The sequence below is a fragment of the Niastella vici genome, assembly GCF_002077945.1.
Classification (GTDB): Bacteria; Bacteroidota; Bacteroidia; order Chitinophagales; family Chitinophagaceae; genus Niastella; species Niastella vici.
In genome coordinates this window covers 57,672-173,014 of sequence record NZ_LVYD01000054.1, presented here as the reverse complement: position 1 = coordinate 173,014, position 115,343 = coordinate 57,672, and the positions used below count along the sequence as shown (strand labels likewise).

The 115,343-nt window shown below is 45.5% G+C and carries 87 protein-coding genes and 6 tRNA genes (2 of these 93 cut by a window edge); 54 read left to right on the top strand and 39 right to left on the bottom strand.

Translation table 11 applies throughout. From position 1 onward, the window contains the following. The 7 genes from A3860_RS22535 to A3860_RS22505 all read right to left on the bottom strand — a co-directional run. Window positions 1-130, bottom strand: the 5' portion of a protein-coding gene (locus A3860_RS22535; RefSeq protein ID WP_081150194.1) for a hypothetical protein. Its footprint begins 1,400 nt before the window's first position; only the first 130 of its 1,530 coding nucleotides appear in the window; the start codon lies at window positions 128-130; its stop codon lies off the left edge, out of view. Window positions 131-238: 108 nt separating this feature from the next. Next, window positions 239-1,366 (bottom strand): acyltransferase family protein, encoded by a 1,128-nt coding sequence (locus tag A3860_RS22530; RefSeq protein WP_081150192.1) that lies wholly within the window; start codon window positions 1,364-1,366, stop codon window positions 239-241. A gap of 216 nt (window positions 1,367-1,582) precedes the next feature. After that, complete coding sequence (locus tag A3860_RS22525) at window positions 1,583-2,044, bottom strand: MauE/DoxX family redox-associated membrane protein (protein WP_081150190.1); 462 nt, start codon at window positions 2,042-2,044, stop codon at window positions 1,583-1,585. A gap of 58 nt (window positions 2,045-2,102) precedes the next feature. Continuing rightward, the gene (locus tag A3860_RS22520) at window positions 2,103-2,996 is read right to left on the bottom strand and encodes a glycosyltransferase family 2 protein (protein WP_081150216.1); all 894 of its coding nucleotides are present in this window, start codon (window positions 2,994-2,996) and stop codon (window positions 2,103-2,105) included. 470 nt (window positions 2,997-3,466) lie between these two features. Further along, on the bottom strand, window positions 3,467-3,820 hold the full coding sequence (locus A3860_RS22515) for a helix-turn-helix domain-containing protein (protein WP_081150188.1): 354 nt from the start codon (window positions 3,818-3,820) through the stop codon (window positions 3,467-3,469). A 341-nt stretch (window positions 3,821-4,161) separates the two neighbouring features. Next, window positions 4,162-4,581, bottom strand: coding sequence for a helix-turn-helix domain-containing protein (locus A3860_RS22510; RefSeq protein WP_081150186.1), 420 nt, complete (start codon window positions 4,579-4,581; stop codon window positions 4,162-4,164). A 411-nt stretch (window positions 4,582-4,992) separates the two neighbouring features. After that, the gene (locus A3860_RS22505; RefSeq protein WP_081150184.1) at window positions 4,993-5,916 is read right to left on the bottom strand and encodes an extracellular catalytic domain type 1 short-chain-length polyhydroxyalkanoate depolymerase; all 924 of its coding nucleotides are present in this window, start codon (window positions 5,914-5,916) and stop codon (window positions 4,993-4,995) included. Between the two features lie 205 nt (window positions 5,917-6,121). Here A3860_RS22505 and A3860_RS22500 point away from each other — a divergent pair, with 205 nt between their 5' ends. Beyond that, window positions 6,122-8,389, top strand: a complete 2,268-nt coding sequence (locus tag A3860_RS22500; protein ID WP_081150182.1) for a PA14 domain-containing protein — start codon at window positions 6,122-6,124, stop codon at window positions 8,387-8,389. A gap of 200 nt (window positions 8,390-8,589) precedes the next feature. Further along, on the top strand, window positions 8,590-9,576 hold the full coding sequence (locus tag A3860_RS22495) for an alpha/beta hydrolase (protein WP_081150180.1): 987 nt from the start codon (window positions 8,590-8,592) through the stop codon (window positions 9,574-9,576). A gap of 66 nt (window positions 9,577-9,642) precedes the next feature. Here A3860_RS22495 and A3860_RS22490 read toward each other — a convergent pair whose 3' ends face one another. Further along, window positions 9,643-10,593, bottom strand: coding sequence for an alpha/beta hydrolase (locus A3860_RS22490; RefSeq protein ID WP_143774220.1), 951 nt, complete (start codon window positions 10,591-10,593; stop codon window positions 9,643-9,645). A gap of 126 nt (window positions 10,594-10,719) precedes the next feature. Here A3860_RS22490 and A3860_RS22485 point away from each other — a divergent pair, with 126 nt between their 5' ends. Further along, window positions 10,720-11,487, top strand: a complete 768-nt coding sequence (locus tag A3860_RS22485) for a hypothetical protein (RefSeq protein ID WP_081150176.1) — start codon at window positions 10,720-10,722, stop codon at window positions 11,485-11,487. Between the two features lie 34 nt (window positions 11,488-11,521). Here A3860_RS22485 and A3860_RS22480 read toward each other — a convergent pair whose 3' ends face one another. After that, the gene (locus tag A3860_RS22480; RefSeq protein ID WP_081150174.1) at window positions 11,522-12,448 is read right to left on the bottom strand and encodes a VOC family protein; all 927 of its coding nucleotides are present in this window, start codon (window positions 12,446-12,448) and stop codon (window positions 11,522-11,524) included. A 183-nt stretch (window positions 12,449-12,631) separates the two neighbouring features. Between A3860_RS22480 and A3860_RS22475 the strand changes: the two genes are divergently transcribed. Then, window positions 12,632-13,180: a signal peptidase II gene (locus tag A3860_RS22475; RefSeq protein WP_081150172.1), complete on the top strand. Its 549-nt coding sequence runs from the start codon at window positions 12,632-12,634 to the stop codon at window positions 13,178-13,180. A gap of 144 nt (window positions 13,181-13,324) precedes the next feature. Here the strand turns inward: A3860_RS22475 and A3860_RS22470 are convergent, their stop codons facing one another. The 4 genes from A3860_RS22470 to A3860_RS22455 form a co-directional block, all read right to left on the bottom strand. After that, window positions 13,325-14,287, bottom strand: coding sequence for a hypothetical protein (locus tag A3860_RS22470; protein WP_081150170.1), 963 nt, complete (start codon window positions 14,285-14,287; stop codon window positions 13,325-13,327). A 322-nt stretch (window positions 14,288-14,609) separates the two neighbouring features. Continuing rightward, entirely contained in the window at window positions 14,610-17,828 is a 3,219-nt protein-coding gene (locus A3860_RS22465; protein ID WP_081150168.1) for an error-prone DNA polymerase, read from the bottom strand. An 11-nt stretch (window positions 17,829-17,839) separates the two neighbouring features. Next, the gene (locus A3860_RS22460) at window positions 17,840-19,339 is read right to left on the bottom strand and encodes a Y-family DNA polymerase (protein WP_081150166.1); all 1,500 of its coding nucleotides are present in this window, start codon (window positions 19,337-19,339) and stop codon (window positions 17,840-17,842) included. A gap of 1 nt (window position 19,340) precedes the next feature. Next, window positions 19,341-20,063, bottom strand: coding sequence for an ImuA family protein (locus A3860_RS22455; RefSeq protein WP_081150164.1), 723 nt, complete (start codon window positions 20,061-20,063; stop codon window positions 19,341-19,343). A gap of 184 nt (window positions 20,064-20,247) precedes the next feature. On the opposite strand from A3860_RS22455, the gene A3860_RS22450 reads away from it, so the two are divergent. Both A3860_RS22450 and A3860_RS22445 read left to right on the top strand, forming a co-directional pair. Further along, complete coding sequence (locus tag A3860_RS22450; protein WP_081150162.1) at window positions 20,248-20,436, top strand: DUF3606 domain-containing protein; 189 nt, start codon at window positions 20,248-20,250, stop codon at window positions 20,434-20,436. A gap of 85 nt (window positions 20,437-20,521) precedes the next feature. Then, complete coding sequence (locus A3860_RS22445; protein WP_081150160.1) at window positions 20,522-20,947, top strand: hypothetical protein; 426 nt, start codon at window positions 20,522-20,524, stop codon at window positions 20,945-20,947. A 323-nt stretch (window positions 20,948-21,270) separates the two neighbouring features. On the opposite strand, the gene A3860_RS22440 is transcribed toward A3860_RS22445, so the two are convergent. After that, window positions 21,271-21,341 (bottom strand) — tRNA-Gln (locus A3860_RS22440). A 132-nt stretch (window positions 21,342-21,473) separates the two neighbouring features. On the opposite strand from A3860_RS22440, the gene A3860_RS22435 reads away from it, so the two are divergent. Further along, window positions 21,474-22,778 (top strand): aminotransferase class V-fold PLP-dependent enzyme, encoded by a 1,305-nt coding sequence (locus tag A3860_RS22435; protein ID WP_081150158.1) that lies wholly within the window; start codon window positions 21,474-21,476, stop codon window positions 22,776-22,778. A gap of 62 nt (window positions 22,779-22,840) precedes the next feature. Here the strand turns inward: A3860_RS22435 and tyrS are convergent, their stop codons facing one another. Next, window positions 22,841-24,118 carry a tyrosine--tRNA ligase gene (gene tyrS, locus A3860_RS22430; protein ID WP_081150156.1) on the bottom strand — a complete coding sequence of 426 codons (1,278 nt, stop codon included), beginning with the start codon at window positions 24,116-24,118 and terminating at the stop codon, window positions 22,841-22,843. 324 nt (window positions 24,119-24,442) lie between these two features. Between tyrS and A3860_RS22425 the strand changes: the two genes are divergently transcribed. Beyond that, window positions 24,443-25,552: a putative type IX sorting system protein PorV2 gene (locus A3860_RS22425; protein WP_081150154.1), complete on the top strand. Its 1,110-nt coding sequence runs from the start codon at window positions 24,443-24,445 to the stop codon at window positions 25,550-25,552. A 34-nt stretch (window positions 25,553-25,586) separates the two neighbouring features. Beyond that, window positions 25,587-30,692 carry a putative type IX secretion system sortase PorU2 gene (porU2, locus tag A3860_RS22420; protein WP_158085324.1) on the top strand — a complete coding sequence of 1,702 codons (5,106 nt, stop codon included), beginning with the start codon at window positions 25,587-25,589 and terminating at the stop codon, window positions 30,690-30,692. A 19-nt stretch (window positions 30,693-30,711) separates the two neighbouring features. Here porU2 and A3860_RS22415 read toward each other — a convergent pair whose 3' ends face one another. Genes A3860_RS22415 through A3860_RS22400 form a run of 4 tightly spaced genes read right to left on the bottom strand, consistent with a single transcriptional unit; the run spans window position 30,712 to window position 35,037 of the window. Further along, complete coding sequence (locus tag A3860_RS22415) at window positions 30,712-32,946, bottom strand: YfhO family protein (protein ID WP_081150150.1); 2,235 nt, start codon at window positions 32,944-32,946, stop codon at window positions 30,712-30,714. Next, the gene (locus A3860_RS22410; protein ID WP_081150148.1) at window positions 32,943-33,671 is read right to left on the bottom strand and encodes a glycosyltransferase; all 729 of its coding nucleotides are present in this window, start codon (window positions 33,669-33,671) and stop codon (window positions 32,943-32,945) included. Before A3860_RS22410 ends, A3860_RS22415 begins: the two co-directional genes overlap by 4 nt. Continuing rightward, window positions 33,650-34,426, bottom strand: coding sequence for a class I SAM-dependent methyltransferase (locus A3860_RS22405; RefSeq protein WP_081150146.1), 777 nt, complete (start codon window positions 34,424-34,426; stop codon window positions 33,650-33,652). The genes A3860_RS22410 and A3860_RS22405 overlap by 22 nt, the downstream gene beginning before the upstream one ends. Window positions 34,427-34,434: 8 nt before the next feature. After that, complete coding sequence (locus A3860_RS22400) at window positions 34,435-35,037, bottom strand: riboflavin synthase (protein ID WP_081150144.1); 603 nt, start codon at window positions 35,035-35,037, stop codon at window positions 34,435-34,437. Between the two features lie 98 nt (window positions 35,038-35,135). Between A3860_RS22400 and rpsU the strand changes: the two genes are divergently transcribed. The 11 genes from rpsU to nusG all read left to right on the top strand — a co-directional run bounded on the left by rpsU (window position 35,136) and on the right by nusG (window position 40,992). Then, the gene (rpsU, locus tag A3860_RS22395) at window positions 35,136-35,333 is read left to right on the top strand and encodes a 30S ribosomal protein S21 (protein ID WP_081150142.1); all 198 of its coding nucleotides are present in this window, start codon (window positions 35,136-35,138) and stop codon (window positions 35,331-35,333) included. Window positions 35,334-35,436: 103 nt separating this feature from the next. Then, on the top strand, window positions 35,437-36,345 hold the full coding sequence (gene xerA, locus A3860_RS22390; RefSeq protein ID WP_081150140.1) for a site-specific tyrosine recombinase/integron integrase: 909 nt from the start codon (window positions 35,437-35,439) through the stop codon (window positions 36,343-36,345). A 460-nt stretch (window positions 36,346-36,805) separates the two neighbouring features. Then, window positions 36,806-37,105, top strand: a complete 300-nt coding sequence (locus A3860_RS22385; protein WP_081150138.1) for an HPF/RaiA family ribosome-associated protein — start codon at window positions 36,806-36,808, stop codon at window positions 37,103-37,105. Between the two features lie 784 nt (window positions 37,106-37,889). Next, a tRNA-Thr gene (locus A3860_RS22380) sits at window positions 37,890-37,962 on the top strand. 46 nt (window positions 37,963-38,008) lie between these two features. Then, window positions 38,009-38,091: transfer RNA gene (locus A3860_RS22375), tRNA-Tyr, on the top strand. Window positions 38,092-38,192: 101 nt separating this feature from the next. Beyond that, a tRNA-Gly gene (locus A3860_RS22370) sits at window positions 38,193-38,265 on the top strand. A 36-nt stretch (window positions 38,266-38,301) separates the two neighbouring features. Continuing rightward, a tRNA-Thr gene (locus A3860_RS22365) sits at window positions 38,302-38,373 on the top strand. Window positions 38,374-38,778: 405 nt separating this feature from the next. Continuing rightward, the gene (gene tuf, locus A3860_RS22360; protein ID WP_081150135.1) at window positions 38,779-39,966 is read left to right on the top strand and encodes an elongation factor Tu; all 1,188 of its coding nucleotides are present in this window, start codon (window positions 38,779-38,781) and stop codon (window positions 39,964-39,966) included. Window positions 39,967-40,109: 143 nt separating this feature from the next. Next, window positions 40,110-40,180: transfer RNA gene (locus A3860_RS22355), tRNA-Trp, on the top strand. Between the two features lie 51 nt (window positions 40,181-40,231). Further along, complete coding sequence (secE, locus tag A3860_RS22350; RefSeq protein WP_081150133.1) at window positions 40,232-40,423, top strand: preprotein translocase subunit SecE; 192 nt, start codon at window positions 40,232-40,234, stop codon at window positions 40,421-40,423. Beyond that, window positions 40,423-40,992, top strand: coding sequence for a transcription termination/antitermination protein NusG (gene nusG / locus A3860_RS22345; RefSeq protein ID WP_245843591.1), 570 nt, complete (start codon window positions 40,423-40,425; stop codon window positions 40,990-40,992). The genes secE and nusG overlap by 1 nt, the downstream gene beginning before the upstream one ends. Before the next feature lie 203 nt (window positions 40,993-41,195). On the opposite strand, the gene A3860_RS41680 is transcribed toward nusG, so the two are convergent. Continuing rightward, window positions 41,196-41,741, bottom strand: coding sequence for a hypothetical protein (locus tag A3860_RS41680; RefSeq protein WP_158085323.1), 546 nt, complete (start codon window positions 41,739-41,741; stop codon window positions 41,196-41,198). Window positions 41,742-42,930: 1,189 nt separating this feature from the next. On the opposite strand from A3860_RS41680, the gene rplK reads away from it, so the two are divergent. From rplK to A3860_RS22260, 14 genes are all read left to right on the top strand, one after another. Next, on the top strand, window positions 42,931-43,374 hold the full coding sequence (rplK, locus tag A3860_RS22325) for a 50S ribosomal protein L11 (protein ID WP_081150125.1): 444 nt from the start codon (window positions 42,931-42,933) through the stop codon (window positions 43,372-43,374). 43 nt (window positions 43,375-43,417) lie between these two features. Beyond that, on the top strand, window positions 43,418-44,113 hold the full coding sequence (rplA, locus tag A3860_RS22320) for a 50S ribosomal protein L1 (protein ID WP_081150123.1): 696 nt from the start codon (window positions 43,418-43,420) through the stop codon (window positions 44,111-44,113). 71 nt (window positions 44,114-44,184) lie between these two features. Further along, complete coding sequence (gene rplJ / locus A3860_RS22315) at window positions 44,185-44,727, top strand: 50S ribosomal protein L10 (RefSeq protein WP_081150121.1); 543 nt, start codon at window positions 44,185-44,187, stop codon at window positions 44,725-44,727. Window positions 44,728-44,837: 110 nt separating this feature from the next. Next, window positions 44,838-45,212 (top strand): 50S ribosomal protein L7/L12, encoded by a 375-nt coding sequence (gene rplL / locus A3860_RS22310; RefSeq protein ID WP_081150118.1) that lies wholly within the window; start codon window positions 44,838-44,840, stop codon window positions 45,210-45,212. Window positions 45,213-45,343: 131 nt separating this feature from the next. Next, the gene (locus A3860_RS22305) at window positions 45,344-46,390 is read left to right on the top strand and encodes a LacI family DNA-binding transcriptional regulator (RefSeq protein WP_081150116.1); all 1,047 of its coding nucleotides are present in this window, start codon (window positions 45,344-45,346) and stop codon (window positions 46,388-46,390) included. A 690-nt stretch (window positions 46,391-47,080) separates the two neighbouring features. Further along, window positions 47,081-50,230 (top strand): SusC/RagA family TonB-linked outer membrane protein, encoded by a 3,150-nt coding sequence (locus A3860_RS22300; protein WP_245843590.1) that lies wholly within the window; start codon window positions 47,081-47,083, stop codon window positions 50,228-50,230. A gap of 24 nt (window positions 50,231-50,254) precedes the next feature. Further along, window positions 50,255-51,811 (top strand): RagB/SusD family nutrient uptake outer membrane protein, encoded by a 1,557-nt coding sequence (locus tag A3860_RS22295; protein WP_081150110.1) that lies wholly within the window; start codon window positions 50,255-50,257, stop codon window positions 51,809-51,811. Between the two features lie 382 nt (window positions 51,812-52,193). Continuing rightward, window positions 52,194-55,997, top strand: a complete 3,804-nt coding sequence (gene rpoB / locus A3860_RS22290; protein WP_081150108.1) for a DNA-directed RNA polymerase subunit beta — start codon at window positions 52,194-52,196, stop codon at window positions 55,995-55,997. A gap of 112 nt (window positions 55,998-56,109) precedes the next feature. After that, window positions 56,110-60,402, top strand: coding sequence for a DNA-directed RNA polymerase subunit beta' (gene rpoC / locus A3860_RS22285; protein ID WP_081150210.1), 4,293 nt, complete (start codon window positions 56,110-56,112; stop codon window positions 60,400-60,402). Window positions 60,403-60,538: 136 nt separating this feature from the next. Further along, window positions 60,539-61,132 carry an OmpH family outer membrane protein gene (locus A3860_RS22280; RefSeq protein ID WP_081150105.1) on the top strand — a complete coding sequence of 198 codons (594 nt, stop codon included), beginning with the start codon at window positions 60,539-60,541 and terminating at the stop codon, window positions 61,130-61,132. 217 nt (window positions 61,133-61,349) lie between these two features. Beyond that, window positions 61,350-62,783, top strand: a complete 1,434-nt coding sequence (locus A3860_RS22275; RefSeq protein WP_081150103.1) for an APC family permease — start codon at window positions 61,350-61,352, stop codon at window positions 62,781-62,783. A gap of 15 nt (window positions 62,784-62,798) precedes the next feature. Next, window positions 62,799-63,794, top strand: a complete 996-nt coding sequence (locus tag A3860_RS22270; protein WP_081150100.1) for a bifunctional heptose 7-phosphate kinase/heptose 1-phosphate adenyltransferase — start codon at window positions 62,799-62,801, stop codon at window positions 63,792-63,794. Window positions 63,795-63,895: 101 nt separating this feature from the next. After that, entirely contained in the window at window positions 63,896-64,753 is an 858-nt protein-coding gene (locus A3860_RS22265; RefSeq protein WP_081150095.1) for a fructosamine kinase family protein, read from the top strand. Window positions 64,754-64,942: 189 nt separating this feature from the next. Continuing rightward, on the top strand, window positions 64,943-65,857 hold the full coding sequence (locus A3860_RS22260; protein ID WP_081150092.1) for a ribonuclease Z: 915 nt from the start codon (window positions 64,943-64,945) through the stop codon (window positions 65,855-65,857). 131 nt (window positions 65,858-65,988) lie between these two features. Here A3860_RS22260 and dapA read toward each other — a convergent pair whose 3' ends face one another. Both dapA and A3860_RS22250 read right to left on the bottom strand, forming a co-directional pair. After that, entirely contained in the window at window positions 65,989-66,873 is an 885-nt protein-coding gene (dapA, locus tag A3860_RS22255; RefSeq protein WP_081150090.1) for a 4-hydroxy-tetrahydrodipicolinate synthase, read from the bottom strand. Window positions 66,874-67,105: 232 nt separating this feature from the next. Further along, on the bottom strand, window positions 67,106-68,083 hold the full coding sequence (locus tag A3860_RS22250) for an acetyl-CoA carboxylase carboxyltransferase subunit alpha (protein ID WP_081150087.1): 978 nt from the start codon (window positions 68,081-68,083) through the stop codon (window positions 67,106-67,108). A 1,390-nt stretch (window positions 68,084-69,473) separates the two neighbouring features. Here A3860_RS22250 and A3860_RS22245 point away from each other — a divergent pair. From A3860_RS22245 to A3860_RS22230, 4 genes are all read left to right on the top strand, one after another. Next, the gene (locus A3860_RS22245) at window positions 69,474-71,804 is read left to right on the top strand and encodes a T9SS type A sorting domain-containing protein (RefSeq protein WP_081150085.1); all 2,331 of its coding nucleotides are present in this window, start codon (window positions 69,474-69,476) and stop codon (window positions 71,802-71,804) included. A 254-nt stretch (window positions 71,805-72,058) separates the two neighbouring features. Next, a complete protein-coding gene (locus A3860_RS22240; RefSeq protein ID WP_081150083.1) occupies window positions 72,059-72,322 on the top strand; it encodes a hypothetical protein in 264 nt (87 codons plus the stop codon). Between the two features lie 7 nt (window positions 72,323-72,329). Beyond that, window positions 72,330-74,504: a glycogen debranching protein GlgX gene (gene glgX, locus A3860_RS22235; RefSeq protein ID WP_081150076.1), complete on the top strand. Its 2,175-nt coding sequence runs from the start codon at window positions 72,330-72,332 to the stop codon at window positions 74,502-74,504. Between the two features lie 38 nt (window positions 74,505-74,542). Further along, on the top strand, window positions 74,543-75,031 hold the full coding sequence (locus A3860_RS22230) for a CinA family protein (protein ID WP_081150074.1): 489 nt from the start codon (window positions 74,543-74,545) through the stop codon (window positions 75,029-75,031). A 53-nt stretch (window positions 75,032-75,084) separates the two neighbouring features. Here the strand turns inward: A3860_RS22230 and ligD are convergent, their stop codons facing one another. After that, entirely contained in the window at window positions 75,085-77,145 is a 2,061-nt protein-coding gene (gene ligD, locus A3860_RS22225) for a DNA ligase D (RefSeq protein ID WP_081150071.1), read from the bottom strand. Between the two features lie 58 nt (window positions 77,146-77,203). Here ligD and A3860_RS22220 point away from each other — a divergent pair, with 58 nt between their 5' ends. Beyond that, window positions 77,204-77,401 (top strand): KTSC domain-containing protein, encoded by a 198-nt coding sequence (locus A3860_RS22220; protein WP_081150068.1) that lies wholly within the window; start codon window positions 77,204-77,206, stop codon window positions 77,399-77,401. Between the two features lie 120 nt (window positions 77,402-77,521). Here the strand turns inward: A3860_RS22220 and A3860_RS22215 are convergent, their stop codons facing one another. After that, window positions 77,522-79,141, bottom strand: a complete 1,620-nt coding sequence (locus A3860_RS22215) for a Na+/H+ antiporter (protein WP_081150066.1) — start codon at window positions 79,139-79,141, stop codon at window positions 77,522-77,524. A 95-nt stretch (window positions 79,142-79,236) separates the two neighbouring features. After that, a complete protein-coding gene (locus A3860_RS22210; RefSeq protein ID WP_081150063.1) occupies window positions 79,237-79,968 on the bottom strand; it encodes a hypothetical protein in 732 nt (243 codons plus the stop codon). Window positions 79,969-80,366: 398 nt separating this feature from the next. Here A3860_RS22210 and A3860_RS22200 point away from each other — a divergent pair, with 398 nt between their 5' ends. The 4 genes from A3860_RS22200 (at window position 80,367) to A3860_RS22185 (ending at window position 83,099) form a co-directional block, all read left to right on the top strand. Continuing rightward, the gene (locus A3860_RS22200) at window positions 80,367-80,849 is read left to right on the top strand and encodes a hypothetical protein (RefSeq protein ID WP_081150058.1); all 483 of its coding nucleotides are present in this window, start codon (window positions 80,367-80,369) and stop codon (window positions 80,847-80,849) included. A 102-nt stretch (window positions 80,850-80,951) separates the two neighbouring features. Next, window positions 80,952-81,524 carry a Crp/Fnr family transcriptional regulator gene (locus A3860_RS22195; RefSeq protein WP_081150056.1) on the top strand — a complete coding sequence of 191 codons (573 nt, stop codon included), beginning with the start codon at window positions 80,952-80,954 and terminating at the stop codon, window positions 81,522-81,524. 73 nt (window positions 81,525-81,597) lie between these two features. After that, window positions 81,598-82,014, top strand: a complete 417-nt coding sequence (locus tag A3860_RS22190; RefSeq protein ID WP_081150054.1) for a nuclear transport factor 2 family protein — start codon at window positions 81,598-81,600, stop codon at window positions 82,012-82,014. A gap of 11 nt (window positions 82,015-82,025) precedes the next feature. Continuing rightward, a complete protein-coding gene (locus A3860_RS22185) occupies window positions 82,026-83,099 on the top strand; it encodes an NAD(P)H-dependent flavin oxidoreductase (protein ID WP_081150051.1) in 1,074 nt (357 codons plus the stop codon). 2 nt (window positions 83,100-83,101) lie between these two features. On the opposite strand, the gene A3860_RS22180 is transcribed toward A3860_RS22185, so the two are convergent. Beyond that, window positions 83,102-83,887, bottom strand: a complete 786-nt coding sequence (locus A3860_RS22180) for a phosphatase PAP2 family protein (RefSeq protein ID WP_081150049.1) — start codon at window positions 83,885-83,887, stop codon at window positions 83,102-83,104. Between the two features lie 192 nt (window positions 83,888-84,079). Between A3860_RS22180 and A3860_RS22175 the strand changes: the two genes are divergently transcribed. The 3 genes from A3860_RS22175 to A3860_RS22165 all read left to right on the top strand — a co-directional run bounded on the left by A3860_RS22175 (window position 84,080) and on the right by A3860_RS22165 (window position 85,978). Beyond that, window positions 84,080-84,919 carry a phosphatase PAP2 family protein gene (locus A3860_RS22175; protein WP_143774219.1) on the top strand — a complete coding sequence of 280 codons (840 nt, stop codon included), beginning with the start codon at window positions 84,080-84,082 and terminating at the stop codon, window positions 84,917-84,919. Between the two features lie 90 nt (window positions 84,920-85,009). Further along, window positions 85,010-85,423: an EamA family transporter gene (locus tag A3860_RS22170; RefSeq protein WP_081150044.1), complete on the top strand. Its 414-nt coding sequence runs from the start codon at window positions 85,010-85,012 to the stop codon at window positions 85,421-85,423. 150 nt (window positions 85,424-85,573) lie between these two features. Beyond that, the gene (locus A3860_RS22165; protein ID WP_081150041.1) at window positions 85,574-85,978 is read left to right on the top strand and encodes a hypothetical protein; all 405 of its coding nucleotides are present in this window, start codon (window positions 85,574-85,576) and stop codon (window positions 85,976-85,978) included. Here A3860_RS22165 and A3860_RS22160 read toward each other — a convergent pair. The 6 genes from A3860_RS22160 to A3860_RS22135 all read right to left on the bottom strand — a co-directional run bounded on the left by A3860_RS22160 (window position 85,975) and on the right by A3860_RS22135 (window position 93,362). Further along, window positions 85,975-88,428: an outer membrane beta-barrel family protein gene (locus A3860_RS22160; protein WP_081150039.1), complete on the bottom strand. Its 2,454-nt coding sequence runs from the start codon at window positions 88,426-88,428 to the stop codon at window positions 85,975-85,977. The genes A3860_RS22165 and A3860_RS22160 overlap by 4 nt on opposite strands. 197 nt (window positions 88,429-88,625) lie before the next feature. Then, window positions 88,626-89,366, bottom strand: a complete 741-nt coding sequence (locus A3860_RS22155) for an SDR family oxidoreductase (RefSeq protein WP_081150036.1) — start codon at window positions 89,364-89,366, stop codon at window positions 88,626-88,628. A gap of 116 nt (window positions 89,367-89,482) precedes the next feature. Next, window positions 89,483-90,403 carry a helix-turn-helix domain-containing protein gene (locus A3860_RS22150; RefSeq protein WP_081150033.1) on the bottom strand — a complete coding sequence of 307 codons (921 nt, stop codon included), beginning with the start codon at window positions 90,401-90,403 and terminating at the stop codon, window positions 89,483-89,485. A 121-nt stretch (window positions 90,404-90,524) separates the two neighbouring features. Beyond that, on the bottom strand, window positions 90,525-91,394 hold the full coding sequence (locus A3860_RS22145) for an SDR family oxidoreductase (protein WP_081150208.1): 870 nt from the start codon (window positions 91,392-91,394) through the stop codon (window positions 90,525-90,527). Window positions 91,395-91,468: 74 nt separating this feature from the next. Continuing rightward, window positions 91,469-92,284, bottom strand: coding sequence for a helix-turn-helix domain-containing protein (locus A3860_RS22140; RefSeq protein ID WP_081150031.1), 816 nt, complete (start codon window positions 92,282-92,284; stop codon window positions 91,469-91,471). A 106-nt stretch (window positions 92,285-92,390) separates the two neighbouring features. Beyond that, window positions 92,391-93,362: an APC family permease gene (locus tag A3860_RS22135; RefSeq protein WP_081150029.1), complete on the bottom strand. Its 972-nt coding sequence runs from the start codon at window positions 93,360-93,362 to the stop codon at window positions 92,391-92,393. 114 nt (window positions 93,363-93,476) lie between these two features. On the opposite strand from A3860_RS22135, the gene A3860_RS22130 reads away from it, so the two are divergent. Beyond that, complete coding sequence (locus A3860_RS22130; protein WP_081150027.1) at window positions 93,477-94,313, top strand: Rossmann-fold NAD(P)-binding domain-containing protein; 837 nt, start codon at window positions 93,477-93,479, stop codon at window positions 94,311-94,313. On the opposite strand, the gene A3860_RS22125 is transcribed toward A3860_RS22130, so the two are convergent. The 5 genes from A3860_RS22125 to A3860_RS22105 are packed head-to-tail and all read right to left on the bottom strand — an operon-like array spanning window position 94,294 to window position 104,368. Then, a complete protein-coding gene (locus A3860_RS22125) occupies window positions 94,294-96,615 on the bottom strand; it encodes a glycoside hydrolase family 95 protein (RefSeq protein WP_081150024.1) in 2,322 nt (773 codons plus the stop codon). The two genes, A3860_RS22130 and A3860_RS22125, sit on opposite strands and share 20 nt — an antisense overlap. A 12-nt stretch (window positions 96,616-96,627) precedes the next feature. Continuing rightward, on the bottom strand, window positions 96,628-97,857 hold the full coding sequence (locus A3860_RS22120) for a DUF4998 domain-containing protein (RefSeq protein WP_216823489.1): 1,230 nt from the start codon (window positions 97,855-97,857) through the stop codon (window positions 96,628-96,630). A 17-nt stretch (window positions 97,858-97,874) separates the two neighbouring features. Next, window positions 97,875-99,134, bottom strand: a complete 1,260-nt coding sequence (locus A3860_RS22115) for a DUF5000 domain-containing lipoprotein (protein ID WP_158085322.1) — start codon at window positions 99,132-99,134, stop codon at window positions 97,875-97,877. Between the two features lie 30 nt (window positions 99,135-99,164). Next, window positions 99,165-101,078 (bottom strand): RagB/SusD family nutrient uptake outer membrane protein, encoded by a 1,914-nt coding sequence (locus tag A3860_RS22110; protein WP_081150018.1) that lies wholly within the window; start codon window positions 101,076-101,078, stop codon window positions 99,165-99,167. 47 nt (window positions 101,079-101,125) lie between these two features. Next, window positions 101,126-104,368: a SusC/RagA family TonB-linked outer membrane protein gene (locus A3860_RS22105; RefSeq protein WP_081150204.1), complete on the bottom strand. Its 3,243-nt coding sequence runs from the start codon at window positions 104,366-104,368 to the stop codon at window positions 101,126-101,128. A 308-nt stretch (window positions 104,369-104,676) separates the two neighbouring features. Between A3860_RS22105 and A3860_RS22100 the strand changes: the two genes are divergently transcribed. Next, window positions 104,677-106,722, top strand: a complete 2,046-nt coding sequence (locus A3860_RS22100) for a glycosyl hydrolase family 95 catalytic domain-containing protein (RefSeq protein ID WP_081150016.1) — start codon at window positions 104,677-104,679, stop codon at window positions 106,720-106,722. Window positions 106,723-106,769: 47 nt separating this feature from the next. Here A3860_RS22100 and A3860_RS22095 read toward each other — a convergent pair whose 3' ends face one another. Both A3860_RS22095 and A3860_RS22090 read right to left on the bottom strand, forming a co-directional pair. Then, window positions 106,770-107,096, bottom strand: a complete 327-nt coding sequence (locus tag A3860_RS22095) for a hypothetical protein (RefSeq protein WP_143774218.1) — start codon at window positions 107,094-107,096, stop codon at window positions 106,770-106,772. Window positions 107,097-107,112: 16 nt separating this feature from the next. Then, on the bottom strand, window positions 107,113-107,586 hold the full coding sequence (locus tag A3860_RS22090) for a molybdopterin cofactor-binding domain-containing protein (RefSeq protein ID WP_081150010.1): 474 nt from the start codon (window positions 107,584-107,586) through the stop codon (window positions 107,113-107,115). A gap of 17 nt (window positions 107,587-107,603) precedes the next feature. On the opposite strand from A3860_RS22090, the gene A3860_RS22085 reads away from it, so the two are divergent. The 6 genes from A3860_RS22085 to A3860_RS22060 all read left to right on the top strand — a co-directional run. After that, complete coding sequence (locus A3860_RS22085; protein WP_081150008.1) at window positions 107,604-108,500, top strand: DnaJ C-terminal domain-containing protein; 897 nt, start codon at window positions 107,604-107,606, stop codon at window positions 108,498-108,500. Between the two features lie 10 nt (window positions 108,501-108,510). Then, entirely contained in the window at window positions 108,511-108,801 is a 291-nt protein-coding gene (locus A3860_RS22080) for a chaperone modulator CbpM (RefSeq protein WP_081150202.1), read from the top strand. Between the two features lie 127 nt (window positions 108,802-108,928). Beyond that, a complete protein-coding gene (locus A3860_RS22075; protein ID WP_216823488.1) occupies window positions 108,929-109,489 on the top strand; it encodes an RNA polymerase sigma factor in 561 nt (186 codons plus the stop codon). Between the two features lie 85 nt (window positions 109,490-109,574). Continuing rightward, the gene (locus A3860_RS22070) at window positions 109,575-110,789 is read left to right on the top strand and encodes a FecR family protein (protein WP_081150002.1); all 1,215 of its coding nucleotides are present in this window, start codon (window positions 109,575-109,577) and stop codon (window positions 110,787-110,789) included. A gap of 261 nt (window positions 110,790-111,050) precedes the next feature. Continuing rightward, window positions 111,051-114,395: a SusC/RagA family TonB-linked outer membrane protein gene (locus tag A3860_RS22065; protein ID WP_158085320.1), complete on the top strand. Its 3,345-nt coding sequence runs from the start codon at window positions 111,051-111,053 to the stop codon at window positions 114,393-114,395. An 11-nt stretch (window positions 114,396-114,406) separates the two neighbouring features. Further along, window positions 114,407-115,343, top strand: partial view of a RagB/SusD family nutrient uptake outer membrane protein gene (locus A3860_RS22060; protein ID WP_081149996.1) — the 5' portion only. It continues 554 nt past the right edge of the window; only the first 937 of its 1,491 coding nucleotides appear in the window; its start codon is at window positions 114,407-114,409; its stop codon lies beyond the right edge, outside the window.

The following is a 115,343-nucleotide window of genomic DNA, read 5'->3' as shown; positions in this document are numbered from 1 at the left end:
AGCTTGCATAAGGGTAGAAATATTTAAATACTGTAAACTGAAGTAAGATTGCTATCGCTGCCAGAAATAAAACGGCTTTATTAAACCTGGTATTTAAAAGAAAATATTTAAATGAGTTTTGCTTTTCCATTGAAATCGTTATTTATGAGTTGTATATACTGCACTTATTATTTTTCTAATTATTATGCAATAATATTTATAGGAAGCATAGAAATAAGCCTGCAGTTCGGATTCTTATTTAAGTAACTGAAGGAATCGTAAGGGGGGGCTGTTTTTCTATTGGTATTTTATTAATATATTGAAGTAAAGGTTTTTCAATTATTTTATAGAATCCAAGTCCCATTAAAAGTGATACTGATAATACAAGAATGATATTCATATCAGCGGGTAAGAAAGACCCATTTTTCTTGAATAATATGTTAAACAGCTCGAATACTATAAGATGGCTCAAGTAAATTGAATAAGATGCATCTCCACTTAATTGCATCCATTTATTTTTCCATATCCAATTACCTTTGCCATTTCTTTCCAAAAAAATAGATCCTGCTACTATAAGGCAACTTGGAATCCCCCAAATTAGAAATCTTTTCATGCTTAATTGTCCGCTTAAGACATTTTTATAATGATATACGTCGCCATAACCATAAAAAATTAAGTAGATGTAACATCCGAGGCCCAGCAATAAGCATGTTGCGGCTATTGGGACTGATATTGTTTTTGTATTTAGATAAATCCAGCAAATAATGATGCCTAATAAAAATTCAAGTATAATGGGATTAGTAACGAATATAAGACGAAAGTCGGATGGCTTAATTATGTAGCCCAATACTGTGAGCAATGTCATTGCTAATATTAAGAATATTACTTTATTCCTTGTATTGAAGATTACTAATGTAAAGAAGATAATATAAAAAAACCATTCAAAACATAAAGTCCAGCCAAGCAGTAACAGCGGAGAGTACACGCTCATATCACCGGAAACCGGGAATATCATTATTGTATCCGAAAGTGAATTTAGTATACTGCCTAGTGGCAAATAGAACGATTTATTTGTTGCCCAAATTTGTACTGCAAGAACGCCTAAATAAAGGAGGCTGGCAATATAATAAATGGGATTAATGCGCATGAAGCGTTTTTTCAAAAAAAGTAAACCTTGTGAGGTTCCTGTATAATTATTAGCTATTAATGTTATGATGAATCCGGATATCACAAAAAATAGATCAACTCCAATACAACCAAAATTCCTCAAATAAAAGAATGACTGTTGTGAAGAATTTGAGAAGTTTGCTTGCATACCTATAGAGTGAGTATATACAACAAGTATAGCTGCAACGGCTCGTAAAAATTGAATGGAGTGTAATTTCATTTTATATTTCAATAAAAATGTCTCTTTAAATAAGTTTCAACTCATTAAGCTGATTATATGCTCATCTTTCTAGGCAGGCTTCTGGCTTTAGTATACGTTGTTTCGTTTAGATGTAATGCCTTAAAGATTTGAACAACTTTAATTATCTGTCAATAGGTTCTTTACTCATAGATAAACAGATTGTGTTTTGTTCAATAAGTTGAATATTCTTTATCCTTAAGAAATAACATATTTAATCTCTTTATTCCATCCTTTTTGTTGTTCTTTTTTTTCCTTTTTAAGGAAAATGATGGCCCCCATATTAAGTATAATAAATGCACTGTTGAACACAATGTGTTGTTTCCACGAAAGCAATTCGATAATTCCTCCACAACTACAAGGCATTTCCGGCGCAACAATAAACATGGCAATAATATAAGCAGTGAATAGTGTCATGATTCCAAAAGAAGCATACAGCCCTTTCAATCGCCACCTAGGAATAGCAAGCATTAGTACTATGGCAAATTCTACAATGGGTAGGAATATGGCGATTGGTTTAGCGGCCCATGAAAGTATTGGCGAATCCGCCAGTTGCTCTTTAAAAACACTATAATCCATAATCTTGGCAATGCCGGTGTAGAGGAACAATATTATATTAAGTACTGTGACTATTTCGATGATAGTTGTACGCTTGATCATTGCTAATCAATTTAAATTGTGAGAATCGTAAAATGAGAACAATCATTTTTATTGAATACTATCCAACTGTTTGTGCAGGTGCTTTTATTTCTGATGGTTTGCGGAATAGCTGATTATTAAACAACCCATACTTCGCTATACAATAGATCGCCCTAAAGCCATCCTTCCATCCAATCTTCTTTCCTTCAGCAAATGTTCTTCCATAATAGCTGATCCCCACTTCATAGATCCGGATGCCAGGGATCATGGAGACTTTTTGCGTTACTTCGGGTTCGAAGCCAAAGCGTTTCTCGTGCAGATAAATGCGTTGTATAATAGCCGTACGGAATACCTTGTAACCGGTTTCCATGTCGGTCAGGTTTAAGTTGCTCATCATGTTGCTAAGAAAGGTAAGCACACGGTTGCCGATCGAATGCCAGAAGAACAGGATGCGGTGAGGATTTCCCCCCATAAATCTTGAGCCGTATACCACATCAGCCGAGGCCAATACAATTGGTTTTAAGAGTGTATTGTATTCCCCCGGGTCATATTCAAGGTCGGCATCCTGTACCAACAGGTAATCGCCGGTTGCCTGGGCTATACCTGTATGGATGGCCGCACCCTTTCCCTGGTTTACATCGTGCTTTATATATTTGAAGTAGTTAATGGTAAGGTTAGGGGTGTCACTCATATAGCGCTGTATTGCAGCTTCTGTATTATCCTTTGAACAATCGTTCACTATGATCACTTCCTTCTCTATATTCCTGATCAGCTTCACTTCATTGATACGGTCCAGTATCAATGAAATGGTCTTTTCTTCGTTATAAGCAGGAATGATAATTGACAAACGTTGAATAGATTGTCCGGTTGATCTGGTTCCTTCTTCAATATAACTACTGGTGTCGTTATTGGCTTCTGTCTGGGCGGCCTGAATCGTTATCGGCGTATTGATATTCCCTTCTGTTGTACGCATAAAAATTACGTTTGTGATCATTAAAAGATTCACATTCCTTTTTCATCACAGTATTTACCCGATTGGGTAATGGAATGCCATAGCCCAATACAATACTGTTACATGGTTTTGGTTGCAGAGGTCCGATACGTGAAATGCCGTATCAGGAAAATGGTGATCGTGCTGATTTAATGTTGTGTATTATGCCTGATATGGAGTGGCCAGGCGGTTGCTTCGGATTAATGAAGATGTTCGTAATCATAACTGGATAAAGTTTCAGGTGAACAATTTGAACCAAGGGTCTGGAGCTAGAAGCAATAGTGAAGGTTGGAGAAGTGTTCGTGATTTTTGACCAAACTATCTACAACCATTCATTCATTTTGTTTTTTCAGGATTTAATTTAGTGCTACCGTTAAATCCTCATGCAAGATACAGCCCGAAAAGAAGTGATTTGGTACAAAGAAGAAGTGATTCGGTACTTTTTTAAAATTTCAGGATATAACTGTTAGCGATACCGGATTTCTTCTCCACCGGGCAGGTGTATCCCCGGTGTATTTTTTAAACTGTATATTAAGATTACTCTTTTCGAGTCCGACCTTCGACGCAATGTTTTCAATGGTCATGTCTGATGTTTTAAGAAGATACATGGCTCGCTGTATCCTTATTTTACTAATGAAAGCATGAATATTCTCCTTGGTCACTTCCTTAAAGGCCAGTTTTAACTTTCGTTTATTGATTCCAAATTTTTGACAAAGGGAATCATAATCATAATGATCCCGGTAATTCTTTTCAAGAAAGGCTTTGATTTCTCGTGCCGTTTGCAGATCTAACTCTTTCAGTTGCATAGTGGATAAGGTTGAGCTGTGAAATAATAATACTTCCTATGCTTTTCGATATTACACGTTCGAAAATTCAAAAACTGTCTAATGACACTAGTTCAATTGATGTCATGTTGGGTGCCTTAATGATCACATGCCGGGTTGGATTCTTATAGAAGGTAATGATGCTTAATAGCGAAGGTTGATGATTAACCAAAGTCATAATTTGCCCGCTTTTATAAAAACACGAATCTTTTGCAACGCCTTTATCACGATCGGGAATTTATTTTGGCAGCTAATAAAGGTTTTTGCTAAAACGGTGTCGTATACCGCAAATAGCAATGGCGGGTAGAGCTTGTAGTGTATAACTATTGAGGGTTTACACCTTCTTCGGGGAACATGTGTTTGAAGATCCAGGGGAAAAAGCGGGGTACCGCTAAATGCCAGGCCAGCCAGTGGGAAGGGCATAGACCGGTATAATTCTTAAACATACGTGCAAAGCCCTGGTACGTGGCGTAACCCAGCTCATGGGCAGTGTCGGTGAAGGATTGTTTGTTGCGTAGCAGTATCTGGCAGGCCTCAGCGCCCTTTAATTCCATGATACTCGTCCTGATGCTCATATGATACACCTTCCGGTAATATCTGCACAGGCGGCGTGGTTCCAGACCTACCTTCCGGGCAATGTAGGTGACGGTTAAATTATTCTCTAATTCTTCACAAATAATATCGCTTGCTCTTTTTACTTTCTTCAGATCGGCGGGGGCAAGATTTATCATTCTCTTTTCCATAAATTAGGTAAAGGTTTATGAACAGATGTGGTTATAACATTCCCTTTCAACAACAGACAGGCTCACTTGCTTGTTGTTGATAGCTGGTACTACATTGTCAAAAAGTTAAGGTTGTATCATGGACCACGAAAAGACTAAATATCACCGTTAGCGTTCTTGCTGTGTTGTCTCTGGCCGTTTCTGTGAAGTAAATTTAAGTACACTCTTACATAACGATTTAATATTTATTTGAACTCTATGTACCGGGCTGTAAATTAATAATGTAATTTTTGACATTTTGCCAAAACGGCGAAATTTGGTTGTAATGGGCACCAGAAGGACACTTGCAGGTATCTTGTTTCAATAGCAAATTTATAGAACAGATACCGGTTACCAGTTACCGGTACCCGGCAACTGGTAACCGGTAACTGATCACGGCAACTCATATTTTTTGAAGAACTCCCAAATTAAATCAGTGGCGTCAAAAGCATTCGATGGCGCATCTGCTGCCGGCCTTGCGGGCAACCCGCCGGGCCAGGAATGGCCACCATCTTTGGTAAGATATAACTGTACCGTTGTGTTATTACTGCAATTAACATATTGTGTTTGCGTATACAGGGCGGTGTCAGTTACTACCTGCGGCGTGGCGGCGCAGCCATCGATGCCTGCCCATACCCGCAAGGTGGAATCAACGGGGTGGAAATAATAACCGGCCAGCCCAACCCCGCCGGCAAAGGGTACTTTGGTATCCATAGCCGAATGGATATGCAGCACCGGCATTTTTCGGGCGGGCTCACAAGGCGCCGTAGTCATCAACGTACCGCTTACTGGGGCAATCGCCGCCAGCTGGTCGCTCAACTCACAACCCAACCGGTATGCCATCATCGCGCCATTGCTCATACCCGTAACATAGATCCTTTTGCGATCGATCTTGTAGTTAGCCGTCAACTTCTGGATCAACAGCTTTATGAATTTCACATCATCAATATTGTGCTGCATCGCAAAGTCGCAACAACTGCCGGCATTCCAGGTGCGGATGCCCAACAGTCCATCACTGGGCACACCCTCGGGATACACAATAATAAAACCCGCACTGTTCGATTTGTTGGTCAGCTTGTAATCCGTCTCCATTTGTGCGGCACTGCCTGCCGTGCCATGCAACGCGATCACCAACGCGAAATGGGGATTGTCGTTATAATTGGGGGGCAGGTTTATTAAACAACTCCGCGAATAGCCATCTACGGCCAGGGTGTCGTAAAAATGAAAAACGGTAATGGGTGGAGTGTCTGTTTTGCGGCAACTGGTGGCAGGGAACGTCAAAAGCGTCAGAACCAGGTACACGATAAGTTGTTTCATGTTTTTTCCCAAAGTTGCATGGGGAACGAGTGTATATTCTGGTAAAACAGGGTGAGGCTGTATTTTTAAAGGGTGAAGTTACCGGTTACCAGGTGCCAGTTACCAGGGCCTGGAAACGGGAAACCGGCAACCAGTAACCGGTAACGGCTTTATGATTAACGAAGTCTTTTCTCATAAAAGGGTAATTTTGTACTAACAACCTCATATGCACCCCTGGCTGTTTGTAATATTCTATACTGTATGGATGGCGTTGAGCTTCAACCCGCCCCCGAAACCCGTGATTGCCTGCGGCCCAACCTCTGCATTCACCGGCTCCATCTCCAGCGTACGCAGCGGCAACTGGAGCGACCCAACTACCTGGGGTGGCCGCTTACCAGGCCCAACCGATGCACCGGTAATAGCAGCTGGTAATACCGTGATCGCCGATGTAAATACCAGTGTGGCGGGTATGCAGGTGGCCGGTGAACTCATCTTCGATCCAATGCATTCGGTTTCCATTCAATCAACAAAGAATGTGCTGGTTACGGGGCAACTGTTGATGCAATCGGCCAAACATTCCATTATACACGCGCTTCGCTTTACCGGGATCAATGAGGACAATTTTAAAGGCGGCGGTATGGACATGCTCGCCAGCGATATCGGCTTATGGGTAATGCAACGGGGCCAATTGCTGTTGACCGGTCAGCCGAAGACTGCCTGGACAAACGCCATAAGCGCCATTGCCGCCGGTTCCAACCAAATAACCGTGCACGACGCGCGCGGCTGGCAAACGGGCGATGAGCTCATTATAACGCCTACCGCTCATGAGGCCCGTAATACAGACCTGCGCACCATTACCGCCATCAGCGGCAATCTCATAACATTGAATGAAGCTACTACGGCGCATCCGCTCATCAATAACCGCTGGACCGCCGAAGTGGGCAACCTTACCCGCAACGTCCGCATCGAGGGTACAGCCGCCGGCAAATCGCACATCTTCATTCGCTCTACGGTTCCGCAAACCATTCAACAGGTAGCTTTCCGGTATTTAGGTCCGCGTAAAGACCAGGGTGGCTCCGCCGTGAAAGACCTGGTGCCCGGCCGCTATGGCCTGCATTTTCATCATTGTAACGAAGGCAGCGATGGTTCCATAGTCGACGGTTGTGTAATGCGCGATATCGACAATCATGCCTACGTACCCCATGTAAGCAACGGCATTACCATGCTGCATAACATTGCTTTTAATTGTACCGAAACCCCTTTCTGGTGGGACATGCCCGATGCCTCGCACCGCACCGTATGGGCGCATAACCTGGTGGTAGCTGCGAAATTCCTTCAGGGCGCCGTCTCGTTTGACACCAAAGGCGCGCCTACCTTCGGCACCAACGGCTTTATGCTGAGCATGGGCGACGACAACCGTTGCGACAGCAATGTGGTAGCAGGGCAGGCCGGACTGGAAACCACCAACGCCGCTTACGACTGGGAAGAAATGCCCATTGAATCGGCCTGGATCTTTAAAGGCAACCTCGCGCATAATTGCGATGGCGGCATCCGCAGCTGGCAGAACAATGGCAAGAACCACGTGCTGGAACAAACTACTATCTATAACTGCAACATAGGCGTATTTCACGGCGCCTATGCCAACAACTATACTTACAACGGCGGCACTATCTACAACAGCGTGTTTGAAGACCATGCGGCCAGTGCCGAGAACGGCGTGCGCATCGAGCACCTGACACTCGATGGGGCCAATCAGGTGCCGTATCCTTTCCGTATGGTGGAAGGCCCGGGTAAAGGCGCGCGGCCTGTTTTGCTGCGGAACTGCATCATCAAAGGCGGCGCCAAAGGGGCCGTGCTGAATGCCAGCAACAATGGCGTGAAATCGCTGGATGTAGTGCAATGCGATATTCAGGGCGCTATGATATTTTCGCCCGATGCCGGGAAGGAAGAAGTGATCCGCGTGCAACCGGTAAAAGGACCCGCCTATGAGCTCACGCACCACGGCAAAAGCAACATAACGTCTTTTGCGCCGGCAGCGTGGGGCAGCGGTGAAGGATTAACCGGCGTGTATTATAATGGGAATGCGTTTGATGATTCGGCGGAAACGCGCATCGATCCCCTCATCAGTTTTCCCGAATGGTTACTCCCCCTGCCGGGACTGGCCACTGGCGTGCATTATAAAATAAAGGACACGCGGTACAGCATCCGCTTTACCGGATCGGTTCAACCCCAGTTTACCGAGAACTATATCTTCTTCACCGAAGTAGGCGGCGGTGTTCGGTTGTGGATCAATGATAAATTGCTCATCGACCACTGGCAGGAACATTATACCACCACCTATACCGCAGACCCCATTGCCCTGGAAGCGGGAAAAAAATACCGCATAAAACTGGAATACTTCAACAACGACGACCGCTCTTCTTTATACCTCTTCTGGCAAAGCGCCTCCCTGCCAAAAGAACTGGTGCCACAAAGTCAGTTATATCCGGACTGAGATGCCTGGGATTTATGACTGGGATGTCTGGGTTTTTGGGATGTTGGGACTTTGAAATTTCTATTAGGAAATTAGGGGTTTGAATTTTGGGTTTTTTATTTTCTTACCTTGGGCAACATTTCATTTCAATCTATACCTCCTGATTGTAGCGCAGCCGGAATTCCTGAAACAATTATTGTTCACATCTAAAACATTTACTCATGCCAACTACAGCAGTAGAGGTAGCGAATTATGCTACCGACAACGCCATTGAAGTGCAGACAAAAGCCTTTTTGAAAGCATTGAACACGGGTGGTGGAAAACCCATGGAAACCATGCAACCCGCCGAGGCCCGCAAAGTGCTGGAGGGCGCCCAGTCTTCCGTGACTGTTGACCTTAGCGGCATTGACGTAAGCGAACGCACCATTACGCAGGATGGATTGTCGGTCAACATTCATGTAGTGCGGCCGGCAGGCGTAACGCGGACGCTGCCGGTATTTATGTTCTTTCATGGCGGCGGCTGGGTGCTGGGCGATTTTCCCACGCATCAACGCCTGGTGCGCGACCTGGTAATACAATCGGGCATGGCTTCCGTGTTCGTTGATTATACGCCTTCGCCCGAAGCAAAATATCCCGTGGCCATTACAGAAGCCTATGTAGCTACCAAATGGGTGGCAGAGCATGGCGAAGAAATAAATGTGGATGGACAACGGCTCGCCGTGGTGGGTAACAGCGTGGGCGGTAATATGGCGGCCGTGGTGTCGCTGATGGCAAAGGAAAAGAAGGAACCCGACATTCGCCTGCAGGTATTATTATGGCCGGTGACCGATGCGAATTTTGATACCGACTCGTACTGGAAATACGCCAACCAGCGCTTTCTCACCCGCAATATGATGTTGTGGTTCTGGGACCATTATACCATGGACCCCAACCATCGCCAGGACATTCATACATCGCCATTGCGGGCTACGGTTGATCAATTGAAAGGACTGCCGCCCGCCCTGGTGCAAACGGCAGAAAATGATGTACTACGGGATGAGGGCGAGGCTTATGCGCGAAAGATGAATGAGGCCGGTGTGCCCGTAACCCTGGTGCGCGTGCAGGGCATGATCCATGATTATGGCCTGTTGAACCCCCTGGCCAGTATACCGGCGGTACAAAGCGCCCTGCGTTTTGCTGCCAATGAGATCAGGTATGCGTTGTTGTAATTTATTTGATCAATAAAGAAAAGCCCGCTGCTTTGTTGAGGCAGCGGGCTTTTCTTTATAGCAGTTTTAATCCATTTCTACCTTATTCGTGATGGCCTCACCCTTTACCAGCTTTTTGAAGAAAGCAGCCGCACGCGGCATGGTAAAGGCCGGACCATACTCACTCGGTCCATGACCGCCGCCCACTTTCAGGTACAATTGATAGGGTTTTTTGGCGGCATACACCCGCCGGGTTAAACAGGCAGAGCCATATTCAACCCCATAGTTGGAGCAACTGTTCGCATACCCGAAATCGTACGGCACAACGCCATCATAGGTGCCATGGAAAGAGATCATGGGCCGGGCAGTGGAACCCGATACCAGGTTGGAATCGGGCAGCGCGCCCCACAAATTGGCAACGCCTTTTATGGAAAACGCATTGGTGAGATTATTGCCACTGGTGTTCAGCGGGCCCAACTGAGCGCGTTCGGCAACACACAATTGTTGCGCAACCGCATCCGGAATATAGGTAGTGGTGAGGGCCGTGCCGGAACCGGCGCTGTTGCCGCCGATAAAGATCCAGCTGGTGTCGATGGCATAACTACCGGCCTTCGATACCAGGAAACGCAAGGCTGCATTGGCATCCTGCATGGCGCGATAGACTGCCAGCCGTTTGGAAGCCGTGTCACCCGTGCATTGGCTAGGGCCGGTGCGCCAGCCGAGGCGGTAATTAATGGAAACGGCCACAAAGCCTGAGTCGGCCAATATGCTGCAATGGGTCTTTTCATCGCTTTTGTCGCCTGAAACAAAACTGCCGCCGTGTATCATTACAACCAATGGATAATGACCGGCTGTTGTGGCGCCTGTGGGAAAGTAGACATCCATCAGCAGGGGAGTGCTTACACCGCCACTATCGGGAGCTGTACCATATTGTACATCGGTAAGTGCTGTTAATGGTTGTGAACCAGTGTCATTACTTTTGGAACAAGCGCAAAGGGCCAACAGGAACAAGGCAAAGGATAACGTTTGTAAACGCATAGGGTTGGGTTTTTTAAAGTGTTCCTTATAGATTGTTAAAAAAGGGGAAGGTTTAATGTGTTTTTTGAACTGGCTGCCCAATAATATTTTTACCTATATTCGTCCTACTCTAAAGAAAGGACTAATATGAAAGTATATACCCTGCTTGCATTTGTATTACTGGCTGTAGCGGGCCATGCCCAAACCAACCTCAACAATTATAAATATGTGCTGGTGCCCGAGCGGTTCGATTGCCAGAAGGAAGACAACCAGTATGCACTGAATACGATCGCAAAAATGCTGCTTGAAGACAAGGGATTTGTGGTCCTTATGAGCAACGATCAAACCCCACCTGAAGTAGCTGCCAATAAATGCAATGCCCTGAAGGCCGAGGTAACGCAGAAAAAAGGCATCTTCGTCACCAACCTGTCGCTGGTCCTGAAAGACTGCCAGGGCAATATCGTCTTCAAAAGCAAGGAAGGTAAAAGCCGCGAAAAAGAATGGCAACCCGCCTACCAGGAAGCGCTGCGGGATGCTTTCACCTCATTGAATGCGGCAAACTACAAATACGATGGTACCGTATTTAATAATCAAACGCCGCAGGCTGCTGCCACCACCACTGGTTCGGCTGTAGCGCCGGCAACTACTCCGGCTATAGCTCCGGTGCCTGCGCAAACCCCGGCTGCACCGCCCGCCGAGATGAGCGGTATCCTGTATGCACAGCCGACGGCTAACGGTTTTCAACTGGTTGATACCTCGCCGAAAAAAGTAATGACCATCCTCAAAACCTCAGTGCCCGATTATTTTATTGCTGAAGGCGCCAATGGCCTTGTGTTCAAAAAAGACGGCGCCTGGTATTTAGAATATTATAAAGACAATAAACTGGTTTCGCAAAAGCTGGAAATTAAATTCTAGAAAGGCGGAACCGGCTGAAAAGGCGTACAAAGGATCATTTTCCTTCGTACGCCTTTTTTAATTTCGCCACATCGATCTTCTTCATTGGCATAAGTGCATCAACAACGTGACCGGTTTGTTCGGGGGTTCCTTTGCTCAACATTTCTTCCATGCTGGCTGCCGTTACCTGCCAGGATACGCCAAATTGATCTTTGCACCAACCACATTGCTCACTTTCAGGAACGGCAGATAATTTTTGCCAGTAATAGTCTATTTCTGCCTGGTCGGCACATTGTACCATGAACGAGATGGCTTCGTTGAAATCGAAATTATGTTCGCCGGCGCTATCCATGGCAGCAAGCCAGGTATTCTCCACCATAAAATCGGCAAACATAATATTGCCTTCTTTTTCCCACTCCAGTCCGGCCGGATAGCGATGTGTAGCGCCGCGTTTGGTATTCTTAAACACCGATAAATAAAAATTGATGGCTTGCTCTGCTTGTCCGGCCTTGCTTTTTACAAACATAAGTGCAGGTATAATAGGCGGCCGTTGTTCCCCTTCGGGGTTGGTAAGGATCAGTTGCCACGATAAACCGTATTTGTCCATTACCCAGCCAAACCGTTTGCTGAAAGGGTATTCGCCAAGCGGCATCAGCACGGTACCGCCATCCGCCAGCTGGTTCCAGATAGCGTCCAGTTTTTCGCGGGCCACTGCTTCGCCGCCGGGGGCCGAACCAAAGAACAGCGGATCGAAATTTACCATGAAAGAGATGGATGGATTGAATTTAAACAGCGGTCCGGCACTGATGGCCATAAATTTTTGGTTCCATAGTGTAAAGCTTACCAGGTCGCAATCGCCCGACGGGGTATTATGCAGTACGGTGGTATTCGTTATTGATGATTGCGGAAACAGGGAGGTGTAAAAGGTTGCGGCTTCAATGGCTTCAGTAGCGTACCATAAATTCGGAATGATCTTTTGCATGATATCAGTTTTTATAGATTAACCTTATTGAATGCAAAAAGGAAAGGGTACTAAAGTTACAGAACCCCGGTTACAGTTTGGTAGGGTATTTTCACATTTCATCCTTTCATTTTGTGGGTTTAGCTGAATGGGCACGCGACCGGTTGGGTGCAACAATATTTTTGCGCCATTAAAAAAAAGAAAATGAAAATCTGGTCTCTTGTAATTGCATTTGTATTCCTGTTTGCACAGGACAATTTGATGGCACAAAATGCCGATGGTTTTACCAATGTGAAAGGCGTTAATTTTTTAAATGCCGGTATCGGCCTCGGCAGTTATGGCTTGTATGGAACCGGCGGATTGCCACTCACGGCTTCTTTTGAACATGGTATTACCGAAAACATAAGCGCAGGCATAAGCCTTGGTTATGTACAACGCAAATATGTAAACGACTGGAAATATACCTATCTCATTTTCGGCGCAAGAGGTTCATACCACTTTAATGAACTCCTGAATTTGCAGGAACCTAAATTGGATGTATATGGCGGCGCCGGGCTGTTGTACCGGCACTGGAAATTCAAGTATACCCATTCTGGTGGTGATGCGGTGGATGATTATAAAAGTTCGGGCGGTTCGGTCACTGTTGATCTGCATGCCGGCGGCCGTTATCTCTTTAATGAGCACATAGGCGCTTATGCTGAAGTAGGATATGGAATTTCTCCCTTGCAGTTGGGCGTTACGTTTATATTTTAAAGCTAACCCCTGAAAGGCGGGGCTGGTTCCTTCGGGGGCCAGCCCTTATAAAAAAAACGCCCCGGTTGCGGGGCGGCTTTTAAAAAAATTGCGGGATTACTGTTTTACAAATTTTATGTAGGCCATTTCGCCGTTCTTCTGATTTTAATTTTCATCAATTTCATCAACGCCTTCTGCTTCGCCATTACCCTTTTCGAACTTATTGTAGTATATACAAAAGGCAGTCGGGCCAGGCCCCTCCCATTCAAAGTTTCGCTCGGATGCACAAAGATTTATAGTTGCAGAGTCAATTATCTGAATACCCGCCCCATATCTAAAATGTACCCCTAAAGCACCTAATGCACCGCCCTTAGTATACATATGGCGACTTTCGATATGGTCCAGGGTTAGACTAGAGAGGTCCACTTTATAAAGGTCAATATAATCCTTATTTGAACCACCAAGGTCTTCTGTCCTGAAACCGAATAGATAAACATTACCCAGGGAGTCTGACGCTAAGGCTATATTGTCTCCTCCTTTCAACCCCTTTATTGAAAGTGGCCCTGACCATTTTATATTTGGATCGTCTAATGATGGCACTGAATTTGACAAATAAACGTCAAGTTCACCACTGTCCGTAACCCCGACTATAAATGTACCATTTATATAGGTGATACCAGCAGCTCCACTACCTTTGCTTTCTCTCCTTATCTGTGTATTCAAAAGAGTCGGCTCCCTCTTATCGGTCATATTAAAAAGGCTATAAAATAATACATACCCACTATCATAACTGCTATTTTCCAATGCCACAGCAACAAAATCACCAATCACTTGCATTCCTCCGGGATGGTTATAATGTTCATAAGGAGTGTCGTGACAATTCGTAGAATCATGCCCAACATGCATTGTAATAAACTTGCCCTTCGAGTATCCTTTATTATTATGAGTTAAGATAATAAAGTCACCAAATTGATTGCTATACAAAGCCATACCCTGAACGTGAGACTGCACAGTGGTGCCAACATGGCAATATCCTTTTTGTTTATATTTCTTTCCTTTTGCTGGAATAGCGTCAAAAACAGCACGGACGTTTTCAACAATCGGATTAGAATTTTTAGGAGTACTCATACAATAAATTAATTTAATTGGGTTTATTGTTTTTTATTAAAATCAACACATAGATGATTATTAATGGGAAGATATAATGAGATGAGGTGTATGAGCTAAATAACCTCAAAACTACAGTATTGAAAATAAGTACATTTATTGATCAATGCAACACTAACGGAGTCAATCCAGCGATATATTATTTTGTAATATTTAACCGCAGCATTATGTTATTCTAATAAAAAAGAAAAATGAAATACAAGTAAGGTAAGAGGTATAGGCCGGGAAGAATGTCATAATAAGTAGGGAAAAATGTCACTATTGCACGACGATGACAAAGCGATTACCTAAAATTCCTCCCTTTCGGAAACATACTTAATTGCTCTGCTTCCTGTTTTACTATTGCGTCGTTTTTATTTGCTATTATTGAAGGATTATCGCCGGTTTTCGAATCCTTTACATTGGAAATTCCCTTTTTTGCCTCCGCAAAAAGCTTTGAAAAATTATAACAGGCTTCCACGATCACATGAATGATTTCACCTTCTCTTTGCAACTTCCCTTCCAGCATGATCAATTTGGACAAAGCAATTTCCTTACGGTATAGCCTGAATAAATTTTCAAAAATGATCGCATTTACCGTACCTGTCTCATCTTCGATAGTCATAAAGCAAACGCCTTTGGCAGTTCCCGGTCTTTGCCGCACAAGCACTAACCCTGCAACCCGCACCGGGTCACCATCTTTGCCTTGTTCTAATTCGGAGGAGGATAAGATATTAAAACGTTTCAATTTTTCCCTGACAAAACTAACCGGATGCGCTTTGATGCTAAGCGAGGTTGTATAATAATCCTGCAATACATGTTCGAACGGCGCCATTTCCGGCAACTCAATGTGCTGTTCCTGCGCATTACCCGGTTGTTCTGCATACAAACCGGTAGGCGTATCTTTATTCGACACCTCCCACAACGCCTGCCTTCTGTTTAAACCAACAGACCTGAACGCATCGGCCGCTGCGAGCTTCTCCAGTGTTGTATTGGCCATGCCAATGTTCCGCAGTTCATTGATGCCAGAAAAGGATTTTGTTCTGTGGGCTACAAGCAATTGGATCTCATTCTGCCGCAAGCCTCTGATATGCCTGAAGCCTAAACGAAGTGCATGATACTTCCCGGCTTTTGTGTCAAGTGTATTATCCCATTCGGAATAATTGATATCTACGGGCTTCACTTCAACGCCATGTTTTTGGGCATCACTCACAATTTGTGCCGGTTGGTAAAAGCCCATGGGCAAACTGTTCAGTAAGGCGCAGGCAAATACATCGGGGTAATAGCATTTGAGCCAGGAAGAAATATACACAAGATGAGCAAAACTGGCGGCATGGCTTTCGGGAAAACCATAACTGCCAAATCCTTCCAACTGTTTAAAAACACGCTCTGCATACGCTGCCGTATAACCGTTCTTCATCATGCCCCTGATCAGTTTCTCCCTGAAATGAGACACCAAACCCGGCGATTTAAAGGTGGCCATGCTTTTTCTTAATTTATCGGCTTCGGTGGGCGTAAAGCCTGCTGCCACAATCGCAATTTTCATGGCCTGTTCCTGGAACAGTGGAACGCCTAATGTTCTTTTCAGAATGTCTTCCAATTCCTTTGATGGATATTCAACCGGTTCTTCGCCATTGCGGCGCCGTAAGTAAGGATGCACCATATCTCCCTGGATAGGGCCGGGCCGCACAATGGCCACTTCAATAACCAGGTCATAAAAACAACGCGGTCTTAATCGCGGTAACATGCTTTGCTGTGCCCTCGATTCTATTTGAAATACCCCAATGGTATCGGCCTTACTGATCATGTCGTATACGGCCGCATCATCTGGTGGAATATTGGCCAATGTAAGATCAAGCTCATATTTTGATTTGGCCAGATCGTACGCTTTACGGATACAGGTAAGCATACCAAGCGCCAGTACATCCACTTTTAGCCAGCCCAGGGCATCAATATCGTCTTTATTCCATTCAATACAGGTCCGGATTTCCATGCGGGCATTTAAGATCGGTACCAGGTCAGAAAGCTTTCCCCGGGTCATAACGAAGCCGCCGGTATGCTGGCCCAGCTGCCGTGGAAAACCAATATACTGGCGCGTTAATTCCAATACTTTCTGTAAGTGTTTATCCCGTGTGTCGAACCCTTCTTCTGTAATGCGCGTAACATCCATTGGCTGTTCCGGATATTCACCGAGCGACCCCACAGAGCCGGCAAGGCGGTTGATCGCATCCATGGAGAGCCCCATTGCCTTTGCTACGTCCCTGATAGCGCCCTTTGAATGTTGTTGTGTTACGGTGGCTACTATGGCAGCACGATCGCGGCCATATTTGTTATAGATGTACTGTATTACTTCCTCCCGCCGCTCATGTTCAAAATCAACATCAATATCCGGCGGCTCATTGCGGGCTGCTGAGATGAACCGTTCAAACAACAGATCAAATTTCGTTGGGTCAACGGAAGTAATGCCCAGGCAGTAACATACCGTAGAGTTGGCTGCCGAACCTCTTCCCTGGCAAAGAATGCCTTGCTGCCGGGCAAAACGCACAATGTCATATACCGTAAGGAAATAAGAGGCATAATTCATTTCCTCAATAAAATGCAGTTCATGGTTGATATTATCAATTACCTTTTGCGGTACCAGGTCGTTATAACGTTCTTTCGCACCCTGCCAGGCTAAAAGGGTCAATTCTTCCAACGGACTGCGCCCTGCGGTTATAATTTCTTCCGGATATTCATATTTCAGTTCATCAAGCGTGAACGTACAGGCTGCTGCAATTTCCTGAGTGTATTGTATAGCGCCAGGATGTTGCCGGAACAATCTTTTCATTTCAGCGGCAGGTTTCAAAAATCTTTCTGCATTGGCATGTAAGCGGAAGCCGGCATTGTAGATGGTGCATTTTTCGCGAATACAGGTAAGAATATCCTGGAGTTGGCGTCTTGCCGGCATATGATAATGTACGTCATTAGTGGCTACCAGCGGAATGTTAAACCGGTTCGCCAGTTCAGCAAGTCGGAAAAGCTGCTTTTGATCATCGCCACCATACGGCTTTGCGGCGCCGAGGTACAGGTTTTTTCCAAAGACGTCACGATACTCTTTCAACGAATTTATATAGGAATCGTCAAAAGCAAATGCTGCATTCAAATGACCGGGTGGGATGGAAATTAATTTACATTCCTGCGCATGGCTGTACACATCTGCTTTATATAAAAAGCATTCGCCTTTTTCTGCACGCGTATTGCCAAGGGTCAGCAAATTTGTTAGCCGGGCGTACCCATTTTTATTGGTTGGGTATACTAATAAGCCGGGGCCATCCAGCAGGTCAATACGGCATCCGGGGATGATCCTCATGTCTAACTCCTTTGCGGCAGCATGGGCACGCACCAGTCCGGCCAGTGTGTTCCTGTCGGTTATACCGATCTCTTTATAACCCAATGCCGCTGCCTGCTCTACCAGTTCATGAGGGTGAGAGGCGCCGCGAAGAAATGAGAAATTCGTAGTTACCTGTAATTCTATGTATCCCATATAACAAACTTTCAGGCAAAAAAGCCATGCATGAACCAATCCGTTTTCTTTTCCTGGTCATAATGACCGGCACGAAACAGCCAATAGCGGCAACCCTGTTCGTCTTCCACCGCATAATAGTCGCGGTGTTCGCCTTCCTCTATCCACCATTCCTGTTCTATGCGTTCAGGGCCGTCGGCTTTTACGACTTTATGTAATTTGCCTTTGTACCGGAAATTCATGGGCGGATAATCGGGAATAGGCGCCGTTACTTCGATTTGTTCCGGTATTTCCAGTAATAATACGGGGCGCGGTTTATTGATTTTCCATTCTGTAATGGGTTGCTCACTGAGGGAAGCTGCTTTTTTAAAAGACCGTTCGGGCAGGTAATGCTCCATGGGCAAATAACGTTGTATAGCATCGGGATGTATTCTGCCCGATAATCGATCGATCAGTTCTGCAATAGGCGCATCATTCAGGGCCGCACTTTCTTTCCAAAACCCTTCCTGCGCCGGGGTATAATCTTCTACCTGGGTAGCTTCCAATACAAAAAGTTCAATGCCGAGGTCAGGTTCGAATGTTGACCATTTCATTTGAAACAGATGGAACAGGTGGCTGACATTACAGGAAGCGCGGCTGGTACTGATCGATATCTCTACGGTATGGCTGTCAATGCGGTACCCTCTAAAGACCGCTGTCCGCAATCCCTTACCTTCTTTTTGCATACGCCCGCATAGCTGTTCAATGAGTGTTTGCAGCGCCATTTCAATTCCTTCAATGCGGGCAACCGGCTCCAGGCACGGTAAACGCACCTGGTAGGGTTCAATGGGCGTTATGGGTTGAATAAATTCCTGTTCTTTACCCAGCAGCTGGTTCAGGCGTTGAAGAATGAGTGCACCGAAACGGCGCCGTAAGGAAGTGGAGGGTAGGGGTACCACGTCTTTGATAAGGTTCAATCCTAAATTATGTAAACGATCCACCGTACTCTGTTCCACCCGTAAAGCTTCCACAGGAAGAGAAAGCAGTGCGGTTACCTGTTTCTCCTTGTCAACCACAGGTGCTGACCCAAACCGGGCAATGGCCCAGGCGGCGCCAATTGAGGCAGCCATTGCCGCTTTTGCCTGGTAGCCGTTGGATTGTAATCGATTTATGATGTCTGAAACATAGGCATCCTCGCTGCCCCATAAATGGGAACAGCCTGTGGCGTCCAGTATGATTCCATCAGGCGTATCTATCGCAACAAATGGTGTAAAACGGATGCACCATTCGGCGATCTTATTTAGTAGTTTGTTAGTAAGGCCTGGCCTGTCATCAAAATATTGCAAGGCGGGATAGATGGCCCGGGCATCTGCCAAAACCATTCCGGTGTTAATCAATAGTTTTTGAGCGTGGAGGTTGACTGCCGTGATAACCATCCGGCCATGGGAAGGCGCTGAAAATACAAATGCACTGTTCTTTAATTCGGGCTTGCGGAGCTCGAGCCAATCCGTTGCCAAATAGGGGAACCATATTGCCACATATCTTTTTTCCATCTCATACAATTTTCCTTAATGGTTCTACTCTTATAATAGGTTCAGGAACTATCAGCAGTTTTCCGGATCTCCATTGCATTTCCCAGGAACCAGGTTTTCCGTTCCGCACCTTTAATAATTGAACAAACCAGGTGGGAAAACCAAGGCCAGGCAGGTTATCTTCAGTTTTGCCCGGTGCCGGTGTTATCTGCCACCGGGTGACGCAGGATGTAATGAGGTTTTTAGGATTGCAGCGAAGCAGAAAGCCCGTGACCTTACTTTGTTCCACCGCTAACTGGAACCTTCTGCTTTCAGTAAAGCTGATTGCATCAATATGGCCAATAACAGCCGCAATGGAATCGCATTTGAGGGCTTCTTCCATCGCAAATAATTTATCTTTTTCTCTTCTTACATTAATGAAGAGCACTTTCTCAGGGTCAATACCAAATGCTTTCAGCGATGGGGGAAAAATTATGCGGGTTGAACTTATCCAAATGGTGGCGCCCTGCAGTTTTAGTAAAGAAGATAAAAGGCAGGTGATAAATCCGGTTGAAGCAGCTATAGTTTCGGGTCCTGTGCAAAAGAATTCATGGATAGCTCCTTTGGGAAAAGTACTATTCGGAAAAGCAGATCTGATCTGTTCAAGGCCTACCCAATCCGTCACATCATTCGATGCGGGTTTAAACCCTTGCAGCAAAAGAATTTCCTTCTGCAACTGAGCAATAATATCAGCTTTTGCAGCCATGAATGGTTGGGTTGATGTTACTAAATTTCGACATAAAAATACTAAATATATTAGTAAATAATTCGAGCCTTATTAAAAGACAGGCAAAAAAAATAGGTTGCTTCTTATACAAATGTGACAATCAGCTTTTAAAGCCTTTTGATACCGGGCACAATTTTTTAAAGTATTATATAAAAGAAATTTTATGTCAGACGATAAATCAAAAATTGGCAGGCAGGATGATATCCGTGTAGATCTTAATGATCAATCGGAAGTGGAATATTTGCACAGGCAAATTCCCAATAAAACACATCAGGAAATAAAGGATGCCATTAAAAAATACGGACCGTTTCGAAAGGACATTGAAAATGCATTAAATAAGGGAAATAAATAAAAAGAACTCCGGCCATCTTGAAGAATCATGGTTTGTGCTTTGAATGAAAACTTTTATCTAAAGTTTTTAATTGAACATTTACGTTATGCAAAAAGTAGTGTTATTAACCTCGATTGGTTTGTTGTTTTTTTGTATGTCTACATTTGCGCAAAAGGTCAATACAGATTCCCTTTCCTTAGTATCTAAGATTAGCTCGGATCAATTGAAACTGGGCAAACTACAAAATCAGCTTGAACAGAAGACAAAAAACAAACAGGACGCTTCGGCGCAGGCTCAGAAATCTGCGAATGAAAATTCAGACGCAGCAGATAAATTAAGCGATAAACCTGAGAATAAGAAATTGGCGAGAAAAGCCAACACTAAAGCCGGTAATGCCAAGAGTGATTCCAGGAATGCGAGACGAGAATCGGACAGATTGGATAAATTGAATAATGACATCCAGGATCTAAAGAACAGGATTGCTGATAACCAGGCCAAATTAAATAAGTACATACAAAAACGGGAAAACTAATCGCGCAACACCCGATACGACCCGGCATTAGCGTTTCTTCGTGTTTTGTTAAGTTGCCGAGCTGGATTGGCTTCGCGATCCACACCGCTTTGCATTGCTCAACGGCCTTGCAACCGCGGATTATAAACTTTCATTACTGGATTGGCTACGCCGATAAAGTTTTGTTACTGGATTGGCTTCGCCGATCCACACCGCTTTGCATTGCTCAAGAAACCCCATCCCGCCTTCGGCGGGATGGTTTTGTTTTTGCGTCCGCTTTGCCGAGCGAGCTCGGCACGCTGCCGCAAAAACAAAACCCCGGAGCGAAGCTCCGGGGTTTCTTGTTGCCCGACCTGGATTCGAACCAAGACAAACAGAACCAAAATCTGTCGTACTACCATTATACTATCGGGCAGCCTTTAGTCCCTTTTGAAAGGGAGTGCAAAAGTAAGGGCTTCTATCCTTTTCCCCAAATGAAAATCACATTTATTCATTATTTTTCCCGTGAAAATTTTTTATAAACCAACGCCTTATCAAACCCAGTCACATGTCGCTATTTAATCGCCGGTCTTTTTTACAAACCTGTAAAGCCCTCACCGCGGGTTCTGTACTGTCGACCCTTACCCAGCCGGTATGGAGCCGTAACCTGCACCGCGCCCTGGAAACGGCTTCCAATAAAACCCCGGAACAACTGGCTTCTGATGAAGACTTTTGGTCATATATTCAACAATCTTATACTGTTTCGCCCAATATCATCAATTTAAATAATGGAGGTGTGGCGCCATCGCCCAGGACCGTGCAGGAGGCCATGAAACGCTATTTCGATTTCTCGAACGAAGCGCCCAGCCATTTTATGTGGCGCATTCTTGACCAGGGACGGGAACCCCTGCGCCGCAACCTGGCCCGCATCGCCGGCTGCCTGCCCGAAGAGCTTGCTATTCAACGCAATGCATCGGAAGCCCTGGAAACTATCATCTTCGGCCTGCCCCTCAAAGCAGGGGATGAGGTGGTGCTGGCCAAACAGGATTACCCCAATATGATGAATGCCTGGAAACAACGCGAGCTGCGCGATGGCATTAAACTGATATGGGTGAACCTGCAATTGCCCAGTGAAGACACCGATTACCTCGTAAAGAGCTACACCCAGGCCTTCACACCCAAAACCAAAGTGGTGCATTTGACCCATACCATTAACTGGAATGGTCAAATTTTACCCGTACGCAAAATTGCCGATGCCGCTCATCAAAAAGGCATTGAGGTAGTAGTGGATGGCGCTCACAGCTTTGCACATTTTGAATTTACTGTTCCCGGGCTGGGCGCCGATTATTTTGGCACCAGTTTGCATAAATGGCTCAGCGCCTGCATTGGCAGCGGTTTTCTGTATGTGAAGAAAGAAAAGATCAAAAACCTGTTCCCCTTATTTGCCGCGCCGGATGCGCATGTTGATGACATTCGCAAATTTGAGAACCTGGGTACCCGGCCTTTCTTTATTGAACAGGCCATTGGCAAAGCCATCGAGTTCTATGAAATGATCGGCGCCCGGCGTAAAGAACAACGGCTGCTGTATCTGAAAAATTACTGGATGGAAAAGGTGAAAGATATTCCCGGCATTCAGCTCGGCACTTCCATGAAACCTGGTTTTGGCTGCGGCATCGGACTGGTAAATTGTCCAAAGCCAGGAAGAAAACCGGATGACCTGGATGTGTACCTCTTTAATAATTATAAGATCCATGCTACCAATGTAGATCATGAAGGCATTCTGGGGGTGCGTTTAACCCCGAACGTTTATACCTCCATCACGCAGCTGGATACGTTAGTGGAGGCCATACACGAATATGCTAAAAAGGAATAAAGCAAAAAAAAGCCTGAAGCAAAACAAGGTTGCTTCAGGCTTTTGGTTTTAACAAAGTATGCTTACACTGCTTTAACGAGATAATAATTATTTCTTCCCTTTTGCACCAATATGTACTGGCCATGCAAAAGCAAAGTGGCGTCTACCGTTAATTGTATATTCTCTACCTTTTTGCGGTTGAGGCTTACGCCGCCGCCCTGTACCATTTTGCGGGCCTCGCCCTTGCTGGGGAATATTTTTGATTCGGCCAGAAAGGTAACGATATCAATACCTCCCTGCACTTTGGTTAGCTCATAATCGAATTTGGTTACGCCGGTCATTTTCTCCAGGTCTTCCAGGCTGAGCGATTCGGCAGATGCATTTTGCTGTTGGAACAGTTTTTCGGTAGTCTCTACTGCTTTCCTGTATTCTTCTTCCCCATGTACAAAAATGGTCACTTCCTTCGCCAGTGTTTTTTGCAACAGGCGGGCTGCCGCATCCTTGCGATGGTCCTCAATTAACTGATCAATGATTTCTTTGGGTAGGAACGTAAATATTTTGATCCAGTTCTCGGCATCTGTATCTGTTGCCTTTAGCCAGAACTGGTAAAAATTGTATGGAGTTGTTTTTTCGGCAGACAACCATACGTTGCCCTGTTCACTTTTGCCGAACTTGCCGCCATCGGCCTTGGTCAACAATGGACAGGTAAGGGCGAACGCTTCCCCGCCAGCCTTGCGGCGAATAAACTCGGTGCCCGTAGTAATGTTACCCCATTGATCGCTGCCGCCCATTTGCAACTTGCAATTCTTATGCTGGTACAGCCAGTAAAAATCATAACCCTGCATTAGCTGGTACGCGAATTCGGTATAGCTGATGCCGGAATCGCCTTCAATGCGTTTTCTTACGCTGTCCTTGGCTATCATGTAATTGACGGTGATATGCTTGCCCGCATCGCGCAGGAACTGGATGAACGAAATGTTTTTGAACCAGTCGTAGTTGTTGACCATTTCGGCGGCGTTGGGTTTCGACGCATCAAAAACAAGGAACTGTTCCAGCTGTTTTTTTATGCCATCGAGGTTCTTTTGCAGCTGTTCTTCACTTAAGAAATTCCTTTCCTCGCTTTTGCCCGAAGGGTCGCCGATCATGCCCGTGGCGCCGCCCACGAGGGCAATGGGTTTATGTCCGGCCTTTTGTAAGTGTACCAGTAACAAGATAGGTACGAGACTCCCTATATGAAGGCTATCCGAAGTTGGGTCGAACCCGATATAACCGGAAGTCATTTCTTTATTTAGCTGTTCTTCAGTACCGGGCATTATATCCTGTATCATGCCCCGCCATTTTAGTTCTGCAACCAGGTTCATATTATATTGACATTAAACGAGTAATAAATGGATTATGATTCACCGCACAAACGTATTACATTTGCTGGGCCTTACATGATTTACCTATTCTTCAATACCTATTTGTATGTAGTAAATCAATGAATTATGCAAATGTAAGGAATGCCGCAAGTTTGCCCCTAAAATGCAATATTTTAATTGTAAAAACGTTTGGAGCTGTTGGCCCCGACCTGATAAAAAAGGCTTCATTTTCAATATAAGTTAAGCTCGCTTTGCCAACGGGTGCAGCCAATATCCTAAAGAAATAGTCTAATCAACAAGTTGCTTATTTCGAAAATTGGATTCATGAAAAGGACCCGTTTTTACGTTACCCTGGTTGTGTTAATGGTACAGCAATTTTCCTATGCGCAGTTCCGTAAATATTCTAATGAATTTTTGAATATAGGGGCGGGAGCCCGCGGCCTGGCAATGGCCAGCGCCCAGGTGGCTTCTGTCAGTGATGGAACGGCCGGTTACTGGAACCCTGCGGGACTGGTAAACGTAAAGGATGCTCCCCAGCTTAATTTAATGCATGCCGAATACTTTGCAGGTATCGGTAAATACGACTATGGCAGCTTAGCCATTCCCTTAAAAGATAATAAACGGGTGTTAGGCCTGTCGTTATTACGGTTTGCCGTAGATGATATTCCCAATACGGTTTTCCTGGTAGAAGCCGACGGATCCATCAACTTCAGTAATATCAAAACCTTTTCTTCGGCCGATTATGCATTCCTGTTCTCACTGGCCCAACCCATAAAAACAACCGGTAAAAGTAAAATAAGCGCCGGGGTGAATGCCAAGATCATTCACCGCAAGGCCGGTGACATGGCCACCGCCTGGGGTTTTGGTTTTGATGCCGGTGTGCAGATCGTCAACAACAAATGGAAGATCGGCATAATGGCCCGCGATGTAACTACTACCTTCAATGCCTGGTCGTACAGTTTAAGCGAGAAAATGCGTGAAGTGTTTTACTACACCGGTAATGATATCCCCAGTAAATCAACCGAGCTTACCGCCCCCAAGCTGATAGTGGGTGGCGATTATATATTCAGGCTGAACAAGAACCTGAACCTGATGGCCGAGGCCAATCTTGACCTTACGTTCGATGGCCGCCGCAATACCGTGATCAGCTCCAGTGTGGTAAGCGTTGACCCCAAGCTGGGGCTCGAAGCTTCCTGGAAGAATGTGTTTTTTGTACGGGGCGGTATCAATAATTTTCAACGGGCCCTCGACGATAATGATATCACCAACACTAAAAAAGTGTGGATCTATCAACCAGCAGTGGGCGCGGGGTTCAGGTTATCGAATGTGCTGATCGATTATGCGTTTACTAACCTCGCCAATCAATCGAATCCGTTATATACCCATGTGTTTTCATTAAGAGTGGATCTGGTGAAAAAGGGTAATAAAAAATAAACCCCTATTGATAGGAATCTGAAACATGTTAATTATGAGGAAGATTTTTACCCTGTTGCTGCTGGTGGCAGGTTTTGCTGCTTCTGCCCAGCAATACAACAATGAGTGGATAAAGCAAGGTCAAACGTATTATAAGTTCAAGATAGCCAATAAAGACGGCGGCCTCTTCCGCATTCCCAAATCCCTGCTCGATGCCTACGGTATAGGCAATACGGCTGTTCAAAATTTTGAGCTTTGGCGTAATGGTGAGAAGGTGCCGTTCTTCCCATCGGTCTCCAGCGGGGCTTTACCAGCGAACGGATACCTGGAATTCTGGGGTGAGGCCAATGATGGCAAGCCCGATAACGCCCTGTACCGGAACCCCGCCTATCAACACACCACCAAACTCAGTTTACTGTCAGATACTGCGGTATATTTTTTAAGCGTAAATACCAACCAGGCCGGTTACCGGTATACCGATGTCTATAATAATGTAGCTGGCAATGCATTGCCGGTTGAGCCATATTTTATGCATACGGTTGGTAATTATTATGCCCAGGCAGTGCCCAACCCGGGTTTTGCCGCCTATGTAGGGCAATATGTATATTCTTCTTCTTATGATCAGGGCGAGTTTTTTGCCAGCGGTGATATATACCCTTCAAGTCCGATCACTACAACCCTGGGGAACCTTAATGTGGCGGCCAGTGGGCCCGATGGGGTACTGAAATTTGGTGCAGTAGGAAATGCCGTAAATACCCGGAATATAAGAGTAGGGGTAAATGCGGTGCAGGTGAAAGATACGGTGATGGATTATTTTAACGACCTGGTTACCACAGCACCCGTAAGCAGAAGCTCCATTAGTTCAGGTTCCGCATCGGTTCAGTTCATCAATACTTCTGCCAATTCGAACGATCGCATGGAGGTATCGTTCTTTGAGCTCAGCTATCCGCGCACATTCGATTTTAACGGAACCACGAATTTTAAATTTGTGTTACCGGCCAAAAGCGGTGGCTATTATTTAGAGATCACCAACTTTAATAATGGCAGTGCAGTTCCTGTATTGTATGATTTTGCCAACCGCGAAAGATATGCAGGTGATATTTCAACAATGGGTAAAGTAAAATTTGCGCTGCCGGGCACGGCTACCGACCGGCAACTGGTGCTGGTAAGCGAAGACGCCGGCAACATCAATACAGTAACCGCGTTAACAACCCGCACATTTACCAATTACAGGCTGGCTGCTAACCAGGGCGATTACCTGATTATCAGTAATTCTATCCTGTATACCGGTACATCCGGAAACAATCCGGTGCAGGATTACAAAAACTACCGTGCCTCAACCGCCGGTGGCAGCTTTAAGCCTATTGTTGCTGATATGGATGAGTTGGAAGACCAGTTTGCTTATGGTATAAAAAGACATCCATTGTCGATCCGCAACTTTATACGTTATGCCCGGGATAGTTTTAGCGCACCTATAAAAAATGTATTCCTGATAGGACGCGGGGTGAACTATTCGGATTATCAGCGATACGACAGGGCTGGGAATAATTTGGCCGACCGCCTGAACCTGGTGCCCACCTTTGGCTGGCCTGGCTCAGATAACCTCTTAAGTGCGAAAGACCTTACCTATCCGGTGGCTGCTACGCCCATTGGCCGTTTATCGGTTGTTGTAGGAAAGGAAGTAGAAGACTACCTAGAAAAAGTGAAAGAATATGAACTGGCGCAACAAACCGCTCCCAATACCCTGGCCGGCCGTGAATGGATGAAAAATGTGATGCACATTACGGGCACCAGCGATGCTTACCTGGGTACGGTGTTGTGTAATTACATGGAGGTGTATCAAACAATGATTGAAGATACCATGTATGGCGCCCATGTAAATGTGTTCTGTAAAACCTCCACTAACCCGGTTGAAGCGGTTTCGCCAGAGAAAGTATCGAACCTGTTTGCATCAGGGATCAGTTTCCTTACCTATTTTGGCCACTCATCAGCCACCATACTTGAGTTTAATATTGATGATCCCTATAACTATAATAACCAGGGTAAATACCCGGTTTTCTTTGTGAACGGTTGTAAGGCCGGTGATTTCTTCACTTTTTATACGCAACGTTTGCAGGTGAATGAAACCCTGTCTGAAAAGTTTACATTGGCCAAACAACACGGGGCTATTGGTTTTGTGGCCAGTACGCACTTCGGTATCGTGAACTACCTGAACCTGTATTTGACCGGGTTGTACAACCTTATGGGACATCAGGATTATAATAAATCACTGGGTGAAACTTTAAAGGACGCTTTGGCCGAAATGCAAAAGGCTACCGGTACCTACGATTATTATTCGCGTACGCATGCCGAGCAAATAACCCTGCATGGCGATCCTGCGGTGAAGTTCAATGTGCAGCCCAAGCCCGATTATGTGATAGAGGATCAAACAGTTCTAATAAACCCGCCCTTTATTTCCGTTGCTGAAACGAAATTTACGGTGAAAGTAAAAGCAGTGAACCTTGGCCGGTCGCCCAAAGATTCAATTGTGTTTGAGGTAAAACAGGTATATCCCGATAACAGCACCGCCATTCTTTACCGCCAAAAGATCCGCGGCATTCAGTACGCTGATTCTATTACGCTCGATGTTCCCATTGTTACAAGCCATGACAAGGGTTTGAATAAAATTATTGCAACAATTGATGCCGATAACGTTGTTGATGAAGTAAGCGAGTCGAATAATTCAGTGACCAAAGATTTTTATATCTATGAAAATGAGGCCCGCCCTGTATATCCATACATGTATGCAATTATCAACAATCCAACCCAAACTTTAATTGCTTCAACGGCCAATCCGTTCAGTGCGGCGCGTGACTATATTTTTGAATTGGATACCACGGGATTATTTAATTCTTCCATCAAGATCACAAAGACCATTAATGGACCGGGTGGAATATTGGAATTTAATCCGGGAATTACTTACGCCGACAGTACCGTTTATTACTGGCGCATAGCGGTAAAACCCGACGCAGGTGGTACTTACCAATGGGTTACTTCTTCTTTTATGTACATGAAAGGTACTATTGATGGCTTTGCCCAGGACCATCACTTTCAGCACCTGAACTCCACTGCAGAAAGGGTTTCGCTTGACAGTGCTTCGAGACAGTGGAAATTTGGTACGCGGTCAAGTAATATATTTATTACTACAGGTACATGGGGTAGAAGCGCTACTTATGAAAATCAGGTGGAGATAGATGTAAATGGTAATATGGTGGCGCATAATTTCTGTGCATTCTCCTCTATAGCATTCCTGGTTTTTGATCCGGTTTCCTTCAAACCATGGAAAAATAATTATGACCCTGTTACCGGGGCCGGGCAATATGGAAGCTGGAATAATTGTTCAACCGGCCGGGAATATAATTTTGAGTTCAGGTATACCGATACGGCATGGCGGGCTAAAATGAGGAATTTTATGGAAAACGTGATCCCGAACGGTTATTTTGTTGTAGCCCGCTCGGCAGCGCTCGATTCAACCCAGTTTTCGCCTGTGAGCTTCCCGCAGTCTTTTGCTGCAGACTGGCAAAGAGACACTGCGTATTATGGCACCTATAATTCAATTTATCACAGCTTCATGAAGTATGGATTTACTGCAATTGACTCATTCAACAGGTCAAGGAACTGGATCTTCATGTATAAAAAGAATGATAATATTAATTTCACGCCTATATATAAATTTACCAATGGGGTTAATGATATAACTACCATGCAGGCAAATTGTATAACCCCTGATACCATCGGTTATATTACCTCGCCGGTTTTTGGTCCGGCCCATGCATGGAAACAGGTTATCTGGAATGGAGTGTCGTTGGAAAATCCGTCACCTGATAATCCTTCAGTGGATGTGATCGGGATCTCAGGTACTAATACTGAAACCGTATTGTATACGCTCGACAGGAACACCCATAATCTTGATGTTTCCTCTGTTGATCCGGTTCAGTATCCTTATATGAAGTTGCGGATGCGGAATATAGATTCTGTTGCGCTAACGCCCTATCAGCTGAAGTCATGGCGCATTTATTATGAACCGGTGCCTGAAGGAAGCATGGCAGCCAATTTGTTCCTGACTCAAATGAAAGACACTTTTGCCATGGGCGAAACGGCCTCATTTGGCATCGCATTCAAAAATGTGAGCAAAACACCGTTCGACAGCGTTAAGGTGAAAGCTATCGTAACTGATCAGAATAATGTGGCACATACCCTGTTCGTACGTAAGCAAAAACCGCTTATTGTTGGGGATACCATTATTGTGAGGCTCGACTTTAATACGACCAGTTATGGTGGCAACAATTTGCTGTTTGTTAATGTAAATCCAGACAACGATCAGAAAGAACAGTATCTCTTTAATAATTTTATCTATAAGAACTTCTATGTGTATCCGGATAATAAAAGTCCGTTGCTGGATGTTACGTTTGACGGGGTGCACATTTTGAACAGGGATATTGTTTCGGCCAAACCACATATTGAGATCAAGTTGAAGGATGAACAGAATTACCTATTACTAAATGATACCTCACTGGCCAATGTGCAGGTGAAATATCCCGATGGTACCCTGCGCACCTATAGTTTTGATAATGATACCTTACGTTTTATCCCGGCTACCAGTGGTGCAAATAATACGGCTACCGTTGAATTTACGCCGCAATTTATGGGGCAGATCAATCCTGAAGGCGATGTGTACGAGCTGATCGTTAAAGGAAAAGATAAAAGCGGTAATAAGGCATCGGATATCGCTTACCGGATTGCTTTCACGGTAATTTCCAAACCGATGATCTCGAATGTACTGAACTATCCGAACCCCTTCAGCACATCAACTGCGTTCGTATTTACTATTACAGGTAGTGAAATGCCGCAGAATATCAGGATACAGGTGTTGACAGTAACCGGTAAAATTGTGCGCGAGATAACTATGAATGAGCTGGGACCATTACACATTGGTAGAAACATAACCGAGTTCAAGTGGGATGGAACCGATCAGTATGGCGATAAACTGGCTAATGGCGTTTACCTGTACCGGATCATTACTTCGATGAACGGTAAAACAATGGACAAGTATAAGGCCGCAAGCGATAATACAGACAAGTACTTTAATAACGGGTACGGTAAAATGTATTTGATGCGATAGGTAGTTAAAGATTATAATATTAAGCAGAAGGATGGACCTCAGGGACCATCCTTCTTTTTTTTATATATAATGTTATAAAAATTGATAAGAATAGAAGCGTAGCAAGGTTAACGATAAATGCGATGAGGATGTGCCGGGCCCTGAAGTCAACATGTAAGGTGTGTGTGCCGGCCGGAATGGTTATGCCCATAAAACTGCTGTTGGCCGTAATAATGGGTGTTTTTTTCCCGTCAATGCTGGCCTGCCACAAGGGATAACGGTTTTGGCATAAAACCAGTAATGTGCTGTCTTTTGCGGTGCAGGTAAAATGAAAAGAGTTGGGCGTGAAGGTATTTATGGAGAGTTCAACGCTGCCTGCTGCCTGGTGGTTTATTTGATTGATACTGGCAGAATCAGTGAGAAAGACCATTTTTTTTGTTGCAGGTGCAAGCATGGCTGCTTTGTCGCTCAGGTTACAGGCGGTGTCGGGTTTATACAGGAGCGGGTACTGCATAATTCTTTCACGCAAAGGGGCGTTGAACCAGAAATTATTTTGCACCAGCAGGTTCGATGGGGTAATTCTGTAATCGACCCGGCCGATCTTTTTATTATACATATTCAGGGTGCCGATCTCCTTGAAATATGTCATTCCATCCGCACTGTTTTGCTGTAGCGTTGCCGTGAGGGACGGAATGGGGTAGTCTTTTCGTGAATGGGTATCAATTATGTCCTGAACGTATTGGGCACGGTCTTTTTTTACGATCGTGAAAAAAGTAAATATGGTTGCGTGCACCATGCAGTTCAAAATTCCGGCGTACACGATTTTTTTCAGCTCAAACCGTCTGATCGCAAAACGGTAAAAATAGAACAGAAATGGTAGTTGTATCAGGATACTTATCAGCAGCAGGTTATAAAATGATAAGCTGGCTTTAAATGTTTTTAGCACACTGGCAAGGGTATCGCCATTGAACGGACCTTTTATAATTATTCGGATTGCCTGGTAAATATTTGCGTCACCCACCAACCCCAGAATGCCCAGTCCTGCGATAATAAAAATCAGCATGCGGAATACCTTGCTGTGTTTTTTTGCTGTACCTGTTTGTTGAGCCTGTTCCTGCAAATAAAAGGCCGCCAGTATTACCCCAAAAAAGGTGCTGTATAGTTTAAACATGGCCGGATGCCGGAAGGCATTCATCAATGGCAGGGTGTAGTAGGCTATCACTCTTAATACCCCTGGTTTACCCAGGCTGAAAATAAAACAGAGAATAAAGCCATATTTAAAGAAGATCGTGAATTTGTTTTTTGACCGGGTGATGAGGGCTGAAATAAAGAAAATAAAGGTGATCAGTCCAAAATAGGAGTTGCGTTCAAGGCCATCAGTTATCTCAAATCTGGATTCATCGAAAACAGCCAGCGGGGCAACATAAGCCACGGTAAGCAATGGATGCAATGGATTGCTCATGGCATCTTCAAAATTGGCCCCGGTTCCCCGTTCAGTTAGCGGCAAAAAAGTGGCAAAGGATAGAATAGCCGGCAGGGCCAGGCAAATAAAAAGTAGGATGGCAATGCCATGAAACCCGGCTGTTTTTTTGATGAACCGGATCCTGTTTTCTTTTTGCACCCTGGCGGTTTTAACCAGCAGCATGGCAATGAGCATGTACCCGGTAATGACAAATTCTGCCGGATAAGCAGTTACAAATAACAACCATAGAAATAAAGAAAACAGGCAGGCGGCATACAGGGAAGGGGACTGCAGCAGCCTGAAATAGAAAAGGAAAACAAATGGTAAAAACGCCGAGCCGCTTGTCCAGTTTAAATATTGACAGGTGTCGTTGTTGAACCCGCACAACATATAGGCAGTGGCGCATAACAGGTTCACCAGTGGATGAATGGAAAACTGCCGTAAAAGAAAGTACATGCCTACGCCACCGATAAAAATATATAAGAGCGTTTCAATTTGTAAAGTATACAGGGTGTATGGGCCAAACAGTGAAAACAGTTGCACTATGGGATTCCAGACACCGCTTTGCATATCACCATACAGCGGAGTACCCAGGTTAAAATAGGGCGACCAGAACGGGAAATAGCCATTGTAAAAGCTTTGGCTAACCTGGTACCGAACCGGAAGAAAGTAATTTAACGCATCGTTTTTGAGGCTAAAGACATGAAATGTCAGCGGCCAGTAGCTTACCAGGCAAAAAGTTAGTAAGAGCAACAATGAGAACAGGGTTGTGGAGCGCGAATAAGCAGATTGGAATGGTTTCAGTTCATTCATTTGGTTGCTTTATAATATTTTACCAGTTGTAGGTATTCGCCGAATATTTTGGGGAACGACAATAAGGAGATCTTCGAATTTCCCGGATCGGTCCATTTTTTTAATGGAATTTCCAATCCCCTTGCTGCAATATTCGCCTCGCGGATCCGGAGGAATATTTCAACATCAAACAGCCACCTGGTTTTAAACGGGGTACGGGTGATGATTTTTACTATTTCCGGCGTAAACAATTTGGCGCCGCATTGCGTATCATAGATACTGAGCTGGTAACGCAGGTCAATAACGGTGGTGAATATTCTTCCGCAAATATGCCGGATGGCCGATCTGGAAATAAAATGGTTCAGCATCTTAACCCTGGAACCGAACGCGTAATCGGCCTGCTCCTGTTCAGCCATTTCTGCCAGCTTTAAAAACTCATCGAGACTGGTAGAGAGGTCGGCATCGAGGTAGCCTATAAAGGCCGAATTGTTTTTAGTAAGTGCATGCTCCATGCCTTTCAGTACGGCATTGGCCTTGCCGCTGTTTTGGGCGTATGAAATGACCGTAACGTTTTGTGGGTAGGCCTTCCTTATTTCTTCGAGTAAAAGGTTTGTATTGTCGGTACTGCCATCGTTGATAAGAATGAAAGCAACGTTGGCACCTGTTTGCAACAATTGCAATAAGGGTTCCTTTCTTAATCGGCGCTCCTCATTAAAGCAGGGGATTATGATGCTGATCTTTGGCATAAACAGTAACAGGAAAGCCCTGGCAGTCTTATGTTTAATTTATTTAGACTAAAGCAAATTCTGAAATCGATCCACAAAATAAAAGAAATAATCTTCGAAATAAAAGGCCCGCCTTCCCAGTTGTCCACTGCCTTTTTCGGTTTGCGTAACCTGAGTTTTTCCGCAAACAATTGTAATATCCTTGCAGGCACCAGTGAAAAGAAAAAATAGCCGCTTGCAATGATCTGTAAATTGTTTTCGCGGCATAAGGACGTTAACCTTTTAATATTATACCGGCGGTAATGGAGCAGCAGTTCGTCGTGTTTTGAAAAAAGGGACTGAAAAGCAGGCACCGTGATGAGGAAACGCACCTCGTTGTTGGTTCCGCTTGCTTTTACCAGGTCTTTCATGAACGTTGAATCGTGCTGAATGTGTTCGATCACATCCATTAATAGAACACAGGTAAAGGGCGACCAGGCAAAGGCATTTTCAAGGGCATTAAAAAAATGAATGCGATCGCCGGTGGTCCCTTTCTTTAACAGCTCAATTATTTCGGGCGTATAGGCATGGTCAATGGCGGCAAACGTGCTGCCGGGATTGAGTTGTTGCAGGTATTTCAATACAAACGCATCACCGCTGCCAACATCGGCTATGGCATTACATGGGATATTATACCTCGTCAAAAGAAAATGGGCTATCCGCACTCTTGTAAGCTCCCATGGATGCCTGTTGACATTATTGGTTGACGTTAATCTTTTAAACTCGGTAATATCCATTGATTGGGCTAGTGATTTACCTGACTGTTTAAAGATAATATCCTGTTTACGTATTTGCCCATCATATCGAACTCGATATTTACACTGGAAGCCGGTTGAATGGTTTTGATATTGGTATGCTCGTATGTGTAAGGGATGATGGCTACCGAAAACTCATTTTCAGTGACATTGAAAATGGTGAGGCTGATGCCGTTAAGGCTGATAGAGCCTTTTTCGATGACCAGGGCGCCAAACTGCGGGGGAAAGCTGAACCGGAACTCCCAGCTGCCATCGAGCGCTGTTTTGCTGATGCAGGTGGCCGTGGTATCAACATGGCCCTGTACAATATGCCCGTCGAGGCGGCCATTCATAAGCATACAGCGTTCAATATTTACCAGGTCGCCGGTTTTCCAGTGGCCGATGTTGCTTTTTTGCAGGGTTTCGGCAATGGCGGTAACCCGGTAGCGGCTGCCCTTAATTTCCTCCACGGTAAGGCAAACCCCGTTGTGGGAGACGCTTTGGTCGACTTTAAATTCGGCCGACAGGGGAGAAGAGATCCAGTACGTTTTATTGGTACCTGCAATCAGCACTTCGTCTATAGTTCCTATGGTTTCGATTATTCCTGTAAACATGGGGGCAAAATTCCGGATTTTCAGCCGTATTTTGAATATTTTGGAAATTCGGACTATATTTGCAGTCCTAAAAAGCCTTAAAGGAGGTATATAATATTATGCTGATTATCGATTCAAAAGATTGCGAAAATATCGACAAGGCCCTCAAAAAATACAAAAAGAAATTTGAGAAAGCCAAGATCCTGGTGCAACTGAGAGCGCGCCAATCTTACACCAAGCCGTCGGTATCACGTCGCAACGAGGTGTTGAAAGCTGTTTACAAGCAGAAGATCGCCAGCGGTCAGATCGAAGGATAGACTTGTTTTATAAGCTATTATAAATAATTTAGATAGCTGCAGAGCTGTTTTGCTTTGTAGCTATCTTTTTATTTTATATGACGTAGCTTTGGTATAATTAATTATGCCTCAGCAACCATCGTATCCCATAATTCAGTCGTTCCTGAGCTATCTCCAGTTCGAGAAGCGGTATTCGTCCCATACCATTCTGGCGTATGAGGAAGACCTGCAGCAATTCTTTACCTTCCTGCGCGAGCAGTTCAATATGCCCGAACCGGCTCTGCCCGAAATAGCCCCTGCGTTCATCCGCAGCTGGCTGGCTTCATTAAAAGAGGCAAAGAACAGCGCCAAGACCATCAACCGCAAGATCTCTTCCCTGAAATCTTTCTTTAAATATCATATGCGCATGGGCCAGTTAGAGCAGTCGCCCATGACCACCATTGTATCGCCCAAAATACCCAAACGCCTGCCGGTGTATGTTGAGCAAAAGGATACCGATACGTTATTTAACCATGTGGAGTTCCCCGATGACTGGAGCGGTAAAACCGACCGGTTGATATTGCTGGTATTTTATAATACGGGCATGCGGTTGTCGGAGCTGGTGAACCTGAAGGAAAGCCAGGTAAATGCGGCCGCCAATAGCATAAAGGTATTGGGGAAGGGGAACAAGGAGCGGGTGATCCCGGTAAGCCCGGCTTTGATACAGGAGATTAGTAACTATATAGCATCAAAAAATACGCTCGATTCCCCCGACCGGGTGTATTTATTCATAAATGAGAAAGGCCGCAAGCTATATCCCCGGTATGTTTATCTGGCGGTTAAAAAGTATTTAAGTCTGGTTACTACCATCGATAAAAAAAGTCCGCACGTGTTGCGGCATACTTTTGCCACTCACCTGACCAATAATGGGGCCGATTTGAATGCAGTAAAGGAACTGCTGGGTCATTCGAGCCTGGCCGCCACCCAGATCTACACCCATAATACAATTGAAAAGCTGAAGGATATCTATAAAAAGGCCCATCCCAAGGCATAAAAGTACTGAATTACGAAAACGATTGCGTTGGTTTAACGTAAGCATTTCCGTTATTTACTGTTAAATGTCCGGAGCATTGTTTCTCATTGGGGCGATGTCATCTTTACACCTGATGTTCATCAGGCGGGGTTTGCTTTGAACGGGCTTATTTTGTGGTATAAATGCAGGGTTACTGAGAACGGAAAATGTTTAAGGAACAATGCTAAACAAAAGCTAATTAACCGGTAAAGGTTTTTTTGTATCCAGGACAATTCTTTTCAAAAATCGCTGCATATTTAATTTGGAAAAAACAGCTTGTTGTATTATCTTCATAGAGCTTAAATGTAGTGCTTATGTAGTAGTATAATTTCCTGCATGTTAGCCACCAATTTTCTATTCTCTCACTCATATCAGTGGTGGTCCCAAAGAAGATCTTTCATTTATTGTTTAAATATTGTTTCACTGTTAAAATGCGATTGTTATGAACGTAAACATTCAGTCTGTGCGGTTTACTGCTGATTCCAAACTCGTTGAACATGTTAATCGTAAACTTCAAAAAATTAATCAATTTCACGACCGCATTATCAAGGTTGACGTATACCTGAAGTTGGATAATGTGGTGCACACAATAAAAGACAAAATCGCAGAAATTAGAGTCCAGGTCCCACGCCACCAGTTCTTTGTAAAATCGAGTTCCAAATCATTTGAAGAGTCTTTTGACAATGCATTGGAATCGCTGGTTAATCAGGTTAAGAGAAAAAAAGAGAAACAAGCGGCCTGAGCAATAATTAGCATAGCTCCTTTTTCAAATAACATTAATTAAATCATTTGCAAAACCTCCCCCTGCGGGAGGTTTTTTTTATGTCCTGATGTGAAGGGGAGGGAGAAGAGCGTATTTTTTAAGAGAAGGCCGGTTTGCAATTTTCCAAATGACACTATGAACTCATATTAAGACCCCCTGCGGGAGATTTTTTTTATGCCCTGATGCGAAGATGGATAGGGGAGAAAAGAGTGTTTTCTAAGAGAAGGCCGGTTTCAATTTTCCAAATGACACTATGAACTCATATTAAGACCCCCTGCGGGAGGTTTTTTTTATGCCCTGATGCGAAGATGGATGGGGGAGAAAAGAGTTTGATTTTTGAGAAAAGTCAGGTTGCAATTGGGTTTGATAACGGTTGTGGGGCAGTGTGCAGAGAAAGAATCTGCAAATCATTGAAAACAAGAGAAAAAAAAACTGATCAAAATTTCAGAATTACACAAATTCATTTACCTTTGCCATCCCTCAAAAATAGCAGGGTAAGTAAATGAGGTGTAGGAAGTTCTTTACAGGCTTGAGTTTCAGTTGATTTGCCGGAAGATTTGGGTTGAAAAATGTGGATTTTTATATAACGGTAATAGCACTTAATATTGCGAAATGAATGGCCGGTAGAGATGAAGAGGAAATAAGTTAATAAGTTTTTTGATAGAATAATAAAAGGCACTTTAGCTCAGCTTGCAGATTATCCGCCGCGGCGGACGGTCGAAAGTTGAGGTGAAAGGTTTCAAAGTTTTTTGATAGCGTATTCGCCACTTTAGCTCAGCTGGTAGAGCAACTGATTTGTAATCAGTAGGTCGTTGGTTCGATTCCGACAAGTGGCTCAGCAATGTCACATTGCGTGATTTAATTTTACCTTCGTTTTTAACAGGGCAGGTTCCAGAGCGGCCAAATGGGGCGGACTGTAAATCCGCTGTCTTTCGACTTCAGAGGTTCGAATCCTCTCCTGCCCACATCGCCCGCCGATTCGCCAAACGGCGGAAAAGGCGGGCACACTTGTGTTAAGTTCTTTTATATAGTGCAGATTAGCTTCGGCTAATTGGCTTATTAAAATGCGGAAGTAGCTCAGTTGGTAGAGCGACAGCCTTCCAAGCTGTAGGTCGCGGGTTCGAACCTCGTCTTCCGCTCTTTGGGTTTAGGGTATTTGCCTCACAAACCTATCAGCCGTTGTAGCTCAGTGGTAGAGCACTTCCTTGGTAGGGAAGAGGTCGTGAGTTCGATTCTCACTAACGGCTCATAAGATTTTTGAAAAGTTGATGAAATTGTAGCTCAGTGGCAGCGCATCCGCCTCGGCGGAAGGTCGCCAGAGTTCGATTCTCACTAACGGCTCATAAGATTTTTGAAAAGTTGATGAAATTGCCGCTCAGTGGCAGCGCATCCTGACCGTGGTCGGGAAGGTTTCCAGAGTTCGATTCTCGTTAACGGCTCATAAGATTTTTGAAAAATTACTGTATCGGCTGCGGACCGGAGGTTACCGGAGAGAAGGATCAGCCTGGTATAGATCTAAAGATGAAGTGTGCGACGCAACAGAAGTTTCATAGGCTTTCTGGTGCCGGATACATAAATCCTTTTTTCCTGAAGAGGTTATAAAGGAGGCGTTTTTAATTAATTTTAAACACCACAACTAAAAACAGATAACGATGTCAAAAGAGACTTTCAAGAGGGATAAACCTCACGTTAACGTTGGTACCATCGGTCACATTGACCACGGTAAAACCACTTTAACTGCCGCCATCACCACCATTTTGGCTAAATCGGGTTTGGCGCAGGCAAAAAAATATGACGAAATCGATGCAGCTCCTGAAGAAAAAGAGCGTGGTATCACAATCAACACCGCGCACGTGGAATATCAAACTGCAAATCGTCACTACGCACACGTGGATTGCCCCGGTCACGCTGACTATGTGAAGAACATGATCACCGGTGCTGCCCAGATGGATGGTGCTATTCTGGTTGTGGCTGCTACAGATGGTCCTATGCCCCAAACAAAAGAACACATTCTGCTTGCCCGTCAGGTAGGTGTTCCCCGTATGGTGGTATTCATGAATAAAGTTGACCTGGTTGATGACCCAGAGTTACTGGAACTGGTTGAAATGGAGATCCGTGAGCTGTTAAGCTTCTATGGCTTTGATGGCGATAACACTCCTATCATCAAAGGTTCTGCTACTGGCGCATTGGCTGGTGAAGAAAAATGGGTTAAAGCTGTTGAAGAACTGATGGCTGCTGTGGATTCTTATATTCCGCTGCCTCCCCGTCCGGTTGATCAACCGTTCCTGATGTCTGTTGAAGACGTATTCTCAATCACTGGTCGTGGTACAGTTGCTACCGGTCGTATCGAAAGAGGCCGTATTAAAGTAGGTGAAGGTGTTGAGATCGTAGGTCTGGTTGAAAAACCACTGACTTCTACTGTAACTGGTGTTGAAATGTTCCGCAAATTGCTCGACGAAGGTGAAGCTGGTGACAACGCTGGTCTGCTGTTGCGCGGTATTGAAAAGAAAGATATCCGCCGCGGTATGGTAATCGTAAAACCAGGTTCTATCACTCCTCACACTGAGTTCAAAGGTGAAGTTTACGTACTGAGCAAGGAAGAAGGTGGACGTCACACTCCATTCTTCAACAAATACCGTCCTCAGTTCTACTTCCGTACAACTGACGTAACTGGTGAAGTAGAATTACCAGCTGGTACTGAGATGGTAATGCCTGGCGATAACACTAACCTGCACGTAAAACTGATCCAGCCTATCGCGATGGAAAAAGGTCTTAAATTCGCGATCCGCGAAGGTGGCCGTACAGTTGGTGCCGGACAGGTTACTGAAATCCTGAAATAAAGCACGCCGCCCCCTTCTTCGCCATTTATGGCGAATGAAAGAGTGGTTAGTGTTTAGTATATTTGCAAAGTACTTGGGCTTTTGACGTTCAAGTACTTTGTTTTCTAAGTTCTTTCCTTATTTCCTCAGGGATGTAAGGACCTACGGGCATAGTTCAATGGTAGAATAGAGGTCTCCAAAACCTTCGATCTGGGTTCGAATCCTAGTGCCCGTGCTTTATTAATGTGCTTGCCGGCCAGCTGGCTGATAGGCTAATTGATTGAACATGAATAAAATAACGACATACCTCAAGGAATCATACAGGGAGTTGGTTGAAAAGGTGACCTGGCCTACCTGGTTGCAATTACAGCAATCAACGGTGATTGTGCTGGTGGCTACCTTATTGATCACCGGGGTTGTATGGGTTATGGACCTCGCCGCCCAACAAGCCCTTAAATTTATTTATTCACTCTTTTAATGATGGAACAAGCAACTCAACAACAAGAAACAAAATGGTATGTGCTGCGGGTGGTGAGCGGCAAAGAGCGTAAGGTTAAGGAATACCTTGACAAAGAGATCTCCCGCGGTGGATGGGGTGAAGTGGTTAAGCAAGTGTTTCTGCCTGTGGAGAAAGTTTATAAAGTGCAGAATGGCAAAAAGGTAATGCGTGAAAGAAACTATTACCCAGGCTATGTAATGATTGAAGTGCTGGAAAATAAACTGTCTGACGATTTACGCGAAGCTATTAAGAATACTACCAATGTGATCCATTTTCTGGGCAAGGAAAACCCTATAGCCCTGCGGAAGGCCGAGGTTAACAAAATGCTCGGTAAAATGGATGAAATGGCTGAAACCGGCGGTGTGAGCATGAGCGAGCCATTTATCGTTGGTGAAACTATCAAGATCATCGAAGGACCGTTCAACGACTTCAACGGTATCATTGAAGAAGTGAACGATGAAAAGAAGAAATTGAAAGTAACGGTGAAGATCTTCGGCCGCTCTACGCCGGTAGAACTGAACTACATGCAGGTTGAGAAACTGAGCTAAGATCATTTCCCATAACAATACTGATAAAACATCTGCCTCGGGGCGGATGTTTTTTTTTGCCCGGGAAGGAAGGCCACGGATCAGGTTGAATTGTTGGGGGATTTAGGAGAAAAGCCACCCCCCGGAAGGGGCAGCCAATAAAAAAACCTTTCCGTGTCGGGAAAGGTTATATTTTTCGATTGTTGCCAATTGCCGGCAATTGCTTAAATGTCTTCGTCGTCCTCATCTTCATCCTCGTCTTCAACGGGTTCTTCGATGGCATCCTCATCAGAATCAGTGTCAACATCTACATCATCAATATCAACAGCTGCATCGGTATCGTCGTCAGTATCTGTATCGATATCAGTATCAACATCTGTTTCCTCCACATCTACTTCCATTACGGGCGGAACGATCATTGGTTCTTTTTCCTGAACAGGCTCTGGTTTAGCTACCGCTCTTTTCTTTTTAGGCGCTGCTTTTTTAGCGGCTTTTTTTACTGCTTTTGGGGGAGCAGCTTTCTTGGCGGCTTTTTTAGGTGCAGCCTTTTTAGCGGCCTTTTTCACAGCTTTCTTAGCCGCTTTTTTAGTGGCTTTTTTTGCTGCTTTTTTCGCTGCTTTTTTGGGGGCAGCTTTCTTGGCGGCTTTCTTAACAGCTTTTTTGGCAGCCTTTTTCACGGCTTTCTTAGCCGCTTTTTTGGCCGGTGATTTTTTCTTCGCTGCTTTTTTAGGAGCGGCTTTTTTTGCTGCTTTTTTCTTTGCTTTGGCCATAGTGTTGATGTGTTTTTTGTTGTTGGTTAATTTCTATAAGAAGAAGCGTTATTATAATTAAACGCAAAAGCTACGTATAAAAATTCAAAAAATAAAAAACTACTACCTTTTTGCTAACAGTGATCTCTCTTTCTCATTGGTGATCCTGTTATTTCATGATACTCTTCTTGCAAAATTCCGGCCATCATTTGTAGGTTTGGCTATGCTGTTTTTTATGATAGCGCTAAATTAATGCGGTTGCCGCAGGCAAACGGGCCTGGATATATTTGACCAGGCTGAAACCCTTATCTGTACTGGGTTTGCTTCAGCAGCCCTGCCAGCCGGGTGGGCGGCTGATGCGGTAAAAAACACCGGCAAATGGCTGTATAATTGAACCCTTCACTGCGTTGTCACTGGCTGGTTATTGCATGGCCGGTTGTTGTATGTAACAGCATAAAGCGTTTAACCGGCATACATCAACGGTTATCGGTAAATAAGAACAGCATATGGGTTTTATACGATCAGTTATCCATGAGTATGATGGTTTATTGATAGGGCTGTTGCCTGTTTTTATAATGCAGCTACAGGCGTATTGTTAGCAATACTTCCTTGTTTGAAAGATGGGGGCATAACTACGATCTGTTTAACGGAAATACAAACAGTGTGCGTTCGGCAGGGGTATCCGGGACCCGGGTTAGGAGGGGCGGGAAGGTCATTTTGGCAGATACCGCGGCTTCTCTCCCGGGCTTCGTAAAGCTGAACTTCCCAGTTCTCCCCAATCCTCAGAAGGCTGGTTTCTGGTACAACCAGTTTAGTTAACGGAAAGCCGGCACCCCGGCGCCCCGGCGCCTGTGCCATCGGGGAATGCCGATTGCCTTCGGTTCTATCCCAAATAACGGAAACCGCATCCGGGAACCTGCTTTTTGATAATGGGATACTGCCCCCGCTGGCCTGTTCTCCCCCTTAACCATATAACCACACCCGGGAACCCCAATGCTCCCGCTATCCCAATACCGGCGTATATTGCAGCTTTTTCTCAGGAAAATATTTAGGTGTTAGATAAAGTTGTCTATTTGATAAATTTTTCTACCTTTGCGTCCCCAAAAGAAAGTTCTTTTTAGTTCGCCCACTGGCGGAAAGAGGAATTTGGGAGATCAAGTAGTCCCGATAAAAGGGATGAACCATCGTTTGAACCAATAAATCAGTAAACATGGCAAAAGAAATTACCGGCTACGTAAAGCTTCAGGTAAAAGGCGGCCAGGCCAATCCGGCGCCTCCTGTAGGTCCTGCACTGGGTTCCAAGGGTATTAATATCATGGAATTCTGCAAACAATTCAACGCCCGCACGCAGGATAAAATGGGCAAAGTACTTCCCGTTTTAATTACCGTTTATTCAGACAAATCGTTCGAGTTTGTAATTAAAACTCCTCCTGCAGCCGTTCAGTTGCTGGAAGCAGCTAAACTCCAAAGCGGTTCTAAAGAGCCTAACCGTAATAAGGTGGGTAAAGTGAACTGGAACCAGGTTGAGGTTATTGCGAAAGATAAAATGCCCGACCTGAATTGTTTCACCCTGGAAAGTGCTATGCGTATGGTGGCTGGTACAGCCCGCAGCATGGGTCTTACCGTTGACGGCAAAGCTCCCTGGGAAAATTAATTGTTCACTCCCGGCAAGACGGGATTTTTAAAACTGAATGACAATGGGAAGAATTCCTAAAAAAAGAAAAGCAGTTGACGCTAAAGTCGATAAAAATAAACAGTATTCACTGAAAGAGGCTTCCTCTATCGTGAAAACCGTAAATACAACCAAATTCGATGCATCGGTAGATCTTCATATCAGGTTAGGTGTTGACCCCAAGAAAGCCGACCAGGCTATTCGCGGTACTGTTACCCTGCCCCATGGTACCGGTAAAACCAAAAGAGTACTGGTATTATGTACCCCCGATAAAGAAGCTGATGCAAAATCAGCCGGCGCCGATTTTGTTGGCCTCGATGAGTTTGTTCAGAAGATAGAAGCTGGCTGGGTTGATGTGGATGTAATTGTGGCCACGCCTTCTGTAATGCCTAAAATTGGTAAACTGGGTAAAATCCTGGGTCCCCGTAACCTGATGCCCAACCCCAAAACAGGTACGGTTACCAATGATGTGGCTGCAGCAGTAAACGAGGTGAAAGGTGGTAAGATCGCTTTCAAGGTTGATAAAGCTGGTATCATTCACGCTTCTATCGGCCGCGTAAGCTTCAGCCCTGAGAAAATTGCTGAGAACAGCCATTCGCTGATTGATGCGATCATCAAGGCAAAGCCGTCTTCTGCAAAAGGCACTTACCTGAAAAGCGTGTTCATGGCCAGCTCCATGAGCCCTGCTATTGCAGTTGAAACAAAATCTTTAATGAACTAAACTTTAATAACGCGACGAAGTAGTGCTGTCAAAAGCAGCATTATGAGCGAAACCAACAAAAATTTAGCGTTATGACAAAACAGGAAAAAAACGAAGTAATTGAAGTGTTGAAAGAGAAGTTCTCTCAATACAACAATTTCTATGTTACCAATACCGAATCATTAACGGTTGCACAGGTAGGTAACCTGCGCCGTGTATGTTTCAATAAGAAAGTTGAAATGAAGGTTGCCAAAAATACCCTGATCCGCAAGGCGCTGGAAGCCCTTGATGAAAAAAGGTATTCAGGCATGTTCGAATCACTGAACGGTGTTACAGCCGTAATGTTCAGTGAAAATGCAAAAGAGCCCGCATTGATCATCAGCGAATTCCGTACAGCCAATACAAAGGGTAAAAATGTTTTTGAGAAACCCGTGTTGAAAGCTGCCTTCATTGATGGCGATGTGTTCCTGGGCGACGACCAGTTGAAGACCCTGACCACGCTGAAAAGCAAAAACGACCTTATCGGCGAAATCATTGGTCTGTTGCAATCACCTGCCAAGAATGTTATCAGCGGCCTGAACGCCGGCAACAAACTGGCTGGTTTGATCAAAGCTTTAGAAGATCGCGCTCAGTAATAACTGATCACGGTCCCAAAATACTAACCCTTGCCTGAGGGTTATTTTAAACAAATTTTTTTAAACATCCGCCGGAGCACAGGCAATGAAGGCGGGAAAAATTTACAACAATGGCAGATTTAAAAGCATTCGCTGAGCAGTTAGTAAGCCTGACTGTTAAAGAAGTTAACGAGTTAGCAAAAATCCTGAAAGAAGAGTACGGCATTGAGCCTGCAGCTGCTGCTGTAGCTGTTGCTGGTCCTGCTGGTCCTGCTGCTGCTGCTGCAGAAGAAAAAACTGCGTTCGACGTTATCCTGAAAAACGGTGGCGCTAACAAACTGAACGTAGTGAAAGTGGTTAAAGAATTAACTGGTCTTGGCCTGAAAGAAGCTAAAGACTTAGTTGATGGCGCTCCCAAACCAGTAAAAGAAGGTATCAGCAAAGCTGATGCTGACGCTCTGGTTGCTAAGCTGAAAGAAGCTGGCGCTGAAGTAGAAGTAAAATAATTAGCTTCATACTAGCAATAAAAAGGTCCCGCGTTACCCGCGGGACTTTTTTTATTATATGGGGGAAATCAAGTTTGTTAAGTTTTATTTTCATAGTTTAGTAGTCTCCTTTATATAACATCTAATTTAATATGAAACGCGTCTCCCTCAAAGATATCGCTCGCATTGCCGGTGTGTCGCCCTCTACTGTATCGTTTGTTTTGAATGGCAAGGCTAAACAAATGCGTATCAGTGAAACGCTTGCCAGCAAGATCATGGAAGTAGCCAAAAAAGAGGGCTATCATCCCAACCCGGTGGCCGTAAGCCTGCGTACCGGTAAATCGCAGATCCTTGGACTGGTGGTTGAAACCATATCGGGGAACTTCTTTGCTTCCCTTTCACGCATCATAGAAGAAGAAGCCGCCCGGTTTGGCTATAAGATTGTTTATACAAGCACTGAAAATAACCGGCAGAAAGGAAAAGAGCTGATCGGTATGTTATCGCAACGGCAGGTCGACGGCTATATTATTACGCCTACACCGGGTATGGAACAGGACATTAAAGAACTGATCGCCGACAATAAGCCCGTGGTGCTGATGGATAGCTATTTCCCCGGCATCGATGTGCCGCACGTGCTGGTAAATAATTATGAAGGCGTAATGAAAGGCATGAGCCACATGATCGAAAAGGGCTACCGCCGCATTGGTTTTGTGACCGTTGACCTGAACCTGGTGCAAATGGAAGAGCGCCTGAAAGCCTACCAGGATGCCATGCAAAAAGAAGGCCTGAGCACCGATAACCTGGTGCTGACACTTAAATATGAAGAAGAAAAAGAAAAAGAGATCGGCATACAACAGGTGACCTCCTTTTTAAAGAACACCCCCGACCTGGAAGCCGTGTTCTTTGCTACCAATTACCTGGGTTTACTGGGCCTCGAAAGCATTCACCGCCTGGGCCTGAAGCTGCCCGACGACCTGGCCATGATCGTTTTTGACGACCATGACGTGTTCCGCCTGTACCCGCCGGGTATTACCTGCATTCGCCAGCCGGCCGAGGAAATTGCCAAAACTGCCCTCGAGCTGCTGATGGACCAGCTGGGCAAAGGCAACAATAATCTGGGTGGAGAAACAAAACTTGAAATATCGCCGGGATTGGTGATCAGGGGAACCACAGAGTACCTGCCGAAAGTAAATAAATAGGTTTTTTTATTGGAATGGGGCAGGCTGATATGCCTGCGAAATTTTGCGACCTTACTGATCTTATGGCTAACATAATACAATAGCCGCCTACACATTACTGCACAAAATGAGTAATATAAGCCTGTAATTGGCTTATGTGAATCCATGCATTCATTTTCCTGAATTGTACATTTTTAGAGTGTCAAAAATTAACCGGAAGATCATGTTGCTATATTTTGCAAAAACGTTTTAGAATTAGTAACTTTAATTAACTTTGCGCTGAAATCAATTTCATAAAGCGATTTTTATTCAAACTGTTTGCCATATGCGAATTGACAATTTTTATTATAGTTTCCTGAAACAGACTGCTTGTTGCCGTTTCTGTTTTATTCCCTGATAGGTTGAAATAAATTCAGTAGACAATTCTGCCCTTGTAAAACAGGTACAATGCATTCATGTACTTAAACTGATATTTAAGTTGCATGATACATTCGTATACCTGTATAATAAATCCCCTTTTGGCCCCTGGTATGATGAAACGGGAGTTCCTGTTTGGCAAGTAAAGCTCCTGTGCATATGTGAATATTTTACAATTACACTTAAAAAACCTTTTGTGATTTTTTGGTGAATAAGGTTATGTGATGCAGGGGGATACCCTTTGCTTCACTTGCACAATCGATATAGTATTAATTATTAAACCAAAACTTGCGTATGAAAAAGCAGTTTTATTCCCTCGGAAGGCGATGTCTTCTGAGCTTGTTCGCACTTTTAACTTCAGTACTGGTATTTTCTCAAACCCGCCCAGTTAGCGGAAAAGTGACCGATTCAAAAGATGGTACACCACTGCCCGGTGTATCGGTTACAGTAAAAGGTCAGTCAACCGGTGTATCTACCGATATCAATGGAAGTTTCAGTATTAGCGTTACAAAGGGTGCAACACTGGTATTCACCCACACAGGGTATGATGGGTACCAACAGGTTGTTGGTAATGAAGAAACGCTGAATGTTCAGCTGCAGTTAAGCAAAGGTTCCATGAGCGAAGTGGTAGTGATCGGTTATGGTACCGTAAGAAAAAAAGACCTTACCGGATCGGTAGGCTCGGTAAAGTCGGCCCAATTGCAGGAACGGCCTGCAGCTTCGGTGAATGAGGCTTTATCGGGCAGGATCGCCGGTGTTCAGGTTTCAACCAACTCGGGCCGGCCCGGTGGTGCAACCCGCATCAGGGTACGCGGTTTCAGCTCTATCAACTCATCGAACAACCCGTTGTATGTGGTAGATGGGGTATATATACCCATCGGCAACCAAACACTCAATAGTAATTCTATTGACTATATCAACCCGAATGATATAGCCTCGGTGGAAGTGCTGAAAGACGCATCGGGAACAGCAATTTACGGGGCCCGCGGCGCCAACGGTGTTGTGCTCATTACTACCAAACGTGGAACAAATGGGCCTGCCAGGGTTAATTACGATGGTAGTTTTAGTGTGCCAACCATTGGCCCCAAAAGAGTGCACATGCTGAATGCACAACAATACATCGATCTCGAAAACCTGGCTTTCGATAATATAAAAGTGTATGACCCTGCAGGCTGGGCAGCGGGCAACTATTCAACCGCAGTTGACCCACGGGTAAAAAGAAAGAGTTTACCCAACCTGTTCGATGCAAATGGCAATCCTTTATATAATACCGACTGGTTGAAAGAATCGGTACAGAATAAGCTCACACAAAATCACCAGATAGGGGTAACCGGTGGCAAGGACAATAATTTATATGGATTGTTCCTCGGTTACCGCGATGAAAATGGCTTACTGCTCAATTCGTACCTGAAGCGTTATTCGGCCCGGTTTGTTCAGGACCTGAAACCCAACGAATGGTTGCGGATAGGGGGGAGCCTGGCTTATAATAACCAGGAAGAAAACCTGGTTGATCAGGGTACCGGCGGTTTGAACTCGGTGCGGATGATCACAGAATCATTTCCTTTTTTGCCGGTTAAATTTGCCGACGGAACCTGGGGCGATAACTACCTGTACCCCGGTGCAGAAGGCGGATCGAACCCCGTGCACATTATGACCGACAGAAAGTATATTGTAAATGTGCAGAACATGCTGGGCCATGCCTATGTAAATGTTTTATTAGGCAACGGCTTCGATATCAAAAGCCAGGTAGGGGTAAGTTTTGTTCAACGGCAGGAAAACCAGTTCAGCGGCCGTACGCTCGATCAAATATCGCGCGACCAGAATGGTACCGCCAGTATTTTTGATAACAGGGAAATATACTGGTCGAGCGAAACTTTCCTGAATTACAACAAAACCTTTCATGGAGATCATGTTGTAAATGGCCTGATCGGGCTTTCCTGGCAGGGAACCAATTATAACTCGGTAAATGCCAGCTCCCAGAATTTTTCGTCCGACGTTTTTCAATGGTATAATCTCGGCCAGGGAAGTACACAGAATGCCTCTGCTTCAAGCAAAAGCGGCTTTGCGTTCAACTCTTACTTCGGCCGCGTGAATTATGCCTATAAAGGAAAATACCTGCTTACTGTTACCGGCCGGGTTGATGGAAGTTCGAAGTTTGGCGACAATAATAAATTTGCCTTTTTCCCCTCGGCAGGGGTGGCCTGGAAAGCATCTGATGAAGATTTCCTGAAAAACAACAATATCATTTCAAACCTTAAGATCAGGGCCAGTTATGGGTTAACCGGTAACTCGGAAATTGCACCCTACCGGTCCGACGCACAACTGGGTTCCTACACAGCCATATTCAGCAATGCGCGGTTCAGCGGTATTGGCACTGGCAGGCTGGGTAACCTCGATCTGAAATGGGAAAGAACAACGCAATCTGATGCCGGTATTGAATTGGGTTTATTGGGTAACAGGATCATGGTGGAAGCGGATGTGTATTACCGTAAAACCACCGACATGTTGCTCGATGCGCCATTGCCACGGTCAACCGGTTATCCATCGGTCTTCAAGAACGTAGGCAGCCTGGAGAATAAAGGCTTTGAGTTTACCATAAATACGTTGAACATTAACCAGAAGGACTTTACATGGAGCACTACTTTCAATATTTCCCTGAACAAGAATAAAGTGCTTTCACTGGCTACGCCGGCACCCATTTACTCGGGTAACCCGAACTTTTTATCAAACACCGGTATAATCAGAGTGGGAGATCCGGTGGGTTCTTTCTGGGGGCTTAAGCGTTTGGGTGTATGGACGGAAGCAGAAAGAGCCGAAGCAGCGAAATTTACCAGCTACCGCGGCGGTAAGCCCATTCTGCCCGGTGATTTAAAATACCTTGATGTAAACGGTGATTATGCCATTAATGATGCCGACCGCATGATCATTGGCCACGGTACGCCAAAAGGCTGGGGTTCATTCGTCAACAGCTTCCGGTATAAAAATCTGGACCTCACTATTGAGATCGCCTATATGTACGGAAATGATATCCTGAACCAAACGCACCACTCAGGCGAAGACAGAACAGGTATTGCCAACAGTTTCAGCTCGGTGCTCGACTATTATCAACCCAGCAAGAATAATAATAATACCATGATCGCGGCCATCAGGGATACAAGGGCCGGGTATGTAACCAATGTAGATACCCGTTGGGTAGAAGATGGTTCCTTTATTCGCGGAAAGAATTTGTTGCTGGCCTATAATTTCCCCGCCGGCACTGCAAATTTCTTAAAACTTAGCAGGCTAAGGGTATACGCCTCTGTACAGAACTTTTTCCTGAAAACGAAGTTCTCGGGCAACGATCCCGAAGTAACCACTTACGGCGATGCATTTGCACAGGGACAAACCTTCTTCGATTATCCCAAGCCAACTACGTACATGCTGGGAATAAATGTTGGTTTATAAAATGTTCACTTTAATAACTCGCATATGAAAATCTGTAAAATAAATCCACTTTATATTTTTCTGATCTGTGTTGTGGCGCTGACCGCAGGCGGCTGTAAAAAATGGCTGGTCAGGGTTGATAACGACCCATCGAACCTTTCGCCCGACAATTATTACACCTTACCCGGTCATGCCGATGCAGCCATAGCGGCTGCATACGCGCAAACCCGGTTCATTGGCAATGGCGCCGGTATATTTGCCAATAACTTCTCCATGCTTGAAATGCCTACCGGTACGGCAAGGACCGAAACCGGACAGAACACCGACCTCAATAACCTGCTTGGGTTAAGTTATAACGGGGATAATGTGTTTGTGGCCAACTGGTGGAATGGGTTGTACAGCGTAATTGCCCAAACCAACCTGGTGCTGGATAAAGTGCCCGGTATAACTATGAACGATGCCAAAAAGAAACAGGTATTGGGTGAAGCCATGTTTTTGCGGGCCTGGTCATATTTTTACCTGGTACGGTTGTTTGGCGATGCGCCCTTACTTACCACTTCAATTTTTCAGGCAACTGACCCAAGAGTTTATTCGCCAAGAACATCAAAAGATTCAATTTATACGCAAATAATAACCGACCTGAAGGCGGCTGAAGCAGCAGGGCTGCCCTGGACCGATGCCGGCGGACGCACCTCGCTGGGGGCGGTGAAATCATTGCTGGCCGAAGTGTACCTTACCATGGCCGGTTACCCCATGAACAAAGGAACGGCTTACTATCAGCTGGCAGCCGATAAGGCCAATGAAGTGATCACCAGCGGTCAGTTTAGCTTGTTCCCGGATTATATGAGTTTGCACGACGAATCGAAAGAGAACATGGGCGAGCAGATCTTCGAAATACAATACCTGGGTGGGGTGGCCAACAATCCCAACCAGGGGGTGCTGCTGCCAAACTTTAAAGATGTTTCGGCCTTTGGCACCGAAATAGGCTCAACCGTACCAACTAACCAGTTCTATAATTCATTTGAGGCCGGCGATCTTCGAACTGTTGACCGGCAGGGCTTCTTTTATACCTCGTATTATTCGGGGGGGAACGGGGCGCTGGTTTCGCTGGGCGCGCCTTATATTTTCAAGCATTTTGATATTGGGGCGAACGGTACCGCAGGCAAAGCTGGTTCAGCAACCAGCGGTTTGAACTGGATGAACCTTCGTTATGCCCAGGTACTGCTTACCTATGCTGAAGCGCAAAATGAAGCGGGCAGCGGCCCTACACAACCGGCGCTGGATGCATTAAAGGCGATACGCACCAGGGCAGGGCTTACTACCGGCGCATTGGGAAGCTTTACCCAGGCTTCTTTCAGGACTGCGGTATGGAAGGAGCGCTGGCATGAGCTGTGTTATGAAGGCGTAACCTGGTTCGACATGGTTCGGCTGAAAAAGGCGTACAACGAAACCACGAACAGTTTTGAGGATTTTACCGGGCATAAATTGCCCGAAAGCGGGGCAGTGCTGGCCGACAAGCATTTGCTGTTTCCGCTGCCCACCTACGAAATGCAAAACAATCCAAACCTGAGACCCCAAAACCCAGGGTACCCGGGTGTATAAGTGAATAAATAAAGTGTACATTTTTAAGCCGCAAAGCACCATGCTTTGCGGCTTTGTTTTTATCTTTGGGGCATGACGCTTTAACCTGTCCTGACTCCTTATACTGCCTGCCTGACATTGTTTCCGGTCCAATTTTTGGTTATAATTCTTGTTTTATAAGGTATATTCATTACCTTTGCCCTCCATTTTTCACAAAAGCTAATTAGCAGAGGTATAGTTGATACATGGCCATATTCACATAACTGCCTCTTTTTTAATTCTTTGGGAGTTTAGCCGTTGGTGTTCAGATTGAACGAGAACGGAGGAAATTCTCAAGGATAATTCTTTTTAGGCTATAGATGTTTTGTCGTACGAACAATTAAAAAAACCGGTTTTAAGCAATATGTCTTCAACAAAACTGTCAACCAGGGTCAACTTTGGTAAAATTAAAAACCTTGCTGAAGCACCTGACTTACTCGAAGTACAAATTCAATCGTTCAAAGAGTTTTTCCAATTAGAGACCACACCCGACAAGCGTAACATTGAAGGGTTGTTCAAGGTGTTTAAGGAAAACTTCCCCATTACAGATACACGAAACATCTTCGTGCTGGAATTTTTGGACTATTTTATTGACCCGCCCCGGTACACCATTGAAGAGTGTATGGAGCGCGGATTAACATATGCGGTGCCCCTTAAAGCGAAATTGAGGCTGAGCTGTAATGACGAAGAGCACGTTGACTTCCAGACTATCGTTCAGGATGTGTTCCTGGGTAATATCCCATACATGACCCCCCGCGGTACCTTCGTGATAAACGGAGCCGAGCGCGTGGTGGTTTCCCAATTGCACCGTTCACCCGGTGTATTCTTCGGGCAGTCAATTCACCCCAACGGTACCAAGATCTATTCAGCCCGCGTAATTCCTTTCAAGGGTGCGTGGATGGAGTTCGCTACCGATATCAATAACGTAATGTATGCGTACATCGACCGTAAGAAGAAATTCCCGGTTACCACGCTGTTGCGTTCAATCGGGTACGAAACCGATAAAGACATCCTGGAACTGTTCGGTATGGCCGATGAAGTGAAAGGCGATAAAAAATCACTGCAGAAATATCTTGGCAAACGACTCGCTGCCCGCGTATTAAGGACCTGGGTAGAAGATTTCGTTGACGAAGATACCGGTGAGGTAGTTTCGATCGAAAGAAACGAGGTGGTGCTCGAGCGCGATACCGTGCTGGATGAAGAAGCGGTTGATATGATCGCCGATATGGATGTGAAGAGCGTATTCGTGCAAAAAGAAGATGTGGGCGGTGACTACGCTATCATCTATAACACCCTTAATAAAGATACATCAAACAGTGAGCTGGAAGCCGTTCAGCACATCTACCGCCAGTTGCGCGGAGCCGATGCGCCGGATGATGAAACAGCCCGCGGTATCATTGATAAATTGTTCTTCAGCGACAAGCGTTATGACCTGGGTGAAGTAGGTCGCTACAAGATCAACCGCAAGCTGATGCTGAATCAGCCGCTCGATCAAAAGACATTAACAAAAGAAGATATCATCGAGATCATCAAATACCTGGTACGCCTTACCAACGGTAAAGCGGAAATTGATGATATCGATCACCTGAGCAACCGTCGTGTACGTACCGTGGGTGAGCAGTTATATGCTCAGTTCGGTGTTGGTTTGGCCCGTATGGCCCGTACCATCCGCGAAAGAATGAACGTACGCGATAATGAGGTGTTCACACCGGTTGACCTGATCAACGCCAGAACGTTGTCATCGGTGATCAACTCATTCTTCGGTACCTCTCAGTTGTCACAGTTCCTCGATCAAACCAACCCGCTGAGTGAGATCACGCACAAACGTCGTATCTCGGCCCTCGGACCCGGAGGTTTGAGCCGTGAAAGAGCCGGTTTCGAGGTTCGTGACGTACACTACAGCCACTACGGCCGCCTGTGTACCATTGAAACACCGGAAGGACCGAACATCGGTTTGATCTCTACGCTTTGCGTACACGCGAAGATCAACGAAATGGGCTTTATTGAAACGCCTTATCATAAAGTAGACAATGGAAAGGTTGACCTGAAAAAGCTCACCTTCCTGAGTGCAGAAGAAGAAGATAACGCCAAGATCGCCCAGGCAAGTTCGCCGCTCGATGAAAAAGGCCACTTCGTGGAAGAGAAGATCACTTCGCGCCAAACCGGCGACTTCCCGATCCTCGATCAGAATGAGGTGGAATTCATGGACGTAGCGCCGAACCAGATCGTGGGTTTAAGTGCTTCACTGATCCCGTTCCTGGAGCATGATGACGCCAACCGTGCGCTGATGGGATCGAACATGCAACGCCAGGCCGTTCCGCTGATCCGTCCTGAAAACCCGATCGTGGGTACAGGCCTGGAAGCAAAAGCAGCCCGCGATGCACGTGTACAGATCCTGTCTGAAGGAGAAGGCGTGGTTGAGTACGTAGATGGTAGCGAAATTCATGTTCGCTACGACCGTACAGAAGCTGACCGTTTGGTGAGCTTTGAAGATGACCTGAAAGTTTACAAACTGACCAAGTTTATAAAAACCAACCAGGAAACCTGTATTAACCATAAACCGGCTGTTAAAAAAGGACAACGCATGAAAAAAGGCGACTTCCTAACAGAAGGTTATGCGGTACAGGGAGGTGAACTGGCACTGGGCCGTAACCTGAAAGTGGCGTTCATGCCCTGGAAAGGTTACAACTTCGAGGATGCCATCGTAATCAGCGAAAGAGTAGCCAAGGAAGACCTGTTCACTTCTATTCACATTTCGGAATATGAACTGGAAGTACGTGATACCAAACTGGGTGAAGAAGAGCTGACCCCCGATATTCCAAACGTATCGGAAGAAGCTACCAAAGACCTGGATGAGAACGGTATCATCCGTTTGGGCGCCGCCATCAAGGAAGGCGATATCCTCATCGGTAAGATCACGCCAAAAGGCGAAAGCGATCCTACACCGGAAGAAAAACTGTTACGCGCCATCTTCGGTGACAAAGCCGGTGATGCCAAAGATGCTTCTTTGAAAGCGCCGAACGGGGTAGAAGGGGTAGTGATCGGTAAAAAGCTGTTCCAACGCGCCAAGAAAGACAAGAACGCGAAGATCCGTGAGAAGGCCGCTCTGGAAAAGCTGGAAAAAGTGCATGAAAAGAATGTTGAAGACCTGAAAGAAGAATTGTTGAGCAAACTGCAAACGCTGCTGAAAGACAAAGCTTCTGCCGGTGTAAACAACAACTTCGGTGAAGTGCAGATCGGTAAAGGCGCCAAGTTCAATCCAAAGAACCTGGGTTCAATTGATTACCAGAACGTAAACCCGTTGGGTTGGACTGGTGATGCTTCTATCGATGACAGCATCAACACCCTGTTGCACAACTACAACATCAAGTACAACGAAGAACTGGGTAGATATAAAAGAGAGAAGTTCAACATTTCTATCGGGGATGAATTGCCTGCCGGTGTGTTGAAACTGGCTAAAGTATACCTCGCCGTTAAGCGTAAGCTGAAAGTGGGTGATAAAATGGCCGGCCGCCACGGTAACAAAGGTATCGTTGCCAAGATCGTGCGTGCTGAAGACATGCCGTTCCTGGAAGACGGAACCCCGGTTGACATTGTGTTGAACCCGCTGGGTGTACCTTCCCGTATGAACCTGGGCCAGATCTATGAAACTGTATTAGGCTGGGCCGGTTTGAAAATGGGTGTGAAGTTCGCTACGCCAATCTTCGACGGTGCTACTACCGAGGAAATTGCCAAACACATCAACGATGCGGGCTTACCAAGCTTTGGGCATACTTACCTGTTTGATGGTGAAACCGGAGACCGCTTCCACCAGAAAGCGACCGTGGGTGTGATCTATATGATCAAACTGCACCACATGGTTGATGATAAGATGCACGCGCGTTCTATTGGGCCCTACAGTCTTATTACACAGCAGCCGCTGGGTGGTAAAGCGCAGTTCGGTGGTCAGCGTTTCGGTGAAATGGAGGTTTGGGCACTGGAAGCTTATGGTGCTTCAAACATCCTGCAGGAATTGCTCACTATTAAATCGGATGATATTATTGGCCGTGCCAAGACCTACGAGGCCATTGTTAAAGGCGATAATATTCCGAGAGCCGGTATTCCTGAATCGTTCAATGTATTGGTGCATGAATTGAGAGGGTTAGGTCTCGATCTGAAGTTCGAATAACGGAACCCGCTGAATAATGAACCGAACGTTGAAGTGAGCGACGCAACGGAAGATGAAAAGGGTTACTGTCGCCGGTAACAAAAACAAAAATCAGAAACAAGAAACACGAAATATGGCTATTAAAAAAGATAATCGTCCCAGAGCCACATTTTCCAAGATAACTATCGGGTTGGCTTCACCGGATTCCATTTTGGAGCGCAGCTATGGTGAAGTGCTGAAACCTGAGACCATCAACTATCGTACCTACAAACCCGAGCGTGATGGTTTATTCTGCGAGCGTATTTTTGGACCTGTAAAGGATTATGAGTGTGCGTGCGGTAAGTATAAACGTATCCGTTATAAAGGGATCGTGTGCGACCGTTGCGGTGTTGAAGTAACTGAAAAGAAAGTACGTCGCGAGCGCATGGGCCACATTAAACTGGTGGTTCCTGTTGTACACATCTGGTATTTCAAAAGCTTACCCAATAAGATCGGTTACCTGCTCGGTGTGAGCTCCAAAAAACTGGAGAGCATCGTTTACTACGAGCGTTTTGTAGTAATTCAGCCAGGTATCCGGGAAGATCGCAATTTGAAATCGGGCGATCTGTTAACTGAAGAAGAATACCTGGAAATACTGGAGAACCTGCCTAAGGAGAACCAGTACCTGCCCGATGACGATCCGCAGAAGTTCATTGCGAAAATGGGCGCCGAAGCAGTACATGACCTGCTGCAAAGAATTGAGCTCGACAGCTTATCATTCGACCTGCGTAATGCCGCCGCTACCGAAACTTCACAGCAACGTAAAGCCGATGCGTTGAAGCGTTTGAGCGTGGTAGAAGCATTCCGTGAGGCCAATAGCCGCATCACCAACCGCCCCGAGTGGATGGTAATGCAATACATCCCGGTTATTCCGCCGGAACTTCGTCCGCTGGTTCCCTTGGATGGCGGTCGTTTTGCCTCATCAGATCTGAACGACCTGTACCGCCGGGTGATCATTCGTAACAACCGGTTAAAAAGATTATTGGAGATCAAAGCCCCTGAGGTGATCTTACGTAACGAAAAACGTATGCTTCAGGAAGCCGTTGACTCATTGTTCGATAACTCACGTAAATCAAACGCCGTTAAAGCCGAAGGTGGCCGCGCGCTGAAATCACTTTCAGACGTACTGAAAGGTAAACAGGGCCGTTTCCGTCAGAACCTGCTCGGTAAACGTGTTGACTACTCAGGCCGTTCGGTAATTGTGGTTGGTCCCGAGTTGAAACTGCACGAGTGCGGTTTGCCGAAAGATATGGCGGCTGAATTGTTCAAGCCGTTCATCATTCGCAAACTGATTGAAAGAGGTATCGTAAAAACAGTAAAATCGGCTCGTAAGCTGGTTGACAGAAAAGAAGCAGTGGTTTGGGATATCCTTGAAAATATCCTGAAGGGGCACCCGGTTATGTTAAACCGCGCCCCTACGCTCCACCGGTTGTCAATTCAGGCCTTTCAGCCCAAACTGATAGAAGGTAAAGCGATTCAGTTGCACCCGCTCGTGTGTTCGGCGTTCAACGCTGACTTCGACGGTGACCAGATGGCGGTTCACGTGCCTTTGAGCAACGCGGCCGTTCTGGAAGCCCAGCTGCTGATGCTTTCTTCACATAACATTTTGAACCCGCAGAACGGTGCGCCGATGACCCTGCCTTCACAGGACATGGTACTCGGTTTGTACTACATCACCAAGGGTAAAAAATCGACTGAAACCGAAAAGATCCGTGGCGAAGGCAAAGCTTTCTACAGCACGGAAGAAGTGATCATCGCCTACAATGAAGACCGCGTTGACCTGCACGCTCACATTAAAGTGAAAGCCGATGTGCGCAACAACGAAGGCAAAATTGTAAGAAAGCTGATCGAAACAACAGTAGGCCGGGTGATCTTCAACGAATTCGTTCCGAAGGAAGTTGGATACATCAACGCCCTGCTTACAAAGAAAAGCTTGCGCGAGATCATTGGCGATATCATCACCATCACCAACGTGCCTAAAACGGCCAAGTTCCTCGATGACATCAAACAACTTGGTTTCCGTACGGCCTTCAGAGGTGGTTTGTCGTTCAGTATCAATGACCTCATTATCCCGTCTATCAAAGGCGACGTGCTTGATCAGGCAAAAGGTGAAGTAGACGAGGTATGGGACAACTATAACATGGGTCTTATTACCAACAACGAACGGTATAACCAGATCGTAGACATCTGGTCAAGGGTGGATACCCGTATTACCGAAACGTTGATCCGTGAGCTCAGCAGCGATAAACAGGGCTTCAACTCTGTGTACATGATGCTTGACTCAGGGGCCCGCGGTAGTAAACAGCAGATCAAACAGCTGTGCGGTATCAGGGGTCTGATGGCGAAACCCAGAAAATCAGGTTCAAGCGGAAGTGAGATCATTGAAAACCCGATCCTCTCTAACTTTAAAGGTGGACTGAACGTATTGGATTACTTCATTTCTACGCACGGTGCCCGTAAAGGTTTGGCTGATACCGCCCTTAAAACAGCGGATGCCGGTTACCTGACCCGTCGTTTGGTTGACGTAGCCCAGGACGTAGTAATTACAGAAGAAGATTGCGGTACGCTGCGTGGTATTGCCATCAGCGCACTGAAAGATAATGAAGAGATCGTAGAGCCGCTGTACGACCGTATCATTGGCCGTACTTCGCTCCACAACGTATACAACCCGCAGAATGATACGATGATCATTGGCGCCGGACAGGAGATCAACGAAGAGATCGGCAAACAAATTGAAGAAGCTGCTATTGAAACCGTTGAGATCCGTTCAGTACTTACCTGCGAAAGCAAACGCGGGGTGTGCGTAAAATGTTATGGTAAGAACCTGGCCACAGGTAACCGGGCACAAAAGGGTGATGCCGTTGGTATCATTGCTGCCCAGTCAATTGGTGAGCCTGGTACACAGCTTACCCTGCGTACCTTCCACGTGGGTGGTGTTGCCGGATCTGCATCAGTTGAGTCTTCACTGACTGCCAAATTCGATGGTACCATTCAGTTCGACGGTTTGCGTACTGTAGGTTCGCTTAACAATGAAGGTGATCCTATTCAGGTAGTAATCGGCCGTACCGGTGAGATCCGTAACGTGGATCTGAAGAACGATCGTTTATTGAATGTGGTGAACGTTCCTTACGGTTCAACCCTGTTCGTGAAAGATGGTCAAACCGTGAAGAAAGGCGATACCATCTGTACCTGGGATCCTTTCAACAACGTAATCGTAGCCGAGATCGTTGGTCAGGTGAAATTCGATAACGTAATTGAAGGTATTACCTACCGCGAAGAGGCCGACGAACAAACCGGTCACCGCGAGAAAGTGGTAATTGAAACAAAAGATAAAACCAAGATACCTACCCTGATCGTAGAAGGTAAGGATGTAAAACAATACAACCTGCCGGTAGGCTCACACATTGTGGTTGATGAATCTGAAGATGTAAAAGCCGGTCAGGTGTTGGTGAAAATACCTCGTACGCTGCGGATGCAACGCGATATCACCGGGGGTCTGCCTCGTGTAACCGAGTTGTTTGAAGCACGTAACCCGGGTAACCCCGCTATCGTGTGCGAGATTGACGGTGTGGTAGCCTTTGGCGCCATCAAACGTGGTAACCGCGAGATCGTGGTGGAAGCGAAAGACGGTGTTATCAAGAAATACCTGGTTCCGTTAACCCGCCAGATCCTGGTTCAGGACGGTGACTTTATTAAAGCCGGTGCGCCGTTGAGTGACGGTCAGGTTTCTCCTGGCGATATCCTGTCAATTAAAGGTCCGTTCGCTGTACAGGAATACGTGGTGAATGAAATTCAGGAGGTTTACCGTTTACAAGGTGTGAAGATCAACGATAAACACATTGAGGTGATCGTTCGCCAGATGATGAAAAAGGTTGAGATCGTGGATCCGGGCGACACCCGCTTCCTTGAAGAAGACCTGGTTGACCGTTTTGACTTCAACGACGAAAACGACTGGATCTTTGATAAGAAAGTTATCAGCGAACCCGGAGAAAGCGCTCGCTTGAAAGCTGGTCAGATCGTGAGCCTGCGTGAAATTCGCGAAGAAAACTCCCTGCTGCGTCGTACCGACAAAAAGCTGGTTGAGTTTCGCGATGCCGAACCGGCCACTTCACATCCTGTGTTGTTGGGTATCACCAAAGCTTCACTGGGTACACAAAGCTGGATCTCGGCCGCATCGTTCCAGGAAACAACCAAAGTATTGTCATCGGCTGCCATTCAGGGTAAGACCGACGATATGCTTGGCCTGAAAGAGAATGTGATCACAGGTCATCCGATACCGGCAGGTACTGGTTTGCGTGACTTTGAGAACATGATCGTTGGTAGCAAGGAAGAATATGAATTGCTGCAAACAACCCGCGAAGCGATGAGCTTTGACGATGATGAGTAATCGATCGATCATTCATTGAAACGAAATACAAAGTAGGAAGTGAAAGCTTCCTACTTTTTTTATAAGATACCGTTACTGTTAAAAGTTTTAACAATTCTCTTTTCAACTAGAATTATATCTTGCAAAAAAGGCGTTCATGAAAAATATTTCTACTATATTAAGTATTCTCGCTCTTGCTCTCATAGGTGTGCTTTTTTATTTACATTTTTCGAAAGGGACCGCACCCAAAAAGGCAACGGTAACTGCCGATAAAAACGCTGCTAACAACTTTGCCATCGCCTATTTTGATATTGATTCACTGCAGGAACATTATGATTACTTCAAAGATGTATCGGGCGATATCAAGAAAAAGGAAAACGCCATGAACGCTGAATTGAACGATTTAACGAACAAGTACCAGCGCACTATTAAAAAATGGCAGGAAAAAGGAAATAACATTACCCAGTCGGAAGGAGAGCAGGCCCAGCGCGAAGTAGGTTTGCTGCAACAGCAATACCAGCAACGTAAAGGCGAGCTGGAGCAGGAGATGCAAAAGCTGCAGGTTGACCGCATGAGCGAGCTGCGTAAACAGGTAGAAGAGTTTTTGAAAGATTACAACAAGGATAAGCGGTTCTCCTATATACTTTCTTACGAACCCGGATTTATCATTTACTACAAGGATTCGGCTTATAACATCACCGGCGATCTGATCTCGGGGTTGAATACGCAGTACAGAGACAAGAAGAAGTAGACTGTGATAATGGGATGAAGAAGAAATAGAAATTAAGAAATATTGTTATCCGGAAGGTTCATGTTGCGCATGGTCTTCCGGATTTTTATTGGTGAACCACTGTATGTTTTTGTGAAAATAGGTAAACAGTGTGGAAATTTGGGGTGGCCGTGATTCGGGTTAGTTTCCTTATCTTGGGAAGGTTAAAACCTGATTTTCTTACCCTTATATAACTAATATGGCAGAACACGCATCTTCATTCAAACCATCGCTTGGCCTGGTAGATGCTACCATGGTGGTAGCCGGTTCCATGATCGGTTCGGGTATCTTTATTGTAACCTCAGATATTACTAAAGATGTGGGCAGCGCCGGTTGGATGATTGCTGTTTGGCTCATCACTGGTTTTATGACCATTGTAGCAGCGGTAAGCTATGGTGAGTTGAGCGGCATGTATCCCAAAGCCGGTGGTCAGTATGTTTATCTCAGGGAAGCTTTTAACCCGCTCGCCGGGTTTTTATATGGCTGGAGCTTTTTTGCCGTGATACAAACTGCAACCATTGCGGCCGTGGCGGTGGCCTTCAGCCGGTTTACCAGTTACCTGATACCGGAAGTGGGGGAAGACGTTATTTTGCTTACCCTTGGAAAACTGAAGATCTCTGCCGCACAGGTGCTCGCCATATTCCTGATCATTTTTCTTACCTATACCAACACGCGTGGTATTAAAGGCGGCAAGATCATTCAAACCATATTTACCAGCGTTAAGCTGTTCTCTTTATTTGGCCTGATACTGTTGGGATTTTTGCTCGTAAAACACAGCTTTTGGAGCGAAAACTGGGCAACCGGAATGAATGCCATGCATTTTACGAAAGATGCCGCAGCTACTGCTCCCGATGGAGGTAGCTGGCTGCCCATTAGCGGCATTGCGTTGATAGGAGCTCTTGCCTCTGCCATGTCGGGTTCTATTTTCAGCAGTGACTCCTGGAATAACGTAACCTTTATAGCCGGGGAAATAAAGAACCCTAAAAGAAATATCGGGTTGAGCCTGTTTTTAGGAACGCTGATCGTTACCATCATATATGTGACGGCCAACCTCATGTACCTGAATGTACTGCCCCTGCACGATATTGCTTTTGCCCCATCAAGACGGTTAGCAGTGATCTCGGCCAATGCTATTTTTGGCAGCGATGGCGCCTATGTGATAGCGATAATGATCATGATCTCCACCTTTGGTTGTAACAACGGGCTGATACTGGCAGGCGCCCGGGTTTACTATACCATGGCCAAAGACGGCCTGTTCTTTAAACAAACCGGGGTGCTGAATAAAAACGCCGTACCTGAATTTGCACTTTGGATACAATGCGGCATGGCCAGCATTTTATGTTTGAGCGGCAGCTATGGCGACCTGTTGGATATGATTTCCTTTGTGGTAGTACTGTTTTATGCACTTACCATTCTGGGCATTTTCATTTTGCGTAAAAAGCGTCCCGATGCAGAACGGCCCTATAAAGCATTTGGTTACCCGGTGCTGCCCATCATTTATATTATTCTTGCCCTCACATTTTGCATATTCCTTATTAAAATGAAACCCACTTATGCCGGAATTGGGCTGGGAATTGTTTTGACAGGAGTTCCTTTATATTATCTTGCAGTGCGAACAAAGAAAACTGCATAGACTACCAATATTGTTATGAGTAAGATAGATCTTGATAAACTTTTTGCCGGTTTTTCGACCATAAAAGCAGGGGTAATAGGCGATGTAATGCTGGATATTTACTGGTGGGGACATGTAGAACGCATATCGCCCGAAGCACCCGTACCTGTTGTTGCGCTTGATAAAAAAGAACATCGCATTGGCGGGGCTGGTAATGTGGCGTTGAACCTGGCCGCCCTGGGCGCCCATGTTTCCATTTTGTCGGTTATGGGCGATGACGAGAACGGCAATACCCTTACAGAGCTTTTCAACGAACATCATATAAATACGGCCTGGATTGCGCGGCAGTCATCGCGCATAACCACTGCCAAAACCCGCATTATAAGCCGCAACCAGCAAATGATGCGGCTCGATGCCGAGATCACAAAGGACCTGAGCGCCGATGATGAAAATGCCCTTATTGAAAAAGTGCGCCAGTATATTACCAGCGAGCAACCACAGGTGATCATATTTGAAGATTATAATAAGGGGGTGCTCACTGAGCGGGTCATAAAAGAAGTGACCGCCCTGTGCAAAAAGCAAGGCGTAATCACTACGGTAGATCCCAAACGAAAGAACTTCTTCTCCTACGAAGGCGTGGATATCTTTAAACCCAATTTGAAAGAAGTAAAAGACGGGTTGAACCTCCTCATTGATGAGGTAAACCTGCCTACACTGAACGATATTCATCAGCAGTTGCAAAAAAAGCTGGGTCATTCTATTTCCTTCATCACCCTGTCGGAAAAAGGGGTGTTTTACCAGGAGAACAGCACTGCGAAGATCATTCCATCGCATTTAAGAAATATTGCAGATGTATCGGGTGCGGGCGATACGGTGATCGCTGTGGCCTCCCTCATTTATGCAGCTACCAAAAGCATTGACCTGATGGCCGAAGTGGCCAATATTGCGGGCGGACTGGTTTGCGAAGAAGTAGGTACGGCGGCGGTGAATAAGGAACGGCTTCTGCACGAATGTAAGTTATTGCTTGCGTGAGCGCGCTTTGAGCCCCAGGAAGCCAGTTAGTAAGTTTTTAAGTTAATAAGTTGAACGGCTAACTCAGGAACTTAATTACTCAAAAACTGAGAAACTGATTTATGCTTACCGCAGCGATTCAATCATTCATAGAACAATCATTAAACAGCCCCTGTATTTTCAACCCGGTGGGTGGCGGTTCTATCAACCACACTTATCGCATTGTTGCGGGGAACAAAACTTTCTTTTGCAAGCTCAACCAGTTGGCTGCTTTTCCCGGTCTCTTCGATGCCGAACAAAAAGGCCTGAAGCTGCTGGCGCAGCAACAGGTTATTCGCACGCCCCGGGTAATAGCCCATGCCCACACCGGCGATACCCAGGTATTGATACTGGAGTGGATTGAGCAGGGATTGAAGACCGAAGACTTCTGGAAAACCTTTGGCCGGCAACTGGCCGCATTACATCATATACAGCATAACCAGTGCGGCCTTGATAGCGATAACTATATGGGCGCCCTGCCACAGAACAATCATTGGACCAGTAGCTGGACCGAATTTTTTATTCATCAACGGCTGCAACCCCAGGTAAAGCTGGCGCTTGACCGGCGTTTGCTGGAACCGGCGCATGTTGCGCAGTTTGAAAAACTGTATCAGCAGCTGGCCGGTATATTTGCGGCCGAACCGGCAGCCCTTTTGCATGGAGATCTGTGGAGCGGTAATTTTTTGTGTGATGATGCGGGCCAACCGGTGTTGATTGACCCGGCTGTATATTATGGGCATCGTAGTATGGACCTGGCCATGACCACGCTGTTTGGCGGATTTGACGCCCCGTTTTATGAAAGTTACCAGCATTATTTTCCATTACCCCCCAATTACCGGCAACAATGGGAGATCTGTAACTTATATCCCTTGCTGATACACCTGAATTTATTTGGTAAAAGCTATCTGTCAGATATTTTATATACAATCCGGCGGTATTGATTTACGTTATGTTTTTTTAGCTGTCAACAGTCAATGAGGGAATTGCAAGAATTATGTAATAAGAGGCCAGTAACAGGTAATAAGTGCAGGACGGGTAATGCGGGCTATTGCATAAATTTGTGCAACGAAATGCAGCAGAATGATTTATAGTGCCGTCTTTAAAAAGTTGATCACCTTTTAACGATTTGAATGCTGGCTGTTACGATTCTGGGAAATAACTCGGCCTTACCGGCATACGACCGCCATCCTACGTCGCAGGTAGTGACGTTGGATGACAATTTGTTCCTGGTTGATTGTGGGGAGGGCACGCAGCAGCAGCTGGCGAAATACCGGATTCGCTGGTCACGTATCAATTATATCTTCATCTCACACCTGCACGGCGATCATTATTTTGGTTTACCGGGTTTTTTACACAGCATGGGCCTGCTGCATCGCGAGCACGAGCTGCATTTGTTTGCCCCGGCGCCGTTAAAGCAGATCCTGGACCTGCAACTGGAAGCGGCTTCGAACCAGTTGCCGTATACGTTGCATTTTTATCCGTTGGAAAAGGAGGGGGTAATTGTGCAGAACGATAAATTCAGGGTTACCTGTTTTAGTACCAAACACCGCATAGCCTGCTGGGGTTTCCGTTTTGACCAGGTGCGGGCGCCGCGGCGGGTAAATCCCGAAAAGGCCATTGAACATGGCGTGCCGGCCGCTTTTTACGACCGGTTGAAGTGGGGCGAAGATTATACCAACAAAGCAGGAGAAGTGATCAAAAATGAATGGGTCACCAACCCGGGTGTAAAACCCTTATCATATGCCTACAGCGCCGATACCATTTTTGATGAAACGCTGATAGAAAAGGTACAGGGGGTTGACCTGCTTTACCATGAAACCACTTACCTGAAAGACCTCGAAAAAAGGGCGGCGCTTCGTTTTCATTCCACCACTACACAGGCCGCCTGTATAGCAAAGGGTGCCAATGTGGGCCGTTTGCTCATAGGTCACTTCAGCTCGAAATACGATAAGCTCGACATTTTTGAACAGGAAGCGTGCGAGGTGTTTCCCAATACCAGTCTGGCATTGGAAGGACTGACATTTATGGCGAGAAGGGAGCGGTAAGAACGTTCAGGTTGCAAGGCACTTTCCGGCAAATTGTTTTTGACTATATCATAGCGTATATCGTGCGGTTCTATAATAAAAAAAGCTGTATAGTACAGCAACTATACAGCTATCTTAGAAAATATGGCAAATTATTTATCTTTCACATACGCTTTTACCTGCTGATGAAGTCCTTCACTCAACGGAACCATGGGCAACCGCAGGTAATTCTGCAACAATTGCATTTCGGCCATAAAAGCTTTTACGCCGGCCGGATTGTTTTCGGCAAACATAAGGTCGTAAGCTTCAATGAGCACATCGTTCAATGATTTGGCCGCTTTGAAATCACCTTTCAAACACTGACGTATCATATGGGTGAACTGCTGGGGAAAAGCATTGGCAGCTACGCTGATGATACCATCCATACCGCAGGCTATTTGGGGTAAGGCCAGGGCATCGTCGCCGCTTACCACGAGGAAATGTTCGGGGCGGTCGCGCAGGATCTGCATGCATTGGGCCATATCGCCACTGGCCTCTTTAATACCAGCAATGTTGGGTACCTCGTTGGCAAGGCGCAGGGTAGTGGCTGCGGTCATGTTGCGACCGGTACGGCCGGGCACATTATATAATAAAATAGGTTTGGGCGAGGCGGCGGCCAGCGCTTTATAATGCTGGAAGATACCTTCCTGCGAGGGTTTGTTATAATAAGGGCTGGCGCTTAAAACAGCGGTGGCTTTATCTAAAGGAAAAATTTCCAGTTCTTTGATCACTTCGGGGGTATTATTACCACCGATACCTACTACCACCGGAACGCGGTTGTTCACTTTTTCGTAGGTAAAGCGAATGATGGCGATCTTTTCTTCTTTGCTAAGGGCGGGTGTTTCGCCGGTAGTGCCGAGGGTAACTACGTATTCGGTACCTCCATTGATGACGAAATCAATGATTTTGCTTAAAGCATCGAGATCAACATCCCCATTTGATTTGAACGGGGTTACCAGCGCCACGCCGGTGCCATATAATGATTGACGGAGAGACATAATTTTTAGATTGAATCCCGATTGCTATCGGGAGCTGATTTTAGATTGTGGTCTGACTGCTGAGCAGAAAGTCCGGTTAAATTTGGAAAAAGCTGAGTAGCGATAAGGATGAACAAGTGAGTGACACCCGTCCGACCGGTCATCCGGGCGGGCAACGATGCCGGGCAGAATTACTGCAGCCGGCTATATATATTTATCGATCCCTTCCAGCACAAGGTCACTCTTGAGGCAACTAAGCGGGTAATTCGTCCCAGAAGCCCATCTTGTTAAACTTATCGATACGCTTTCGAACACGCTCGTCGGGATCCATCTGTTTCAGCTCGTTGATGGTGTTAATGAGGTATGGCTTTAATAGTGTTGCGGCTTCATCATAATCCCAGTGTGCGCCGCCAACAGGTTCGGGGATGATACCATCAATTAATCCAAATTCATACATATAATCGGCAGTGAGTTTTAACTGTTCGGCTGCTTTTTCTTTCTGGTCCCAGCTACGCCAAAGAATAGAGCTACAGCTTTCGGGCGAAATAACGGTGTACCAGGTGTTTTCGAGCATGAAGACTTTGTCGCCAACGCCAATGCCCATAGCACCGCCGGAGGCTCCTTCGCCAATGATCACGCATATTACCGGTACTTTCAGCCGCATCATTTCATAAATATTACGGGCGATGGCTTCACCCTGGCCCCTTTCTTCCGCTTCGAGGCCTGGGTAGGCGCCGGGCGTATCGATCAGGGTAATGATTGGTTTATCGAACTTTTCGGCCAGTTTCATCAGCCGCAGGGCCTTGCGGTACCCTTCAGGATTGGCCATACCAAAATTACGCAACTGGCGCGCCTTGGTATTGATACCTTTTTGCTGACCGATGAGCATTACCGTTTGTCCATCGAGGGAGGCAAAACCACCCACCATGGCTTTATCATCTTTTACATTCCGGTCTCCATACAGTTCCACGAAATCGGTGGTAAGCTTGGAGATATATTTCATGGTGTACGGACGGTCGGGGTGGCGGCTCAACTGCACTTTTTGCCAGGGCGTAAGGTTTTGGGTAATGGCCTTACGCGTTTCAATCACGCGCTCTTCCAATTTCTTAATTGGGTCAGCCAGGTCAATCTTACTCTTTTCGGCCTTTTGTTTCAGGCCATCAATATCATCAAAAAGATCTTTGATCGGTTTTTCAAAATCCAGGAACTGACGATTTTTATCTTGCGGCATAGGCAGTGATAATAAGCTGTAAAATTAAGGGATGAAGGATTTTTTATGAAAGTTTTCTCTAAACGCCCATTTTCATGTGACTGCCTGCAAGATCAGGGATCCTGACAAACAGTGGCCTGCTTCACGTACGTTTACAGAACTCATTGTTACTGAGCAGCTATCAACGTAATTCCGGGGGTATTTATGATATAGCTTTCCGGTTTTAAAGGCTGCAAATGTAGGTCGAAAAGCGGAGAATACCTTCCTGGTGTGCTAAAGGGGGAGAAGTTTCACCCCACAGCCCCTTAAAGGGGGCGGATTTCAATTCACAATCCGCGTTCAATTGCCGGTTTGCGATGGGGCAGCGGGCAGGTTTGCTTGTCACAGCTCGGGGCGGTCTGAAAATATAGGCAGTTTTATTAATTCAATCATTTTCAATGAAAAGCGCCGAAAATCGTTAAACGAAATGGTCTTTGCGTTAAACGAAACGGCCATTTCGTTTAACGCAAAGGACTATTAATTAAATCGAAACACGATTCCTTTTAACGCAACAGGCTTTTAATTAAATCGAAACACGATTCCTTTTAACGCAACAGGCTTTTAATTAAATCAAAACACGATTCCTTTTAACGCAAAAGGCTTTTAATTAAATCGAAAGGTCATTTCGTTTAATCAAAAGAGCTTCTAATTAAACGAAATGACCATTTCTTTAAACGCAAAAGACTTTTAATTTAACGCAACGCGCATTCTCTTAAATCCAGAAGTCTTTTAATTAAACGAAAAACTCATTCTATTTAACACAAAAGACTTTTCGGAACCGATCTGTACGCATGGTTCAACGGTTAACAGTTTTTTGTGAAATGAAACGTGCTGATCGAAAGGTCTTTTTGTGTGATCAAATGTCCACATCGTTTAACAGAAGGTCTTTCCGCGTATTCAAATGTCCACATCGTTTAACGGGAAATTTTTTTTGCAATACAAAATGATCAAATCGATTAAAGGATAACACTTTTCATAGAACGAATTGTCCTTTCCGTTTAACGCAAGCATTTTTCGTGAAATTGATCAGGGCTTCCCTGATGCGATATAGCGATTTGCCAGCTTAAATGTTCGGGAATGCAGGTTACCTGTTTTTCCATATGCCCTCAAATACAATCCAGGCTGAGTAATTGTATTTTAAACATTAATAATAAATGCCGCGCATTGGCGCCATTTTTGCAAATAACGATTTAGTAACATGGTGCTACAAACGAAGATATCCACAGGCTATTTTCCATCTATAACGAGTTAATTTTTGAAAGCCATCGATTTTACCGTGTTAGTATATTTGTAACCGGTATGATTGTTGCAGAAAGAAGTTCCCCCTCTCACTTCCCTATTAGAATGTTTTCTTTCACCTAAAACTTTATTTATGAAGAAAATTCAATTTTCTCTGGCCGTCCTGTGCCTGGGCCTAATGCTGGCTCCGCACGACAGCGGCGCACAAACTAACGTTGCGCCATTAGCAGCATCCTCTACTTCGTATGTATCGCCCTGGGAAACTATCACTGCATTGAATGACGGGTATACCCCCGCTCATTCAAACGACAAATCACACGGTGCTTACGGAAACTGGGACAACCCCAACTCAACACAATGGGTTCAGTACGACTGGTCACAAACCTACAAGGTGTCCTCTATTCAGGTTTACTGGTTCAATGACAGTGGTGGGGTATTAACGCCTACTACCGCTTATGCACAATACTGGAACGGTTCTGCCTGGGTGAACCTGGGCAATGTGCCCCTGGCCACCAATGCGTTCAACACCCTGGCGGTAAATAATGTTAATATGACACGTTTGCGCGTGTCGATGCTCAACACTACCCAGAGCACCGGTTTGCTTGAATGGCGGGTATATGGTACTGCTGTTGCTGATACGGGAGGCACCGGTGGTGGAAATGGCTCACCATACACCTGGCCGGCCTATTCGCCTACCATCAGTTATAATTTCAAATCAGAATTTCCCAGCTTACCTACACCCACAAACGTATTGAACGATTGCCCGCAGGTAGTAGGTACCCAGTCATCGAACTGGTGGTGTTTCCGCTGGGGGCCAAACAAAAATTCCCTGGTGACCACGAACGCCATCACCCCTTTACTGGCGCGGCTGAATACCGATTTTGCGTACTTCCGCGATCAAATGGGCTGGCCGCCCGACCTGCGTGCGAAGAACGGATACCGCAGCTCGGTATATTTATATGGCTCAGGCTTGTGTACCGACAATGCGCCGAACACCGAGCTGGGTGGCTGGCAAAGTGCTATCTATTATAATGGGCAAAACTGGCCAATGATCCTGGCATCGTACTATCCCATTTATAGTTTTGATCCGGCCTGCCCCTATTCCGACAGGGAATTCCAGAGAGGCGCTATGACAGATGAAGGTATACATGCCTTACTCGCCGACCTGCCAGGTGTAAAACAATCGGCCTGGTTCCAGGAAGGCGGTAATGTTTGGTTACAGCAAACTGCTGATGCGCGCAGGACCAATAACTTCAGCTCCATGGGCGATTTGAACGGAACCGATTTCATTGCACCCTTTATGCCAATAGAATGTTACAGCGGCTGGTTGCAGGATGGCAGTTTCGGCGGCCCTTCGGCAGAAGGCGTAAATATGTTCAATGGCAACCAACAGATCTGTACCTGGCGCACGTACCTGGGTGGTCACCAGTACAGCAGTTCTTTCCCCACCTTCCTGGGCAACGCATTGGGTGATGGCGCAGTACCCTGGATCTGGCGGTATGCTGCCGGTCGCGTGCTGGAAGGCATTGCCTCAGGCTTGGGATCAACCCAAACGCGGCATTTAATTACAGAATACCGCGCCAAACAGGCCCTCGTTGATTTCGGTCCCTGGAAGAATGCCGTGCTGGCATTGTTAAATGCGCACTTCGGGCAATCGATTGGCGCTGAATGGCAACCATCGTGGATGAACCCACCCGTTTGGACAGCCACCCCATATGCCAAAACAACCAATAACAGCGGCCTGTTAACACCTGATGCCACCACCTTACCCGGATGGTCAGGCGCCAACCAGATACCGCTTACTGTAAGTGGCAGTACGGTTACTGTTAATTTTGAACCCATCGGGGCTAACATGACCTGTCAGCTGGTTTACCGTACAACAACAGGCGTACCTGTGTACAGTGCACCCGTATCGAGCGGAGCCTGTACGCTGAACCTCACTGCCGGCGCACCAGCCAATAACGTAGTGATCGCCGTTATTACCAATACTGATTATATCTATGCTGGCGAAACAACCCGCAAGGCTCATTATGATTACCGCCTGCGCCTGGTTACCGGTGTTACGGGTACCGCGAGCGTAAATACCAAATGGTATAACTCAGCCACTTTATCATCAGCGAGAACTGCGGCCGGTGAGCCTGAAGGTACAGTGGGTATTGACTGGTCGAAGTATTGTGGTCATGATGTGCCAGCCACCCGCACTGTAGGAAACAGTAACCTGGTGAAGGCGCAAATGTATCCTAACCCCGCCCGCATTGGCGGTAAGGTAACGCTTGATTTTCTGAATGCAGACAATGAGAAAACAACGATCACCCTGTTTACGATCGAAGGCGCCAAAGTGATGGAGACCAATACAACAGGTATGCGTTATGTAATTGAGAGCAAATTCCTGAAATCAGGTACTTACCTGGTGAAGATCAAAAATTCAAAGACCGATCAAACGCAGAAGCTGGTTGTGCAATAAAAAGTTTTTGTGAAAAATGGTTCAATGCTGACAAAGGAACCGTTCCGCAATAGCGGGATGGTTCCTTTTGTTTTTGGAAGGCCCGGGCACATTTTACCCATGGCATATCCTTTGCCGCAATAGTACACGCTTTATTTTACTACTCTATAAATAACCGATAAGGCCTGGTAGCAGTCAGGGAAAGTCAATTCTCTGCATACAACATTGTTTTTTACCGTGTATTTATTTACTCAATAAAATTTTTTAAAGTATTGATGAATTCTAATACCCTGAACTATTACACCCCGATAGGCGCATTATATAAAAATGGACATTGCACCTTTACCGTATGGGCACCTCTGTGTGATTCTGTAAGTGTAATTGTGCCAGCAGACCTGTTTTTACTATTGCCGCCCAACGCCCCCGGTCAATGGAAAAACGAGTTTACAGGTGAAACCATTATGGGTGATAACAGTTTACCGCTTCATTTAATATGCAATGTATTTCCGGTGGCTTTGCTTACCGGTTACAACAAATAAAAGACTTATGATCACAACAAAAGTTAGTACAGATGCCAAAACCGTTACAGGCTGGTCGATCTCGGGAATTTATCCGGGAAAGGCTTTTCCTTTAGGCGCCACTTATGATGGCAAAGGCGTCAATTTTTCCATCTACAGCGAGAATGCTGAGGAAGTGGAGTTGTGCCTGTTCGAAAATCTTGACAGTGAAATTGAAGTGTTGAGTGTGAAATTAAAAGAACGGGAACATCATGTATGGCATGTGTATATTGACGGTATGAAGCCCGGCCAGTTATATGGATACCGGGTATATGGACCATATGACCCGCCGAACGGCCATCGTTTCAATTCCAATAAATTGTTGTTTGATCCATATGCCAAAGCTATTTCGGGTACCATTGAATGGCATGATGCCGTATTTGGGTACAAGGTTGGTGACCCCGATGGGGACCTCAGCTTCAGCACCACCAACAGTGCACCGTATATGCCCAGGTCGGTGGTGATTGATCCGCAGTTTAACTGGGAAAACGATGAAGCACCCAAAATTCCCTATGATAAATCGGTCATTTATGAACTGCATATAAAAGAATTTACCGAACTCAATGCCGATATACCCGAGGTATTGAGGGGAACATATGCCGGGCTGGCACATGCGGCCAGTATCGACTATTTAAAGAAGCTGGGTATTACAGCGGTTGAGTTAATGCCCGTTCATCATTTTGTGGCCGACCGGCATTTGATCGAGCGGGGGCTTACCAATTTCTGGGGATACAACACCATTGGTTTTTTTGCGCCCGATGCGCGGTATTCTTCAGGCGGCTTAAAGGGAGAGCAGGTTACCGAGTTTAAAAATATGGTAAAAGCGTTGCACAAAGCTGGTATTGAAGTGATACTCGATGTGGTATATAATCATACGGCCGAAGGCAATCACCTGGGGCCTACTCTTTCATTCAAGGGCATCGATAACCAGATCTACTACCGGCTTGCAGAAGATAAACGGTATTATATGGATTATACCGGTACCGGAAATACGCTCGATGCCAATTTACCGGGTGTGCTGCGGCTGATCATGGACAGCCTTCGCTACTGGATCACTGAAATGCATATAGATGGTTTCCGGTTCGACCTGGCAGCTACGCTGGCCCGCGAGTTACATGATGTGAACCGGTTAAGCGCATTCTTCGATATCATTTACCAGGATCCCCTGATATCGCAGGTAAAATTAATTGCCGAACCCTGGGATGTAGGGGAGGGCGGTTACCAGGTAGGAAAATTTCCTCCCGGCTGGGCTGAGTGGAATGGTAAATACCGCGATTGCATGCGCGATTACTGGCGCGGCGCCGATAGTGTGCTGGCTGAATTTGCGGAACGGTTTACCGGCAGTGCCGACCTGTACAAGAGTGATTACCGGTTCCCTACCGCCAGTATTAATTTCATTACTGCCCATGATGGATTTACCTTAAGTGATCTTGTTTCTTATAATGATAAACACAATGAAGCAAATGGGGAAAATAACATGGATGGTGAAAGCTATAATCGTTCCTGGAACTGCGGGGCAGAAGGGCCAACTGATGATGAAGCAATCAATAACCTGCGGGCCCAACAAAAAAGGAACCTGCTCACTACACTTATGTTGTCGCAGGGAGTGCCCATGTTGCGTGCGGGTGATGAAACCGGCCAAACAAAGAACGGGAATAATAATACCTATTGCCAGGATAATGAGATCTCCTGGATCAACTGGCAAAAGACCGATAAAGACCTGCTTGAATTTGCCCGGCAATTGATCCGCTGGCGTAGAGATCATCCTATCTTCTGTCGCCGCAGGTGGTTCAAAGGTTCATTGATAAAAGAGGTAAAAGTAAAAGATATAGATTGGTTTTTACCCGATGGCAGTGAGATGACGGAGCAAAACTGGAATTCGGGCTTTGCGAAATCCCTGGCAGTATACCTGAATGGTTCACATTTGAATATCACAGGCGCAAAAGGGGAAGTGATAAATGATGACAATTTTTATATCATCTTCAATGCCGATGCCGAGCCCCTTCAATATAAATTACCGGTTAAAAAATTTGGCGACAAATGGATTGAAGTGATCAATACCATCAGAAACGGCTTAACACCTGACGGACATATTTTTAAGCCTGGCGACACCATAACTGCAGAAGGCCGTTCTGTTATTCTTTTACAGAACCGGAGAAAGTAAGCGGTTGCTGGCATGAATTTTTTATTTTTTAGAATAATATGGCTGAAGATATTATTCAATCAATTAGCAATATTTTGATCGAACGGCAGCAATCCATTGCGGTAGCGGAAAGTGTAACATCGGGGCATATGCAGGTAGCCTTATCTGCCGCACCGGATGCTGCCCATTTTTATCAGGGGGGCATAACTGCATATAATCTTGGGCAAAAGAGCCGCCATTTGCATGTGGAACCTATTCATGCAATGACCTGTAATTGTGTATCGCAACAGGTAGCTACTGAAATGGCCCTGGAAGTTTGCAGGCTGTTCGTCAGTGATTGGGGATTGGCGATTACTGGTTATGCCTCCAAAGTGCCGGAGTCGAACAATGAGTTGTTTGCGTATTTTGCGATCTCCTATGCGGGAAGAATTCTGCAATCGGGCAAAATAGAACCGCCTGATGGGGAACCGGTGCAGGTACAATCTTTTTATGCAAATGAACTGCTGAAAAACCTGGAAGCCCTGCTTCAACATACCTTACAGGAATAAACGCGGTTATTCCAATTCAAAATTGATATCGAAGGGTCCTGGTCCACTTCAGGTTAGCTGAGTTTCTGTAGTTCAACAATTGCGTGCTTCATATTAATTCCCTTTCCCAATACTACTTTAAAAATATCTCCCTGTTCCCTGATGCGGGCAACAGCATTCCGGATATTGTGATCTTTTATTTTCAAGCCTTTCTTTACTTCTTCCCAATGTAAGGGCATGGAAACCGGTGCGCCGGGTTTTGGCCGAAGGGAATAAGCACATGCCAGCGTTGCCTGCGGGCGGTTTTGCAGGAAGTCGATATAGATCTTTCCTTTTCGCTCGGCGGTGGCGCGTTCTATACTGGTGAAGTGCGGTATTTGTTCATGCACGATGGTGGCAATGAGCCGGCCGAATTCGCGCGAGTCTTCATACAGGTATTTCGCGCCTAATGGAATATAAATATGAATGCCGGTTGAACCCGATGTTTTGCAATAACAGGGAATGCCGGCACTTTGTAATATTTCGCGGGTAACCTGCGCCGTTTTGATCACCTGATCGAATGAATTGGTATCGGGATCAAGATCAATGATGCAAAAATCAGGATTGTCGGGTTTTTGCACGCGGCTGCTCCAGGGATTCATTTCTATACAACCCAGCGAAGCCATGTATAGTACATCTGCTTCTTTGGTTGGAACCAGAAAACTTTTATTGATGCCTTCACTCGTATATGGGAAGGTGTCGATCCAGGAGGGAATTTTATCCTGCACATTTTTCTGGTAAAAACTCTCGCCATCGATACCATTGGGAAACCGGTTCAGCGATTGCGGCCGGTCTTTCAGGTAAGGCAGTATAACCGGCGCCACCTGGTAATAATAATTCAGCATATCCCGTTTGGTGATCTTTTCTTTGGGCCAGTATATTTTATTAAGGTTGGTAAACTTAAGGGGGTATCCGTTAATGGAGCGTTCCTGTTGTTTCTCTGTGGGGTTTAATAAAGTTTTGCGTTCGCCTGGTTTTCGGCGGGTAATAATTTTTTCTTTATGCAGAATGGAGTCTTCCACTACTTTCTTTGTGGGTTTGGCTTTTTCCCTTTTTACGTCGGTTGCTTTTTTATCGATGCGCATCCCTTCAAATGATGGATGGCGCATAACACCATCGCTGGTGATCTCGGCGAATGGCACTTCACAAACCAGTTCGGGTTTTAACCAGGTGGCGGTTGCCTTTGGTGGATTGGGCCTGAACCGGGATGGTTTGTTATAATCGGGTTCTCTTTCAAAAGGGCATTTTGACCGCATCAGCGGTTTGAACTGTTGCATCATTTCGCGTTGGGCTTTATCGGTAAACCCTGTACCGATCTTGCCTGTATAATGCAATGCCCCATTTTCGAATACCCCTACCAGCAGGGAGCTGAACAATTTGCCCGAGCCTTCGTTGCGGGTGAAACCACCAATCACTACTTCCTGCCGTTGAGCGATCTTTATTTTCAACCAGTCCTTTGTTCGAATGCCCGGCAGGTACAGGCTGTCGGCTTTTTTGGCAATGATGCCTTCCATGTTCATGTTCCTGGCCACTTCGTAGAACGTAGTGCCGGGTGCATTAAAGGTTTGACTGAGCTGTATCACCGGGCCCGGGGGCAATATTTCCTGCAAAATGGCCCGGCGTTCTTGCAGTGGCACATCGAATAACAAATAGCCATCGAGCCACAACAGATCAAACACATAATACAACAATTCGCCATCGGCTTCGCTGCGCCAGTTCTGCAGATCGCCGAAGCTGCTTACACCTTCTTTGTTGCTGATAATGATCTCGCCATCGAGCACTGCATTGAGGTTGAGTTGTTCGAGCGCGGCGGGTATGGGATAGAATTTTTTGTTGAACGATTTGTTGTTGCGTGAGATAACCGATACCTCGTCTTTATTGCAAATGGCAATGGCGCGGTATCCATCCCATTTCACTTCAAACAACCAGTTTTCGGCATCAAACGGTTTATCGACCAGGGTGGCCAGCATGGGAGAAAAGTTATCGGGAAATTTTGCCTTTACACCGGCCTTTTTTGCAAGGGCGGGGCGCACGCGCTTTTGCCGTTTACGGCCCAATGATAGCGCGCTTTTCTTTCTATGGGAAATTACTGCCATACCCGTACACGCATAATTATTATGCCATGGCCGGGCATAGTTTTTTTGCAGGTGTTGTATGCCATCATCGGTGGTTGCCCATATGCATTATTATCCAGGAACTTCCGTCCTGCGCATCACCTATACTTCAGGCGAAAAGTATGATTATATAAAAGTTCCGGCCAATGTATATGAGAACATGAAGAAGGCGCCGAGTAAAGGTGTTTATTTGAATAAAGTTATTAAGCCGCATTATGCTTTTAAAAAAGTAACGTAGGGAAGGGGTACTAAAAAATGGGCTCCATACACAAAATTATTCAATTCGGCAGGCATCGGCTTTACAAATTCACGGGAAGCGGGCAAAAACAGGGTTGAAACAGCGGGGCCGTTGCAAAGGTCAATGCTGCTGAGTAACTTCTTCGATCACTTTTTCACGGATCTTGAACTCTTCCATATCGATGAGGGAGAGGTATTTTCTGATGAGTTCCTCATCAAATTCCATTTTATGATTCATGGCCAGCAGTGCTTTGCGTTGCTGTTCCAGTAGTTCCAGGTAAACCTGCTGAAAGTTTTTGAACATGTTTTCACTGGCTGTGCCATTAAGAAGGCCGTTGTAGGAATGCAGGTCAAGCTTCATGCGTTCGTACAGGTTCTTCAGGTGGTCGCTTATTTTCTCATCTGAAGCAATTTTTTGTTCCATGTATTGAATAGAGGCATGTGCAATTTTCCGCTGCATTTTCAGTTCCTGCACATGTTCCGGAATGATGGCCTCCACCGGTTCGGGTTTTACTTTGCGAATGATCCAGGGCAGGGTCAAACCCTGGAATACCAGGGTAACAAGGATAACGATAAATGTGATAAAAAGGATCAGGTTGCGAAAGGGGAAAGGTTGGTTTCCATTGATGAGTAAGGGAATGGAAAGCGCTGCAGCCAGCGATACCACGCCCCGCATGCCGGCCCAACCGATTATAAGCGGGTTCCGCCAGCCGGGTTTATCTTGCGCCACTGTTATAAAATGGCTCATGAACTGAGTGAAAACAGAAGCGCCTAATGTACAAAGTATGCGGGTAACGATCAATGCCAGGGAAATGACCAGTCCATACCCGATGGCGCCTGACAAACTCATATCATCACCCAACTGGCTGATAATAGAAGGTAACTGCAAACCGATAAGAAGGAAGACTATTCCATTCAGTACAAACGCCAGGTTGGCCCACACATTTATGCCTTCAATACGGCTGCGATAGCTAAGCAATTTGTGTCGTTGGCTCGAGAGCAACATACCGCCGCTGACAACGGCCAGTACGCCGGAGAAATGAAAATGCTCGGCAAAATAATACATGCAATAAGGAGTAACCAGCGTTAGCATGATCTCTATGCTGGGGGTGGTAGGCAGCCAGCGATGGATGGCATAGAAGACGCAGGCGACTGCGAGCCCGATCAGTGTGCCCAAAATGATAACCAGGAAAAAACTGCCCGTTGCTTCCTGGAAAGAAAATTGACCGGTGATCACTGCCGCGAGGGCAAAACGAAAAACAATGAGCGAGGAGGCATCATTGAGCAGGCTTTCCCCTTCTATAATACTGAGCATGGCCTTGTGTACTTTTACCTGCCGCATAATGGTAGTGGCTGAAATGGCATCGGGTGGCGAAATTATACCGCCGAGCAGAAAACCAAGAGCCAGGGTAAAACCGGGAATGCAGGCCCGGGAAACAAAGGCAATTACGGTAGAGGTAATAATTACGATCGGAAAGGCAAAGCTCATAATTACCCGCCGCCATTTCCAGAATTGTTTCCAGGATACCTGCCAGGCTGCTTCATAGAGCAGGGGTGGCAGAAATATAAAGAACACCGATTCGGGATCGATGGTGATCTTTGAGAAAGCGGCCGTGAAACTAAGTGCCAGTCCGCCCAGCACCAGTACAATAGGGTAGGCCAGTTTAAGGCGGTTGGCGAGCATTACCAACGCCAGGATAATTAAAATAAGATAAATGTATTGGATAAAAAGGTGTTGCATCTAAAGGGTGTTAGCCGTAAAAATAGGAAAAGCAGGGGGAATTTTATTTTTTTGAAGAGGATGGGCTACCCTCGGATTTTATATGGAAAACCTGCTCATTTCTCTTCCAGCGACTCCCTCATTTGTTGCTTTATTGTATCGGGTAGGTCCTTTAATGCTTCTTTGATCTCATTCATTTGCTCAATCTGGTGTTGTTTTTCTTTTGCCTTCAAGTATTTATATTCACCATGATGCAGGGCGTCGCCATTAAATATATCAATGGTGGGCTGGTTTTCCAAAACCGATATTTTGGAAAATAACTGTTTTTTTTCAGGAGTGGTGGTATAGGCAAAGTAAACGGTATAAACTGTTTCGTTATAGTTAGATGAAACAGTATCTCTGCGGATAGTAAAAAAAGAAGTCAGGTGAAAACTATTAGGATCTTTGAATTTAGATTCCAGTTTCAGGAACGCGGTTTTGATATAGCTCACGTCAAAAGAGTCGTAGATGGAGTCCCTATCAAGGCCAACCATTGAATGATTGTGTTCAATATTCCCGAATCGTAGCTCGTGTTTTTCCGTTAAATAAAATTGATACAAAATAAAGGCGGCTACAGCGCCGTAGGTGATTACCTGGCCCCCAATATAGAACCAGGGTTCAGCACGTTTCTCTTGAACTACAGCGCATATAATAACCCCAATGAATACACCGATTGTCCATGCCACTAAAATGCCGGGGATCAGCCATAATGGGCCTAAGTCTTTTTTTACTATTGATGGAATATTAAATAGTAAGCTTAGGACCGAAGGAATGATTAGACTATATACCAGTACTTTACGGATGGTCATGGCAAGGGATTCAACCAAATATACTTATTTTTATTTCCAGTTCAGACTGGTAAAATATGGACGATCGGATAGGAAAATTAATTAATGCATTTGAATCAAACGGCTGGGTTTATAAAGGCCCGGTTGACATCTCAGATTGGTGGTTTACTGAGATATTTCAATTATCATCCACCTGGCGACCTGTTAACACCAACCTGTACCTGACATTGTTGACTGATCCGCAGCTCCTGAATAAGAAAGTTGTGTGGGCTGTTGGAATTTCCTCCAGTATTCCGGGTAATCCTGGTTTTGACTTTGTTGCAAAGTTAACTTTGAACGAAATCAGTAAAACCTCTTTGAGCGAAATAGTGAATAAGGTAAATAAGGTTGTGCTTCGATAGACCCTGTAAAACAAAACCATGAAACAACTACTGGTAACCATTCTCTTATTGTCGCTTTTATCATGTGACCGCTATGCTGACGTTGATAAAAAGGAGCTTCAGCAATTTTTTTCCGATTTGATCATTGCAGACTCAATAAAGAGTGGTTATTACCTTATAGCCAATATAGACGAATGGAATACCTTTGAATTAACTATTTCCGACACAACTTATAAGCGGGCCAACAGTGATATCATAAAAGATGGTATGTGGACGTATCAATTGTTTGGTAATGCCAAAGTCATTACACTCGATGAATACCATAAAATGGAAAAGAAGCCTGCCGGCGCACCTCCTTATTACCGTTTCTCCCTCCCTTTCTACAGCAACGACAGGCAATCAGTTTTTATGTATTACAGTCATGATTCTGTTACATTAAATAAAGACAGGTGGTTGAATCAATACAAAAAATTAAATGGTAACTGGGTGCTGGTTAATTCTTCTTTTGTCCCCGGTTCATAAAATATTCTTATGAAACTTCATAAACCATCTCTGCTGATTAGCTGGAACAGGGGCCTGTTTTTTGTTGAAAATAGTTGCAAATTTGAGCTATAAAAGCATTCCATGGAAGCAAAAGAAGTGCTTAAGCAACATATTGCGAAAACCGCCTCGCTCACCGATGAGCAGTTCGACTATTTCTTCTCCTGCTTCAAACAGCAGTCGTACAAAAAAGGGCAAACCATTATCGGGGAAGGAGACAGGGTGGAATGTGAATACTTTGTGCTGGATGGCTGTCTGAAATCCTTTTATATAAATGATGATATGAAGATGTTCATTCTGCAGTTTGCAATGCCAACCTGGTGGGCGTCTGATTACAATGCCCTGTACAGTGGTGCGAAGGCTACCATTAGTATCGATTGCATAACCAATGCCGAAGTGCTTTGCCTTACCAATGCCGACCGGGAGAAACTGTGCAGCGAACTGCACCAGGTGGAACATTTTTTTCGCTGGCGAACGAACAAAGGGTATGTGGCCACTCAAAAAAGGTTGTTATCCCTCATGAACAACGATGCCCGGCACCGGTATGAAGCACTGATGGAACAATATCCTGCCCTGTATAACCTGGTGCCTAAACATCTGATTGCCGCTTATTTAGGCGTTTCGCGCGAAACCCTGAGCCGGCTCTATAATTCCTGAAAAATGTGATGCACATCACGTAGTTCCCGCCTGTTTTCGTAGCAACTTTGTGTTATCAATAAACTTATATAAAATGAAAACACAAATAGTTAATGCCGGTATTGAAAAAAATGCTGGCAACGAACAGGAAAAAGCAACCATTGCCCGGTTGCTTGAACAGTATTATTTCAAAGGAATTTATGAAGGCGACCTCGCATTGTTAAAACAGATATACCATACCGGTACCCTATTGTTTGGCGATGTAAAAGGCCAGCCATATGCCAAAACGCTGGAACAATATCTTGACGGGGTTCAGCACAGGCAAAGCCCGAAAGATTTGGGTAAACCATTCAAAGGAGAGGTGCTGGCTGTAGAAGTAGTGAACACCATTGCCGTGGCAACGGTAAAAGTGCAGCTATACGATTTCAACTATTATGAATTTCTTTCTTTCCACAAACTGGATGGCCAGTGGCTTATTGTAAATAAAATGATCAGCGACGTAAGCAAATAAATACAAACACCATGTGGAACAAAACAAAAGCGACAGATATACTGGGTATTGATTATCCCATTCTGCAGGGACCATTTGGCGGTAATTTTTCTACAGTGGAATTGCTGGCGGCTGTATCCAATGCCGGTGGCCTGGGCGGTTTTGGCGCTTATACTTTAAGTGCGCAGGAGATTATTGACGTGAATACAAAGATCAAAGCGGCCACCAACAAACCGTATAATATAAATCTGTGGGTCAACGACAGTGATGCCCCCAACGGCGCTGTAACCGACGAACAGTATAATGAGGTCAGCAAACTGTTCAAACCGTATTTTGATGAAGCAGGTATTCCGCTGCCTGCAAAGCCAGCGCCTTTTCAATCGAGGTACGGAAACCAGTTGGAGGTGGTGCTGAACATCAGGCCTAAAGTATTCAGTTTTGTATTTGGCATTCCATCGGCCGATGTGCTGGAGCAATGCCGCAGGCTGGGAATAAAAACAGTGGGGGCCGCCACTACGCTCGATGAAGGCATCGCACTCGACAATGCCGGGGTTGATATGATCATTGCTTCCGGTTTTGAAGCTGGCGGGCACCGGCCTTCGTTTTTGGCGCCCGTTGAACAATCATACACCGGCACGTTTGTGTTGCTGCAATTGATAAAAGAAAAAGTGAAAACACCGGTTATAGCTGCGGGTGGTATTGCGAATGGCCGCGGCATGGCGGCTGCATTTACATTGGGAGCCGATGCTGTTCAAATTGGTACCGCCTTCCTGGCCACCGAAGAATCGGGTGCAACGCCGGTACACCGCCAAATGCTGTTTGGTGAGGCTGCCAAATATACTTCCCTCACCCGTGCATTTACCGGCAGGCCGGGCCGCGGTATCACCAACCGGCTCATCAAAGATTTTGCAGGAAATGAAAAAGGAACGCTTCCCTTCCCATTGCAATCGCATTTTATGTCATCGCTAAGAAAGGCCGCGATCGATAAACAGCAATGGGAAATGATCTTGTTCTGGAGCGGACAAATAGCGCCCATACTCAAACACACCAAAGCAACCACGTTGATGCAGTCGTTGATTGAAGAAACGGCTGCCATCATGGGGTAATATCAAAGATTTCTGACCAGGTTCAACGATGCTGTCCTGTTTTCATAAGAAGGCAGTATAACGGTGTTCTTAAGACGGTTTTTGAACAACGCATTTTTCAAAACAGGATATAACCAGTAAGCAAATTCGGTAGAAGCCATGCCCACGCCAGCGCCTGCCACCACATCACTGAACCAATGTCTGTTATTGTAAATGCGCAGATAACCTGTTGTGGCAGCGGCCGCATAACCAGCCACGGCGTACCAGGGCGAAACGGATCCATATTCCAGGCGCAACAGCTCGGCGCCTGCAAATGCTTCCGCAGTATGACCGCTTGGAAAAGAGCTATAGGCTGAACCATCGGGTCGCAACTGACGTGAAATTTTCTTTCCTGTATTCACTGTAACGTTGAGAAAAATATTGGAAAGCAGTAGCATACCTGCCTGATCAACTACATTGTGCCGGCCTTTCACCCCAAACGCGTTCAGGGCCAGCACCGTGATGCCAGGTGCAATTTGCAGGGGGTTATCTAAATGAAAACACCGGTGTGGTTTCTCTGCATATACTTCATCCTTGATCTCGTTATTTAATCCCTTCAAATGATGGTTCTCAATGGCACTCACGCCATAGGCAATAAAAACTCCCGGAATGATAAAGGCAGTCCATTTAAAAGGTTGTTTCTCATTTGTATAGTGGGGAGTGGTAATACCAGGAATGCTATCCATGGCGGCCGGGGCAGGGATCGTTTGGGAAAATAGGGACATACTGGCAGCAAATGTCAGCCAGAGGTAGAGTACAACCGGTTTCATATTATACGTGTCTTAAAGGTGCACATAGATAAGGAAAGATTCTGTGTTCTTTTTGAACTTTGCTGTTTTGGCTTGTTAATGATTGGTGAATGAGGTCGGCCGGTTCCTGTTAAGCGTATAAAGTACTATATTGGAACAAATTAGTAACCGGTGATTTGTAGAGCTTTACCTCTTTTGTTTTTTATTTTATGTATGTTTTCCCGTTCGATGGCACAGGATACTGCTTTATCTGTGCCAGTTCAGCCCGTCCCCACTCAGGATATCAAGCTTAAAAAATGGGGATTTATCACCAATGTACCGGCTGATATGTGGCAAATAGCCCAGTCGCCATTTAAAAAGAAGAACCTGCCCGGGTTGGTGGCGGTGGCCGTTTCAACAGGCCTGATATTACCATTCGATCAGCAAATACTGGATGGCGTAAGACAGGCTTCCCGGAATATACATCTTCATGATGAAACTGACTATAATGATGTGGTGAAGTTTGGGGATACAAAAGTTCTCAAAATACCGCGGAACTTCAATTCGGCACTGTACCAGATGGGAGAGGGTGGCACCAGTATGTTAGTAGGTGGCGGTCTTTTTATTTATGGAAAAATAGCTAAAGACAAGCGGGCCCTGCAAACCGCCAGTGACATTGCAGAAACTTTTATTACCATGGGCATAACAACCCAGGTGTTAAAGCGCATTTCGGGAAGAGAAAGTCCATTTGTGCGAACGCAACCAGGCGGCGCCTGGCGTCCATTCCCTTCGTTTAAGGAATTCCAGGTAAATACGCCCAATTATGATGCATTCCCATCGGGGCATTTGGCCAGTATGATGGCGACGGTTACGGTACTTACCACTAATTACCCCGAAAAGAAATGGATAGGGATTGTGGGGTACACATTGATCGGTTTAACCGGGTGGGCGATGGCGAATACTGAAGTGCACTGGGTTGGCGACTACCCGCTTGCATTGGCATTAGGATATATATCAGGTAAGATAACGTGTTGGCGGCATATGAAAAAAGAGCATGCCATTACCGTTTATTAGGATACTAATCCTTTTCTTCCCGCAGGAATTAGCCCGTTGCGTCAAAAATGACATCTTTATGGTTCACTTCGGCTTCGTAAAACTTACAGTATGTGGTGGATCTATGCTTTACTTTCAGCGCTGTTCGCTTCGCTCACTGCTATTTTTGCCAAGGTGGGTGTTACGGGAGTTAACGCCAACCTGGCGACAGCAATACGTACTATAATTATTTTATTGGTTGCCTGGGGAATCGTGCTGGCAAGAGGCGAAGCGAAAGGAATATCATCTTTATCTCGGCAGAATTTAATTTTCCTTATTATTTCCGGTATTGCAACCGGGTTGTCATGGATCTTTTATTTTAAGGCATTGCAAATAGGAAAAGTTTCCCGGGTGGCGCCCGTTGATAAATTGAGTGTTGCATTAACAATTGTGCTATCGGTTGTATTTTTAGGAGAGGCGCTAACGCTGAAAGCCGCTATAGGCGCGGTGTTGATCATAGCGGGGACGATTGTGTTGATAATGTAAGCTTCCCGGGTTGGCTAAACGTATAGACGAAGCATTACCGGAGATAGATAAGAAGAGTACATTTTAATAGACCAGGATGGCATTGAATATTTATTTGACTAATATTTAAACCTGGTTGACAGGAACTGTTCAAACGGGAAAATCTTGCCTATGCCACGCAACCTACTATTATTGATCTGTTTGCTTGTTGGAAGCATTTGTTACAGTCAGCAAACCCGGTATAAAGCCTATGAAGCCGGGCTGGCCCATATTGCAGGAAAAGACAATGCGATGTCTGAGATCCAATGGGTGAAATCAAGCGCAATAATAGTAATGAGTAAAGACCGTATTTATATTTATTCCGATAAAGATCAAGCCTACAGAGTTATATCTTACAATATTTACATGTTAAAGGATACAAGGAAAAATGATACACAGCTGCTTACTTTTCAGGGTAATAACCCCGATTCGGGCAAATGTATCATAACCTTTGAAAGGAGTTTTGATGATAAGCAACCGCGCCAACTGCGAATATTCTCAGGCGATAAAGTATATGTATACAATGTAACAACCTAAAGCCTCAACCTGTCCTTCTCTTCTTCTGTGCCTGCCGACCGGTTCCTTTTGCCCTTCACCTGTTCATTGCCAAATGTTCGGGTAAAAGTGAATTTCACGGCGGGGCGGCTAAAGATCAATTCCCCGGTTGCAATCAGGTTCTTATCGGGTTGATCAATTTTAGGTTTGTATTTCAGCGTATTGAAAATATTACTGAAGTTTAGCCGTAGAGATGTTTTTTTACTGGTGAATTTTTTCTGAATGCCGGCATCCAGCGAACCAACCGGAGTGAATTTGTATACCCCAAATAAACCGGCCGAATTGTAAAAGCCGGAAAGTGATAACGAAAGTTCTTTTGGCAGGGTAAAGATCTGCTGACCCGACAAAAAGAAAGTTTTATTCTCAATGGTGAGGGCCTGTTCATTATATGATCCATTGATCTGCTGAAAACTTCCATTAATATTCATTTGCATACTCCACCATTTGGTTACGGTAACCGGTAACGACAGGCTGATGGTCACTGTTTTTCTGTTGTCCTGGTTTTCAGCAGCCAGCGTTTCTTTGTTGGTGAGCGAATCGATCTTTGGAGAAAAATTCGTGATGGGGTCGGCTTCATAACTAAATGCAACAGACAGTATTTTCTTTTTCCACGTATAGCTCAGGTTTATATTATCGCTGATAGAAGGTTGCAGGCCGGGATTGCCCGAAAAATAGGTGTTGGGGTCCATGAAAATTACAAAAGGGGCCAGGTTCCAGAAGGTGGGCCGGGTGATCCTCCGGCTATAGGAAATGCCGGCTGAATTATTATCATCGATCGTACGCGTTAAAAAGAAGCTGGGAAACAATCTTCCATAATGTCTGTCTACAATATTTTTTTCACTTTCAGTTCCCAGGTTTGAATTGGTATGTTCGAAACGCAAACCCAGTTTCATTTTGGTTTTAGCATCAACTGACCAGTTTAAAGAGGAATAAGCCGCAGAAATATTTTCATTCAACTGCCACGTAGCGCTGAGCAAAGCATCAGTGGTCCATTGGTCCCACTGCAGCCGGGCAACCCTGACTTCATTGGTAAAATCGGAAATGGTGACCTTGGCCCCGGCTTCCCACTGCAGTTTTTTATTTAAGTTCCTTGAATAGTCAACCGCTGCCACCCAAAGATCAATAGGAGTGGTCTTATTGCTCTGCATATCTTCCTCTTTCAGGAAAGAACCTTTATTGTCATAGTAGCTGTTGGTATAATTAACCGGGTTCACATCCTTATAATGCATATAATCAAGATTAACCTGCAGCTTGTTGCCCTCATTGTAAGTTTGCTGCAGATTTATATTAATATCATAACTGGCAGTTGAATGGAATTCATGAACAAACAGATCGACCAGCGTATCAGGTTGCCGGTTTGTAAAATTTGTTGAATTATTATCGGCATCCATGATCCAGCGGCGGTTATAAATAGTTATCAGGGCGCCAAGGATGGTTTTTTTATTGAGATCATAATCAAAACCTATTTTACCATCATGGAAGTCTGTTATAGGCCGTCTGTCAGATGTAGTATAATTTTCCATGAAATTTCCCTGGTTGGCAACCGCATGGTAAAATGAAAAGAATTGTTTACTGTGTTCTGCGTTGTAAGAGTAATCTCCATACAAGTTGAACCGGCTTTTCCTGTGATTGAAATTGATGGAGCCTATTCCAATGATCCCCCTGCTGTACCCCGCAGTAAGCGCATAAGATCCGTTGGTTCCATATTGCACATTTCGTTTTATAACAATATTGATATATCCTGCGTTGCCTTCAGCATCCAGGGAGGCGGGTGGGGTGGTGATCAGTTCAATTTTTTCAATCTTATCGGCAGGCATGCCTTCCAGCATAGGCACCAGGGCCGATACCGGCATACGGGTAATTCTTCCATTCATCATCACTACCACACCATCCTTGCCATTGATAGCAATGGAATTATTCTGGCGATCGACTATTATGCCGGGAGAACGTTCCAGTATATCAAGTGCAGTTGAGCCCGATGCCGTAATGTTACCGGCAACATTGATCACCAGCCGGTCGATTGTTTGCTCAATTAATGGTTTGCGGGCAGCAACCGTAATGCCGGATAATTTTTCTTCTTTTTGCGAAAGCCTTAGCGGCGGCAGTTCAATATGTTCGTTATTGGCAACGAAAACATTTGAATACACTTGTTTATATCCAATAAAAGTACTGGTGACGAGGTAACTGCCTGATGCCACTTTGTCGAACCTGAATCTGCCCTCCTGGACTGTCATCATGCCTTTTATCAGGGAAGAATCTTTTGATCTTAATAATAATACGCTTGCATTGGCCAGCGGTTCACCATTATTGTTCAGCACCCGGCCCTGCACTTTTGATTGGGCTGCAACAACATAACTAAACAGGCAATAAAATAAAGTGATAGCAACGTGAACTCCCGGCCTTTGTTTCAAAGCAGCTAGTATGGTAGCCATAGCATGGCAGTTTACAGGTTAACAAAAAGCGGCGTTAACAGAGAGTATAAAGTAATTGCTTCTATAAGGAAGGAACGTAATAGACGGGAGTACAAATGTAGAAAAAAGTTGGATGCGACCCGGTCAGGGGAATAAATTGTTTTTTCAGGATAAGAAGGGTAATCGTGCCGATGCATCGGGACGATGTGGAGTGTGTTTTACGCCATGGCGCCATTGAGACCAATGGTTTGTCCACTGATCCATTTTGCATCATCGCTGGCCAGGAATACGATCACTTTGGCTATATCATCTACCTCACCCAAACGGTTGAACGCATTCAGCGAAGCCAGCCGGTCGATCATTTCCTTTGTTTTGCCTTTGATGAACAGGTCGGTATTGGTAGGGCCAGGCAATACTGCGTTCACCGTAATGCCTCTTGACCCTACTTCTTTGGCAAATACCCGGGTCAGCTGTTCAACGGCTCCCTTGGTGGCCACATAGGTGCTGTAAGTGGGGATCATAACGCGCGTAAGCGTGGTTGACAGGTTGATGATAGTACCTTTGTCGGCCAGTTTGGTAGCAGCTTCGCGCAGGGTGTTGAATGTGCCGCGTACGTTCACCTCAAACTGACGGGTAAAATCTTCGTCGGTAGTATCTTTCAGCAATTTAGTGATCATAATACCGGCATTGTTGACAAGCACGTCAATTTTGCCATAATGCGCAATGGCTGCATCGAACAGGGCAGTTACCTCAGCGGCTTTGCTTACATCGGCTTTCAATGCAATGGCATCGCCGCCGTTATCTTTGATCTGTTGTACAGTTTGACCGGCTTCTTCTTTTGAGCCTGCATAATTGATGATCACTTTGGCGCCTTCGCCGGCAATTCTTTTTGCTACGGCTGCGCCAATACCTTTTGATGCGCCGGTTACCAGGACTACTTTATTGTTTAACGTGTTCATAAATTATTTTTTATTTGTGTTGTTTGATTGTTTTGGACAACACAAAGATGGTTTACAAACAGGCCCTGGCACGTACAAGAATTACAGCAAGCCTTGCAAATTTCTAAGATCGGCTATTAAACAAGTTGCTTACGGTATTCGGCCGGACTTTGCGCCGTATGTTTTTTGAAGTAATTGCTGAAATGGGAGGCTTCCAGGAAACCCAGTTTACCGGCGATCTCTTTAATATTCATTTGTTTGTCCTGTAGCATGGCTTTGGCTTCGGCAATGGTTTTGTCGGCGATCCAGGCGCTAATTGATTTGCCGGTCTTGCTGGTAATTACGCTTGACAAATAATTTACATGAAGGAATTGTTTATCGGCATAATCCTGTACCCGAAGCTGCGTGCCGGTTTTGCCGCCTGCCAGGTCGCGGAAATGTTGTTCCAGGTTCTGTTTGAATGTTTTAACGATCTGCGAGCTCCGGTTGCCCTCATGAATGGGATTGTAGTCCTGGAAGAAATATTCTTTGATCTTCAGTAAAAGCACTACCAGGGCATTGCCAATGACCTTATTCTTATAAGGAGAATTGCCGTGGTGTTCGCGATAAATAAAACGGTACAATTCTTCTATGATCGCAAATTGTTCGGGTTTTAACACCCGGGGTTCAACAGTTTCCGTAAGCAGGAAAGAGAAATCGCGGTATATCTCAGGATACACCTGCTCTTTCAGAAAGGATTCATTAAAAACGATGAGGCAGGTATCGGTAATGCTTTGCCATTCGAATTTGCGGAAGTTGCCGGGGTTGGTAAAATAAACAGTGCCCGGCACCATGTTAAAATGTAGGTCATCGATGGTATAATTTCCGAAAGCGTCTTTAATAAAAGCAAAACTGAAATAATTGGGCCGGAAGGGGATGGAAGAAATGGGCAATTCTTTGAATTGGTCCTGCAGGTAAAGAATGGTAAAGCCGGATGTTTGATCGACCATGCTATGAGGGATGCCCATGAGCTCATACAGTTCGTTCAGTGTTTTTACAACCAGGTTTTTCGATGACATACCCGAAAGTAAGAAAATTGTTGATAAGGATTTTCAGGGTGGCTATGTCATAAAAAAGCAATGGTTGCCTTCTTTCAGGACAACCATGTTGTTGTTCGTAGCATTGCAATTCAACCTGTCATCAAATAAACAAGTCTTTATAATCCCTTGCAAACTGCTCAAAGGAGATGGCAGGGGTGCCGGTAATATCTTTTACGGTGGTGTAAACGGCGGCTGCTTCCCCACGCGCATAGTGGGCATAATCCTCTATCAGTCCGCCAACCTGCCATTCGGGAAATCCCGCAGCTCTTACGGCGCCTTCCATTTGTTCGGGTGTAACGTCAATGAATGTGACCTCTTTTTCGAGTACGGTTGAAAAAACAGCAGCCATCTGGTAATGGGTGATAGATTCACCGCCTGTTATATTGTATAGCTTGTTTTCATGTCCTGCTTCAGTAAGCGCGTGTGCTGCAACGGCAGCAATATCTCTGATGTCAACTGCGCTGATGGGCGCTTGTCCTACTGCTGCATAGAATTTTCCATCATGCTTAATATGCTCTTTAAACGCCAGGAATCCCTGCATATATAAGTTCGGTCGAAGGAAAGTATACGTTAAGCCAAGTTCTTTGATCCTGTTCTCTACAATGGCATGGTAGCGTAAAAAGCGAACGGGTGATTGTTCCTCAGACGCCAATTGCGACAGTTTTACAATGTGTTTCACTCCGGCCCGGTGAGCGGCATTCACAAAATTCAATTGCAACTGTTCTGATTGTTCCGATGAATGGGTGAGCAGAAAGGCTTTTTCAATGCCCTGCAGGGCCATTACCACACTATTTTCATCGGCCAGGTCGCCGGTTACGATGGTTGCATAGGGTAAACTGTTCAGCAGGTCATTATTGTCTTTTGAGCGTACCAGCGCTCTAAAAGGGACTTTTAATGCATTCAGTTTTTTTGCCAGGTGAGAACCTACATTGCCGGTAGCACCTGTAAGAAGGATGGTTGTCTGTGTCATACAAGCTTTTTTGTTGTTATTTGATGACACAAAGTTGGCCCGCGGCAGCCGGCTGAAATTGTAAGAAAACGAAATCAGCCCCTGGGGTTGCAAATACCTTCCTGGAATTTCAGGTATTTGGAGGGAGTCAGGTTAAGGTAATGCTTGAAATCGTGAATGAGCTGGCTTTGATCGTAATAGCCGCATTCGCTGATGATCTCAAACCAATCCATTTTGGTGTCATTGGCCGCAATGGTCTGGATCAGTTGAATGGCTTTCAGGAAGCGCTGATAGCGGCCCAGTTCTTTGGCAGAATAACCCAACTGTTTTTTGTGGTGTAATTGAATGGAACGTTCAGTCATGTCATTCTTCTCAGAAATGACTTTAATGGGACTTTGGTTATTATCATCAAAGCCGGCAATTTGTATAGCTATGGGATCACGATGTTGCAAATATGGTTTACAGAAATCCAACATAAAATTGACGCGGTTACTGGTATCATTGATCTTATTCAATTCATTCCATAATGCCGTAAAGCAATTTTCATTCAGTAAATCGTCGGGATTTAAAGCGCACTGCCCGGCAATGGGCGCCGTTCCGAAAAACCGGAAAAAAGCATCATCTATAAAATTAGCCACCAGTATTTCTGACCCGGGCGGCAAGGTGTAATCAATCGCTTGTTTTATTGGGCCAATGACAAGGCATTTGTCAATCTCAATGGCATCGTTATGCCGGGTAACGAAAGAAACCGGGGTGCCAAAATTAAAGACCATGATGGTTTGGTAAGAGGGCAGCAGCGTTTGGTGTATGGCTGCCGCCGAGGTGTTTTGCGCAAAGTAAAAATGCGAGAATGCGGCTGAAAATTCCGCAGGCACTTCGATCCGGTAACTATGGTTGGTGTCTTTTGACATGATATAATTGATCAGCGAATTGGTAAGCAATTTACTGATGAATATGGAAAATTGTCCCTTTCATCTCAAAGAAGAAGAACCTCCTTGCTAATCCGCCTATGCCGCATTACTCCCTTTCTGCCCTGTATTTAATTACCTGTAAAATATTATTCTGAATATCTTTCATGATTAAGCCGGCCCACCAGCTTGCATAAAAGTTAAAGGAAGTGGTTAGTTTAAAATGACTGTACAGGTGAAGCCGGTAAGTTGTTTCGTTGAGTTGTTGCAATTCATAGGTTCCATCCAGTACATCAAAATAATCGCCGCCAATAACAACGTGTTTATCCATGGTAGTGGAAGGAATTTCATGGGGATCGGCAGTAATGGAAAAATTCATTTTCTGTTGATGCGCATAACTTATAACCTTTTCATGAAATACCAGTCCGCCACTGAAAATGGCTTCTCTTGAAGCGCCCACGCCCTCATAATCAAGCTCAGCTTTTATTGGTCTTGGAAATCCTAAGGATCTTGTCAGGTAGCCTTTGTCCTGTTCCTTTTTAATTTCTTTTACCCGTGTTACGTTGCTCCATATTTTGTTGGCATTTGAATGGATGTCAATATAGGTGTATGCTTTATATTGGCCGGGAATGAATTTGATCATGCTTTCAATGGGCGAGGTCATCAGTGGCAATAAAAGCAGGAAAGAGATATTTAGCTGTCCGGTCCTTTTTGCTTTTCTGTTCTTTAAATAACCGCCGTATAAACCGCCGAAGGAAGACGTAACTAAAAATATGGGAAGTATCATGATCCAGCAAGCCAGGCCTTCAAGGGAAAAGAACAGCGTCAGTACAAAAAAAGCCAAAATGGGGAGCCAGGGTGCAAAAAGGCAATAGGCCTTTGATTGAACCTTCTTTACAGATGAGAAGTAAACAGTTAATGCCCCGGCAACAAAAGGAAGAAAGAAAATAAAGGAAATTGACATTACCGTGTATAATCGATCTTCTGAGCTAAGGACAGCAAAGGCAAAGTAAAAGATAAAAAGCACCAGGATAGGAATGCCAAAGATTATGAGTACAGATCTGATTTTTTGAGGGGTCATGTTTCATGGGGTTGTAGCTCAAATATAAAACAAACGCCGCCAACAATCACTTTTGTCGATTTTGTTCAATTTTCCCGGTTGCGGGGCCAATAGTTTTGAGTAAAATTTAAAACTATGAGTAACACATCATCAAACAACAACAGGATCCTTGTAATTGGTTCAAACGGTAAAACCGGCCGCCGCATCTATAAAAAACTCACTGATAAGAATATACCTGTAGTGGGGGCTACCTATTCCGGTAATCCGAAATTCGACTGGAATGACAGTGCAACCTGGGAAAATGTACTTAACAATATCAACGGTGTATATATATCATATTATCCTGATCTGGCGGTGCCGGGTGCTGTTAAAGTAATTGCAGCATTTTGTGACCTGGCTGTACAAAAAGGCGTGCAAAAACTGGCATTGTTATCAGGCAGGGGCGAGGAAGAGGCGCAACAATGTGAAAAGATAGTGATGAATGCGGGTGTTGATTTTACCATTGTGCGTGCCAGCTGGTTCTGTCAAAACTTTAGTGAAGGACATTTTCTGGAACCTGTACTGGCCGGCGAGGTGGCGCTTCCGGTAGGTAATGTGGGCGAACCTTTTGTTGATGCCGATGATATTGCCGATGTAGCAGTGGCTGCGCTTACCGAAGATGGTCATAGCAATAAAATATATGAAGTAACTGGTCCACGCCTGTTGACCTTTAAAGATGCGATTGCGGAAATTGCACAGGCCACGGGTAAAGATATCAGGTTTGAACAGGTGTCAATGGATGCCTATGCTGCCATGCTGGCTGAATATGGTGTACCCAAAGACTTTATCTGGCTGGTTACCTATCTTTTCACTGAAGTGCTCGATGGCCGTAATGAAAGTATCAAAGATGGGGTGCAACAAGCCCTGGGTCGTAAGCCAACCGATTTCAGTGAATATGTGCGCAAAGCTGTAGCTACCGGTGTGTGGGGGTAAGGGCTATTGTTTTCATTTGTCCGTTCACTTTAAGGGTTACCTGTTTTTTAACCGGCGACGAAACTTTGTAATGAGTAACCACGCCATCCTTCCAATCAAAATCAACAGTAATATTTCCCCTGGCCTTCAGCCCATGCACTTTCCCGCTTCCTTTCCAGCCATCGGGAATAGCGGGCAGTAATTCAATATACCCGGCATGGCTTTGCAGCAGCATTTCCATAATGGCGGCGGTTGCGCCAAAATTGCCATCGATCTGAAAGGGCGGTCCGGCAGAGAACAGGTTGGGATAAACGCCGCCACCTGCACCATAGTTGATGTCGGTACGAAGTGTGGGCTTCAACAGTTCGCGCAATAACTTAAAAGCACGGTTGCCATCGAGCAGGCGTGCCCAGAATAATTGTTTGTATGCGATTGACCAACTGGGGCCATCATCGCCGCGTACTTCCAGTGTTTTTTTGGCGGCAGCGGCCAGCCCGGGCGTGCCATTGGCCGTGATGAGGTTGGCGGGGTACAATCCATATAAATGAGAAATATGACGATGCTGGGGTTCTGTTTCTTTATAATCACGCAACCATTCCTGTATGCGGCCATCGGGCGCTATTATACCGGCCGGTGGCAATTGTTTTATCATCGCCTGTAAGGTTGCCACAAGCGCTTTGTCGTGCCCCAGTTTTTGTGCAGCTGTAATAACATTGTTGAACAGCTCGCGAATGATCTGGTTATCGATCGTGGCGCCTACACAAATGCTGGCATGCTTCCCGTTCGGCAATTCGAACCAGTTTTCAGGGGAAGAAGAAGGCGCGGTGACCAGCCAGCCGGTTTGTTCATCCTTTACCAGGATGCTCTTGTAAAAAAGCGCTGAACCTTTGAGGATAGGATAAATGCTTTTCAGGTAATTGATGTCATCTGAATAAGCATAATGTTCCCACAGGTTATTGCATAGCCAGCCCGAGCCCGCTTTGGTAACGCCCCACGAAGCGCTTTCGCCCGGTTCGGTAAAACCCCATACATTGGTGATCACATGGGCTACCCAGCCATCGGCATTGTAATAGGCTTTGGCAGTGCGCTCTCCAGGTTTTACCAGTCCGCGCACCAGTTCTGTCAGTGGCAGGTTCAACTCCGAAAGGTTCGACTCCTCAACCGGCCAGTGATTCATTTGCACATTCACATCGAGGTGGTAATCGCCGTTCCAGGGCGTGTGTACCTGGTTGGCCCAAAGTCCCTGCAGGTTGGGTGGCAACAGGCCAACACGGGTACTACTGATGGTCAGGTATCTTCCAAATTGTAAAAAAAGTGCCGGCAATGATCTGTCCTGTTCAGGATGCTGATAAAAGGCGGCGAGCCGTTTGTCGGTAGTCTGGTTTTCAGCCGGGCCGGCGCCCAGGTCAACGCTCACGCGACTGAACAGCTTCCTGAAATTTTGAATGTGTAATTGCTTTTGTGTTGCATACTTTTTTTGAAGGGCAGCCTGCATATTCTTAGCCACCGTGTTCCTGTAATTGCTGTTGCGAAGATCCGTGGCGGTGGAAATATAGATCAGGGCTTCATCAGCGCCTTCCACCACCAGTTCTTTCCCATTCACTGTTTGTTTACCGCCGGTGTTAATGAGCTGAACCTGCGTCAGGTATTGCATGCCTTTGCCATCCTTTCCATTGTCGAGCTGTCCGGCTAACTGAATTGTCTGACCGACAACCGCAGACTCGCCTTTTTCAGAACGGCTGATGCCAACGGAAAAATTGATCGATCCTTTTTTGCTGGCGCTCAACCGTATCACATCCACATCATCGCCAAAACTGGTAAAGTACTCGCGCGTGTAAGTAACGCCATTTATATACAACGTGGTAGTGGCCAGGGCGCTGTCGAGCGAAAGCCGGCGACGGTATTCCGTATAAGCCGCGCCATCGTTATACCGGTAACTGATATTGAGGTCGGCCAGCATTTGAAAGCAGCCCCACTGACCGCCACCCGAACCGGGGCCAAGACACACGAAATTTTTATCGATCAGTTGTTGCGCCTCTTCATTTTTTCCAACTGCCAGCAATCTTCTTATTTCCGGAAGTTGTTTGTAGGCCTGGTAATTATTGGCATCCTGCGCACTGCCCGACCACAGCGTGATGTCATTCAATACCACTTTTTCTTTCTCCACGCCACCATCGGGTGTCATACCCAGCCTGCCATTGCCCAGGGGAAGGGTCTCTTCCCACTGAGCTGCAGGTTTATCAAAGTAGATTTCAAGAGGACGGTTTTGTGCAAAAACTGCTAAGGGAAAAAACAGCAAATACATGCTGGTTGTTATTTTCATACTACTGTGTTATTACTTTTTAAAGGCCGGCGTTAGTTCGCTCATGTTGCTGTAATAGTTATCACCACTCCATACTCTTTTTACCCTGATGCGAATGTAGCGGATGGTTGGGGTATTGGTTCCGAAATCGATCGTGTAGGGGCCTGTGCCATCATCTGAACGGCTTACGTCTTTCAGCAGTATCCAACCTTTGGCCAGTGCATTGGTTTTCCAGTTGGGGTCATTGCCTGGTACGGTAGTAGCTGCATTGGTGATATCGGCAATACCCCATACTTCATAGTCAACCGGGTTGTGGCAACAGTTACGGCCGGTTACTTCCATGGTCCTCAAACTGTCGTAGGCCACACCCATATCGAAGGTGAAATGATGCGGTAATGCACTGTTCCCATCCGAGTGCCACACGTTCGGCCAGCCTTGCGGGCCAACAGAACCATCCCACAATTTGGAAACCTCAGTCCCGCTCATGTAGGGTTGTACATCATAGGGCATATTCACTATCTGAAAAAGCGCTTTGTTACATTTTACGATCCCGAACTCAATTTTCGGAAAGGTATCAACGATAGTGGTGGAGAAGGTATCGAGCGCAGTGCTGCCGGGTGTATAATTCGACTGGTACGCTACTTTGGTGCCGTATTTAAAATCAGTCAGCGTGAGGGTATTTTGCGCAGGCAGCAATGACACTTGTTTCTGTACGTTCGAAGTATTGGTATACCGTACATAGGTTATTGTGTTGGTTGAATCGGGCGTCAGGAAATGCAGCTCGAGCTGATTACCGGCGTCGTTCAGCAATTTATACGGATCGGTAAGATCGATGGGCCGGTTCATGAGGCTTTGCCGGTAGGTTTGGCCGTATACCCGGGCATTTTGTATTTCTGTTGGAATAGAACGGTTGCCCTTTTCATCATAAGAATATACAAAGAATGAATACGTATACTCCTGCAGGGGCTTTATGATGGTGAACAGCGTATCGGAAGGACTATGTGTTACCGCCGTTACTTCGGTAGAATCTGCATAATTGTTCCAGTATACTTTATATTTTGTTACCGATGGATCGGGACTTGGCGACCAGCCTACACCCAAACGAAGGTTACCTGAGCGGGTGAACGTTTTGGTAATGGCGCCGGGATATTTGATCTCCTGGTTATTGAGGAAGTCTTTGAACTGATCGGCTTTCCGCGAACAGGAAGCCAATACGCCAACCAGGGCTGTTATCCAAATAAGTGATGAATGATGTTTGGTCATATGAGCTCGTTTATGGGTTACCGGGGATCGCCCCAGAATGTCAGTTCAGTAATATTGAAAAAATTGTTTGTCAGGGATGCATTCTCGAGGCACTGGAAGCGGAGGTACCTCACTTTTGGCAGGTCCAGGTTGAAGTTGAACGAGAATCCTGCGTTCCAGAAATCAAGGTCTGCATTGGTGTATTGAGGATTGGGCAATCCTGACGGTTTTGCCGGCAAATGGAAAGTACCCAGGTTGATCCATCCATTGGGTGATGCCTGTCCAACTGCAGGAACGTTGGCGCCGGTAGGCATGGTTTCATCAACCGGTGCAGATAACCGGCCCCAGAATGTCCAACTGGTTGGCGCACCAGCCTGCCACAGCCAGTTGCCGCTTCCATCGATGCCGCGGTCCCAGATCGTATACCGGCTCAGCTTGGCTGCCTTGCCCATGTCGAAGGTGATCACGGCTGGCCATACCAGTGGCTGTATCGGTTGTTCGGTATGATAACCCGGTGATCCTGTATTGCCGTTCCACAGGTATTCTATCTCCCAGCCAAAACCGGTTTTGGCATCAGTAGGCAACACGTACCGGCTGAACTTTGATTTATCCTGTTGCAATTCGTAGATCGGCTTCACGGTTGTGAAAAAGGTATCAGAGATATTTCCCCACGGGTCGGTAACGTAAAAACCAAATTTTACAGGGATGGTATCATACCCGCGCAGGCTGTAATTGATGGAATCCTTGTTGGTATAATTCTGATTGACGATCTCAAATTGTTTGGTCACCGGGTTATTGTTAATTGCGATGATGCCGAGGTCGCCTTTAAAGCTGTTCAGTACATTAATATTAATGCCGCCGAAATCGGCTTTTGTTTTTATGGTATTAAAAGCCTGGATGTAAGGCGGGGTATCGGGATGCACGGTGACCTCAACCGGATCACTTTGCACGTTGGCCCTGCTTACTGTATAGAGCAACACTTTATAATCCTGGCTTTTTGCAAAACCGCTTACATTGATGGTATCCGAATAAAACGAGGACTTGGTTTGCCGGCTCACTTTATCATTGATCAAATAAGTAGCCTGTACATACAGGATGTTATCCGATTTGGGCAGGGCATAGGTGAGAATGGCAGAACCGGGCCCGTTCTTTATTTGTACGTTGCTTACCGGGTCGGGTTTTGTTGTATCGTTGGAAACAACGCCTTTATAATCGTCGATCTTGCTGCAGGCAAAAAATACCACTGTTATCGCTACCTGTAGCAGGGGCCGTACCAGTTTTTTATATTGATTTGTCATGATCATATTTTAAGCAATTCGTGATATGGTTTACCAATAGGGTGTTTGAACAAGATTGGGGTTGGTGAGCAGGTCGTATTCCTGAATGGGGAACAGGTAATCGCGCAAGCCGAATGAAGGCTGGTATACCGTGCTCAATTGGTAATAGCCCGATACGGTGCGGTTGAAAACGGTCCAGCCCTGGAAAGGAGTAGCCAGTACAGATTGCAATTCTTTCCAGCGGCGGAGGTCCCAGCCGGCCTGTCCTTCAAAAGCTAATTCAATCCTTCTTTCCTGGTGAATGATCTGGCGCAGGCCGTCTTTTGTGGTTGGCTTGCCCGGGTTGCGCGAATATTGCGACCACGACGTCAGCACACCGGGCAATCCCGCTTTTGTTCTTACTTTATCTATCCAGCTATATACTTCTGCAGAAGGGCCATTCACTTCGTTCAAACATTCTGCATACAACAACCACAAACCCGACAACCTGATGAATACCCAGGGATAGGTTTGCCATACCGTGTTCTGCCCGGGAACCGATTGGTAATGACACAGCTTTTTGGCCCAGTAACCGGTGGCATTATACCGGGTACGGTCGGGCGGTGAAGCATAGCCATTCACGGCATTCACATAGTTGGGGTTGCGGTCATCGGTAAGGCCTGAACCGAACCAGTTGGCGCCATCAAAGGCAACGCTGGAATAATAACGCGGCTCGCGGTAGAAGTTCCCTTTGGCAGTCGTATAATCCTGTCTGATATAATAACGGTGTGCGGTGTCGCCATTCATCAGCTTATAACGATTGGTGTAATCCCAGTTTTTATCTTCATTGATGGGCACGCCGTTGTTGCTGTAAAATATTTCTGATTCTGAAACCGGCACAGAGAAGTTGGAGTAAACGGCAAATACATTCGAGGCTGCATCGGCCGTTACGCGGGGCATGGCCATATACTGCCAGCCAAAATTCGGGTTCAACGTCCATACCTGTTCGGGGTTCCATCCATCTACAAAGGCGCCCTGCAGGGTAAGCAATTGTTTGGTTTTGTCGCTCATGCTCACAATATTTCCCTGTATGCGCAATTCGTAAGGTTTGGCGCCAATTGCCACTGCTGCATCGATGGCTGCCTTGCATGCATCGGCGGCACGTTGCCATTTTGAAGGATCGGCTGCTGCAGGAAATAAACTTTCGCCATCTTTACCCTTGAACGAAACATAATCGGGGTTGCCATTGAACAGCGGACTGGCCTGCGTGGTGAGCACTTCTGCCTTTACTGCAAGGGCGATCGTTTGGGTAATACGGCCAGCCTCGGCGGCTGCATTTTGTATGGCTGGCGGCAGATCAACCATGGCTTCATCGAGCGTTTTAACCACATAGTTGAAACAGGAATCAAGCGTTTGTTGCTTTTGACGCACTTCCTGCGAACTGGCGTTAATGGGTATAGATTTATCCTCGATGGGAATAGGACCATACATGCGCAGCAACCAGTAATGGTAATAGGCTTTCAGGAATTTGGCTTCGGCTACCCAGCGTTTTTTGGTAAAAGGCTCTACATCCTGCGGTATGTTGATATTTTCAAGGAAAATATTGCACTGGCGAATAGTTTCCCAAAAGCGAAGGCCCATATTGTAACCATCCCAGTAATTGTGCAGGGGATTGAGGCTGTTCTGCAACCCACGCATGAGGTTGAAGCCGCCATCGCCACCTGCGCCGCCGAGTGTGGTTTGGTCCTGCATATTGATCGGGAATAAGATCTCGCCCGAAGCCGTAAAGCCTGCGTTGCGTCGAACATCGGCCAGGTTCTGCAAATTGGAATAACAACCAAACAGGTAAGCCTGCGCTTCATTGGCGTTGCTGAATGAGCTTTCAAGCGTAGCTACATTGTCGGGGGTTACATCGAGGTATTTTTTACAACCCGGCATAACCGCTACTATGCAACCCGTCAGTAATATATTTAAGAAGGTCTTCATGTCCTTTTATTTAGTTCGTTCAAATAATTGCTGGCAATTGATCGTGGTTAGAATTCGAATTTCAACCCGAGGTTATATATTTTTTGAACCGGGTAGGCGAAACCGTTGCCGGCCAGTTCGGGGTCCCACAATTTGAATTTGCTGAAGGTGAACAGGTTCAGTCCGCTGAAGTAAATGCGCGCACTGTTCATAAAGATGCGGTTGCTCCATTTTTTGGGAATGGTATAACCTGCTTCCACCGATTTAAGCCGTATAAAATCACCATTGCGCAGCCACCAGGTACTTGTTTGCTGGTTATTGGGAATTTCATAGGTGCTCAGGCGGGGCCACAGTGCATACAGGTTTTGATTTTCTGCCGACCAGTGATCGTTGGCATAAGCCTTTAAGATCTGTGCATTGTTGGCGAAAGGAGCGGTTCCAAAGATATTATTGTAGAAATCGGTGCGGGCGGTAGGATCAATAAAGAAAGTTGACCGGGCCGATCCCTGGAAGAAGGCGCTGATGTCAAAATTCTTGTAACCTACAGAAAATCCGAAACCATAAATGATTTGCGGCGTTGAAGGCAAACCGATAGGCACCTGGTCATCCTGGTTAATGACGCCATCCTTATTGATGTCGCGGTATTTGATATCGCCGCCCATGGGCAGGTAATTACCAAAGATCTGGGCAGGCGAATTGCGGGCTTCCTTATCATCCACAAACAATCTTTCTGCAATATAGCCGAATGGCTGGTTGATCATTTGTCCGGTATGGAAGCTCCAGCTATTGTGATATTCCGGTTCTTCGAGGTGGGTTACTTTGTTGCGGGTAATGGTGAGGTTACCCAGCACAGAAGCCCAAAGGCTGTTCGAAAAGTCCTGCCGGTAATTAATGTTCAGGTCAATGCCTTCTGAACTGGCCTTGCCCAGGTTACTGCGCAAATTGTTTTGAGCAGTGGTCTCAATACCAACAGTGACCGGAATATAACCACGTTGAATAAGGATGTTATACCTTTTCTCGCGATATACTTCGGCCACAATATTTAACTTTTTGAACAGGGTGATCTCTGCTGCGAGGTTTGTTTTGCGCGAAGTTTCCCAGGTTACATCAGGATTGGGGTAAGCATAGATCGTTGTTCCGCGCATGGTCACCGAATTATTGGTACCAAAGGAAGCACTGTTGCCTGCATCGGGCGCTACGTTCGACAGGTAAAAGAACCGTTGCGAATTGGGATCGCCAATGGCATCATTCCCCACCAGGCCGTAACTGCCCCGCAGCTTCAGGCGGGTAATGAGGTTGGCGAGATTGCCAGCCCAGAATTTTTCATTCGACACTACCCAGCCTGCACCCACTGTGGGGAAGAAGCCAAAACGGTGTTCAGGAGAAAATTTCTCCGAACCATTGTAACCAAAATTGAATTCAACGAAATATTTGTTATCATAGGAATAGCTGGCGCGGCCCGAAACTCCGAGGTTGCGGTTGGGTAAGGAAGCCTGCAGGCTGCCGGCATTTCCGCTCAGGGTCTGCTGCCGGGTTCCAACCAATGAAGCGCCTGCATTATGTTTACCAAAAAGGCGGCTGTAATCGATCCTTCCTAACATGTACACATACGAGTTCTGGTATTTGGGTCCTTCGTTGTAGCTGAGGTATTCACGGGCCGAACCTGGTTGCGAGTTCAGCCAGCTGAGCTTGTACTCGCCGGTCTTTTCATCATAACTCTGTACGTTATAATAAAAGGGCGCGTAATTGCGGCTTACATCAAAATAAGAATACCGGTTGGTACTGAACATGCCAAAGAAGGTGAGGCCGGGTGTAATGAACTTCAGGTTCTGGTTCACTTCAAACTGGGCACTCATGCGCGATTCGGAAAAGCTTTTATAACCATACATCAACGATGCATAGGGATTCGCCTGCAAATTGCCGGTTTGGTCAATGGCATTACCGAACAGAATGTGTTTGGTATTGCGGTTGGCGCTGTCGGGTTGAAAAAAGGCCGGGAAGGCAACGGGGTTCGAATGCAGCACCTGCGAATACAGATCGGTGGCAAATGTGCCGCCCTGGTTGCTGATGGGGCCCAGGTATTCGTTGAAATTACCCCAGAGGCGCACACCTACTTCGGTAGTGGAAGTGGCTTTTATGCTGGTGTTGGCCCGCAACTGGTAATTTTCAAATTTCATTCCTGAGTTGAAATTGTTCACCGGGTTCACCTGCAGAATACCATTGTCTCTCGAATACGAACCGGCCACATAATATTTTGCCAGGTTGTTACCGCCGCTCACACTGAAGTTGGCCCGGTAGGTACGGGTGTTTTCTTTGAAGGTAGCCTTCATCCAATCGGTGGCAGGATAGATGTAGGGATAAATACCGCCTTCACCCGCCAATGTTTTTTGCGTACCGATGATCTTGTTGGGGCTATAGAATGGCGTAGCCAGCGGGTCCCTGGTGGTAAGCGCTTCGTTGTACGTGCGCATATACGTAATGGGATCGGCCAGCTCGATATTTTTAGTGGGTTCAGAAATAGCCGATTCAACCCGGAGTTCCACTTTTGCCTTGCCGGCCTTTCCTTCTTTGGTGGTCACCAGAATTACGCCATTAGCGCCGCGGGCGCCATACAGCGCAGCAGCACTGGCATCTTTTAAAATGGAAAAGCTGGCGATATCATCAACCTGCAGCCTGGCCAGGTCGCTGGCGGTAAGCTCGATGTTATCTACAAGTATGAGCGGACTGTTACTATACCCAAGTGTGGTAACGCCGCGAATGAAGAACGAGGAGTTGTCGAGCCCCGGCTGCCCGCTTCGTTGAAAGGCGATAACGCCGGCCACTTTTCCTGCAAGGGCATTGGTGAGGTTGCTGGCCGGTATTTTTAATTCACCCGGCTGTATGCTGGTAACAGAACCAACCACTGCTTCGCGCCGTTCTTTGCGGCCGAAGGCGGTAACCACCACCGCGCCAAATGTGTCGATCATTGGCGCCAGGTTTACAGTCACTGTTTTACCTTTTTGAACGATCAGTTCCCTGGTGCGGTACCCAACATAAGAGAACTCAAGCAGCGCCTGGTTGCCTGAAATGTCGAGGGCAAAGGCGCCTTTTTTGTCGGTACTGGTTCCCTGTCTCGATCCTTTGATGACCACCGATACCCCATTGATGGGTTGGTGGTTAACACTATCCAGTACAAACCCGGTCAACGGCCCGGCAGTTTGTGCGAATGAATGCAACGACAGGAAATTTACAACGATAACGATAAGCAGAGGGGGTGGCAAGCGATGAAATGAACGCTTCCAGCTGTGTAAGCAGGCAATTCTAATATTCATATTCAAGCAATTGTTGGTTTGGTTGGCATGGGCAGCACCCATGCGACGGAAACTTTAAAAGAAAAGGTGTATCACGACGTACTGTTCTATACTATACTATACCACTAAATTATTACAATATTTCAAACATCCAAAAAAATGTATGATTTGGGATTAATGCTAAATACAATAAAGAGGGTTTAGCGTATGTTTTAGCGAATTCAGGTACATTTGAATATCACCTTCCGTCCTTACTAAAACAGGTCAACTGGTCCCGTGCCGAAAGTAGCGTAGAGCTATTCAATGAACTATTTAAATCGATTGCCATTATGAAACATGCCCTCATCATTATTGTAATGCTCTTTTCCATCCTGAGCATGTCGAACGATTCTTTTTCCCAGGATCCCTGGAAGATCACCGCCACACAGATCGACCGCTCAAACTATTATGGCATTACCGTTGCCAATGGTATGATCGGTATTGTATCGTCACCGGAACCGTTCAAGGTAAAAGAGGTGGTGCTGGCGGGGGCTTATGACTTATATGGACGTGGCCGGGTAAGCAATTTTCTGCGCAGCTTCAACCTGCTGAACATGAACCTTGATGTTGATGGCCGCCGGGTTGATGCCGCCAGCATTACCAATTTTAAGCAGGAACTCGATATGCAGCATGCCGCATTTACCAGTTCATTTGACTATGGCGATAAAGCTACAATCAGCTATACCTATTATTCATTGCGTCAATTGCCGTTCACCGTATTGATGGATGTAAACATCACTGCCAAAAAAGATCTCACTATTACCGGCTCCAGCGTAATGGAAGCGCCCGATGCGTTGAAAGATGTACAGAATTATTACAACGAAATTGACCGGCCGCATGTGGTGTTGTCGCTGCTTACTTCATCGGCCAAATCACCTACGGGGAAATTAATGCTATGCGCCTCCAATACATTTTTATTTGCGGAACCGCATGGGCAGGAACCGCGGGTGATCCATGAAATGTGGGACAATAATATGCACCTGATGAAGTTTTCAAAGAATATAAAGGCAGGAGAGCAATACCGCTATTCAATAGCTGGTTCTTCAATCACTTCTGCGCATCATGACGATCCATTGAATGAAGCAGAGCGCCTCACCATTTTTGCCCGGTTGGAAGGGCGTGACCGGCTGTTGAAATTTCATCAGCAGGCCTGGGACAGTCTTTGGAAAAGTGATATTGTTATTGATGGCGATGCGCAGGCGCAACAGGACGTGCACAGCATGCTGTATCATCTTTATTCTTTTGTACGGGAAGGAACCGCCAATTCGCCATCGCCCATGGGCCTGAGCGGACTGGGCTACAATGGTCATGTTTTTTGGGATGCAGAACTATGGATGTATCCGGCCTTGTTGGTGTTGCATCCCGAACTCGCACGCAGCATGGTGGAGTATCGCTTTCAACGATTGGATGCCGCCAAACGAAATGCATTTGCCAATGGGTTTAAGGGCGCTATGTATCCCTGGGAAAGTGCCGAAAGCGGGGTGGAAGAAACCCCGGTGTGGGCATTGAGCGGACCCTTTGAACATCACATTACCGCCGATGTGGCCATTGCTGCCTGGAATTATTATGCGGTAACGCAGGATAAACAATGGCTTCACGAAAAGGGATACCCGATATTATCAGCAACAGCCGATTTTTGGGCAAGCCGTGTTGAACGGAATGGAGCAGGACATTATGATATAAAAAATGTAGTGGCAGCGGATGAATGGGCCGAGAATGTAGACAACAATGCATTTACCAATGCAGCGGCCAAAGCCAATTTACAATACGCCACACAGGCCGCAGGTATACTTGGCATAACGCCCAATCCCGAATGGATGACGGTAGCCAATAATATTCCTATTTTAAAATTAGACAATGGCGTTACACAGGAACATGCAACATATAAAGGCGAAGGCATTAAACAGGCCGATGTTAACCTGCTGGCCTATCCGTTAAAAGAGATCACTGATGTTAAACAGATCCGTAAAGACCTGGAGTATTACGAAACAAGAATTCCCAATGAAGGAACGCCGGCCATGACGCAAGCTGTTTTTACTTTGTTGTATGCGCGCCTCGGCGATGGCAGTAAAGCGTATCAGTGGTTTAAAGATGCCTATGTACCAAACCTGAATCCGCCGTTCAGGGTAATTGCCGAAACAAAGGGTGGAACCAATCCCTATTTTGCCACCGGTGCAGGTGGTATTCTGCAAGCGGTATTAATGGGTTTCGGCGGGCTTGAAATTACTCCTAAAGGAATTATTCAGATAAGATCATCACTGCCTGCCAACTGGAATAAACTTACGATCACGGGAGTGGGGGTAGGGAAGAAGACGTATAACAGGGAGGGGAAGTGAAAGCCCGGTTTTTATACCGGCACACTTTATGTAAAAGTTGGGCCAGCTCAGGCATTAATATCTATAGATACAACAAGAACATCAATTTCTTTTCCTGTGTATTGTGAGAGTTTAGTGGATACTTCCTCAACGATCTGCCGGGCCTTTTCAAAGGTGATCGTATAGTTAAAGGACATTTGTATTCCGGATTTTTCCGTTGAATACGAAAATTCATCTTTGCCAACCTGGTAGTATGTTCTGTTGTTTTTGGAAACTTTTGTCCAGGTCAGGGAATCAGGGGTCATCAGGTTGTCAAAATCTTCCCGCTTTATTTCCAAATCACCAGGGGTGATTAAAAATTCAAAGTCCTTCCCTGTCATGTGTGTTGCCTTCATAACCTTTCCGGTGCCTTTATAAGCGCAAAGGTAAGTTTCTTAATCGTTGCCCGGTTGCAGAAAATATGGCATTTGCCAGGGCTGGGGCAATGGGGGGAACGCCCGGTTCGCCGGCTCCGCCCATTTTTTCGGTGCCGGGAACTATATATACTTCAATATGAGGGCATTCATTCATCCGCACGAGGCGGTAATTATGAAAATTAGACTGGTGAACCCTACCTTTTTCAAGGGTTATTTCACCATACAGGGCTGCCGAAAGGCCGAAAATAATGCCCCCTTCCATCTGGGCAATAACGCCGTCCGGGTTTACCGCCACGCCGCAATCAATGGCGCATACGACCCGGTGCACCCTGATGTGTTTGTTCTCAACAGAGATCTCAGCAATCTGTGCTACATAGCTTCCCATGGCTTCGTGAACCGCAACACCTTTAAACCTGCCCGGTGGTAACGGTTTGTTCCAGCCCGCTTTTTCAGTAAATTTACCATACATGTTATAAAAACAACGTTATGGAGTTTGTGGATTATTATAGTATACTGGGTATCGATAAAAGCGCTTCGCCCGACGAGGTAAAAAAAGCATACCGAAAACTGGCGCGCAAGTATCATCCTGACCTCAACCCTAATGATACGGCCGCCAATAAAAAGTTTCAACAGATCAATGAGGCGAACGAAGTGCTGAGTGACCCGGAGAAAAGGAAGAAGTACGATCAGTATGGGAAAGACTGGGCGCATGCCGAACAGTTTGAGCAGGCGAAAAGGTCCCGGCAGCAACAGCAGCCATTTGGCGGCGGTGGACAGCATTTTTCATCGGAAGATTTTGGGGAGGGCGACTTTTCCGACTTTTTCGAATCGTTGTTCGGGCGGCAATCACGCCGGGGTGGCAGCAAATCAAAGTTCCGCGGGCAGGATTATGAAACGGAAATGAAAGTTAATCTCACGGATGCGTATGCTACTCATAAACAAACGTTCACGGTAAACGGAAAGAATATTCGCATTACTGTACCAGCAGGCATTGAGGATGGCCAAAAAATACGGCTCAAGGGGCATGGGGGCGAAGGTTTGAATGGCGGCCCTGCCGGAGACCTGTATATCACGTTTTCAATTGTTAATAATACGTCTTTTAAACGCCTCGGTAATGATCTTTACCAAACACTGGATATTGATTTGTATACAGCGCTGCTTGGCGGCGAAGTTACCATTGATACACTCAGTGGTAAGGTGAAAATAAAGATCAAACCTGAAACGCAGAACGGTACAAAGATCCGGTTGAAGGATAAAGGATTTCCGGTATACAGGGAAGAAGGCCGGTTTGGCGATCTGTATATAACTGTGCATGTTAAGTTGCCCACTAACCTTACCGAAGAGCAGAAGAAATTATTTAAACAACTATCTGAAATGAAATAAAATGCCAGCCATGGACAATGAACAGCTGATAGTCGTAAGCGAATTTTGCGCCGGACACCATATAGAAATTTCTTTTATAGAATCCCTTGGTCAACAAGGCCTCATTAATATCTCTACCATCGGCGAACAACTGGCTATTTCCGATACACAGCTACCTTTACTCGAAAAAATGGTGCGGCTGCATTATGAGCTTGATATAAACCTGGAAGGAATAGAAACCATTTTTCATCTGCTCGGGCGGATAGAAGCAATGCAGCAGGAGATGCGGGAGTTGCAGAAAAAAGTGCGGTTATATGAATAGCCGGTAAAAGCGGGTTAATTAATATCCATTTCTGGTGCTGAAAATGGACAGATTTTTATTGTTGGGAAAAAGGCTACATTTGTCAAAATCAACGACCAGCTTGCCCAACTTGCAACCATATGATGATATGGCTCTTTTTCTTCGTATTGCGCAGTCAGATGAAGCGGCATTCAGGCAGTTATTCGAGCGGCACAAAGTACGTTTTTATGCAACTGCATTGAAGTTGACCCGATCCCCGGTGCTTGCAGAAGAAATAGTTCAGGAAATATTTCTTACCATTTGGCTGAAGCGGTCCCTGCTTCCGGATATAGAAAAGCCTGAAAGCTACCTGATCACAATGGTTTACAATAGTGTATCCAAATATTTCAGGAAGCTGGCCATTGAAAAGAAAATGCGCGAAGAAATAGCCGGCTCACCTGCTGAAAATAATCAGGAAGTGGAGAATTGGCTTGATGCAAAGGAAAGTCAGCAATTGATCCTTGCCGCCATTAACAAATTGCCCACTCAGCAACAACTTATTTATAAATTAAGCAGGGAAAGCGGTTTAAGCCGCGAAGAAATAGCCGGGCAACTTGGCATTTCTCCCAATACTGTAAGAAATCATTTGCAGGAAGCTATGAAAAACATTCGGTTATATCTTCAACAGGCTACGGGACTGTCGGCCATCCTCTTTATAATAAATTCGTAAAAATTTTTCTTTCCACTGGTACATTTGTTTGTCTCGCGACTCTATTTTAATGCGGGTTCATAACAACCCGTTTTAAAGAATAGTAATGATTGCTATGCCTATCTCCAACGACAGGGTCATGTATTTGCTGCAGCAATATTCGCGGGGCATTTCTTCTGCCGCCGAAGAGCAGGAACTATTTCATTGGATGGCTTCAGCAAAGGATACTTCCATTCTTAAAGAGCATATTGCCAGTTTATTAATTGAAACACAAGACGCATCAGCATATACCGGTGTTAACTGGGAACAGTTGTACGGAAAGTTATTGGAAAATGCAGGAGATTTAAGCAGCAGGGCCGCTCCGGTACGCCGGTTGTTTACTTTAACCAGGGTGGCAGCAGCGATCCTGATTATCGCTTTATCTGCATCAATAGTTTATTATTTCATTCATCAAAAGCCGAAAAAGGATCTTCCTGTAGCTGTGCAACAGAAAGCTTTACCGGTTAAGGATCTGGCGCCCGGTGACAACAAAGCAACCTTGCAGTTGGGCGACGGCTCAGTAATGGTTCTTGACAGTGCCAATACAGGCGAAATAACACGACAAGATAATACTGCCATTATTAAAACGGAAGACGGGGCTATTGCCTATACTGGTACAGGCAGCCAGTCTGCTATATTTTATAATATCCTCAGCACGCCCCGCGGGGGTCAGTATCATGTTACATTGCCCGATGGTACAGGCGTATGGCTGAACGCTGCTTCCTCCCTGCGTTATCCTACTGCCTTCAAAGGAAAAACGCGGGATGTAGAACTTACCGGTGAAGCTTATTTTGAGGTGGCCAAAGCATATGATAAAAAAGAACGCCTGCCATTTATAGTACATGTAAAACAAATGCAGGTGGAAGTGCTTGGCACCCACTTTAACATAATGGCATATGATAATGAAAAAACATTGAACACCACGCTGCTTGAAGGAAAAGTTAAAGTATACAAAGGAAATAAAAGCAGTTTACTGTCGCCGGGACAGGAAATACAATTAAGCGATCAGGGCGAATTCAGAATGATCCCCAATGCCGATGTAGACCTGGCTGTTGCCTGGAAAAACGGCTACACTTCATTTAAGAATATGGATATTACCGGTATTATGCGGCAAATAGAAAGGTGGTATAATGTAGATGTTGAATACGACGGCGTAATGCCCCACAGGACCTTCTCAGGGGAAGTGCCGAGATCGGCGGGACTTTCACAATTATTACAGATCCTTCAGGCCAGTAACATAAGTTTTTCTATCGAAGGCAGAAAAATAAAGGTAAGGCCATGAAAATATTTATATCGTAAAGCTTTTTATAACAACTTAAAAATCTAACTGAGTGATTTGTTAAGCCGAAAAAAAGCCGGAAGTGATGGAAGCACCTCCGGCGGTAAGTTCGGGTTAACCCAAAATCACAATCGGCGAAGACTGCTTTTTCATTAACCCAAACAAAACAAATGTATGCAATTGACTGCTAATTGTAAACTCCTTTACAAAAAGGAGGGTGCTTCGTTTTGCCGGCGAAGCTTTATAACCAAAACGCTGTTGATAATGAAATTTACAGCCATCTTTATGTTTGTTGCCTGCCTGCACGTAAGTGCTAATGTGCATGCACAAAAGATCACTCTTCAGGAGAAGAATACACCTTTATCAAATGTGTTCCGACAAATTAAAAAACAAACGGGATTTGTATTCTGGTATGAAGACAATTTGTTCGACGGAAAAAGAAAAGTGAACATAGATGTTAAGGATGCGTCTATTGAAACGGTATTGAATCTCCTGCTGAAAAACGATGATCTCACCTATGAGATCATAAATAAAACAGTAGTGCTGAAACGCAGGCCGGTAGTTACGGCAGTTCCTGCCAAAATCGTTGAACAAAAACCGGTTGCAAAACCGGTAAAGGGCCGTGTTACTGATGAAGACGGGAAACCGCTTGAAGGGGTTTCTGTTTCAATAAAGGGAACGTCGATAGGCACTACTACCCGCGCAAATGGAGAATTTGAGCTTGAAATTCCCGACAATTCAGGTAACGTTTTACTATTCAGTTTTGTTGGCCGGCTATCTGTGGAAGTTAATATTTCAGGGAAGTCGTTCATAAAGGTACAGTTAATGAATGCCGGCGAGCAGCAGGAACAGGTTACCATAATAGCCTATGGTTCGCAACGTAAGTCGCTTGTAACTGCGGCCGCCTCTTCAGTAAAGGGCGGTGAGCTGGTAAGAACGCAATCGGCCGATCTGGGAAGTGCATTGCAGGGTATGGCTGCGGGAGTAACGGTTACTTCACCAACCGGCGCGCCCGGCACCGAAGCTGTTGTTCGCATCAGGGGTATCGGCACTTTAAACAATAACAACCCGCTGTATATAATTGATGGCATACCGGTGAACAGCGGTCTTACCACCATCTCGCCTTCAGATATTGAATCTGTAGAGATCTTAAAAGATGCTTCAGCCGCTTCTATTTACGGCGCCCGGGCAGCCAATGGGGTAATTCTCGTAACCACAAAATCGGGTGCTGCCGGAAAGAATATGATAAACATAGATGCTTCTTTAGGTATTGCCGCTGTAAGCCATGAACCCAAAATGGTGAATACTTCGCAATATATACAGTTGCAGAATGAAGCGTTTGCCAATGATGGAAACAGTAACAGGAATACTGATGATCCCGCAAAATTACCCAATACCAACTGGCAGGATGTGATTTACAGGCAGGGCATAACCCAGAAGTACAATGCGAGCTTTTCGGGTGGTAATGATAAAACCCGCTATTACATCTCAGGCAATACCGTCGATCAGAAAGGCATCATTGTAAACTCGTACTTTAAACGTTATGGTATCAGGACCAATGTTGTGTCAGATGTAAAATCATGGTTTCGTATTGGGGAGAATATAAATATCACGTTCGACCGCAATCAAAGCGTTGGCGCTTCGGGCGATGGAGGAAGGGCCGGAAGTTTGCCCGGTGTGGTAAGATATGCCCTTATCAGACCTAATGCCATTCCGGTATATGATCCGGCAACAGGGTTATTGAGCGATCTGCCCCCCGCTTCCCTTTATAAGAACCCTAACCTTTACGGTGACGGAAAAAATCCTTTGGCGATTGCTTTATACAGAAATAATACCCTGAACCGGTACCGGTTGGTAGGCGATGTATTTGCCGAAGCAAAGCTGCTGAAAGGACTTAAACTTAGGACCGATTTTGGCCTTGACTATTATACCAACGAACAACAGACCTATACCGGGCAGATCCCGGGCGACAGAACAACGCTGACAGATTTGAACAGATCAGTTGATAAGTTCAGGAACCGGTTCAACACGCTGAACTGGACCAACGTGCTTACCTATTCAAGGAATATTAAAGATGACCACGACGTAAACATAACTGCAGGAACAGAATACGTTGCCTACACAGCTGATTACCTGTCTGCCTCCCGCAATGGCTACGATGCCCGTTCTGATAACAATGGCGATCTCCAATACCTGGTGTATGGCACGGGACAGCAATTTGCAGATGGAGTAAAACAGCAATGGGCACTGATGTCGTATTTTGGAAGGGCTTCTTATGCTTTCCAGGGAAAATACCTGGCCACTGCCAGCCTCCGTTCAGATGCTTCTTCGCGTTTCAGCGAAAAGAACCGCAGGGGTTATTTCCCTTCTTTTTCTTTAGGATGGAATGTGGCCCGTGAATCTTTTATGAAATCAATTACGTGGATGAATGATCTGAAGATCAGGGGAAGCTGGGGACGCCTCGGCAACCAGGAAATTGGCTTTTACCCGTTTTCAACTATATATTCAACCACCAATAATGTTTTACAGGTCGTCAGCAAAGGCAATCCCGATGTAAAATGGGAATCTACCGAACAAACCAATATAGGTTTTGATGCTGCCATACTGAACAGAAGGGTTAAAGTATCTGTAGACTACTACATAAAGAATACCAGCGATATTCTTATTCAATTGCCTGTTTCCTTTACCAACGGCGACGCTGCACCTCCGTATGTAAATGGAGCGGGCATGCGCAACCGGGGCCTTGATGTTACCGTAAATTACAGCCAGGCGCATAATGACTGGAACTGGAATGTGACCGGTAATGTAACTACCGTAAACAACCAGGTTACCTCATTATATAAATCAAAAGAACAATTGATCAGTGCAGGCAATGGACTCATATTACTGAAGGAAGGAGAGAGTGTAAGCTCGTTTTACGGTTATAAAACAGCCGGAATATTCCAGAACCAAAATGAGATCGATAGTTATAAAGACAAAAACGGCAACCTCATACAGCCAAACGCAAAACCTGGCGATATTAAATTTGCCGACATCAATAACGATGGGGTGCTTGATGATAAAGACAGGAGCATCATTGGTCATGGGTTGCCAAAATTCCTGTACAGTATAAACGGTACTGTAGCCTATAAACATTTCGATCTGAACGTGTTTGTAAATGGCGTAAGTGGCAACCAGATTTACAATGAAGTGGATAATATAATCAACAGCTTTGATTCAAGGGGCTTTAATACAAAACTTGATTTTTACAACAATCGCTGGCATGGCGAAGGAACCAGCAACAAAATACCAAGGGCAACGTATCTGGATGGTAATAACAACAGGCGTACATCAGACCGCTATATAGAAAGTGGAGCTTATGTGCGATTGAAAAATGTGGTGCTCGGATATAATTTTTCACAGAAAAAGCTGCAGACAATCGGAATAACCAATGCCCGGCTGTTTGTAAGCGCACAGAACCTGGCAACAATAACCCGCTATAAAGGCGCTGATCCCGAGTTGTATACCAACGACAATCTGGCCAATTATGGCGATCTGGGTATTGGCATCGACATGGGAACCTATCCTCCCGCCAGATCTTTCACCGTAGGTATTCAGCTAAATTTCTAAACAACTGCTTTATGAAAAAAACATTAATTATAATAACTACTATATTATTGTTTGGATGTACCAAACAATTGAATAAAATTCCGCAGGGACAACTTACCGAATCGAATGTATTTACACAGGCCGGCGATTTTCTTTTAGCCATAGACGCCGCATATGAACCTTTAACCAACCGGTGGCGTGGTAGCTGGGATTGGGATGCCGGCGCGGCCATTCCGCGCGACTGGGTAACAGGCGATGTAATGAGTGATGATGCCGTAAAAGGCGGCGGCGGTCTCGGCGACCAGGAAGATATGCGCCGGATGCAAACCTTTGCTATATTCCCCACCAATAATAATGTGCTGGGTATATGGCGGTTCAATTACAAAGGTATCAACGCTGCCAACACAGTTCTTCAGCAGGATGGTTTAAAAGCCCCTGACCTCAACGACGCTACACTGAAGCGCATAAAAGGTGAAGCCTGTTTTTTACGTGCCTTCTACTATTTCCGTCTGGTAATAAACTTTGGTGCGGTGCCCTTATTAATACCCGAGAAAGGCCTCAACGACAATACAAAAAGAAATTCCGTTGATGAAGTATATGCTCAAATAGACGAAGACCTTAAAACGGCTGCATCGGTATTACCGGCTTCTTATGCCGTTACTGATTACCAGCGGGCAACAAGTGGTGCTGCCCATGCATTATGGGCCAAAACATATTTGTACCGTAAGCTTTGGCAAAAATGCCTCGACGAAATTACTTTGGCCGAAAACACGGGTAATTATGCCCTGTTGCCCAAATATGCCGACAATTTCAACGGCTCGGGAGAAAAGGGGAGTGAGCTCATTTTCGCTTCGCGGCACGATGCGGGTAAAACACCTTCGCAGGGATCCATCTTGAACGCCGTATTTGCACCGCGTGGCATTGGCTGGGGCTTTAATTTGCCTACACAGGACCTGGTAAATGAATATG

Excerpts from the sequence above, each read along its gene's own strand:
- A3860_RS22530 (WP_081150192.1), bottom strand. The coding sequence starts at position 1,366 with ATGAAATTACACTCCATTCAATTTTTACGAGCCGTTGCAGCTATACTT.
- A3860_RS22525 (WP_081150190.1), bottom strand. The coding sequence starts at position 2,044 with ATGATCAAGCGTACAACTATCATCGAAATAGTCACAGTACTTAATATA.
- A3860_RS22520 (WP_081150216.1), bottom strand. The coding sequence starts at position 2,996 with ATGCGTACAACAGAAGGGAATATCAATACGCCGATAACGATTCAGGCC.
- A3860_RS22515 (WP_081150188.1), bottom strand. The coding sequence starts at position 3,820 with ATGCAACTGAAAGAGTTAGATCTGCAAACGGCACGAGAAATCAAAGCC.
- A3860_RS22510 (WP_081150186.1), bottom strand. The coding sequence starts at position 4,581 with ATGGAAAAGAGAATGATAAATCTTGCCCCCGCCGATCTGAAGAAAGTA.
- A3860_RS22505 (WP_081150184.1), bottom strand. The coding sequence starts at position 5,916 with ATGAAACAACTTATCGTGTACCTGGTTCTGACGCTTTTGACGTTCCCT.
- A3860_RS22500 (WP_081150182.1), top strand. The coding sequence starts at position 6,122 with ATGCACCCCTGGCTGTTTGTAATATTCTATACTGTATGGATGGCGTTG.
- A3860_RS22495 (WP_081150180.1), top strand. The coding sequence starts at position 8,590 with ATGCCAACTACAGCAGTAGAGGTAGCGAATTATGCTACCGACAACGCC.
- A3860_RS22490 (WP_143774220.1), bottom strand. The coding sequence starts at position 10,593 with ATGCGTTTACAAACGTTATCCTTTGCCTTGTTCCTGTTGGCCCTTTGC.
- A3860_RS22485 (WP_081150176.1), top strand. The coding sequence starts at position 10,720 with ATGAAAGTATATACCCTGCTTGCATTTGTATTACTGGCTGTAGCGGGC.
- A3860_RS22480 (WP_081150174.1), bottom strand. The coding sequence starts at position 12,448 with ATGCAAAAGATCATTCCGAATTTATGGTACGCTACTGAAGCCATTGAA.
- A3860_RS22475 (WP_081150172.1), top strand. The coding sequence starts at position 12,632 with ATGAAAATCTGGTCTCTTGTAATTGCATTTGTATTCCTGTTTGCACAG.
- A3860_RS22470 (WP_081150170.1), bottom strand. The coding sequence starts at position 14,287 with ATGAGTACTCCTAAAAATTCTAATCCGATTGTTGAAAACGTCCGTGCT.
- A3860_RS22465 (WP_081150168.1), bottom strand. The coding sequence starts at position 17,828 with ATGGGATACATAGAATTACAGGTAACTACGAATTTCTCATTTCTTCGC.
- A3860_RS22460 (WP_081150166.1), bottom strand. The coding sequence starts at position 19,339 with ATGGAAAAAAGATATGTGGCAATATGGTTCCCCTATTTGGCAACGGAT.
- A3860_RS22455 (WP_081150164.1), bottom strand. The coding sequence starts at position 20,063 with ATGGCTGCAAAAGCTGATATTATTGCTCAGTTGCAGAAGGAAATTCTT.
- A3860_RS22450 (WP_081150162.1), top strand. The coding sequence starts at position 20,248 with ATGTCAGACGATAAATCAAAAATTGGCAGGCAGGATGATATCCGTGTA.
- A3860_RS22445 (WP_081150160.1), top strand. The coding sequence starts at position 20,522 with ATGCAAAAAGTAGTGTTATTAACCTCGATTGGTTTGTTGTTTTTTTGT.
- A3860_RS22435 (WP_081150158.1), top strand. The coding sequence starts at position 21,474 with ATGTCGCTATTTAATCGCCGGTCTTTTTTACAAACCTGTAAAGCCCTC.
- tyrS (WP_081150156.1), bottom strand. The coding sequence starts at position 24,118 with ATGAACCTGGTTGCAGAACTAAAATGGCGGGGCATGATACAGGATATA.
- A3860_RS22425 (WP_081150154.1), top strand. The coding sequence starts at position 24,443 with ATGAAAAGGACCCGTTTTTACGTTACCCTGGTTGTGTTAATGGTACAG.
- porU2 (WP_158085324.1), top strand. The coding sequence starts at position 25,587 with ATGAGGAAGATTTTTACCCTGTTGCTGCTGGTGGCAGGTTTTGCTGCT.
- A3860_RS22415 (WP_081150150.1), bottom strand. The coding sequence starts at position 32,946 with ATGAATGAACTGAAACCATTCCAATCTGCTTATTCGCGCTCCACAACC.
- A3860_RS22410 (WP_081150148.1), bottom strand. The coding sequence starts at position 33,671 with ATGCCAAAGATCAGCATCATAATCCCCTGCTTTAATGAGGAGCGCCGA.
- A3860_RS22405 (WP_081150146.1), bottom strand. The coding sequence starts at position 34,426 with ATGGATATTACCGAGTTTAAAAGATTAACGTCAACCAATAATGTCAAC.
- A3860_RS22400 (WP_081150144.1), bottom strand. The coding sequence starts at position 35,037 with ATGTTTACAGGAATAATCGAAACCATAGGAACTATAGACGAAGTGCTG.
- rpsU (WP_081150142.1), top strand. The coding sequence starts at position 35,136 with ATGCTGATTATCGATTCAAAAGATTGCGAAAATATCGACAAGGCCCTC.
- xerA (WP_081150140.1), top strand. The coding sequence starts at position 35,437 with ATGCCTCAGCAACCATCGTATCCCATAATTCAGTCGTTCCTGAGCTAT.
- A3860_RS22385 (WP_081150138.1), top strand. The coding sequence starts at position 36,806 with ATGAACGTAAACATTCAGTCTGTGCGGTTTACTGCTGATTCCAAACTC.
- tuf (WP_081150135.1), top strand. The coding sequence starts at position 38,779 with ATGTCAAAAGAGACTTTCAAGAGGGATAAACCTCACGTTAACGTTGGT.
- secE (WP_081150133.1), top strand. The coding sequence starts at position 40,232 with ATGAATAAAATAACGACATACCTCAAGGAATCATACAGGGAGTTGGTT.
- nusG (WP_245843591.1), top strand. The coding sequence starts at position 40,423 with ATGATGGAACAAGCAACTCAACAACAAGAAACAAAATGGTATGTGCTG.
- A3860_RS41680 (WP_158085323.1), bottom strand. The coding sequence starts at position 41,741 with ATGGCCAAAGCAAAGAAAAAAGCAGCAAAAAAAGCCGCTCCTAAAAAA.
- rplK (WP_081150125.1), top strand. The coding sequence starts at position 42,931 with ATGGCAAAAGAAATTACCGGCTACGTAAAGCTTCAGGTAAAAGGCGGC.
- rplA (WP_081150123.1), top strand. The coding sequence starts at position 43,418 with ATGGGAAGAATTCCTAAAAAAAGAAAAGCAGTTGACGCTAAAGTCGAT.
- rplJ (WP_081150121.1), top strand. The coding sequence starts at position 44,185 with ATGACAAAACAGGAAAAAAACGAAGTAATTGAAGTGTTGAAAGAGAAG.
- rplL (WP_081150118.1), top strand. The coding sequence starts at position 44,838 with ATGGCAGATTTAAAAGCATTCGCTGAGCAGTTAGTAAGCCTGACTGTT.
- A3860_RS22305 (WP_081150116.1), top strand. The coding sequence starts at position 45,344 with ATGAAACGCGTCTCCCTCAAAGATATCGCTCGCATTGCCGGTGTGTCG.
- A3860_RS22300 (WP_245843590.1), top strand. The coding sequence starts at position 47,081 with ATGAAAAAGCAGTTTTATTCCCTCGGAAGGCGATGTCTTCTGAGCTTG.
- A3860_RS22295 (WP_081150110.1), top strand. The coding sequence starts at position 50,255 with ATGAAAATCTGTAAAATAAATCCACTTTATATTTTTCTGATCTGTGTT.
- rpoB (WP_081150108.1), top strand. The coding sequence starts at position 52,194 with ATGTCTTCAACAAAACTGTCAACCAGGGTCAACTTTGGTAAAATTAAA.
- rpoC (WP_081150210.1), top strand. The coding sequence starts at position 56,110 with ATGGCTATTAAAAAAGATAATCGTCCCAGAGCCACATTTTCCAAGATA.
- A3860_RS22280 (WP_081150105.1), top strand. The coding sequence starts at position 60,539 with ATGAAAAATATTTCTACTATATTAAGTATTCTCGCTCTTGCTCTCATA.
- A3860_RS22275 (WP_081150103.1), top strand. The coding sequence starts at position 61,350 with ATGGCAGAACACGCATCTTCATTCAAACCATCGCTTGGCCTGGTAGAT.
- A3860_RS22270 (WP_081150100.1), top strand. The coding sequence starts at position 62,799 with ATGAGTAAGATAGATCTTGATAAACTTTTTGCCGGTTTTTCGACCATA.
- A3860_RS22265 (WP_081150095.1), top strand. The coding sequence starts at position 63,896 with ATGCTTACCGCAGCGATTCAATCATTCATAGAACAATCATTAAACAGC.
- A3860_RS22260 (WP_081150092.1), top strand. The coding sequence starts at position 64,943 with ATGCTGGCTGTTACGATTCTGGGAAATAACTCGGCCTTACCGGCATAC.
- dapA (WP_081150090.1), bottom strand. The coding sequence starts at position 66,873 with ATGTCTCTCCGTCAATCATTATATGGCACCGGCGTGGCGCTGGTAACC.
- A3860_RS22250 (WP_081150087.1), bottom strand. The coding sequence starts at position 68,083 with ATGCCGCAAGATAAAAATCGTCAGTTCCTGGATTTTGAAAAACCGATC.
- A3860_RS22245 (WP_081150085.1), top strand. The coding sequence starts at position 69,474 with ATGAAGAAAATTCAATTTTCTCTGGCCGTCCTGTGCCTGGGCCTAATG.
- A3860_RS22240 (WP_081150083.1), top strand. The coding sequence starts at position 72,059 with ATGAATTCTAATACCCTGAACTATTACACCCCGATAGGCGCATTATAT.
- glgX (WP_081150076.1), top strand. The coding sequence starts at position 72,330 with ATGATCACAACAAAAGTTAGTACAGATGCCAAAACCGTTACAGGCTGG.
- A3860_RS22230 (WP_081150074.1), top strand. The coding sequence starts at position 74,543 with ATGGCTGAAGATATTATTCAATCAATTAGCAATATTTTGATCGAACGG.
- ligD (WP_081150071.1), bottom strand. The coding sequence starts at position 77,145 with ATGGCAGTAATTTCCCATAGAAAGAAAAGCGCGCTATCATTGGGCCGT.
- A3860_RS22220 (WP_081150068.1), top strand. The coding sequence starts at position 77,204 with ATGCCATCATCGGTGGTTGCCCATATGCATTATTATCCAGGAACTTCC.
- A3860_RS22215 (WP_081150066.1), bottom strand. The coding sequence starts at position 79,141 with ATGCAACACCTTTTTATCCAATACATTTATCTTATTTTAATTATCCTG.
- A3860_RS22210 (WP_081150063.1), bottom strand. The coding sequence starts at position 79,968 with ATGACCATCCGTAAAGTACTGGTATATAGTCTAATCATTCCTTCGGTC.
- A3860_RS22200 (WP_081150058.1), top strand. The coding sequence starts at position 80,367 with ATGAAACAACTACTGGTAACCATTCTCTTATTGTCGCTTTTATCATGT.
- A3860_RS22195 (WP_081150056.1), top strand. The coding sequence starts at position 80,952 with ATGGAAGCAAAAGAAGTGCTTAAGCAACATATTGCGAAAACCGCCTCG.
- A3860_RS22190 (WP_081150054.1), top strand. The coding sequence starts at position 81,598 with ATGAAAACACAAATAGTTAATGCCGGTATTGAAAAAAATGCTGGCAAC.
- A3860_RS22185 (WP_081150051.1), top strand. The coding sequence starts at position 82,026 with ATGTGGAACAAAACAAAAGCGACAGATATACTGGGTATTGATTATCCC.
- A3860_RS22180 (WP_081150049.1), bottom strand. The coding sequence starts at position 83,887 with ATGAAACCGGTTGTACTCTACCTCTGGCTGACATTTGCTGCCAGTATG.
- A3860_RS22175 (WP_143774219.1), top strand. The coding sequence starts at position 84,080 with ATGTTTTCCCGTTCGATGGCACAGGATACTGCTTTATCTGTGCCAGTT.
- A3860_RS22170 (WP_081150044.1), top strand. The coding sequence starts at position 85,010 with ATGTGGTGGATCTATGCTTTACTTTCAGCGCTGTTCGCTTCGCTCACT.
- A3860_RS22165 (WP_081150041.1), top strand. The coding sequence starts at position 85,574 with ATGCCACGCAACCTACTATTATTGATCTGTTTGCTTGTTGGAAGCATT.
- A3860_RS22160 (WP_081150039.1), bottom strand. The coding sequence starts at position 88,428 with ATGGCTACCATACTAGCTGCTTTGAAACAAAGGCCGGGAGTTCACGTT.
- A3860_RS22155 (WP_081150036.1), bottom strand. The coding sequence starts at position 89,366 with ATGAACACGTTAAACAATAAAGTAGTCCTGGTAACCGGCGCATCAAAA.
- A3860_RS22150 (WP_081150033.1), bottom strand. The coding sequence starts at position 90,403 with ATGTCATCGAAAAACCTGGTTGTAAAAACACTGAACGAACTGTATGAG.
- A3860_RS22145 (WP_081150208.1), bottom strand. The coding sequence starts at position 91,394 with ATGACACAGACAACCATCCTTCTTACAGGTGCTACCGGCAATGTAGGT.
- A3860_RS22140 (WP_081150031.1), bottom strand. The coding sequence starts at position 92,284 with ATGTCAAAAGACACCAACCATAGTTACCGGATCGAAGTGCCTGCGGAA.
- A3860_RS22135 (WP_081150029.1), bottom strand. The coding sequence starts at position 93,362 with ATGACCCCTCAAAAAATCAGATCTGTACTCATAATCTTTGGCATTCCT.
- A3860_RS22130 (WP_081150027.1), top strand. The coding sequence starts at position 93,477 with ATGAGTAACACATCATCAAACAACAACAGGATCCTTGTAATTGGTTCA.
- A3860_RS22125 (WP_081150024.1), bottom strand. The coding sequence starts at position 96,615 with ATGAAAATAACAACCAGCATGTATTTGCTGTTTTTTCCCTTAGCAGTT.
- A3860_RS22120 (WP_216823489.1), bottom strand. The coding sequence starts at position 97,857 with ATGACCAAACATCATTCATCACTTATTTGGATAACAGCCCTGGTTGGC.
- A3860_RS22115 (WP_158085322.1), bottom strand. The coding sequence starts at position 99,134 with ATGACAAATCAATATAAAAAACTGGTACGGCCCCTGCTACAGGTAGCG.
- A3860_RS22110 (WP_081150018.1), bottom strand. The coding sequence starts at position 101,078 with ATGAAGACCTTCTTAAATATATTACTGACGGGTTGCATAGTAGCGGTT.
- A3860_RS22105 (WP_081150204.1), bottom strand. The coding sequence starts at position 104,368 with ATGAATATTAGAATTGCCTGCTTACACAGCTGGAAGCGTTCATTTCAT.
- A3860_RS22100 (WP_081150016.1), top strand. The coding sequence starts at position 104,677 with ATGAAACATGCCCTCATCATTATTGTAATGCTCTTTTCCATCCTGAGC.
- A3860_RS22095 (WP_143774218.1), bottom strand. The coding sequence starts at position 107,096 with ATGAAGGCAACACACATGACAGGGAAGGACTTTGAATTTTTAATCACC.
- A3860_RS22090 (WP_081150010.1), bottom strand. The coding sequence starts at position 107,586 with ATGTATGGTAAATTTACTGAAAAAGCGGGCTGGAACAAACCGTTACCA.
- A3860_RS22085 (WP_081150008.1), top strand. The coding sequence starts at position 107,604 with ATGGAGTTTGTGGATTATTATAGTATACTGGGTATCGATAAAAGCGCT.
- A3860_RS22080 (WP_081150202.1), top strand. The coding sequence starts at position 108,511 with ATGGACAATGAACAGCTGATAGTCGTAAGCGAATTTTGCGCCGGACAC.
- A3860_RS22075 (WP_216823488.1), top strand. The coding sequence starts at position 108,929 with ATGGCTCTTTTTCTTCGTATTGCGCAGTCAGATGAAGCGGCATTCAGG.
- A3860_RS22070 (WP_081150002.1), top strand. The coding sequence starts at position 109,575 with ATGATTGCTATGCCTATCTCCAACGACAGGGTCATGTATTTGCTGCAG.
- A3860_RS22065 (WP_158085320.1), top strand. The coding sequence starts at position 111,051 with ATGAAATTTACAGCCATCTTTATGTTTGTTGCCTGCCTGCACGTAAGT.